This is a genomic window from Cellulomonas chitinilytica (genome assembly GCF_016862675.1).
Lineage (GTDB): Bacteria > Actinomycetota > Actinomycetes > Actinomycetales > Cellulomonadaceae > Cellulomonas > Cellulomonas chitinilytica.
Window position 1 is genome coordinate 283,013 of the sequence record NZ_BONK01000002.1, and the last position, 115,343, is coordinate 398,355.

The following is a 115,343-nucleotide window of genomic DNA, read 5'->3' on the forward strand; positions in this document are numbered from 1 at the left end:
ACCTCGAAGTAGGTCAATCGGTGCCCATCTTCATCATCGACGTACGGACTCTCGGTTCGACAGAGTTCGTCGCCGATGTAGCGAATGCCCAGCGACTCCATCCGCCGCGCCAGTTTTGCTTCGGGCAATTCAAGTGCGTCCAGACTAATCGCGTGTCCTTCCGTCGCATCGTAGACCGTCATGGAGGGAAAGAGTGTGGACAAAAACACGCTCACACGCCCCGCAGCGTCCCGGATCGAATAGACGCAGGCGTTGTTGATGTTCGAATCGGTCTCACGTGCGTATCGTTCAATCCCGTCCCCGACGAGCACAAATCGGTCCCAGACGTTTCTCATCGCAACTTCTCGAGCACGCCCAAAACTCCATCCGGGAACGCGATGCGAACCGGCTGCAGACTCGATGAACGTGTTCAAAACGTAGGCTTCATTTGACAGGCCAGCCATGCCATCCCTTCTTCGACTCTTGGACCATCACGCGGGTCAGCCGCTCACCTTGCGGGGACGTTCCGACGGTCACCCCTGCGTCCCAGATTTTCCGGCCACCTCTGCCCACACTAGTGCCCCGCCTGACTGCGAGTTCCACGGCTCTCCGGGCACTCTGGGGGCCAACGAACAGACTCTTTCCTAGCGTGTCGGCCTTCGACGCCACCGAATGCTCGTTCGTACCTCGGATGTGCTTGTTAAGAGCGCCCTGAGCGATCTCGCACGCATCTCCGGCGTTGTGGACCAATTGATCCGCATCGTCCGGCGACGCTGTGACGAAGTACGTGTGGTCGCCCGACGCGTGCAGGTTGTAAACATCCTGCCTGGCGAACCATCCGAGGTCGACAGCAGACTCGAGCTCGTGCCGCTCGCCGTCCGAACCAAGCGTGACGTCGCCGACTTCCAGGTTTCCGGCCGCGACCCAGCCTTTGCTCTCGATCCAGTACGGGTGATTGTCGGTTGCCACGACCGCCGAGTCGCTGCCGTCGAACGTCAGCGCGACGAGACGCTTGTCTCCAATACTCGACAAAGGCTCGATCACCACCTCGGCGAAAGTCTCTCCGCTGGCGGGGTCTGCCCCGAGGATTGCATCACCGAGCTTGAGTGACTCGATCGGCTTGAGCGACCCGTCAGCCATGCGGACCAACGTGCCGGCCACGAACGAGCACTTCGACCTCTTTAGCTGACCGACAGCTCGCTCGATCTTGGGTGCGGCACGGGTGGCGAGCTTGCCAACGGTCTGGCTGGTCTTGACCAGCCTGGCGACCTTGACGGCTCCGGCGGCGACGCCGAGTCCGACGAGGGTGGCGGCGGCGCCGATTGCGGCCATCTTGGCGGCTTGCTTGTCACCGACGGCGAGGTAGGCACCGGCGGCGATGGCCCCGACGGCGGCGCCTGCTGGTCCGGGGATAAAGCTAGATGACAGGTCCGCAACGACAGCGACGACTTTGAGGGCGCCCTTCCACGAGAACGTGCCTGCCAGGTCGGTGCAGTTAACCGGGTCGGCGTTGCAGTAGTCGTAGGCGTTGGCGGACCCGCCCGCGACGGGGTCGGTCTGCAAGAATCGTCCAAGGGCGGGCGCGTAGAGCCGGACGCCCATGAGGATGGTGCCGGTGGGGGTGTCGGCGGACCGTTGGGCGGCGCCGAGCCACCCGTAGCGAGCGGGTGGTGCGTTGCCGGTCTGCCCTGAGGTCATGGGCTGGGGGACGCCGAACTCGTCGAACGAGGTGAACTGCAGCGCGGCCCAGGTCGCGTCCGGAGCGCCGTCGGCGATGGGCAGGGTGGCGGTGATGTCGCCGTGCAGGTCAACCAGCTGCAAGACAAGGCTGCCGGCCTTGCCGGTCTGGACCGCGACGGCGCCGTCCATGCCTTCGACGTACCGGGAGACCTTGTCCGGCTGGGTCAGGTCTTCGGCGATCCACGATGGTTCGTCGCTGTCCCCGTCGTAGTGGTTCAGCGACTCCGTCGAGTTGGCCCAGGCGTCGTTGACCCACGCGAACGTGGACTGTTGAGCGAACCGCTGCAGCGGGTCCAAGGTCCACGTCGAACGCTGGACGCCCGGCACCTCCTGGGAGGCGACCAGGTCGTTGACGAAGTATCCGGTCGACGCGACCGCGGCACCGTCGGCAGTGGGCATCGCGACGATCCGGCCGAGCTTGTCGTACGTCCACGCCGACCCGTTCGCGCCGCTGGTGGTCACCAGCCGGTCCGCGCTGTCGTACGTCGAGGTCGTCGACATCGCCCCGGTCGTGCCCGGGCAGCTGGACGCGGCCGCCGAGGACAGCGACGTGCGGTTGGTGTGGGTGTCGAACCCGTACCGCCGCGACGTGCACGCCCCGGTCGCCATCGAGGTGTCGTCCACTGCCGTCAGGCGTCCGAGACGGTCGTACGTGTAGGTGCGGGCCCCGGCGTCGGAGGTGTGCGCGATCCACTGCCCGCGTTGGTTCTCTACGACGGAGTCCGAGGCGATGACGACGCCGTCGGAGATCCGGGTGTAGGTGCGTGCTGTCGGCACCCGGGCGGTGTCGTAGGTCAGGGTCAGGCGCACCCCGCCGGGCAACGCCTGGGACTCCAGCTGCCCGTCCGGTCCCCAGGTCGGAGTGATCGCCCCGGCCACGGAGTCGGTCATCTTGGTGACGAACCCGCGCGACTCGACCGTCCGGTCGTACTCGTACGTGCGGGTGGCCCCGATCGAGTCGGTCACGGTCAGCGGCTGGCCCAGCCGGTCGTACGTCGTAGCAGTCCACGCCCCCGCGGCGTCGGTGTACTTGGTGAGCCGGCCGAGCTTGTCGTACTCCTTGCTGACCGCTGCGGTCACCGCACCAGTCGAGTCGACCGAGGCGTTGCGCACGACGTCACCGGTGGTCGGCTCGTAGGTCGTGGTCGTCTTCGCGATCGACGCGCCCACGCCGGTGCCGGTACCCGTGAGGGACACCGAGGTGACCCGGTCGGCAGCGTCGTAGGTGGTGGTCGCGGTCCGCTTGACCAGCCCGGAGCCCGACCCGACCGAGTCCGTGACGACCGTCGGTGACCCGTACCCGTTGTATGCCTCGACCCGCTTGACCGGCAGGTCCGAGCTCATGCGCGCCGCGTCGTGCCCGGTCACCGCACCGGCGGCACGGGTCAGGCAGGGTTGTCCGGCCCATTCCGGCTTGTTTGCGCACGACGCGTCGTCAGCGTTGGAGCCGGCGGTGTAGAACACGGACGTCGTCGTGCCGGCGTCCGTCCCCGTCGAGCCCGGCTTGGAGGACCGGATCGCCCGGCCGCGCGCGTCGTAGACGACGGTCGAGGTCAACGCGTCGGGCTGGCCCGCGTCGACCGTCACCGCGGTGGGCTGCTTGTGCACCCACCCCGAGGTGGCCCCGAGCGCGGGAGCGCCGTCGATCGGCGCGTACCCGTTCGTCGTGACCAACGGGTCGAGGTTCTCGCCGGTGGTCGGGTCGAGGCCGGTCGTCGTGGCCGTGGTCAGCAGGTGGTAGCTCGCCCCGTCGGGCTTGCCCTCGTCGTAGACGTTCACGGTTCGGGGACGCAGGGTCCGCACGTCGGCCGGGTCGTTGCCCACGGCCAGACGCTGGACGGGGCCGATCGACGTGAGCAGGTCCAGCCCGTCCTCGCTGTACGTCGAGCGTGAGTCGAGCAGCTGGGACAGCTCGACGGAGCCCTTTGCCTGCAGGCCCCACGCGGCGAGCATGGGCTGGGCGTTGGGCAGCTTCTTGAGGGCCAGCAGCCGGTTGGTCGCGTCCAGGGTGCGCACCACGTTGCCGCGCATGTCGTACTCGGCTGTGTCGATGAACCCTTCGACCGGTGCGCCCTTCGCGGCCGGCGAGGCTGTGTCGACCTCGAGCCCGGAGGCGTTCAGGTACGACACGGTCGCAGGCCCGTACCCGTCCTCGCCGGGACTGGTGGACGTGGCCGAGGTGACCGCCGGGACGTCGAGCGGACCGAAGATCGCGGTCGCGTCGGTCGGGCCGTCGCTCTGGGCCCACGTGCCGATCGCGGTCGCGTCCAGGTCGTAGGGGCCACCGGCGGCGCGGGTCAGCGGGACCCCGTACACCACGGTGGTGGTGTTGTCCGGGCCCCAGGTGGCGGTTGTGCCGGGCACCAGGGACGCCCGGGTGACCTTGAGCAGACGCCCGGGCAGCGGGTCGATCCAGTCGCCGGCCCCCGTCTTCATCGTGCCGCCGACACCGTACGTGTACCGGTAGGGAGCATCACCTGGTGCCGTGACCGAGGTGAGGCGACCCGCCGTGTCGTAGTCGTACACGGTGACCAAGGCAGGAGCGCCCGAGGCCACGATCCGCGGGTCGTGCACCTGGGCGAGCCGCCCCGCTGCGGTGTAGGCGTAGGACGCCACCGGGATCCTGACCATCCCGGTGCCGGAGTCGGGGGTCCACACCGATGCCGTCGAGACCCGACCGGCATAGGAGCCGACAGCGGCGCCCACGGCGGTCGTGGTGGCTGCGTAGTCGAGGTCCATGACCTCGCACCCGCGCGCCGGGACAGGGGTCGTGCACGCTGTGGTGTTGGTCGGCCAGCCGTCCACGCCCGGTTCGACGGGCGCGATGATCCGCGCGAGCCGGGCCACTCCGGGAACCGCCGCGACGTCGTAGACGTACCGCGCAGCCCCCGCCGCGCCCGGGGCCGAGGTCACCTCGATCGGGAAGTCACCGCGGGCCGCGTTCTGGCGGAAGTCGGTGACCGTGCCGTCGAGCTCGGTGACACGCCACGTCGTGGCCGACGTCTCGGTCAGTGTCAGCGACTCCGCGCCGGGTTCGGGCCACCACTTGCCCCCGGAACCGGCGGTGAACCACACCTCGCCGCCACCGGTGAGCTCGAGTGAGACGACGTCGTCGTACGCCCGGGTGATGCGGGTGTACGCGGTGCCCGAAGCGCCGTCGACCGTGCCCAGCGACCACTCGGGCCCGAACGGGGACCACAGCTCCTGCACGGTGACATCGTCGAAGTAGACGACCTTCGAGCTGGACGAGAACCCGTCGTACATCCGCACGAACGCCTCGGTCGCTCCGGCGGGGATGGTGACGTCGACGCTGATCTGCTGCCAGGCGTCCACGACCGTCGGACGGGGGCTCTGACCAGCGACGGCGTACGCGCCGTCGCGGACATAGGTCACCAGCCGCAGCCCGCGCGGGTCCTCCGGCGACAGACCGGTCGCGGCGGGCACGTAGATCCACCCCGAGACCCGGTAGGTGCGCCCCGGCCGCATCGACAACCGCAACCCGCCGGCGTCTCCCGCGATCCCGACGTAGGAGTCGGACCAGTCCCGCGGGGTGATCTTGGAGGACGTCGTCCCGGAGTGGAAACGGGTGCTGTCCACGCCGACGGCTGCGCTGCCGGTGTGACCGGCGACCGTGGTCGCCTCCTCCTGCGCCTTGGTGAGGGCGTTGGGCTGCAGCTCGAACCCGCTGTCGACGTCCCGCGAGGACGTCGTGCGCACCAGGGACAGGCCGAACTCCTCCGCGTCGGTGACCGACAGCGTGTGGTCGCCCGTCAAGAGGTTGACCGAGCCCGGGCCGATCGCGGACGTCGCCGCACCGCCGGCGTCCGGGTCGACGACGACCGTCACCCACTGCCCGTTCTCCGGGGACGACCCGTCGGCGCTGGCGGACACCTGCGCGCGCACCTGCGCCGGTCCGCCCTGGTACCCCAGGGCCGCGCCCACGTCCCAGGTCGTGTAGCCCGACCCGGTCGGCAGGGCCCGCCACGACGTATCCCACGTCGTCCCGTCCGAGGTCGCCAGCAGCGAGGCCGGCACGTCCTGGATCTCCGACTCGGGTGAGTCCGGGCCACGGCGCCACTGGAAGTGCATGTACGCCATGTCGGGCATGGCCTCGACCGTCAGCCGGACCCGGCGCACGACCTTCGTCGCCTCGGTGGGGCTGACGATGCCGACCTTCCCGACGCGGAACGTGTACTTCGAGACACCCGAGACGTTCCCTGCACGGTCGACCGACTGGACCTGCAGCGTGTGGCGCCCTGCGTCCGCCGGCGTGATGCTGAGGCTCGCCGCCGCGCCGGCTTCGGTCGTCACCTGCTGCGCCGGGTCGGGTGCCTTGTCCAGGCCCCACCGGTACGCCGTGACCGTCGAGTCGGACGTCGGCAGCGAGAGGGTGAACGTACCGGCCTGTCCTGGTGCGCCGTGCCAGGCGTCGTCGCTGGGGAAGGTCGCGGACGTGACGTTCGGTGCCGGTGGTGGGGTCAGGTCGACGCCGAACCAGAACCACTCGGCCTGTGGACCGAGCACAGCTCCGTCGTGGGCCTGGACGGCCACCGCGTACTGCGTGCCCTCGTGAAGCACCCCCGCGGGGACGTCGAGCGACGCGACGCTGCCGCTCGGCACCTCGCCGGTGTAGGACCCGTAGACGACGACCTGGGCGGCGACGTCCACGAACGTGAACGCGCCGCGCAGGTACCCACCGTCCGGGTCGGACAGCGTCGCCGAGATCCGCGGGGTCGCAGTCGTCGCCCAGGTCCGCTGAGTCGAGGGCGTCGACGACGGCGTGACCTGGACACCGGTCGGCACGTTCGGCGTGGAGTTGTACGTCACCCAGATCGAGGGAATGTCCCTCCCGTGGTTGGCCGAGAAGAACTTCTTCCACCCGAAGTTGTCGGCTTCGTTCTCCGCCTTGAGGCCGACGTTCCCCTCGGAGCCCTCACCGACGGCCCAGTCCTGGGCCAACCGGGTGATGTCGACGCTGGTCCATGCCCCGGCGCAGCTCGAGGAGTACCCGTGCGTGTCAGACACGGTCGCGTACAGGCCGCCCCAGGCCGGCTGGTTGTCCCAGACGGTGCCAGGTCCGGCGGGCCAGGCGGACCAGACCTGCCAGTTGCGGGGCTGGCACGACCACGAGTAGAAGTTCGCCAGGTCGAGGTACGCGGCGGTCACCGCCTTGCCGGCGATCGCCGACGTGTCGAACGTCAGGAACGCGCGGCCGACGTGCGCGCCACCGTCGTAGGTACCCACGTCGAGCTCGGCCTCGCCGGAACGGTCACCGCTCGTGCCCTTGAGCACGTAGGTGTCGAATCCCAGGGCGAAGCTGACGTCGGGGTCGACCACGACCGGGTACGTCGTGGCGGGGTCCTGGAGGAAGTCAGCCTGTGGCGACAAGGTCACCGTCGCCGTCTCCGCATCAGGCTGGACGGCCTCACGCTCGACCTCGACGACCCCGGCGACAGAGTCCACCGAGCCGTCGCCGACCACCGGCGCGGGGGCAGCCTCGCTGTCCGCGTCGGGCGGCGCGGCGCTCCCATCCGTGGCCGTCGTCGCACCGTGGTCCTTCGCCGTCACCCACGCCGGCATCGGGGACAGCCGCTCCCCGGCGGCCGCTTCGACCGGACGGGCCTGGGTGATCGGGAACGCCCGGCCCTCGTCGCTCGTGGCGTCCCACATCTGCGCGGGTGGGGCCGTCGCGACCACGGCTCCGTCGTCGACGACCTGCAGCCCGCCGTCGGCGGCCGCGGCGAGCTCCGCGCCGTCGGTCTCGACCGTCAGGGACAGATCCAGCGCCTCGTCGACGGCGGGACGCTCGTTGATCACGAAGAACTGCTCGTACCCCGTGCTCGTGGCCTCCATGACCAGGTCGACACCGGGCCGGACGTCCGGGTAGACCGCCCTGCGGCCCTCCAGGCGCGGCGCGGGCAGGGGCCCTTCCCACAGCACACGCGTCGTGACCTCGGTCGCCGGCTCGGTCATCGTCGCGATCGCGACGGGCGCGTCGGACGATGTCGGACCGGCCCCCGTCCCCCCGGACAAGGTCAGGTCACCACTCTGGGCGACTGGACGGACCGTGCCGTCGGGCTGCGCAACAAGAGTCAGGTCGACCGGTGCCCAGTCCTCGACGTGGGTCCCGTCGCCTCCCTCGCGGACCCACACCGGGCCGGACCCCAGCCCGGCCGCCATCGTCCCGTCCGGCAAGGCGAAGACCGAGCCGAGCTCGCTGCGCTCACCGACGACCTCGACCGGCTTGCCCTCCAGCCGCGCGATCGCGCGCGCTGACACCACGTCCGGTGCGGTCAACGGCTCGTCGGCGACCGCCGCGGCCTGAGCCTGCTCGTCGGGCACGACGTCCGCGGTCGCCGTCGCGCCGGCCGCCGGAGCACCGACGGCCGCCACGGCCAGCGCCGCCGCCACCGCTGCGCCCCGCACCCCCGGGCGCCACGATCGGGGGGTGCCGAACCAGCGCTGCAGACCGGGCATGTGCTCTCCAACCGAGGGGGTACGAGACGTCGCGGTTCCACGGAAGCAGCTGCACAGAGCCCCCAGGATCACGCCGGGACGAGGCTGAGCTCCTGCCGGCAGCCGGAAACTATCGGAGTCACGCACCTCATGACCTGCGGTTTTGCACAGTCATCAACCACGCGCGCCGGTTCACCCGTTCGGGTGTACTGAGCCGCGAGGGGCTCTGCTGGTACCGGTCACGGCAGGGACTCCCGACATCGCGCCGGTTCCGCTTGTGTGGTCGGTACCGACGTTCCCACCCATCAGAGGAGAACCATGCGCGTCGACCCGCAGCCGCCCACCGCCCGAGGACCGGCCGAGTGGTTCACCGGCACCGTCCACCTCGACGCGATCCGCACGCCGGACTCCCAGTCCGCGGTCGGCGCCGCGCACGTCCGGTTCACCCCCGGCGCCCGGACCGCCTGGCACCACCACCCGCACGGGCAGACCCTCTACGTCACGGACGGCGTCGGGTACGTCGCACGGCGCGGCGGCCCCGTGCAGGAGATCCGACCCGGCGACGTCGTCTACATCGAGCCCGGCGAGGAGCACTGGCACGGCGCCACCCCGCAGCGGTTCATGGCGCACGTCGCCATCCAGGAGGCGGACGACGACGGCCGCGTGGTGACCTGGCTCGAGCACGTCACCGACGACGAGTACCCGGGCTGACGATCCGACCTCACGTCGTCGTGGCGAGGAGCCGCCGGATCTGGTCCACCACCTCGTCGGGGGCGTCCAGGTAGATCAGGTGCCCGCCGTCGAGGGTCACGATCCGGCTCTGCGGGTGCTCGCTTGCGACGGCTTCGTGGACATGCACCCAGTCGGGCATGCCGTACTCGTGCGTCGCGTCGATGGTGTCCTGCGCGAGGAGCATCAGGGTGGGGATCGCCGGGTCGAAGCGGTGCCCCTGGAGCGCGACGTCGTTGCGCAGGGACCAGCTCACCTCGTCGTCGAGCAGGCGCAGGTCCAGGTGGGTGTTGTCGAGCAGCCAGTCCTCGTCCTGCTCGGCGTCGTCGAGCAGCGGGTTGGCCGGGAGGAGGGAGGAGTCGTCGCCGTTGATCCACCGGTCGACGCGGACGAAGCCCAGGAACCGCAGCACCGTCATGGTGGGGTGGAGGCCGCCGTCCTGGGCGAGGTCGCCCTCGTAGTCCGCCGCGGCCTGCTGACCGGGTGCCGTGCTGTCCAGCCCGACGAACCCCGCCACCTCGTCCGGGTACAGCTCCGCGAACTCCATCCCGTACAGGCCGGCGATCGAGTGGGCCACCAGCACGTACGGGCCGTCGACGCCCGCCCCGTGCAGCGCGGCATGGATCTCGGTGGCGACGTTCCGGCTCGACCGATCCCTCGTCGTCGAGCCGGAGAAGCCGTAGCCCAGGTAGTCGACGGTCGCGATGTTCACGTCCTCGGCGAGGGGCTCCCAGACGCTCTTGAGCTCGTAGTACGCGCTGCCCAGGCCCAGGCCGGTCAGGAACACCAGGGTGGGCCCGTCAGGGTGCTCCGCCTGCGAGTAGACGTGCATCCGGGCGCCGCCGGGCACCTCGACCAGCTCCCCCGGGACGTCGAGCCGCGCCAGGCCGACGGCGTTCGCCGCCTGGTTGACGCCCGTCGAGAGGGCGAGCACCGCGACCACGACGGCGACGACCGCGACGGCGATGCGTCGCAGGCGCCTCGTCCACCGCCTCCGCCGCGTCGGCCCGGGTCGGTCCGGTGCCGGCTCGGGCGCCACGGGCACGACAACGCTCTCGGTCATGGCCCGAGACTCGCACCCCGGACGGCGCCGCCACATCGGGGAACCACCTGAACCCCACCCCGAACGTGCGTCAGGGTCCCGCCGTCGTCGGGGCTCAGACGGGGCGGAACCTGGCGAGGACGTGGCACTCGAACGGGTCGCGAGCGGCCAGCCCGACCTCGTTCAGGTAGCGCACGACCGTGACGTACGACCGCCACAGGCTCGTCTCCGTGTAGGGCACGTCCAGCGTCCGGCACTGCTCACGCACCAGCGTGCGGGCCCGGGCGAGGTGGGAGCGCGGCATGCTCGGGAACAGGTGGTGCTCGACCTGGTAGTTCAGCCCGCCCATGAGCCAGGTGGCCCACCAGCCGCCCCGCACGTTCCGGGACGTGCGGACCTGCTTGGAGAAGAAGTCGAGCTTCACGTCACGTGCGATGACGGGCATGCCCTTGTGGTTCGGGGCGAACGACGCACCCATGTACACGCCGAACACGGCGAGCTGGACGCCGAGGAAGGCGAACGCCATGCCGACCGGCAGCACCAGGAACAGTGCTCCGAGCACGACCGCGAACCGCACCAGCGTGAGCGTCAGCTCGGTGCGGCGAGCCTTGACCGGCCCGCGGCCGAGCAGGTGCTGCACACCGAGCCGGTGCAGGTTGAGGCCTTCGAACGTCAGGAGCGGGAAGAACAGCCACCCCTGACGACGGGTGATCGTCGCGAGCAGCCCTGTCGCCTTCGCCGCGTCCTCCTCGAGGAACGAGATCGTGTCGACGTCGATGTCGGGGTCCCGTCCGACCTGGTTCGGGTTGGCGTGGTGCCGGTTGTGCTTGGACGTCCACCAGGAGTAGCTCACCCCGACGACGCCGCACGCGAGCCAGCGACCGAGGCGCTCGTTCGCCGGCCCGGAGGCCAGCACCTGCTTGTGCGCGGCCTCGTGCGTGAGGAACGCCGTCTGGGTCAGCACGATCCCGAGCGCACCGGCGATCAGCAGCTGGAACCAGCTGTCCCCGAGCAGCACGAACCCGGTGACGCACCCGGCGAGCGCGAGCACGAGCCCGGCGCCGACGGCCGCGTAGAACGCGTAGGCCCGCCGCAGCAGGCCCTGCTCGCGCACCTGCTGCGCGACCTCGGTGTACGCGTGCGTGAGCTGCGGGAACGACTCCCCGCGAGGACGGGTCGGTCGGAAGCCTGGAGGGAGGGTGGGCGCGGAGGTACCGGATGAAGGGGTGATGACACACCTGACCGATCGGTGCCGGCACGCGCTGCGTGCGGGGCTTGGGCGCCAAAGGCGGATGCCGATCGCTGCAGCCACGGTAACCCGGCCAGGTCGCGCGCGGGGGGATCGCCCCGGATCGTCGACGGTCGCCCACGCTTTGCGCACATCGTCACCGCCCCGCACGGACGCGGTCCCGGCTACCAGGTGAGCGTGCCGTCTCCGCGGAGCACGGCGTGGTCGGACACCCACAGGGCCGTCGACACACCCCGGTAGTCCGTGCCCCACCGTCGGGCGACGAAGAAGACGTAGTCGCACTTGCTCGTCCCGCAGGTCGGGGCGTTGTACGTGCCGTCACCGCCGGTGCGCCACTGGTCGGCCTCCACCATGACGCCGGTCCCCGTCTGGCAGGTGCTGCTGGACGTCCCTGCGAACCCGCCCTCGTAGAGCGGCCGGAGCGCCGCCGCCGCCGGGCAGCTGCGCACGTCGATGTTGGTGTCGACCCCGAGCAGGGCGGCACCACCGCCGCCCGCGTGCGTCGAGAGCACGCTCCCGACCGCGGTGGCCTGCTCGCCGTTCGCCACAGCCTTGACCGAGAAGTGCGAGCTGCACACCCGGAACGTCGCACCGATGACGACGTCCCCGCAGAGCAGGTACCGCCGCTCGGTCTCGCCGAGCGGGTTCGGCAGCAGGGTCGCGGTGACGCCGGTCGGCGCCGGGGCGCGCGCCAGCAGCGCGATCCCCCAGCTCCGTGCACCGGGCGCGCAGCGGTCGTCGCCGATCGCGACGGTCTGGAAGAACGTGCCGTGCCACGCGGAGCCGAGCCGCTGGAGCAGCCGGTCGAAGGTGTAGCGGCACACCTCCTGGAGCGTGACCACGTTGCTGCCGGCGAACAGCACGCCGCTCGCGATGACGTCCGCCCGCTGGGCGGCCGTGGCGTCGCACTCGGGGTCGCGCCCGTACTGGTCGCACGCGTTGAAGTCGAAGACCTTCGTCCGCAGCGTGGCGGCCTGGGCGGCGTCCGGGTGGGCCGCCAGCGACCCGACGAGCAGCACGAGGATCGCGAGGAGGCACGGCACGTATCCCTGCCGACGGCGTCGGACGCTCATCGCAGTGCGCACCGCGGGATGTCGAGCCGGTCGGCGCTCACCACGCCCACCTCGGTCCCGATCGGCGCCTCGGACGTCGTCACGAACCGCCCGCCCGCGGTGCGCGACCACGTGCGGGCGACGGCCGACCCCTCCGGGCCGTTGTCGAGCGCCGTCAACCGGGAGCCGTCGGCGGCCGAGTACACCAGGTCACCGTGGACGCCCCGCAGCACGGTCGCCGACCGCCCGGTCGCGACGTCGATCTCGACGGCCCTGTCCCGCGCGCCACCGGAGCCGGTGGGCGCGCCCCCCTCGACGGTCAGCAGTGTGGTCCCGTCGGGCGACCAGTCCAGCGAGAGCAGGGCGACCGTCGCGTCGGACCGGTGGACCGCGGTGCTCGCGCCGCTCGCCAGGTCCGTGACCCGGACCTCCTGCGTCGCGTCGGGCAAGGTCGTGACGAACGCCAGCCGCCGCCCGTCAGGGCTCCACGCCAGCTCACGCGTCGCGACGGCGACCGGCTCGGCCCGGCTCGTCGCCGCAGCCGGGGGCAGGCTGCGCGGGGCCGCCTCGGCGGGCAGGTCGACGACGGCGGGCACCGAGGCTCCGGCGCCCGTCGGCCCCCCTGCCGTGAAGACGGTCAGCCCCAGCCGGGAGCCGTCCGGGGCGGGCGACACCCCGCCGACGTCCGACGCTTCCAGCACGACCGTCCACCGCCCGGTGGCCGGGTAGATCGCCACCACACGGTCCGCCGTCGGTGCGAGCGCCGCCGTCGGCCCGACGACCGAGGTCGGCGACGCGTAGACGGTCGCGGCGTCGTCGGCGATGCCGAACTCGTACGAGCCGAGATCCGTGGTCACCGGGGACACCGATCCGTCCGGACGCACCCCGTAGATGTCGGACGACGGTGACGACCCGGGCTGCTCCGCCTGCTCGCCCTCGGCCGTGAAGCCCCGGAACACGGCGACGAACGGCTGGTCGTCGCAGGGGGCGAGGCCCGCGAACGGGTCGCCGTCGACCCGTCGCGCGCCGGGGCCGTCGAGAGGCTCGGCGCCGACGGTCGACGCGCAGCCCGTGACGAGCATCGCGATCCCGAGGACCAGACCGGCGTGCGCGGGCCGAGCTCTGGTCGTGGATGTCATCTCGGGCCCCCGCCATCCGTCCGTTCGACACTAGGTCGCGACCTCACCGGCCCACAAGGTCGACCGGGCGGACGGGTCGACGTCCTGCCCCGGGCGCGCTCCTCCGGACGTCCGTCCGGCTATTCCTCACCTGTTGAAGGCCTTCGGGGCGTCCGTTACGTTCCGAAGATGAAGGCGATGATCGTCAAGGAGTTCCGCGAGCTCGTCCGCGACCACCGCACGCTCGCGATGATCGTCGTCCTGCCGCTGCTGCTGCTGGTGATCTTCGGGTACGCCGCGAACTTCTACGTGTCGTCCGTCGAGACGGCGGTCGTCGGGCCGCAGGCCGAGGAGCTCGCCTCCCAGCTGCCCGACTTCTTCGACGTGACCGTCACGGAGCCGTCGGGCACCCGGGCGGACGCGGAGCAGCTGCTGCAGGACAACAAGGTGGACGTCGCGTTCGTCGCGGACGCGGCACCGGTGACCGCCCTGGTCGACGGGTCGAACCTGTTCGCCGCGCAGTCGATCGTCGGCACCCTGAACGCGTTCGGCGACGCCGTGCACACCGAGGTGCTCTACAACCCCGACCTGACGACGTCGTGGGTGATGATCCCGGCGATCATCGGCCTGATCCTCACCTTCATCGGCACGATCGTCACGAGCATCGGCCTGGTGCGGGAGCGCGAGGCCGGGACGCTGGAGCAGCTCGCGGTCATGCCCATCAAGCCGAGCTCGGTGATCCTCGGCAAGATCGTGCCGTACTTCCTGCTGGCGTCGTTCGACATGGTCGTCGTGACCGTGCTGGGGATGGTGCTGTTCGACGTCCCGTTCAACGGCAACGTGCTGGTGTTCGCCCTCGGCGCGGCGCTGTTCCTGTTCGTCGTGCTCGGGATCGGGGTGTTCATCTCGACGATCTCGAGGACGACGGGACAGGCCATCCAGACGGCGTTCCTCGTGATGATGCCGTCGATCCTGCTGTCCGGGATGATCTTCCCGCTCGACGCGATGGCCGCGGGCGTGCGCTGGATCGGGTACCTGCTCCCCCTGACGTACTTCACGATGATCTCGCAGGGCGTCATGCTGCGCGGCGCCTCGCTGAGCTCGCTGTGGCTCGCGTTCGTCGTCCTCGCGGTCATGGCGGCCGTGGTGTTCACCGCGGCGACCCTGCGGTTCCGTCGAGATCTCGCGCCCGGCGGCCGGAAGCGCGCGGAGCAGGCCGCCGGCCCCGCGCCCGTCGGGGAGCGCGCGTGAGCTACGGGGTGCGGTCCGCCGTCGTGCGGTTCGGGGACACGGTCGCGCTCGACGACGTCACCGTGGACGTCCCCGCCGGCACGGTCGTGGCCGTCGTGGGCGGCGACGGTGCCGGCAAGACGACGCTGCTGCGGGCCCTGGTGCGCGAGCAGCGGCTGGTCGCCGGTGAGGTCGAGGCGCCCGGCAAGCAGCACATCGGGTTCCTGCCGGCGTCGTCGGGCAGCTGGGCCTCGCTGTCGGTCACGCAGAACCTCGACTTCGTCGCGGGCATCTACGGCCTGTCGGGGGCCGCGCTCGACACCCGCCGCACCGAGCTCCTGGCAGGCGCCGGCCTGGCCAGGGCGTCCGACCGTCTCGCCTCGCAGCTGTCCGGCGGGATGCGCCGCAAGCTCGGCTTCTGCCTGGCGTCCGTGCACCGGCCCGGGCTGCTGGTGCTCGACGAGCCGAGCACCGGCGTCGACCCCGTCAGCCGCATCGACCTGTGGCGGATGATCTCGCAGGCCGCCGCCGACGGCGCCGCGGTCATCATGTCCACCACCTACCTCGACGAGGCCGAGCGCGCCGGGCACCTCGTCGTGATGGACGCCGGCCAGGTCCTCGTCCAGGGGTCGTACGACGACGTGCGCGCCCACTTCTCCGGGACCGTCACGCGGGTGGCCGCCGCGGCCCGGCCCGCGTGGTCGTGGCGCCGCGGACCCGAGCGCCACGAGTACTGGCCCGCCGGGCAGGCCCCACCCGGCAGCCAGGTCGTCGAGCCCGACCTCGAGGACATCGTCATCGCCCTGTCCCTCGTGCGACGGTCCACGGCGGGGGTGCGCTCGTGAGCGGCGTGCTCCTGCGAGCCGCGTCGGTCACCCGCAGGTTCGGGAGCGTCACCGCCGTGTCCGACGTCTCGATGCACGTCGGTCGGGGCGAGGTCGTCGGCCTGCTCGGCGCGAACGGCGCCGGCAAGACCACCCTCATGCGGATGCTGCTCGGCCTGCTCGAGACGAGCGACGGCACCGTCGAGGTCCTCGGCGGGCCGCCGGACCGCGAACGGCGCCGTCGCATCGGCTACGTGCCGCAGAACCTCGGCCTCTACCCCGACCTGACCGCCGCGGAGAACCTGCGCTTCGCCGCCGACTCCTACGGCACCCCCGTGCCGGCCCTGCCGACCGACCTCGCCCGCTACGCCGGCACCCTGGTCGGCGCCCTGCCGCTCGGCGCGCAGCGGCAGCTCGCGTTCGTCGTCGCCCTCTCGCACGACCCGGAGGTGCTGCTGCTCGACGAGCCGACGTCGGGCGTCGACGCGCTGTCGCGGGCGGCGCTGTGGGACACCATCCGGGAGCAGGCCGGCACCGGCACCGGTGTGCTCGTCACCACGCACTACATGCAGGAGGCGCAGCAGTGCGACCGGCTCCTGCTGATGTCCGACGGGCTGCTCGTCGGGCAGGGCAGCGAGGCCGACATCATCGGCTCGACCAGCGCCGCCGCCGTCCGCACCGACGACTGGGCCACCGCGTTCGCCACGCTCAACGCCGCCGGTGTCCCGGTGATCCTCGACGGCCGCGACGTCCGCGTCGCCGACGTCGACCTCGACGAGATCCGCCGCATCCTGGCCGACGCCCGGCTGCCCGCGACCGTCACCCCGGTCCCCGCGACGATCGAGGAGCGCATGCTCGTGCTCGCCCGCGGGACAGCCGGATGAGCGCAGGGCGCGGGCGCCCGCGGACGACCGACACCACCGACCGGCGGGCCGCCGTGCTGTCCAGCGCCCGTCGGCTGTTCGCCGAGCGCGGGTTCCACGGCACGACCATGCGTGCCGTCGCGGACCTGGCCGACGTCGACGTCAAGCTCGTCGGCTACTACTTCCGGAACAAGGCCGGCCTCCTCGACGCAGCGCTCGCACCCCCCGCCGCGGCGGTGCTCATGCTCGGCGGCATCGAAGGACCGCGCGAGCGGGCCGGAGAGGAGCTCGTCCGCCGGTTCGTGCACGTGTGGGACGAGAACGACGAGCTGCGCGAGCAGGGCATCGCGATCGCGCGCGTCGCGCTCGGCGACGCCGGCGTGCGCCCGCAGCTCAGCCGGACCCACCGCTCCTACGTGGCCGCGATGATCGCCGACGTCGTCGAGCCCGACCACCGCGACCTTCGCGTCGGGCTCGTCGGCGCCCAGCTCCAGGGCCTGCTGCTGACCCGGTACGTCATGAGGACACCGGCTCTCACCACGGCCACCCCCGACGAGCTGGGCGCCGTCGTGGGTCCCGCCATCCAGGCGTACCTCACCGGGCCGATCCCTGCCACCACCCACCACGACAGGGTGCTGACCAGCGGGTGACACGACGGACGGCGGCGACCCTCGACGTCGGCGGCGGTCCCCTCGCCGCCCCGGTCAGTGGGCGAAGATGTCGTCGACCTTCTGGGCGTTCCCGAACAGAGGCACAGGCCCGAGCGCTGCGCGCATGGTGCGCTCGGCGTACTGGAACGTGCCGCTGATCTCGGCGTGCGAGTCGCCCCAGTGCTCCGGCTCGGCGCCGTACTCGTGCAGCGCGGTGGTCCAGACCCGTGCGTGGTCGAGGTACCGGTCGCGGGCCCGCCGCTGGGCGACGTGCCAGGGCGCGAACCACTCGTCCTCCAGTGCGCCCGTCGCCGCGATGAGCGAGGCGCCGTTGAAGTCCGCGGCGTCGTTGACCGTCTTCCGGAACTCGGCACGGTCGTCATCGGTCGTCGCGTTCCCCTTCTGGTCCAGGGTCTTCGACGCGCTGCTGGCTCGGGCGTTGAAGCCCTCCATCGGCACCTCACTGGCCCGCACGTCTGCCAGCAGGTGGCTCATCTCGACGTTGCGCCAGAACCAGTCACCGACCACGAGCGCGGCCAGCACGCCCACGACGACCAACGCCCGCACCAGTCCACGTCGGGACCGCCTCGACGACACCGGGTCGGGCGCGGGCACGGGCTCGCCGAGGGCGGCGGCGTCGGCGTCGTTGCTGGCAGCGGTCATGCGGCCCTCCTCGAGTGTCGCGCGAACTCTGGCACCGAGAACGACCCCTCCGAGCCGCGGGGCCCCGAATCCGGCATTTCGGGCTAGCGGTTTCACTCGTTCGAGTGCGCGGGGCCGCAGCCCGTCTCCTCGGTCACGCGCGCCGACGTCGGGTCGAGCGCGGGGCAGGTGGCAGGAGGAGGCTCGTCGTGTCCCCGTCACCGCTCGAGAAAGGCCGGACATGAGCACCACGGACAGCACCCACCCCGCTGATGGCGCCTGGTCGAGGACCTGAGGCTCGAGGCGGTCGTCGTCCCCGTCGCCGACGTCGACCGTGCGAAGGCGTTCTACGTCGGCCTCGGCTGGCGACTCGACGCCGACTTCGCGTTCGACGACGGCTTCCGGGTCGTCCAGCTCACGCCGCCGGGGTCGTCGGCCTCGGTGCAGTTCGGCGACCGGATCACCACCGCCCCGGCGGGCTCGGCGCAGGGCCTCTACCTCGTCGTCTCCGACATCGAGACGGCCCGCGACCTGATCGCGGCACGCGGGGTCGAGATCAGCGCGGTGTTCCATCCCGTCGTGCCGGGCGCGCAGTTCGTGCCCGGGGACGGTGCGGGACGTGCGACGGGTCGTGCGCCGGAGGGAGCCAGCTACAGCTCGTTCGCGACGTTCGCCGACCCCGACGGCAACACCTGGCTGCTGCAGGAGGTCACGACCCGGCTGCCGGGTCGGGTCGACGCCGCGGCCACGTCGTTCACGTCCGTGCACGACCTCGAGCAGGCGTTGGTCCGGGCGGCCACGGCCCACGGCGAGCACGAGAAGCGCAACGGGGGCGCGTACGACGAGCAGTGGCCCGCCTGGTACGCGGCGTACCTCGTCGCGGAGCAGAGCGGCGCCGAGCTGCCCCGGTGACGGCGACAGGGCCCGTCCCCCAGGAGAGGGCCCCGTCGTCCTCGGTCAGCCGACGGTGGCGGCGGCCACGTCCGGGTTGTCGCTGAACAGGCCGTCCATGCCCGCCCGCACGAACACGCGGATCTCCCCGGCCAGGTCACCGACCGCGTTCGGGTCGGTGCTGCTGCGGAAGTCCGCCGGGAGGAACTGGTTCTCCCGCCGGAACGTCCAGCCGTGCACCTCGAGGCCCACGCGGTGGGCGTCGCGGATGACCGGCGTGGGGGTGCTCAGCGTGGCGTCCGCGTTGCGCGGGATCATCAGGTCCTTGCACAGGCCGACGCCGTCCGCGTACCCGGCGACCTGCGCCAGGCCCGCGCGGGTCACCAGGTCGCGGTAGGTGCGCGGGTCGCCGGCGGCCACCAGGTCGTACGGTGCGCCCGAGCAGTCGACGAGCTGGACGAGGCGGACCCTGGTCAGCCGGTCGAGCTGGCGCAGGTTGCCCGTCTCGAAGCTCTGGATGATCACCGGCGACCGGCGGTCGTCCAAGCCGTTCGCCCGCAGCTGCGCGAGCAGCGGCTCCTCGAGGGACAGCCCGACCGAGTCGAAGTACGTCGGGTGCTTGGTCTCCGGGTAGACCCCGACGGGCTGGCCGTCGCAGGTCGTCGAGTGGCGGGCCAGGTCGAGCACCTCGTCGAAGGTCGGGATCTCGTAGAGACCGTCGAAGGCCGTGTTGGCCGGCCGCACCGCGGGCAGCCGCTCCTTCGCGCGCAGCGTCTTGAGCTCGGCGAGCGTGAAGTCCTCGGTGAACCAGCCGGTCACGCTGTGCCCGTCGACGACCTTGGTCGCCTTGCGCGCGGCGAACTCGGGGTGGTCGGCGACGTCGGTCGTCCCGCTGATCTCGTTCTCGTGCCGGGCGACGAGCACGCCGTCCTTCGTCGAGACGAGGTCCGGCTCGATGTAGTCGGCGCACTGCAGGATCGCCGTCTCGTAGGACGCGAGGGTGTGCTCGGGCCGGTACCCGCTCGCACCGCGGTGCCCGATGACGGTGACGTCGCCGGCCCGGGGTGCGCGGACCTGTCGCAGGTCGACGAGGTCCATCTCCGTGTCGTCGGGGGTCCCGGCGACGCGTGCGGCGTTGCCGGGGTAGTTGTTGTCGTTGGCGATCAGCAGCCGGCCGTCGCGCAGCTGCACCACCGTCTCGAACGACTGCACCGGCAGCGAGAACGGGTCGTCGGTGCCGTACCCGTCACCGGCACCGAGGTGGTCCGGGTTGGCGATCTTCAGGGCGTCCATGACCAGCGTCTTCTCGACGAACCCGTCGGTGCCGGTCGTGTCGAGGTCGACCCGGTAGACGCGCTTCATGACGGACGCGGCACCCTGGAAGTCGTCCCGTTCGATGAGCAGCAGCTCGTGCCGGCCGGTCATGAACGCGTCGCCGACGACGTTCGCGTCCTGGTGCGTCTGGTACGCCCAGGTGCGCCCGGTGTACGCCCCCGCGGTCGTGTCGTACTCGTAGATCGTGCGGCGCCGCTGCACCGGGTCGTCGACGAACGCGCCCTCGGTGATCGGGTACAGGAACCGCCCGTCACGGGAGCCGGCCATCGCCTCGAACCCGCGGCTCGCACGGACCCGCGGCGTCTCCCCCGGCTGCAGGTACGGGTTCTGCGGGGACTTCCCGTCCGGGAACGGCACGGGTGCCGCGAGCAGCCTGCCCGTCCGGTCGACGTGCAGGAGGAACGGGCCGAACTCCTCCCCGATCCAGAAGCTGCCGTCCTTCGCCCGCACGATCGACTCGACGTCGAAGTCGGCGCCCGTGAGGAGGCGGTCAGGCGTCGCGTCGTTGACGATCGGGAAGTCGATCCGGTGGTCCGGGTCGCTCAACGACAGGAAGTCCCCGACCGCGATGGCACCTTCTCCCCCGCCGGCGGTCTGCCACCGGGGTGTCACGTGGTAGATCCGCAGCAGGAAGTCGGCGGAGTTGGCCTTGGACCCGAAGCCGTTGTCCGGCAACGCCCAGAACGTGCCGTCGCCGGCGTCGACCATCCCCGAGAAGCCGGGGACCACCTGGCCCGCGAAGGGCCCCTGCCGTCCGTTGGCGGCGGTGGCCAGCGCCCCCGAGGGCGGTCCGGGCGCGAGGAAGTCGGCGGACAGCGTCGCGCGGCCGACGAGCGTCGGCACGGTGACCTGGTGGCGACCCTGGCCGGCCGGCGCGTCGTCGCGGCCTCCGGCGAGGGCGGGTGCCGGGGCGAGGAGGGCGACGGTCAGGGCCGCCGCGAGGACAGGGAGTACCGACGTGCGTCTCATGCACGCGACCCAACCGGCCGTGCACGACCGGTGCCCGACGACCCGGCGAGAACCGGACGTCGCCCGCATGAACCTCCCGCGACGACGTCAGTCGCCGGCCGTGACCCGGCCGCGCTGCACGATGAGCGGGTCGACCTCGCCGATGACGTCCTCGTTCTTCCCCTCGTAGGAGAACTGGCTGAGGAAGTGGCGCATCGCGTTGAGCCGGGCGCGCTTCTTGTCGTTGCTGCGGACCCAGATCCACGGCGCGTGGTCGGTGTCCGTGCCCGCGAACATCGCCTCCTTCGCCGCGGAGTACTCCTCCCACCGGCCCAGCGACTCTAGGTCCATCGGTGACAGCTTCCAGCGGCGGACGGGGTCGATCTGCCGGATCGCGAACCGGGTGCGCTGCTCGCGGCGGGTGACCGAGAACCAGAACTTCGTCAGGTGCGTGCCGTCGTCCACGATGAGCTTCTCGAAGTCGGGGGCCTGCCGCATGAACGCCGCGTAGTCGTCGTCGGAGCAGAAGCCCATCACGCGCTCCACTCCCGCGCGGTTGTACCAGGACCGGTCGAACATCACGATCTCGCCCTGCGTGGGGAAGTGCTGGACGTAGCGCTGGAAGTACCACTGGCCCTGCTCCGTGGTCGTCGGCCTCCCCAGCGCCACCACGCGCGCCGCCCGCGGGTTGAGGTGCTCGGCGAAGCGCTTGATCGTGCCGCCCTTGCCGGCGGCGTCCCGGCCCTCGAACACGATGATGTGGCGCTCGCCGGTGTCCTCCGCGGAGTACTGCAGCTTGAGCAGCTCGATCTGCAGCCGGTACTTCTCCGCCTCGTACTCATCGCGGTCCATCAGCTCGTCGTACGGGTAGTCCTCGCGCCACGTCTCGACCGCCTTGCCTCCCGGGTCGATGAGCACCGGGTCCGCGCCCTCGCCGCCGGCGACGCTGTAGCCCTCGGCCACGAGGCGGTCGATGTACTCGCGCAGGTTGTCCTCGGCCTCGGGCTCGATCCGCTCGAGGTCGAACGGGGTGTCCATGGGTCCTCCTGACGGGCCCGACCGGGCCGGCTGCGACGGACGGGACTGTGCCCATGATGACCTCGCGGTGACGCACCCGCAGTCGCTCGGGTGCGGCGGCACGTCCGCGTCGAGCAGTCCCCGTCTCACACTGGTCGCGCCCGCCGGTGACCTCCGCGTGAACACTCGGCCAACTCCGCCTCCCGGGGTTGCCGGTCCTCCCGAGGCGGCACACCGTCGTTGACATGACCGATGTCCCGTTGCTCGTCCTGGTGGTCGTGACGGCGCTCGTGTTCGACTTCACCAACGGCTTCCACGACACGGCCAACGCCATGGCGACGTCGATCGCGACCGGCGCGCTCAGGCCGAAGGCCGCCGTGCTGCTCTCGGCGGTCCTCAACGTCGTGGGCGCGTTCCTGTCGCTGGCGGTGGCCGCGACGATCGCGTCCGGGATCGTCGAGCAGGACGACGCCACGCTGTCCGTCGTGTTCGCGGGGCTCGCCGGCGGCATCCTGTGGAACCTGGTCACGTGGTACTTCGGCCTGCCGTCGAGCTCGTCGCACGCGATCATCGGCGGCCTGGTCGGAGCGGTCCTCGCCGCCGCCGGGCCGTCGGGAGTCATCTGGGCAGGGCTGATCGGCAAGGTCGTCGTCCCCGCCGTCGTCGCGCCGGTCGCCGCGGGCGTCGTGGCCCTCATCGGCACCTGGCTCGTGTACCGCATCACCCGCGACGTGCCGGGCAGGGAACGCACCCAGGAGTTCCGGTGGGGGCAGATCGGCTCGGCGTCGATGGTCTCGCTCGCGCACGGCACGAACGACGCGCAGAAGACGATGGGCATCATCCTGCTCGCCCTCATCGCCGGAGGGGCGCTGCCGGACGACGCCGCCGTGCCGACGTGGGTGATCATCGCCTGCGCCCTGGCCATCGGGCTCGGCACCTACCTGGGCGGGTGGCGCGTCATCCGCACGCTCGGCAAGGGGCTCGTGGACATCGAGTCGCCGCAGGGCCTCGCCGCCGAGACCTCGTCGGCCGTCGTCATCCTCGTGTCCAGCAACCTGGGCTTCCCGCTGTCCACCACCCACGTCGCGAGCGGCTCGATCATGGGCTCGGGCGTCGGGCGCGGCAGCCAGGTCCGCTGGTCGACCGCCCGCCGGATGGCCGTCGCGTGGCTGGTCACCCTGCCTGCCGCGGCGGTCGTGGGCTTCTCCGCGGAGGTGCTGCAGAGCCGGCTCGGCGGCACCCTCGGCAACCTCGTCGTCCTCGTGCTGCTCGTCGGGGCGTCGACCGCGATCTTCGTCGCCGCTCGACGCAGCTCCGTCAACCACGAGAACGTCAACGAGGAGTGGGCCGAACCCGCACGCCCTGCCCGCCGCCCGGCCACGGTCTGACCCGGAGGACACATGAGCGAGTACTTCGACGCCGGCGCCCTGCTCAGGGTCGTCGTGGTCAGCCTCCTGCTCGGCGCGAGCATCCCCGCGATCTTCGCCCTCGGGGTGCGGGCGCTCGCCACGGACGCACCGTCGGGCACCCGACCGGTGATCCGCACCGTCGCCGGGTTCGCGTGCTTCGCGCTCGTCGTCGTCGCCGTGCTCCTGGGCATCTACAGCATCGTGAAGGCCAAGGGATGAACCGACAGAACGCGGTACGTCGCGTCGCCGGGTGGCTCCGCGCGGGCTACCCCGTCGGCGTCCCCGAGAACGACTACGTCGCGCTGCTCGCGCTGCTGCGCCGCAAGCTCACCGAGGACGAGGTCAGCGAGGTCGCCGACCGGATCATCCTGCTGCACCCCGACGGCGCCACCGAGGACGCCGTCGGCGAGCAGATCGGCGCGCTGCTCAGCGACGAGCCCCACGAGAGCGACATCGCGCGCGTCAGTGCCCGGCTCGCCGCCGTCGGCTGGCCGCTGGCCGACGTCGACGACTGACGCCGCACGCTCAGGCGATCGGCACGCTCAGGCGACCGACGGGACGCGGGTGACGCTGCTCATCGGGCGGGCGGCGACGTGCCCCTGGTGCGCCGCGTCGACGGCGACGCTGGTGAGACGCGTCGTGCCGTCGGCGTCGACCTCGACGGTGGACACCGACGCGTTCGGCAGCGGCACGCGGCCGGCGTCGTCGACGGTCGCCAGGTAGGCACCGAGGGCCAGGCCGTGCCCGACGACGAGCACGTGACCGTCGTCGTGCTGGGTCGCGATGCGGGCGAACACGTCGCGGGTGCGGGCCATGAACTCGGCGGCGTGCTCGCCCCCGGGAAGGCCGGGGTGGCGACCGGCGAGGACCTCGGTCACGAGCTCCGGCCACGAGATGACGTCGTCGAGCGCGCTCTCCGGTCGCTGCTCGTAGTCGCCGAACGCGAACTCCAGCAGGCCGCGGTCGGTGCGCAGCGGGACGTCGTCGTGCGGTCGCAGCAGCTCGACGGCCGTCGAGACCGCCCGGCCCGACGGCGAGGACCAGGCGGCCGTGAACGGTGTCGTGGCGAGGTGCTGCGCGGTCCTGCGGACCCCGGCGCGGCCGTCGCGCGTCAGCGGGGAGTCGCAGCGGCCCTGCAGGATGCGGCGAGCGTTGAAGTGGGTGCGCCCGTGTCGGACGAGCGTCATCGTGAGGGTCATCGTTGCCCTGCTCTCTGTCGTCGGTGTGGCCGACGGTAGGGAGCGGTGGTGTCCGGTCAGCGACGCGGGGATGACGTGTCGGTGACGGTTGCGCGCTCCGGTGACCGGGTGCCGTCGCACGACACCCGGTCCCGGGGGCGGCAGTCAGGGCGTGGCCGGGGCGTCGTCCGCGGTCTCGCCGTCGCTCGTGCCGTCCTCGACCTCGGTGGCGTCGTCGTCCGTCTCGCCGTCGGCGGCGTCGCCCTCCACCTCGGTCGCGTCGTCCGCGGTCTCGCCGTCGTTCGTGCCGTCCTCCACGCCGGTCTGCGTGACCGTGGTCGGGGTGGTCGTGCCGGCCTGCGCGGGCAGGACGAGTGCGGCGACGATGCCGGCCGCAGCCAGCGCACCGCCCGCGGTCAGGGCCACGATCCGCTTCTTGGTCGTCTGCATGTCCTTCAGCTCCTTCGTCGTCGCCCCGAGCGGGGCTTCCGCCACGCTAGGAGCCGGTCGATGACAGGACCGTGACGGTGCAGATCCATCGGGAGGGACAGCGTCGCCGTCGTGCCGACCCCCGTCCGGGACTCGAGCTGGAGCGTCCCTGCGTGCAGCTCGGCGATCTGCTGCACGAGCGCGAGGCCGATCCCGTGCCCGTCGGCGTCCGCACGGCCCCGCCAGAACCGCTCCGTCGCCCGCGCGACCTCCTCGGGGCTCATCCCGACGCCGTCGTCGCGCACGGCCACCTGCGCGCGGCCCCCGGTGGAGGTCACCGTGACGTGCACGTCGCCGCGGCCGGAGATGGCGGCCACGGCGTTGCTCAGCAGGTTCGCCACTGCCGTCACGAGGAGATCGCGGGACCCGGTTGTCGACACCGCACCCTGTGCGTGCACGCTGGCCCGGACCTCCGTGCTGACCGTGCGGCCGATCGCGTCGTGGACGACACCGCCCAGGTCGACGGGGACGAACTCGCCCCGCACCTGATGGTCACCGAGCCGAGCCAGCTCGAGGAGCTGCCCGGTCAGCCGCTCCAACCCGGAGACGACCTCGAGCGAGGTGCCGATCGCGGAGCGGTACTCCTGCTGGGTGCGCTCCCGGCTGAGCGCCAGCTCCAGGACCGCCCGCAGGACGCTCAGCGGTGTCCGCAGCTCGTGCGCCGCGTCGTCGGACAGCCGTCGCTCCCGCGCGTAGGCGTCCCTGACCGGGGCCAGCGCCCGGCCCGCGACCGCGTAGCTGACGACCGGCAGGACCACGAGCAGCACGGCGAAGGCGACGGACATGCCCTGCCTCAGCGTCGCGAGGCCCCGCTCGGCAGCGTCCGCCGCGACCTCCTCGCCACCCACGACGTCGAAGTCGAACGCCGTCGCCGCGTACAGGTAGACACCGACGGCGAATAGGCCCAGGAACGCGAGCGTCACCGCGGCGAACCCCGCCGCAAGGACCAGCTGGGCCCTGCGCACGATCACGTGGCCGCTCCGACGCGGTAGCCCACCCCGCGGACCGTGACGATCGGGTCCGGGCCGCTCGTCCGCAGCTTGCCCCGCAGGTGCCGGACGGTGCTGGCGACGACGTTGCTGCCCCCGTCGTAGTTGCGGTCCCAGGCGTGGTCGATCAGCTCCGACACGGCGACGACGCGACCCGGGTGCCGCATCAGGTACTCCAGCACCGAGAACTCCTTCGCCGTCAGCTCGACGGCGTCTCCGGCGTACGCCACGACCCGGGTGGCGGGGTCGAGCCGCAGGGCACCGACCTGCAGCTGGGGCGGGTCGGTGCGCGGGGAACGCCTGAGCAGCGCGCGGACGCGTGCGGTCAGCTCGGCCAGGTGGAACGGCTTGACCAGGTAGTCGTCGGCGCCGGCGTCCAGCCCGGCCACCCGGTGCCGGGTGGCATCCAGCGCGGTCAGCAGGAGGATCGGCACCGCCGACCCGTCGGCGCGCACCACCCGGCAGACCTCGATCCCGCTGATCCCCGGCAGCATCACGTCGAGGACCGCGGCGTCGTACGCCTCCACCTGTAAGGCTTCCAGCGCCTCGTCGCCGGTCGCGGCGGCGTCGGTCGCGTACCCCGACTCCGACAGCGCCTGGACGAGCACACGCCGGAGCCGGTCGTTGTCCTCCGCCACCAGCACTCGCACAGGGGACAGGATCCGCGCGCCATCCTGAAGAGTGCCTGAGGAGCCGAACGCCCTCGCTCGACGCGCGCCGAAGCCCGTCGTCTGCCTCAGGTGGCGCGGCGGAACAAGTAGTGCGCCTCGATCTGTCCCGAGATCCCCGCGACAGACATCCCCGCGAACCCGGTGTTCGTCGATGTCGTTGTCTGCACGTAGACATGGTCGACGTCCTCGACGTGCCACCCGACCTTCTCCACGGCTTCGAGCAGGGTGTCGGTCGACACTCTGGTCACCGACGTGGGCCCGTGTGTCGCCTTGATCGGCGCACCGACGAACGTCGCGACAGTCACCGAGCACGACCAGAACCGTTGGCCACGCTGGAAAGCCTGGAATGCCGCGGCCAGCAGCGCCTGGCCCACGTCAGCCGCGAGCTCTTGGGTGGGTTCGACCTTGCCCCGGCTCACGTGCCCGAAGCTACCAGCGGCGTGTCCAGCGCACTCGAACCGCCAGCCCGGCTCGCCCGAGGAGAGCCGACGACCACACGTGACCCGGCCTACCCGGCGAGCTCGAGCAGGTCCGTCAGACGGTCGAGCTCGAGGATGTTCGCCTCCAGGTCGGCCCGCGCTTTCGCCTGGGCCGCTGCCGGCGCCCGCTCCAGGAACGTCGGGTTGTTCAGTCGCGCAGTCAGCCCGGCGACCAGCCCTCGGGCGTCCTGCTGCCTGCGCGCCAGAGTGCGCCGCTGCCGGTCGTCGAGCGCCGGCGCCGCCGGGAGGGTCAACGTCGCACCCATCCGGCTGAGGCACGTGCCCGGTCCGGTGTCGGCGTCGACGAGCCGCGCGATGCGGCACAGCTCCGCCCACAGGACGACGCCGTCCCCGGTCGCCGGCAGCATCGCCCCGGCCGCGAAGCCCTGCCGGCCCCGGTGGGCCCGCGCGGCGTCGCGCAGCGCTCGCAGCTGGGCACCCGCCGCCTCGGCCTCCTCGTCAGGCGCCAGCGGTGCGGGGCACGAGGACCGGTCCATGATCCCGGACCACCCGAGGTCCTCGGCGAGCTCCTCGGTGGCGAACGGCAGCATCGGGTGCAGCGCCAGCAGCAGCGCGGTCCACGCGAACTCCAGCGCAGCACGGGCCTCGGCATCACCCGCGTACAGCGCGTCCTTGCGGGCCTCCAGGTACAGGCCCGACAGGTCGTCCTCCGCGAAGCGCATCAGCGCACCCGACGCACGAGCCAGGTCGCCGCCGTCGTACCCCGCGGCGGCCTCCGTGAGCGCGTCGTCGAGGCGGGTGAGCAGCCACCGGTCGAGCAGGTGCGCCGGCGCCGGCCGGGACGGCTGCCACGCGCACCCGAACCGTCCGGCCAGCCCGGCGACGCTGCGCAGCTTGGTCAGGAAGCCGCGAGCGATCGTCAGGTCGTCGGCACCGAACGGGATGTCCGCGCCCGGGCGAGCCTTGCGTGCCAGGGCGAGACGCAGCGTGTCGGGTCCGTGCTCGGCGATGAGGGGCAACGGGTCGATCGTGTTCCCGAAGCTCTTGGACATCTTCTTGCCGTGCTCGTCGCGGATCATGCCGTGGAACAGCATCCGACGGAACGGCGCCTGGCCCGTGAGATGAGTGCAGAGCAGGTTCATCCGCAGCGCCCAGAAGAAGATCAGGTCGTTGCCCGTGACGAGCAGGTCGTTCGGGTAGAACCGACGAAGGTCGGCGGTGTCGTGAGGCCATCCCAGGGTCGACAGGGGCCACAGCGCCGACGAGAACCAGGTGTCCAGGGTGTCCTCGTCCTGCGTCCACCCGGCAGGGACGTCCTCGTCGGACGCGCACGCGCGAGCCTGCCCGGCCGGGCCGTACCAGACGGGGATGCGGTGACCCCACCACAGCTGCCGCGACAGGCACCAGTCGCCCAGGTTCTCGGCCCATCGCAGGTAGTCCCGCCGGCCCTCGGCAGGCGAGATGGTCGTCGCTCCGCTCGTGATCGCGTCGGTCGCCGCGGCCGCCAGGTCGCTGGTCCGCAGGTACCACTGCGGGGTGCTGCGGGTCTCCAGTGCCGTGCCGCACCGCGAGCACGCCCACCCGTCCGGTGTCCCGTCGGCCTCGACGTCCGACAGGGTGGTCGCGCATCCGGGGCACCACAGGGTCTCCCGCTCGGCGCGGTAGACGAGGCCCTCGTCGAACAGCCGGGTGAACGCCGTCCGGGTCGCACGGCTCGGACCGTCGTCGAGGGTGAACGTCAGCCGGTCCCAGTCAGGGCTGGCACCGAGCTCGCGCATCTGGGTGGTGATGCCCGCGGAGCACTGCGCCTTCCAGTCCCAGGCGCGGCGTGCGAACTCCTCCCGCCCGATCTCGTCACGGCTCGTGCCTTCCGCCCGCAGCCGACGCTCCAGGAGCGCGTTCGTGGCGATGGCGGCGTGGTCCAGGCCGGGCAGCCACAGGGTCTCGGCGCCCTGCATCCGCCGCCACCGCGTCATGGCGTCGGACAGGGTGTGCTCGTAGGCGTGCCCCATGTGCAGGTCGCCGGTGATGTTCGGAGGGGGAAGGATCATCGCCCAGCGGGGCGTGCCGGCAGCGTCGGGGGTGGTGAAGGCGCCGGAGTCCTCCCACCGCTGGTAGCGGTCGCTGGAGGTCGTGAGGGTGTGCATGGTCGTCTGTCCGTTCGTACGGGTCCTGGAAGGTCGACGCTCGAGTCGAGATCTGCTCGACGAGCACAGGGGCCCCCGCCAGGTCCTGCGGACAGGCGGGGGCTAACGTACGACGACAGCGCGCAGCGAACCCGTGAGGCGGGGTGCGCGTGCAGTGGCCATGCCCCAGTGTGCCCGACACGCCAGGGATGCGGCAGTCCCCCGGACACGACACGGGGTGCGGGACCGGTCACCCCGTCGGCGCGCGGGCCGCAGGCGGCCCCCGACCGGCGAGCGCCCGGCCCGAGTCAGGATTAATCTCACTGCACGCAGTCCACCGGTGACAGACGTGGTCAGCCCAAGGGTTCGGACGTGAGCCCCCCGCGGGACGGCCGTGTCACCGGTCCCCCAGGAGTGTGCGATGGCCAGCTCGACGACGCCCACAGGTCGGTTCCGGTTCACGACCGCCACGGATCGGTGGTGGTGGTCCGACGACGTCTACGCGATCCATGGCATGGACCCCGGCGATGTGGTGCCGACGCGCGCCGTCGTCCTCGCCCACGCCGTCCCCGAGGACCGCGAGCGCGTCGCGAGCGCCCTCGACTCCTGCGCCGGGTCGGCCACGCCGAGCACCTGCGAGTACCGGCTCCGGGACCTGCAGGACCAGGAACGCACCGTGCTCATGACGTTGGCGTACGACGACTCCGGCCCCGACGGCCCGTCGGTGACCGGCTTCTTGGTCGACCGGACGGCCGCACTCGCGGCAGCGGTGGCGCAGCGTGTCGACGCCCAGCTCATGGCGGCCCTCGAGTCGCACGCGGTCATCGACCAGGCCAAGGGCGTGCTGATGCTGACCTACGGCGTGGACGCGGGCTCGGCGTTCGAGCTGCTGCGGTCGACGTCCCAGGAGCGCAACGTGCGGCTGCGGGCGCTCGCCGAACGGGTGGTGGAGTCCGCGCAGCGCGGGACGGAACCCGAGACCCGCGAGCGGCTGGACGGGCTCGTCAGCTCGGCGCTCGCGCAAGCCGCCATCCCGCCCCCGGTGGCGGACGACGCACCTCTGCGGCTGGCGCGCGACAGCCACGCGGGTGTCGTCCTCCTGCGCGTCGCCGGGCGCGTCGACCTCGCCACGAAGGACGGTCTGGGCGACGCGGTCGCCCTGATGCTGGACAGCGCCAAGGACCAGGGCCGCATGCTGCTCGACGTGCGCGCGGTACGCCCCGTCAGCACCGCGCTGTCGGACGTGCTGTGCGCGGCGCTGCGGCGCGCCACTGCCCGGGGGATCACCCTGACGATCGTGGGAGGTCACGCCCACCGCGACGCCGGCGACCCGCGCCTGTCCGTCGGGGCCCACGCGACGACCGCCGCCCGGGCCTGAGGGGCCACGGGCCGACGTCGAGCCCGGGTGCCGTCGTCCTGCCGTCGTTCGAGACCTGCCGTCGTCTCCTCGTCCGGCCCTGGTCGGACCAGGCAGATGCGAGTGTGAGTGGCGCAGCGCCCGTGCCCGGGTTCCCCGATGCCGACTCGTCGCCGAGGCATGATGACCACCGTGCGGGTCGCGCCCGCTGCGCCACCGAGGCGGCCGACAGCCGAGGTGCGTGCGCCGGACGACGGCCACCTGATCGGGCCGTCGCCGCGCCCTCGACCGACCTGAAGGACACGACGCCGATGAGCGACCCCGCCCAGATGACCGAGCAGGACGTCGCCGACCTGGCCGACCGCCTGCGCGCCGCTGCCGCGGCCTACTACGACACCGACACCCTCGCGATGTCGGACGCCGAGTACGACGCGGGCATCGAGCAGCTGCGCATCGCGGTCGCCGTGGACCCCTACTTCGCGCCGGCGGTGGCAGACCTGCTGGGCGCCGTCGCGGCGGGTCAGTCCGCCGGCGGCGACGTCGAGCACCCCACGATGATGGGCTCACTCGACAAGGCCCCCACGCTCGACGCGCTGGACGCGCTCGTGCACGCGATCGACGGTCCGGTCGTGGTCGAACCGAAGCTGGACGGGCTCGCGATCCGCGCCGTCTACCGTCGCGGTCGCCTCGAGCTGGTCGCCACGCGCGGTGACGGCCGCTCCGGCGAGGACGTGACCGACAAGGTGCGCACGCTCGCGCTCGACGGCCTCCCGGCCCGCCTGACCGGGGCGGACCTGTCCGTCGAGGTGCGCGGGGAGGTGTTCATGGCCGACAGCCGCTTCCCGGACGCCCAGGAAGCCCGGGCCTCGCTCGGTGGGGCACCCTTCGTGAACTCGCGCAACGCGGCGGCGGGCATCCTGCGCAAGGGCGACGCCGCCTACGCCGGGCTGCTGTCCTTCGCCGCGTACGACGTCTCCCCGGTCGCCGACGAGACCGCCGCCGCCGACGAGTCCTACAGCAACCGCCTCACCCTCGCCGAGCACGCCGGTGTGGGCACCGCACGCGCGCTGGCTCCGTGGCTCGCCGGGGGCGCACCCGTCACGACGACGACGGCGGTGCGCGCGGCCGTGGACGCGCTGGCCGCTCGCCGAGCCGTGCTCGGCTTCCCCATCGACGGCATCGTCGTCAAGGCGGACGCCGACGTCGACCGTGCCCGGCTCGGGTCCGGCTCGCGCACGCCGCGCTGGTCCGTCGCGTACAAGTACGAGGCCGAGACCGCCCTGACCCGCGTCGTGGGCATCACCACCGCGGTGGGCCGCACCGGCCGTCTCGCGATCCGCGTCGAGGTGGCCCCGGTCTTCGTCGGCGGCACCACGATCACGTTCGCCACCGGGCACAACGTCACGTGGATGTTCGAGCGAGACGTGCGCGTCGGCGACACCGTCGTCATCAAGCGCGCCAACGACGTGATCCCGTACATCGAGTCGGTCGTGCTCGACGAGCGGCCCACCGACTCCGAGCCGTGGACCGCACCGGCGACCGACCCGAACGGCGGTGAGTGGGACAAGTCCACCCTGCTGTGGCGCTCGACCGACCCGTCCCTGTCCGTCGGTGCCCTCGTCCGGTACGCCGTCAGCCGCGACGCGCTCGACGTCGAAGGCGTCGGCACCGAGATCGTCGAGTCGCTCGTCGAGCAGGGTCTGGTCGCTGACATCGCGGACCTGTTCGGCCTGACCGTCGAGACGCTGACGACCCTGCCGCTCGGTGAGGGGCGCACGCTCGGCTCGAAGAACGCCGTCAAGATCGTCGCCGAGCTCGACCGCGCCAAGGGCGCCGCCTGGAACCGCGTCATCACCGCGCTGGGCATCCGGATGACCGGCCGCACGATGGGACGACGCATCGCCGCAGCCCTGCCCACGCTCGACGCGCTGCGTGCCGCGTCCGTGGAGACCCTGGCGGGCATCGACGGCATCGGTCCCAAGAAGGCCGAGGTCATCCGCGCGGGCCTGGACGACCTGGAGGCGCGCGGCGTCCTCGACCGGCTCGTCGCGGCGGGCGTGCACACCGGCACCGAGCCTGACGAGGCTGCGTCCGCGGCCCTGCCCCTGGCGGGGATGACCGTGGTCGTGTCCGGCTCGGTCCCCGGCTACTCACGCACGACCGTCGCCGAGCTCATCGAGGCCCAGGGCGGCAAGGCGTCCTCGTCCGTCTCGTCGACCACGAGCCTGCTGGTGTCGGAGCCGTCGACGTCGAGCAAGTACGTGAAGGCCGCGGAGCTCGGCGTGCGGATCGTGACACCCGAGGAGTTCCTGGCGTTGCTCGGCTGAGTCGCCGTCGGTCGAGATCGAGGCACCACGTGCGGCGCAGCCGCCGCTAGACCAGGACCTTGCCGTCGCGGGTCACGATCCGGCCGCCCGAGACCACCAGGCTGCGCGGTGGGACGCGGACGAGGGCGTCGGGGGCGTTCTCGGCGTCGACGAGGACGACGTCCGCCGGGGCGCCCTCGACCAGGTCGTGCACGGCTCGCCCGACGAACCCTGCCGCGGACGACGTCGCGAGGCGGACGGCGTCGGTGAGGTCGTCGTCGGTGCGCAGCCCGTGCAGCCGCGCGAAGCCGAGGGCGACCCGCAGCACGTCGCCGTCGCCGAACGGGGACCACAGGTCACGGATGCCGTCGGTCCCGAGGCCCACGGGGATGCCGCGCGACCGCATCCCCCGCCACGGCAGCGGGGCGGTGCCGACGGGCGCGACGGTCGCCCAGGAGACACCCGCGTCCCGCAGGTCGTCGAGCAGGTCGTCCTGCCGCGCGGGCGGGAGCTCGCCGAGCGCGAAGCCGTGCGCGATGGTGACGCGGCCCCCGAGCCCGGCACGGCGGGTGCGCTCGACGATGAGCTCGACCTGGAACGCCCCGAGCTCGCCGCGGTCGTGCAGGTGGATGTCGAGACCGACACCGCGCCGCTCGGCGATCGCGAACAGGCCGTCGAGCTGCGCCACGGGGTCGCGGTCGATGGACGCGGGGTCGATGCCGCCGACGTGCGTGGCACCCGCGGCGGCGGCCTGGTCGAGCAGGTCGAGCACGCCCGGGCGTCGGACGACGCCGTCCTGCGGGAAGGCCACGATGCTGACGTCGATCGCGCCGCCGAGCTCCTGCGCGGCCTCCCGCACGTGCGCGACGCCCCGCAGGCCGACGCCCAGGTCGACGTCGACGTGCGTGCGCGTGGCGGTGGTGCCGTGCCGGACGAACTCGCGCAGCACGGCGACCGCGCCGGCGGTGCTGGGGATGCCGTACCGGTCGCGCTCCGCGCGCTCGTGCGCGATCCGCCCCTGCGTGGTGGCCTCGCCGCCGTAGGAGACCCACGGCTGGCCCCACCAGCTCTTGTCGACGTGGGCGTGCGCGTTCACGAAACCCGGCAGCGCGAGCAGCCCGGCGCCGTCGACGACCTCGGCACCGTCCGGCAGGCGACCGCCCACGGGGGCCACGGAGGCGATCACCCCGTCACGCAGGACGAGGTCGGTCGAGGGGGCGCCCCACGGGCGCACACGGGTCAGGACGAGGGTGCTCACGCCCGTCAGGACTACCAGAGGCGACGCCTTCGTCACAGCCTTTCGAGGCCAGCGACGAGGTGATCGTTCTGCTGACGGATGGCACATTCGCACTCGTACATCCGACGTGGTCCCGGCGGCAGGAGTCGCCGCCGTTCCCGACGTCGAGGCTGCTGGGTGAGGCCGAGGCTGCATCTGTCGCAATCCTCGAGTGGGAGCAGGACTGGTAGTGCGTCCCGTCCAGCCGCGACCCTCGCGCGTCGCAGTCAGCGGTGCGGTGACGGCTCCGGCCGCAAGCTGCGCACCATGGCGAGGAAGTCGGGTGCAAGCTTGCTGACGGTGCGGGTGGTGGTGGTGAAGGTCGCTACGTACAGGACACGCCCTTCCCCGTCAGCAGGTGCGGTGAGCGTGAGCAGGACCTGCTGCTGGGTGATCGCCACGTCGTGACCGTCGAGCGTGGTGGTGAAGGTCAGCTCTTGAGCCAGGCCGGGCGCGGGCTCGTGACCGAGCGGCTGCCGCCGTCGCACGACGACGTCGGTCTGGGTGGCCGTGAGCTGCGCGACGGCATCGTCGGCGAGTTGATCGAGCGACGCTTCGGCCGCGCGCGTGCCGACCGTGATGTTGGGGGTGAACCCGTCGTCGGTGCGCGCGTGAACGGCGATGAAGTCGGGCGCACCGCCCTGTGTTGGTGCAGGTTCTGCTCGCGTCCAGCCAGACGGCAGGCGAAAGGCCACCACTGGTGGTTCTGAAGCCATGATGATGTCGCTCCTGGGTGTCGCTGCTGGATGGCGCGATGGCCGCTCAGTGGTAGGCCTCGTTGAGGAATTCAACGGCGTCGAGGATGGACTCGAGCACTTCCTTGGGGTCGACGCTGATTCCGCTCGACAGCGATCCACCGATGCCGACGGCCGCACCGGCGTGGCCCGTGGCCCTCCAGATGCCGTGCTCGTCGGGGCCGACGACGGCGCCGGCCTCGGCGCCGATGCCCGCCCAGCCTTCGGCCCCGACCTGGCCGCCCACGCCGCCGGCCTCGACGTCGAACTCACCAGCGACCTGAGCACCGGCGAAGCCGCCGGCGCGGGCTTCGACGCCCTGCTTTCCGATGCCGACCCCTGCTTCGGCGTACGCGCCGGCCAGTCCGGTGGCCTTCACGTTGGCGGAGGCGTGATCCGCGCTGACGCCGGCGGACGCCTCGCCCATGAGGCCCGCTCGGCCTGACGCGGACGCGTGCAGCTGACCGCTGCTGAGTCCAGCCTCGGCACTCCCTTGGGCGCCGATCTTGAAGCCGGCGCTCGCGTTGGCGTTGAGGCTCCCGTACGTGGAACTCGCCGAGGCACCCCAGCCGCCCAGGATCGCCTGCCCTTCCGCCTTGGCGAGTCCGAGGCTCGCCGCGCCGGTGGATGGGTCGATCTTGATCACGGATCCGGAGACGTCTCCGGTCACGTTGCGGCCGTCCCGGTGCGTTTCGGTGCGCACGATGGGGACGTCACTGACCACGAGGTGGCGCAGGGTGTCGGTGGCGTCGTCGCCTGCGCGGCGAACGGCGTCGCGGGCGTCCTTGAGCACCTCGCGTGCCTCTCGGCGCAGGTGCTCGCCGGGGTCCGGGGCGGCGACCGGGCGGGTGGCAGGAAGTCCTCGGGACACGGTGTGGGTGTAGGTGTCCACCGCGATCGAGTGCGCGTAGGCGGCCGCTGCGCTCAGGTGCTCGGCACGCTGCCACAGAGCGATGGCGTGTGCGGCGTTGGTTTGCGCTGATGTCAGCACGTCGGCGTAGGTGCCCAGCGCCGTCGACGCCTGGGTCAGCGCGTCGGCCGTGATCCGCCAGCCTTTGGGGCGGGCGGCAAGCTTGTCCGAGAAGTGGTCGGCGGCGTCACCTTGCCAGCCTGGAACCCGGATGGCGGCAAGTGCGTCGGCGGCATCCTCGAGCTGGGCGGCACGCCGGCGCAGGGTGTCGGCTTCGGTGTGCACCGAGGCGGCCCGGCCCGGGACCAGGTCGAGCGGGTCAGTGGTGGTGCCGAGATCGGCTGCCATCAGTGACCGGCCGTGTTCGCGTTCACCAGGAGGGGTGACGGACCGCCGTTCGGTCCGACGAACGGGGTCGGACGGGCCGACGGGTCGGCGGCGGGAGCCGACAGACGCGCGGCGAGCGCGTCGAAGCCGGTGCTGGTCGTCTCGTCGGAGGACCGGTACTGCTCGACCTGGTTGTCGAGGTCAGCGGCGAGCGCGTTTGTTCGGGCGGCGTGTCCCTCGACCGCGAGGTCGACGTCGGAGGCGAACAGTCGCATTGCTGCGGCCAGGGCGTCGTGCCCGTAGTTCATCCCCCAGGCGAAGCATGCGTCCTGGCGCGAGCCGGTCTCGGCGACCCGCTGGATCGACGTCCCCGCCGCATCCAGCTCCGCGAAGTCGACGTCGAACCCCGGCGCTGCCATGAGGTTGCCCCTCTCCTGGTGATCACGGTGCGGCGCAGACTCTAGGGGAATGTGTGTCTCCTCGTCCGGGTGATGCACAGGCGTGAAGAACCGGGCTCGGACGTGGGGAGGCGAAGCGCTCCGGCACCGCGCCGCTGCAGCGCGACACCGTGGGAACGGTCAGCGCTCAGAACTGACCGGTGACCGCGTAGTAGATCAGGAGCGCGCCTACAGCGACGGCGGTCAGGGCGCCGACGATCGCGAACGCGATCCCGATGCGCTGGTAGATTCCGGCCTTCTCCGACCATCCCAGCTCGGCCGCGGCCTCGCGGATCATCCGGTGCCCGTCGGCCGTCGTGAACTGCTGTTCAGCGGGCTCACCGGTGCGCGCATGGCCTCCCAGAGGCACCTCGTACTGCACCTCCCAGGTTCGCCCGAGGGTGCGCGTGGCCTCGATCCGGGCGGCCAGGTGTGGCGCGCGGGCGCCCGACTCGCCGGAGACCCACCGCACGTCGTAGTGCTCGTCGGTGATGCGCATGGTGCGCCGCTCGCAGTCCAGTACCACGTGGTTCTCGACGACCCCGCGGCGCCCGACCCTCTCGAGGAACCCATGCCAGCGCACGTCCTGCAGGTCGATGCGCAGGTCGAATCCGTGTTCCGTGGCATTCACCCGGTAGGGCGTCTCGGCGGCCGCCGCGCTCACCGCTTCGATGAGTTCCTCGGCCGGCGTGCTCACGAGCCCGCGTCCAGCGGGTCCTCGTCGACCGCGATGCTGAAGCCGTTCTTGCCGTTCCCGCGCTTCTCCGTGAGCGTGATGGTGAGTCCGTAGCGCTCGTCGCCGTCGGTCAGGACGCAGCGGACCTCGGCACCGACCCGCACGGGAAGCTCGTCGGGGCAGTCCATGGCGTCCGGCGCACGGCCGTACTCCTTCTCCAACGCTGCCGAAGCCTCGCTCTCGAGCTCGTCGGTCGGCACGAACCGGGTGTCGACGTGAGCTGAGCAACCCGCCACGACGACCATGACGGCAGCGGAAAGGATCACGGAGGCAAAGCGCACGCGGCACATGATGGCACGGCCTGCCACGACCCCGGCTCTAGCGCTGTTCCAGTTCCTGTACCCCGAGACGCCAGGCAGGAGCATCGGGTGAACGCTCGCCGGCACACATCTGCGACCGCTCCGTCGACCCCGATCCAGCCGCGACATCCGCGACCTGGACGCACGCACCGCTGGACTGCGCAGGTCGTACGGAGCTTGGGGGCTGACCGACAGATGCGCGGCGAGCTCGGACAGGGTCATCGCCGGCTCGGTGGCCGACGTCACGAGGTTGGTGTCCATGCCACCAGGGGTGCGGCAGGTTCCCAGGACGCGACGAGGGGGTCCCAGAGGCGGGCGAGACCGGCCGAGTCGCGGTCGATACGTGTCTATTTAATGACCAGCGGCCACGTCAGGCTCCTGTGTTCAGGATCCCGACGTGGCCTCTGACCTGCGACTTCGGTGGAGCTGAGGGGACTCGAACCCCTGACCCCCTGAAGTACCGCGGTGTATCGGATGGTCATGCGGACCTCGGCGATTCTCCGAGAACTTCGGCATGACCTGGGCGAGCGCTGGGATCGGAGGGGCGTCGTGCACCCATCCTATGGGTGCGGTTCGGCCGCTTTCGGGGCCGTTCGATGCCGCAAAGTGTCCATTTTCTGTCCACCGGCAGCGATCATCGATCACCGTACCGACCCGCCACCGGCTGGCCGACTTCGAAACCGAGGCGGGTGGGGCCCAGATGCGCGAGGCATCCACGCTCGCCGCCCGACGCCGGAGCACACCTTTGTGATGCGAAGCGCCATGGCCAAGCGCAGGCTGATCACCGGCGGCGCTGCCTCGCTCGGGGCCACCTGCCGGGGCGCTCACCGGAGCGCCTGAAGCTCCGACTCCACCGCGTCGACGACTGAAGGGTCCCCGTCGTAGTAGGCCTCCCAGAAACCCGGAGCAAGCCATGCTGTGGGCGCGATTTCCAGGACGCCACCCTCTCCGATCCGCACAGTCCACCGCTCAGGGACAGCGCCGTCGATCGTCATGAAGCTCGTCGAGTCGAACCAAGCCAGGCTGCGGCCGTCGTCGGTCACGATCTGTACCTGGACCTGACCGGCAGGCTCAGCGAGCACAGAGACCACCCAGTATTCGGTGTCAATCGTGACCCACGGGCCGGCAGCCAGCGCCTCGCCGGTCGGGGACGGTGGAACCTTCGTGCAGATGACCCTCATCGCGCTCCATTGAAGACGACCTTGTAGTCATAGCCGTAGTCGACCCTACCGCTACGGTTCATTTAGAAGCGGACCTGGAAGTCCCCCGACGGACTCCGATGAGTGCGGGTCGAGTACTTCCCCCAGTCAGCGATGTCGCTCCCGTCCGATGTTGGGCGCTGGACTAGGGCGTGTCTCCTAACCCCGACGGGCCTGTGATGCCAGGCTCGCCGGGTGTCGCGTGCAGGGGTGCTCTCGGATGCTGCGTGGGCTCGGGTTGAGCCCTTGATGCCCGTGATGTCGGCCAAGGGTGGTCGGCCGTTCGCGGATCATCGTCGGGTCGTCGAGGCGATCATTTGGCGGTACCGGACCGGGGTGCCCTGGCGGGACCTGCCGGTGGAGTTCGGTCCGTGGCAGACGATCTGGAAGCGGCACGCCCGCTTCTCCAAGGACGGGACGTGGGACAAGATCCTGGCAGCGCTGCTCGCGCAGGCAGACGCCAGAGGGCTGATCGACTGGGCAGTCAGCGTGGACTCCACGATCAACCGCGCCCATCAGCACGCGACGACCCTGCCCCGCGACACAGGGGGCGCGGTCGAATCACATGAATCTGCTTCTTGAGCCGGCTGATCACGGCGTCGGGCGCGGTCGCGGCGGACTGTCAACGAAGATCCACCAACTCGTCGACGGACGCGGCCTGCCGCTCGTCGTCCTGGTCGGACCCGGACATGCCAACGACTCACCGGTCTTCGGCGCGCTGCTGGGCCACCTGCACGTGGCCCGCCTGGGACCGGGGCGCCCGCGGACGCGCCCGGACCGGCTTCGTGCGGACAAGGCGTACTCCTCGCGCGGCAACCGGGCGCTGCTGCGCTCACGGGGCATCGTCGCGGTCATCCCGCAGCCGTCCGATCAGATCGCCCATCGCAGGCGCCGCGGCTCACGCGGCGGTCGTCCGCCGGCCTTCGACCGCGACGACTATCGCGGTCGAAACGTCATCGAGCGCGGCTTCAACGACACCAAGCAGTGGCGCGGCTTGGCCACCTGATACGACAAGCTCGCACTTGTCTACCGCGGGGCCGCCATCCTTCGGGCCATCGTCCTGTGGCTCAAGCGGTTCGGCGACACGCGGTCCTAGTACAGCTCGACCTCCCAGCTCTCCAGTGAGGGTTCTCCATCCGGCGCGCTGCCGGTGCAGTACTGGTAGAGCCACACCGCCGCCCGGTGCTCCGCGTACTTCTCGTTCACGGGCTCGCCTTCGTCATCGAGCTCGAGGACGTTGGCGAAGATCGCGAACAATGTCTCCATCTGGCTCGGCGAATCGCGCAGGTCGTCCCAGTAGTCGATGCCGTCGAGGAGTGGATGCCCGACCGACCCACGAGCGACCCAGCCGGCGAAGCGCCGCAGCGCGCCCGATGCCCCGTGCGATAACCCTGTGACCACGACGTGAACTGTAGGGGCCGCCGGCATGACGAAGCGGCGCACGTTGGGAGACACGCCCTAGATCCTTGTTCCCCAACCGGCTGCCGGGGATGATCAGTCGAGATTCCGCAATCGCGCCAGAAGTCAACTCGCCAGAAGGCGTAAACACTGAGTCAGCCGACTCTCGGGCGAGCTGCTGCCCGAGACGCGCGCCATTGGCAGAATTGCTTGCTCCGTGCGCGACAGTCGCTGCGGCGTCAGCGGTGCACGCGCGGCTCAACGCCACCGCGAGTCCGATCCCCATGGCCTCACCTGCGACGTAGCCACCAAGAATCAACGCGCCGCGCCCTAGCGGGCACTTGTTGTATCCCTGCTCGGGACTTGGTGCCCAGCATCCGCCTTGGTCTGAGCAGACCTGCATGTGCGTCTGCCGACTTTCTGTCCAGCACGAGGCCCAACAGGGTTCCGGCTTGGGACGGCCTCCCCTCGTAGCCGAGGGGGATGGCGCCCCGACATGCGAGGCCTCCACGCGCGCCGCCCCTCGGCTGGGCACACATCGGCGATGCGAAGCGCCACAGCCCACACCGCGGCGGATCACCCGCCGAGGCAAGAGCCGCGCCGCCGGCGCGCCCGCGGGCCCAGGAGGGGCCGTGTTCAGCGCGCTGAGCGCTAGGTGGGTGCGCAATGCAACTACCGGTCGACCTCGATGAACCGGGCCGGAACGCTGTCGGCTAACCAGACCTTCCGGTTGCCGGCATAGAACATCACCCCTGCCGTGGCGGCCTCGCGGGCGGCGACAGCCAAGATCACCGGCTCCAGTGCTTTGCGGGCGCCCACCTCTCGCGCCATGTCCCGATCCACCGACAAGTGCACAAACTGTCGCCCCATCGGGTGCAACCCCTCGACCCGGATTGCTTCCGCCGCTGCAGGCGACGTCCCATGAAACATCTCATCCGGCGGCGACGCTGGAACCCGTTCGACCCTGCCCGGCAGCGAATGACCATAGAGAGCACGGATGCGACCAGCCCGAATCTCGTGACGCTGCTTGCTCGCGCCGACCACCATCGCCTCCACGTCACCGACCGTCAATGACGACCAGTCGTGCCCCTGCCGCAACGCCTCGACCAGCGACCGCACCGACACCCAGCCCGCCTCGTCCAACTCGAGCTCATACAGCCACGGCTCATGCCGCAAAGCATGCGAGACTGCGCGACTCAGATCGGCGTCGCTCGAGGTCACGACACTCTCTCCTCCGGAAGCCACTCACAGTCCTCGGCAGCAATCTCGTAGGCGCCCGCGTCGTCGATATAGATCAGGAAGTGCCGAATCTTCCACTGACCCCACGCCTCGCTCGGCTCGGCGTCCACCAGCTCAATGACCCAATCCGACTGCTCAACCTCGACCAGCGTGTCGTAGGCGCCTTCGATATGCCAAGCGGTGCAGTGGCTGTCCGCACGGAATCTAAAGGCACGCACTCGATGGAATCGAAGGCCACCCGCATACATTGAGCCGGTCCGCTCGTAGGTGCATCGCAGCTCGGCGTCCCCCCCGGAGTGGGTGAACACGGCATCCTCGGTGTAGGCCGACGGTGGCGGGGAGAGCGGTCCGATGACCCGCTTAGCGCCTGCGCCGTTCACGGAAGGTCCGTCCCGTAGCTCGTCAGCCCGTTTCTGCTCAGCTGGCCGTCGAGCCGGGCTTCGAATGCCGCTTGGCCCGTGCGATTGATCACGTTCCACGACGAGCGTGGAATCCCCGCTCGGATGAGCGCCTGGGAGGAGCGGGTGTTGAGAATTAGAGTGTTCCCCTCACGCACGATGACATCGATCGGGACGTCCTTCGGAGACATGGCGCCCGAACGCAGTGATTCCGCGACCTCGTCGATCGTACGCCCCCAGAAGAGAGCGCCGTCACCGTTACTGAACGACTCACGAAAATCCTTCTGTGCGAACCTCGCCCCGGCAATGTCGACCCGAGCGGTGTTCGTGGCGCACGCTCGACTCAGCAACGATGCGAACACCATTCCGCCAAGCTGCTCACCGACGAAACCGACAAGCATGATCGCGCCGCGCCCCAGCTGGCACCTGTTGTACCCCTGCTCGGGACATGGTGCCCAGCATCCGCCTTGGTCTGAGCAGACCTGCATGTGCGTCTGCCGATTGACGACCTCACGGTTGACGTAGGTCATCTCGTCGTAGCCGATCTCGTCCCTTTGCTCCTTCGACATGCCGTTGACGACGGCGATGTACCCGGCGTCGTCGTACACCTTGGACATGTGATTGAGCAGGGGGAGCAAGTTGCGGCCGTTGCAGTCGCCGCTGTCCATCGGGCCGCACGAGACCAGCCCGGTGGGGTCGACGAAGGCAAGGGGGTTGTTGTTGCCGTACTGGTACGGCTTTCGGGTCTGGTCGACGAGCGGGTCGATCGACGTGAACTGCCCGGAGGACGCGAGGTAGTCACGGGCGCGCATGTCGTACATCCCGGTGCGGGCATCCAGGTACTGGCTGTGGAAGCCGGTGGGTTCGTCGGTGAAGAACCCGGTCGCCGGGACGGTGCCTGGGCCGTCGGCCTCACCGAAAGGGTCGAGGCGCTGGGAGCCGGTGAGCTCGTCCGCACCGACCGCGACGGCCCCGGTGACGCTCGAGAACGGGTCAGTGAGGGTCCAGGACAGGTCGGCGCCGTCTTCACCAGCCGCGATGGAGCCGACGACCGATGAGGTCGGGTCGGGGACCCACTGGTTGACGAACTGGCCCTCGGGTCCGTACTCGTTGGTGCGGAACGGCAGGCCGATGACGTCGTCCCAGGTCCAGGACGCGTCGGTCGCTCCGTTCCACGTGCGGGTGATCCGGTTGCCGGAGGTGTCGACCTCGTAGCCGACCTTGTCACCGGTCTCGAGGGTGAGCTGCGTGAGCTCGCCTGCCAGGTCGTACGACATGGTCCGTGTGCCGTCGGGATCGGTCGAGCTGGCGAGCTGGCCGTCGACGGTCCAGGTGCTGGAGATCTCCGGTCCGGCGTCGGTCCTCTGCGAGGTGAGCTGGTCGGCGGCGTTGTACGTGTACTCGGTGGCGCTGGTGCTCGTCGCACCGTCGACGCTCGAGGTGGACGTCAGCGCGGTCCGGTTTCCGACGGCGTCGTAGGTGTACGCCTTCTGGGGGTCGCTGGATGCGCAGGTCGTGCCGGTCGTCGGATAGCACTCCGTAGACAGACGACCGGCCTGGTCGTACCCGAAGACGCCGGTGTCGACCGCGGAATCCCCCCGTGTCGTGTGGACCTGGGTGGGCAGACGCCGGGCGTCACGGTCGATCGTGTAGGACAGCGCCGGCGCGCCGCCGATCGAGTGGGTCAGCGAGGTCAGCTGGCTGGCGGCGTCGTACGTAGAGGTCGTCGTGACCGGGGAGGAGCCCTGGCGCGTGACGGCGGTGACGTTACCGAGCGCGTCGTACCGGTAGTCGACGGCGTTCAGGCCGATGCCGTACGGCTGGGTGGACGCGAGAAGTCCGGCGTCGTTGTAGCCGTAGCGCAGCTCGGTCCCGTTCGGCCAGCGCACGCGCGAGAGCCGGCCGGCGAACGTGAATCCGTACGTCGTCTTCCCGGCGGCGTAGCCGGACCGGGTCGCCGTGGAGATGTGCCCGAGGTAGTCGTAGGTGTACGACTCCGCGAACGTCTCAGTCCCGGCGAGCGACCGTGCGGCGCGTAGGGTGCGACCGCCCGGGGAGTACACGTAGGTGTAGTCCGGTGTCGCGTCGCTGAACGACATCGTCGTGAGCCGGCCCGCGGCGTCGTAGGCGAGGTCGGTGGTGCCGTCGCCCGCCGTGTCGGTGGTGTTCCCCGACGGCTTCACGACCTGGACGACCCGGCCCGCCGGGTCGTAGACCGTCGTCGTGACGTGTCCGAGCGGGTCGCTCTGGCGAACCTCGCGCCCGGCGGCGTCGTACTCGTAGCTCGTGACGTGCCCGAGCGCGTCCGTGCGCCGGACCATGTCGCCGGCGGCGTCGTACGCATACCTGGTGATGGCGCCGGTGGGGTCCGTCACGGACCGCACCCGGCCGAGGATGTCGTACCTCGTCCTGGAGATCGCGCCGGACGGGTCGACGACCCTGGTCGGTCGAGACATCGCGTCGTAGCGGGTGGTGGTCGTGCGACCCAGGGCGTCGGTCGTCGCGACCGGGCGCCCCTCGGTGTCGTACCGGGTCCGCGAGGTGAACGCCTCCGGCTCGGCCCCTGGGGCGTTGCCGCGGGGGTCGGTGGTGGCGGTCAGGTTGCCGTCGAGGTCGTAGGTGTAGGTCGTGCGCTCGGACAGGTAGTTCGGGTCGTAGTCGGGGTCGAAGTAGGAGGCGCCGCGGGGTGTGACGGTCGCGGTCAGCTGCCCGGCGGCGTCGTACTCGTACTGGGTGGCGACGTAGTCCTGGTCGACGTGCACGGTCGGACGCCCCATCGCGTCGTAGCCGAACCACTCGACGGCGCCTCCTTGTGGGCCGACCGTGGTGACGTCACCGCGGCGGTTGTAGGAGGTCTGGGTCGTGATGCCGTCCGGGTCGGTGACCTGCGTCTGCCGTCCGAGCAGGTCGTACTCGTACGAAGTGATCGCCCCGGCAGGGTTGGTCGAGGTCAGCAGGTTGCCTGCGGCGTCGTAGGCGAACGTCGTGACGGCGCCGGTGGCGTCGGTCTCGGTGCTGACCCTGCCGAGCTCGTCGTAGCTGTACTGCGTGGTGGCACCGGTGGGGTCGGTCGACCTGGTCATCCGGCCGGCGTCGTCGTAGGTCGCACTGGAGGTTCGTCCGGCCCTGGTCGTGCGCAGCAGCCGGTCGGCGCGGTCGTAGACGTACCGGGTGACATGGCCCGCCGGGTCGGTTGTCGCGACGAGCCGCCCGCCGTCGTCATAGGTGTTGGCCGACACCGCACCGCCCGGGTCGGTCGACGTCAGCACCCGCCCCGCCGCGTCATACGTCCAGGACGTGACCAGCCCACCGGGCGAGGTCGACGAGAGTCGCCGGTGCGCCTGGTCGTAGGTGGACGTCGTGGTCCGGCCCGAGGGCTGTCGCACCGCGACGAGATCGCCTGCTGCGTCGTAGGTGTAGGTCGTCGTGCGTCCGAGCGGGTCGGTGCTGGTGGCGAGCAGGCGTGCCGGCGTGCCGCCCGTGCCGTCCGTGTAGGTGAACCGCTGGGTCCCCCCGTCGGGATTGCTCTGCTCGACGAGCAGCCCGTCCTCGTCGTAGGTGTACCCCGGCACTCCCAGACCCGGGACCGACAGGTCGGAGAAGTGCTCCATCAGCGCACCGGTGGCGGTGTTGACCGGATCGGCCGCCAGCCTCTGGTTGCCCGTCGATCCACCGGCCCAGCATGCGCACCCGAAGGTCTGCCCCAAGCTCAACGGACGAGGGACCGGGTACCCGAGGTACTCCAGGTGCAGGTACGGCCGGTGCAGCCGTGCGCCGTAGTCGCCCTCCGGGATCGGCGTCGCATCATCCAAGATGATCCCGTTGAACAGCTCGGGGCCCAGTGCGACGCCGATCCTCGTGCCCGAAGGCCCTCCCGGGCGGATGGCCGCCCGGACCTGGTCCAGGACGTCCACGCTCCACCCGTCGGACGTCCACCGGCGGCTCGCCAACCGATCGCCGCACCGGGCCGCGGCGAGGTCGGCACCCGTATTGCGTGGGCGCATCACGGTGCACACCGCGTACGCCATCGGCAGGATGTTGTAGTCCTGCGTGCTGCCGATGGTGGCGCGCGTGACGAGCCGACCCCGAAGAGTCGCGACGTCGGCACCGACATAGGTCAGGTAGTGCGCATCGACACCTCCGTCGGACGCACCGAACGGCCCGATCTTCGTGACGCCGTCCACAGGCGCCGCAAGCCGACATGGCGAGCCGGAGCAGTCCGTCGCACCAGAGGGACCGAACGCGACCTGGAGCCCCTCGCCGTCGAACCACCTCTCGTCAGTCGGTTCCACCCACTCCACAGCGGGGTCGAGCACCACCGGGAATGCAGCGCCAGCCGACCAACGGGCATCGAGCGTGAGCTCGACGTCGTACCCCTGGCGCGTCCTCGTGACCTGCTGATGCGCGGTGCCATCGGTCGGAGCGCCTGCGTCCGTGGTCGACCAGGCGGCCGGCGCCGGAAGCTGGAGCAGGGTGTCGAACGCGATCGGCTCGTCGAACACCCAGGACTCGTCGTCGCGCTTCGTCGGCGTGCCGAGCAGGTGGCCAGGGTCGGCGATCGAGAAGGTGAAGGTCCGCGAGGCCGCGGCATCCGCAATGACGAGGTGCTTACCGACACGGCCACCATCGGTGCGGAACTCGAGGTCCACACCCGGGAACACGTTGGCGTAGGTCACCACCTGCTCGGCGAGCGTCGGTGGCTCGACGTGCGCGCCCTTCAGGCCGATGCTGACCGGGCCGCGGGCCGTGTCGAGCACGACGAGTGCGTCCGCCGACGTCCCGAAGTGCACGGGGTTGATCAGCCCGAGCGCCTCGAACGGGTACCGGCCCCCACCGGCGGTGATGGTCTCGTCGACACTCGTCCACCCTGCGCTGTCCCGCTTGAACACCGGATCCGCGAAGATGTCGACCTTCGTCCGACCGTGCTCGGAGACCGTGTGCGTCGTCGGCGTCCACGACTCCGAACGATCCGAGCCCGAGCCGGTGGACTGCTGTGCCGGCGTGAAAGCGGCCGTCCCTGGAGCGGAGTCCACGCGTCCGACAGCAACGTCGCCTGGCGATACGTCGACGTCGGCGGTCGACCCGGACGCCTGCGAGCTCCCTGCCGGGACCACCGTGGCCGCGAAGGCGATGCACACCACGACCGCGACTCGTCGCATGTCGGCGCGACCGCCGCGGAGGGACAGGCGAGGCACTGGCTTCAAAGCAGACAGCGTCAAGGCGGCGTTCCTTCGGTCGTGCGCCCTCCCCCTCTGGGGTCGCGGCCGACCGCAGCGCGACAGACCCCTAGCACTCCTATGACCGGAACTGACGACGTTCACCCTGGTGGAGCAGCGACACGGGAGGTCACCTGAGTGGCGAACCTCGGGCGGGGCGGTCACATCTGGCGGCGAGACTCGACCCCCTGGCACCGCATGGCGGTTCGAGTCCCCAGATCTCGGACGTGACCAGCACCGATGCGCCTCTCGACCGCCGCCGAAAGTGTCCAATTTCTGTCCACCAACGGCGAAGAGGCCGTCTCTCCGTGAGGAGAAACGGCCTCTGACCTGCTACTTCGGTGGAGCTGAGGGGACTCGAACCCCTGACCCCCTGCATGCCATGCAGGTGCGCTACCAGCTGCGCCACAGCCCCGTTGTCCTTGCTCGAGAACCCACCGGAGCGGATCCCCACGCCCGTGGGCGCTCGGAGAGTCTAGGACGACTGGCGGCCGAAACGCTAATCGGGGTCCCGGGTCTCGGCGTCCTGGTCGGACTCGTGCCGGATGTCCGGTCCGGCGTTCCAGTCGGACGACGCGTCGGTGGGGCCGAGGTTGTAGCCGAGGAGCCGCCAGGACGGGTCGCGCCCGGGCGCGGAGCGGACGAGCTCGGCCCAGTGCACGTTGTGCATGCCGGCGAACGCGTGCGACCCGGGTTCGAGCCCGAGGAGGACGGCGACCATCGACGTGATGGCGGAACCGTGCGAGACGACCACGAGGGTTTCGTCGCGGGCCAGGTCGGCCGTGAGCTCGACCAGCGCGGAACCGGCCCGGGCAGAGACCTCGGACCGTGTCTCGGCGCCGACGCCCGCAGGTTCTCCCCCGCTGCGCCAGATCGCGAACTCGTCGGGCCACTGCGCGCTGATCTCGTCGCCCGTGAGGCCTTCCCAGATCCCGAAGCCGCGCTCGCGCATCCGGACGTCCGTCTCGACGTCGACGCCGGCGGCCCGCCCGAGGGTCTGCGCCGTCTCGAGCGCGCGGCTGAGGTCCGAGGCGACGATGCGCGTCGGGGTGTGCCGGGCGAGCAGGAGCGCGGAGGCGGTGCGGGCCTGCCAGCGCCCGACGTCGTCGAGCGGGATGTCGACCTGGCCCTGCAGGCGTGCGCCGGCGTTGTACGCGGTGCGGCCGTGCCGGACGAGCAGGAGCCGAGGGGCGGTCACGCCTCCGGGCCCTGGTCGGCGCCGCGCGCGTCGGCGGGGAGCTCGATGAGCGGGCAGTCCTTCCAGAGCCGTTCGAGCGCGTAGTACACGCGGTCCTCCTGGTGCTGGACGTGCACCACGACGTCGCCGAAGTCGACGAGGACCCAGCGACCGGCGGCCTTGCCCTCCCGGCGGACCGGCTTGGCGCCGAGGTGGAACAGGGCCTCCTCGACGGCGTCGACGATCGCCCCGACCTGCCGCTCGTTCGTGCCCGACGCGATGAGGAACACGTCCGTGAGGACGAGCTGCTCGCTCACGTCGAGGGCGATGATCTCCTCGGCCTTGCGGTCGGCTGCGGCGCGGGCCGCGGCGATCGCCAGCTCGACGGCACGTTCTGTGGCGGGCACAGGTCTCCTCGGGTGGTGGGGGTCAGAGGGGCCCGGAGGCCGGACTGCTCGTGGTGGTGACGGGGGCGACCGCCGCGGCACCCTGGGAGCCGTCGGTCGGCTCCTCCTTGGTGAGCAGCAGCGTGATGAGGAACCCGAGCACGAACGCGACGAGTGCCAGCACGATGAGGTGCAGCCACGTGTACGGGTGCTTCGGACGGAGGTCGTCGTCGTCCTCGTCGTCCTCGTCGTCGAAGTCGTCGACGGGCCGCGCGGCGCCGGCAGCGGCGGGTTCGCCGAACGGTGCGGCGCCGAGGCCCGTGGCCGGTGCGGAGGACTCGCCCCAGCGGGGCGCGGGAACCGTGGGCTCGACGGACGGCGGGCTCGACGCGGCCGACGGCGTGGGCACCCACGCGGCCGGCGCGGCCTCCGCGGTGGACGCTGCCGAGGCCGCTGCGGGCGATGCCTGCCAGGGGGCCGACGTGGCAGCGGACGAGCCCGGCACGGACGGCGACCCGGTACCGGGCTGCCACGACCCCGGTCGGGCGTCCGGGGACGGCGCCCGGGTCGGCGTGGCCTGCCAGGACGGCGACGCCGGAGCGGACGTCGACGGGGCGGGCGCGGCGGACTGGGCCGCCGCCCACGGCTGCGGACCCTGCTGCGACGCCGGGTGCGACCCGGGCTGGGGCGCCGCGGGCTGGGACGTCCCCGGCCAGGTCGGCTCGCCCGGCCGGGACGTCGCCGGCGCTCCGGCCGGGCCGGACGACGAGGTCCGGCGAGGCGGGGCAGCCGGCGCCGCGGGTGCGGCACCGTTCGGCTGGTTCGTGGTCGCGGTACCACCCCACCCTGCGGGCGAGGACCCCGCGGGGGGCTGGCCCCACGGCACGGGAGCGGGTGCCTGGGGACGCTGCGAGGGGGGCGCCGACGCGGCGCGCGGCTGCTGCGGGGGCATCCCCGTGGGCTGCGGCGGCGACGCGGGACGGGTCTGCTGCGGTGCCGCCGCGGGGCGCGCCGGCTGAGCCGTGGGAGCCGGTCGCGCCGGCGACGGTGCCGGGGCAGGACGCGACGCCGTCGGGGCAGGCTGGCTCGGCTGGGCCGACCAGGTGGGTGTGCCGGAGCCGCCGGGCACGGGCGGGATGCGCGACGTGCTGGTCGGGTCGAGGGCGGTGTCACGGATCGAGCGGCGTGACCGGGCGGGCGCCTCGGGCGCCTGCGGTGCGGACCAGGACGGCACCTGCGGGGCGTCGGTCGGGGCGCGCATGGCGCGACGGGAGACGGGGCCCGCGGGGTCGCCGGAGGCCCCCGCGCCGCCGTCGGCCCACGTGGGGTTGCCGCCCTCGTCGGCGGCGCGCTCGAGCTCGCGACGTCGGCGCCGCTCTCCGGGTTCACTCATGACTGACCTCGATACAACCTGTGTTTCGCGATGTACTGGACCACCCCGTCCGGCACCAGGTACCAGACGGGCTGCCCGGCTCGGGCACGCTCCCGGACGTCGGTCGACGAGATCGCCAGCGCGGGGATCTCGAGGACGTGCACCCGGTCACCGGGAAGACCGTCCACGGACAGCGCGTGCCCGGGGCGGGTGACCGCCACGAACTGCGCCATCGTGAACAGCTCCTCGGCATCTTTCCACGTGAGGATCTGCTCGATCGCGTCCGCTCCGGTGATGAAGAAGAGTTCGGCGTCGGGACGCTGCGCCTTGAGGTCGCGCAGGGTGTCCACCGTGAACGTCAGCCCTTCGCGGTCCACGTCGACGCGGCTCACGGTGAAACGCGGGTTCGACGCGGTCGCGATGACCGTCATCAGGTAGCGGTGCTCGGCGACCGTGACTTCCTGCTCCTGCTTGAAGGTCGGGTGACCCGTCGGCACGAACACGACCTCGTCGAGCTCGAAGCGGGCGGCCACCTCGCTCGCGGCCACGAGGTGGCCGTGGTGCACGGGGTCGAACGTGCCACCCATCACCCCGACGCGAGGTCGACCTGTCATCTCAGCGGTTGCCGACACCTGACCGAGCCCCGGTCAGTGACGGGTCCCGACGCTCCGGAAGGCGTAGGTGACGAGCAGCATCGCGACGAGGCCGACGAACGCTCCGACGCCGAAGACGACCGGTGAGAACGGCAGCTCGCGCGTGTGCTCGGCGGCCTCTTCGGCGGCGGCGATCAGGGCAGCGTGCACGTCAATCCTCCTGGGGTCGGGAGCGACAAGTGTCGCACGGTGAGCTGGGCCGTCAGGGCCGGACGTGTCCGTCTCCGTGGACGATCCACTTGGTGGTGGTGAGCTCGGCGAGACCCATCGGGCCGCGCGCGTGCAGCTTCTGCGTGGAGATGCCGATCTCGGCGCCCAGGCCGAGCTGTCCGCCGTCCGTGAACCGTGTCGACGCGTTCACCATGACGGCCGCGGAGTCCACCTCGGCGACGAACCGCTCGGACGCCGCGAGGTCGCGGGTGACGATCGCCTCGGTGTGCCCGCTGCTCCACGTGCGGATGTGCTCGAGGGCCTCGTCGAGGTCCTCGACGACGCGGACGGCGAGGTCGAGCGAGAGGTACTCGGTCGCCCAGTCCTCGTCGGTCGCCGGCACTGCGTCGGCCTCGTCGGGGGCGAGGGCCAGGGTCGTCTCGTCGCCGTGGATCGTCACGCCCTCGTCGGCGAGCGCGGCGATCGCGACGGGCAGGAACTCGTCGGCGACCGCCTGGTGCACGAGCAGCGTCTCGAGGGCGTTGCAGACGCCGACGCGCTGCGTCTTCGCGTTGAGCAGGATGGGCATGGCGACGGCCAGGTCGGCGCTCTCGTCCACGTACAGGTGCACGTTGCCGACGCCCGTCTCGACGACCGGCACCGTGGACTCGCGCACGACGGTGCGGATGAGGTCCGCTCCCCCGCGCGGCACGAGCACGTCGACGAGCCCGCGGGCGTGCATGAGCGCGACGGCCCCCTCGCGCCCGTACGCGTCGATCGACTGGACGAGGTCGCCGGGCAGGCGCTGCGCGACGAGGGCGCGGGACAGCACGTCGACGATCACCGCGTTCGACTCCGCGGCCGCGGTGCCGCCCCGCAGGATCACCGCGTTGCCGCTCTTGAGCGCGAGCCCGGCGGCGTCGACCGTGACGTTGGGGCGGGCCTCGTAGATCATCCCGACGACGCCCATCGGCACCCGGACCTGACGCAGCCGCAGCCCGTTCGGCAGCGTCGAGCCGCGCACGACCTCACCGACCGGGTCGGGCAAGCCGGCGAGCTCCCGCAGCGCGTCCGCGATCCCCACGATGCGCTCCGGCGTGAGGGCCAGCCGGTCCAGCAGGCCGGCGGACGTGCCGTTCTCCCGGCCGCGCGCCAGGTCGAGCGCGTTCGCCGCGACGATCTCGTCGGTCGCCGCGACGAGCGCGTCCGCGAGCGCCTGCAGGGCCGCGTCCTTCGTCGCGCGCGTCGCCGTCGCCAGCGCCCGGGACGCGACCTTGGCGCGCTGCGCGACGGCACGGACCTCGGACGCGACGTCGACCTGTGCTGCTGCGGCCGTGTCCTGCACCTGGGTGTCGAGGGAGGCGGTCATCCCGTCAGGGTAGTCCCGGCGCCCGACCTGCGGTGCGAGGTCTCCGAGCGTCGAGCCGCACCTTCCCGGACGAGGGGGATCACCTGGTCGCCGAACTCCACCGCGTCGGCGACGAGGTCGTACCCGCGCAGGCCGAAGATCTCGAACCCGAGGTCGACGTAGTCGAGCAGCGCGTCGGCGACGGTCCGGTACGAGCCGACGAGTGCCGTCGCGCTCGTCGGCAGGCCGCCCGCGCCCGCCACCGTGGGGGTCCACAGGGCGCGGTCGTGCCGCTCGCCCGACGCCGCGAGCTCGGCCAGCCGGAGGTTCGCGGTGTTCTCCGGCAGCGCGCCGGGCGCCCGCCGGGCCCCGGCGGGCGCCACGGTCGCGACGGGTGCGGCCGCCGGCCCGGCGAGCTCGTCGATGCGCGCGCGCACGGCGTGCGCCCGGGCCCACGCCTCCTCGTCCGTCGGTGCGACGATCGGCCGGAACGCGATCTGCAGCCGCGGCGTCGGCCGGCCTGCCGCGGCGGCGAACGCCCTCAGGAGCTCGACCTGCGCCGCGGTCGCCGCGAGCGGCTCGCCGAAGAACGCGAACACGTCGGCGACCTGCGCCCCGACCCGCAGTGCCGGCAGAGACGCGCCACCGGCGGACAGGCCCGGCCGCGCCCGGTCCGGGGTCCGCGCCCGCAGCACGAACTCCTCGAGGTCGTAGTGGCGTCCGTGGTGCGTGAACGGCTCCGTCGACGTCCAGGCGCGCAGCAGGACGTCCGCGTACTCGGCCAGCCGGTCGTAGCGGGCGTCCTTGTCGAGGTCGTCGCCCTCGGCGCGCTGGTCGGACGTGAGGCCACCTGCGATGAGGTGCACCGTGACCCGTCCCCCGGACACCGCGTCCAGGGTCGCGAACGTCTTCGCCGCGAAGGTGGGCGCCGAGACGTTGGGCCGGTGCGCGACGCGCAGCCGGATCCGGTCGGTGTGCACGGCCGCCCACGCGGCCGCCTGGGCGGGGTCGGGCCCGTCCGACGCGTACGGGAACAGCACGTGGTCCCACCCGTGGTCCTCGTGCGCGCGGACGATCTCCCGCGTGTACCCGGGGTCGAAGACGTTACCGGCGAGCGGCGTCGTCTCCGTCGACGGGTTGCCGTACCCGGCGCCCAGGAACTCGACGGTCACAGGGTCACGGCCTCCGGCACCGCGAGCCCACGGGCACGGCCCGGGTCGTCCGGCCCCCACAGGGTCGTCGACAGCTCGCGGCGCACCAGCGGCACGACCTCCTGCGCGAACCGGCGCAGCACGTCGTGCTGCTGCTCGTAGGGCAGCGCCGGGTTGAGGGAGACGGACTGCACGTCGTGCCCGTAGGAGGCGTGGTAGTCGAGGATCTTCTCCGCGACGCGCTCGGGCGAGCCGACCAGTGCCGGTCCGCGCTCGACGGCGTCCTCGATCGTCGCGAACGACGACACCTTCCCCGGGCGGCTGTCGCCGACGTGCCGGGCGGCGGCCCGGGCCGCGAAACCCTCGTAGACCGCGCGGTACTCGTCGGTGGCCCGCTCGGTGGTGTCGGCGAGGAACAGGCCGCCCGACCCGGAGCCGACGTAGCCGACCGACGGGTCGTGCCCGTGGGCCACGAGCTGCTCGCGGTAGTGGTCGATGAGCACCTGGTAGTTCTCGCGCGGCTGCAGGGCGTTCGCGGTGAAGATCGGGTCGCCGTACCGGGCGGCGAGCTCGACGGCGAACCGGCTCGTCGCGGAGCCGTGCCACACCCGGAACGGCCCGTCGAACGGGCGCGGGAGCGTCGTGGCGTCGTGCAGCGGGGCGTGGAAGCGGCCCTCCCAGTCGACGTGCTCCTCGCGCAGGAGCCGGCGCAGCAGCCCGTAGTTCTCCTCGAGGTAGTCGTACTGGTGGGCGATGTCGAGGCCGAACAGCGGGAAGTGCTTGTCCTCGTTGCCCTTGCCGATGACGATCTCGAGCCGGCCGCGCGACAGGAGGTCGATCGTCGCGTAGTCCTCGGCGACGCGCACGGGGTCGAGCAGGGACAGCACGGTGACGCCGGTGCTCAGCAGGATCCGGTCGGTGGCCTGCGCGAGCGCACCCAGCAGGACGGTGGGTGCCGAGGAGAGGAAGTCGCCCGCGTGGCGCTCCCCCACCGCGAACGAGTCGAGCCCGAGCTCCTCGGCGAGCACGGCCGTCTCCACGACGCGCTCCAACCGGGTCGACGGGTCGACCAGCTCGCCCGTCACGGGGTGCGGGGCGTGCGGGACGATGTCGAGGACCTGGAACCTCACGGACGTGCTCCTTCTTCGAGGGGGACGGTGCGGGCCGGCTGGGCGACGTCGAGGCCGAAGGCGAGCAGCGTGCCGCCCTCGACGACGCGGGTCTCGCGGTCGGTCAGCCGGACGAACCCGAGCCGGTGGTACAGGCGGTGCGCGCCGGTCATGCGCGGGCCTGAGTTCATGACGACGCGGTGCAGGCCGCGCTGACGGGCGAGCTCGACGACGAACCGGGTCAGCAGCGCGCCGACGCCCTGGCCGCGGGCGTGCGGCGCGACCGCGAGGAGCCGGAAGTCGAGCTCGCCGTCGCGGCCGAGCAGCGAGATGTGCTCGCCCGGCCGCGGGGTCGCGACGGTGCCGAGCAGCGTCCCGGTCGCCAGGTCCTCGGCGACCCACACCTGGGCGTCGCGCGCCCGGGTCGCGACGTCCGCGAGGGACGCCCGGTACTGGTCGCTGATGTCGTAGTCGTGCTCGTACGCGGTGACCGACAGCCGGGCGACGTCGTCGTGCTCGTGCGGGGCGACGAGCCGGACCCGCACCCCGGCCGGTGGTGGCTGGCCCGTCACCGGTCGACCGGCTCGGCGGCCGGCTCCTCGATCGGCAGACCGGCCTCCTTCCACGCGGCGGCGCCGCCCTCGACGTGCACGACGTTCGTGAACCCCTTCTCGCGCAGGGCCGCGGCGACCGGGCCGGAGCCGCGGACCGAGCCGCACACCACGACGATCGGGGTGTCGAGCGAGACGACGGGCGTGAGCCGCAGCGACGACGTGAGGTCGAAGTCGGCGTCGACGTCGTAGCGGTCCACGACGGTCGCGCCCGGGATCGCCCCGGTGCGCGCACGGCCGGCCTCGCTGCGGACGTCGACGAGGAACGCGCCGTCGCTCACGCGGGCCGCGGCCTCCGCGGGCTCGACGAGCGGGGCCAGCGCACCGGCCTCCTCGAGCGTGAGGTCCTCGGCGGGAGCGGTCGAGACGGTCATGGTGACTCCTTCGGGTGTGGGCGTGTCATGCGAGGTCCTTGGCGAAGCACAGGCTGTACGGGTCGCCGACGTACTGCCCGAACGGCGGCACGGGCTGCCAGCCCTCCCGCGTGTAGAGGGCGACCGCCTCGGGCTGGCGCACCCCGGTCTGCAGCACGAGCGTCCGGACTTCCCGCGCCCGGGCGTGCGCCTCGAGCTCCGCGAGGAGCCGGGCGGCGAGACCCGTGCGGCGGTGGCTCGGCGCCACGTACACGCGCTTGACCTCGTGCAGCCCGTCGACGAGCCGCAGCGCTGCCGTGCCGACCGGGTCGGTGCCCGCGTACGCGACGAGGGTCACGACGACGGTCGCCGGGTCGGACTCCGGGAACGGACCGCGGGTCCGCACCGCGTCCGCGTACCGGGGGCGCAGCTCGGCGGTCATCTGCTCGCGCAGCGCGGTCGCGTCGGCGTGCGTCCACGGCACGGCCTCGACCCGCACGACCGTCGTCGTCGTGGTCATCGCAGCTCGAACCCCTGCGCCTCGAGCGCGTCGCGCAGCCGGTCGCGGCCGTTCAGGGCGCGCGGCCCCGACAGCCGGGCGAGGATCCGCTCCACCCACGAGTGCGCGAGCCCCTCGTGCGCGTAGAACTCGCCGATCGTCCGCTCGTAGTCGTCGACGGCGGCGTGGTGCACGCCGTCGTCGTACGTCTCGTGGTGCAGCACCGCCGACTGCGGGAGGCGCGGCTTGACCCGGGCCCCCTCCGCCGGGTCGGGCCGGCCGACCACGAGGCCGAACGCGGCGAACACGTGCTTCGGCAGGCCGAGCAGCGCCGCGACCTCCCCCGGCCGGTTGCGCAGGGCGCCGATGTAGACGGTGCCGAGGCCGAGCGACTCGGCGGCGAGCACCGCGTTCTGCGCGGCGAGCGCGGCGTCGACGAACCCGACGACGGCCGTCTCGAGGTAGCCCGCACCGGCGGTCGGGGCGTCGTGCCGGTCCGCGATCGCGTGCGCGCGGGCCAGGTCCACGAGCCAGACGAGCAGCAGCGGCGCCTGCGTGATGTGCGCCTGGTCCCCGGCGAGCGACGACAGGGCGGCGCGACGCTCGTCGTCCCGGACCGCGACGACGCTCCACAGCTGCAGGTTGGAGCTCGTCGCGGCGGACTGCGCGGCGGCGACGATCGTCGCGATCTGCTCGTCGTCGACCGCGTCGGGCAGGTAGCGGCGCACGGACCGGTGCGCGAGCTGGAGCGCGACGACGTCGGTCGCGGCCAGGCCCGCGGGTGCGGAGTCCGCGCCGTAGCGCAGGTCGGCGAGCGCGGGGACGTCGGAGGCGGCGGCGGTGCGCTGCGCGTCGTCGAGGTCGACGGTCATGGTGGCTCCAGGTCGGCGTCGGAGCCGGGCGGCGGGGACCGTCCGGCTCGTCCCGGGGGCGTCCCCGCGACTCACGGGAGCGCCGGCCCGCCTGCCGGGTCAGACGGCGGTGCTCAGATGCGGGCCGCACATTCGGTGGCGGACCCCGTCGTGTCAACGGTCCGGCGCCCACGTCTCACATCGCGGGAAGTCCGGCCCGTGCGCTGGTCAGGGCGCCCGGGCGCTGCACACTCGCGCCTCTTCGAGAGGGGGCGGCACATGTCGGCACGGCAGATGAGGCTCGGTGCGTACCACACGGTCAGCGGCCACCACGCGGCGGCATGGCGCGTGAGCACGCAGGTCAACGACACCGAGTCGCTCGCGCAGCACCAGGCGGCGGCCCGCGCCGCGCAGGACGGGCTGCTGCACTTCCTGCTCGCCACCGACGTGCTCGGCGAGCAGGGCGACCCCGTCTCCCCCGGGTTCCAGCCCCGGCTCGAGCCCGCCGTGCTGCTCGCCGCGCTCGCCGCGTCGACCGAGCACATCGGCCTCGTCGGCTCCTTCTCGACCACGTTCAGCGGCCCGTTCCAGCTCGCCCGGCAGCTCTCGAGCCTCGACCACGTCTCGGGCGGACGGGCGGGCTGGAACGTCGTCACGTCGTTCCGGGCGGGCGCCGGTGACGGGTTCGGGTCCAGCGACCTGCCCGACCACGTCGAGCGGTACGCGAAGGCGCACGATGTCGTCGAGGCGGCGCTCGCGCTGTGGGACGCGTGGGAGCCCGACGCGGTGGTGCGGGACCGGCGGACCGCGACGTACGTGGACCCGGACCGCGTGCACCGCACCGAGCACACGTCCCGGTTCCACGAGGTCCGCGGCGTGCTGCCCGCCTCCCGGTCGCCGCAGGGGCGCCCGGTGCTGTTCCAGGGCGGCGGGTCGGACGCAGGCCTGGCGCTGGCCGCCCGCCACGCGGACGTCGTCCTCACCAGCCAGGACCACCTGCCCGACGCCCGCCGGCTGTACCGGGACGTCAAGGAGCGCGTCGCGCACGAGGGCCGTGACCCCGACGGCGTGCTCGTGCTGCCCGGCGTCATCACCGTGATCGGGTCCAGCCGGTCCCAGGCGCAGGACGTGCACGACCGCCTGCTGGAGCAGGTCGACGACGACCAGGCCCGGCGGCGCCTGTCGGGGATCCTCGGCTGGGACACGTCGGCGCTGCCGTACGACGCCCCCGTCGAGCCGGCTCCCGCGACGACCGAGGGCAACCGCGCCCGGGCCCGCCTGCTGCACGCCCGCGCGGTCCGGGACGGCCTGAGCATCGGGCAGCTCGCCCGGGTCACGGCCGCCACCCGAGGTCACCTGCTGCTCGTGGGCACCGCGCAGGACGTCGCCGACGAGCTCCTCGCGTGGCACGCCGACGAGGCCGCGGACGGCTTCCTCGTCGGGCCCGCCGTGATGCCGTCGGGCCTGCGCCGGTTCGTCCGTGACGTCGTCCCGCTGCTGCAGCGTGCGGGGGTGTTCCGGACGTCCCGCGAGGGCCGCACGCTGCGGGAGCAGCTCGCCCTGCCACCCCTGGGGACACCCCGGCCGTGAGACGACCCGGACGATCCGTTGACTTGCCCCGGGACGCCACCTACGGTCCGCGGCCGGTCGACGAGTCCCGCCGTCTGGCTCGGCAGGTGGGACGGCAGCCCGCACCTGCGGGGGCTCCCGGGCACGACCCGTGCGACCACCGACCTCCGGCCGCACGTGCGCTCCCAGGAAGGCGTCCAGCCGATGACCACCTCGCCCGAGCTCCTCGCACCGACCGCACTGCCCCTCACCGCGCTCGCCCGCGCGCTCAGCGAGCCGAAGGGCTTCGGCGACGCCAGCCTGCGACGTCGGCGCCCCGGCGACATCGAGCTGCTCGGTGGGATCCCCGACGACACCGCGCTGCCCGTCGACGCGCTGCGCGAGGCCGCGGGACGCGTCCTGACCGGCGAGCGGTCCGGCCCGGCCGCGTTCCAGTACTCGCAGTCGGCCGGGCTCGACGGCCTGCGCGAGTGGGTGGCGGCCCGTGAGGGCGTGGACCCGGCCCGGGTCATCATCACGAACGGCGGCTTCCACGGCCTGTCGCTCGCCGTGCTGGCACTGGTCGAGCGCGGTGCCACCGTGGCCGTCGACAACCCGATCTTCCCGCTGTTCCTGCGGGCGCTGGAGCTCTCCGACGGCCGGCCGCTGCCCATCGGCGTCGGCACCCAGGGGCTCGACGTCGACGAGCTCGAGCACCGGCTGCGCGGGGGCGCGCGGCCCGCCGCCGTCTACACCGTGCCGGACTTCCACAACCCGACGCAGGGCACGCTGCCCGCCGACCAGCGCACGCGGCTCGTCGAGCTCGCCGAGCGCCACGGCTTCCTCGTGCTGGCCGACAACCCGTACCGCGAGCTGCGCTTCCGCGGCACCGCCGTGGACTCCTCGGCGTTCAGCACGTCCGACCACGTCGTGCACGTGAACACGTTCTCCAAGACCCTCGGCCCGGGGCTGCGGCTCGGCTGGGTCGTCGCGTCGCCGCGCATCGCGTCGGCGCTGGTCAAGGTGCGCAACCGGCAGGACTCCCACACGTCGACGCTCGAGCAGGAGGTCGTCATCGACCTGCTCACGCACGACCCGACCTGGTTCGACGCGACGCTGACCCGCGCCAACGCGCTGTACCGCGAGCGCGCCGACGTGCTCGTGGACGCGCTGCACGAGCGTCTGCCCGGGCTCGTCGAGGCCGTGCGGCCCGAGGGCGGGTTCTTCCTGTGGCCGCGGCTCACCGACTCGGCGATCGACCCCGCCGCGCTGTACGCGGCGGCCGCCGAGCGTGGCGCGACCTACCAGCAGGGCGAGTTCTTCGCGTCGAGCGGCCGGCGCGAGTTCGCCGACCACCTGCGCCTCGCCTACGGCAACCACACCCCCGAGACGCTGCGGACCTTCGTCGACCGGCTCGGGTCCGCGGTCGAGTCCCTCCGCTGACACCCCGACACCCCCTGGGAGCACCCTGCATGAGCACCTCCTCCGTCCTGCACGTCGGCCTCGAGGTCGACGGTGCCGGAGCGCATCCCGCCGCGTGGCGCGCGGCCGCCCGGTCGTCGAGCGACGCGCTCGGCCCCGCGCGGCTGCGCGACGTGGTCGCGGCGGCCGAGAACGCGGGCGTCACGTTCGTGACGTTCGACGACTCGCTCGTCCCGCCCGCCGCGGGACCCGCCGGTCGGCTCGACGCCGTGACGCGGGCCGCGTACGTCGCGCCGCTCACGTCCCGGATCGGCCTGGTGCCGCTCGTGCACCCGGCCGTGACCGAGCCGTTCCACGTCGCGAGCCAGCTCGCGGCGCTCGACCACGCGAGCCTCGGGCGGGGCGGCTGGTTCGTCGGCGCGGGCGACGTCCCGGGTGCCCGGCGGGCGCTCGACCGGCCCGTCGCCGCCGGTGCGGACCTGCTCGACGAGACCGCGGACGTCGTCACGGTCGTGCGCGACCTGTGGGACTCGTGGGAGGACGACGCCGTCGTCCGGGACAGCGCGACCGGGCGGTACGTCGACCGCGACCGGCTGCACTACGTGGACTTCGCGAGCGGTGGCGAGGGGCTGCCCGCCGGGCCGTCGTCGCGCGGCACCGCCGACGGCGTCCGTGCGCCGTTCACCGTCAAGGGGCCGTCGATCGTCCCCCGCAGCCCGCAGGGGCAGCTCGTCGTCGTGGGCCGCGCCGGGACCGTCCCGGGTGGGCTCCTCGACGTCGCGCTCGTGGCCACGACGGACGCCGCGGCCCGGGCGCGCGAGGACGGTGCCCCGCTCGTCGTCGTCGACCTCGCCGTGACCCTCGACGCCGCCGGGCGCCTCGGCGCGGACCGCCGGGCGGAGCTCGACGGCCTCGCCGGCGTCCCGGTCCCCGCGACCTGGACCGGGTCGGCCGTCGACCTCGTCGACGTGCTGCTCGGCCTGCGCGGCGTCGTCGACGGCGTCCGCCTCCTGCCGTCCGAGCTCGACGTGGACCTGCCCGTGCTGGTCCGCGACGTGCTCCCCGCCCTGCGCGTCGCGCGCGCCGTGCCCACGCCCCGCCCGGGCGCGACCCTGCGCGACACGCTCGGCCTGCCCCGCCCCACGAACCGCCACGTCGCCGCTGCGGCGACCGTCTGAGGAGCTCCCGTGCCCGACACCCCCGACGTGCCCCGCCCGCACGCGCACGTCCACCTCGGCGTCTTCTTCCAGGGCGTCAACCACACGACCATCTGGTCGGACCCCGCGAGCGGGTCGCAGACCGACTTCGAGACGTTCCGCCGCGTCGCGCAGACCGCCGAGCGCGGCCTGTTCGACGCGTTCTTCCTCGGCGAGGGCCTGCGGCTGCGCGAGCAGAACGGCCGGCTGCACGACCTCGACGTCGTGGGCCGCCCGGACGCCATCACCCAGCTCGCGGCGCTCGCCGCGGTCACGACGCACATCGGTCTCGTCGCGACGCAGAACGTCACGTACAACGACCCGGCCGACCTGGCCCGCCGGCTCGCCAGCCTGGACGTGCTGTCCGGCGGCCGGGCCGCGTGGAACATCGTCACGACCGACAACGCGTGGACGGGTGAGAACTTCCGCCGCGGCGGGTGGCTCGACCACTCCCAGCGGTACACGCGGGCCGCCGAGTTCGTGCGGGCGGTGCAGGCGATCTGGGACGGCTGGGACGCGCCGGAGCCGGTCCGCGCCACGGGTGGCACGCTCGACATCGAGGTCACCCCGACCGTCCCGCGCACCGCACAGGGCCATCCCGTGCTGTTCCAGGCGGGCGACTCCCCCGACGGCCGCGACTTCGCCGCCGGGCACGCCGAGGTGATCTTCTCCGCGCACGGAACGGACTTCGACGACGCCCTCGCGTTCGCGACCGACGTCCGCGCGAGGACCGTGGCCGCCGGACGCCCGGAGGACGACCTCAAGATCCTCCCGGGCACGCAGTTCGTGCTCGCCGCCACGGACGCCGAGGCCCGCGACAAGGCCCGCTGGGTCAAGGAGCAGCAGGTCACGCCGGCCACCGCCCTGTCGCTGCTCGGGCAGGTCTGGGGCGAGGACCTGTCGCACTACGACCCGGACGGGCCGCTCCCGGCGCACGACCCCGTCATCGAGGTGATCGGCGAGACCCGCGGCTCACCGCGCCGCGGCAAGCGGCCGCACGAGATCGCGCAGGCGTGGCGGGCGCGGGCCGAGGCGGAGCACCTGACGATCCGCCAGCTCGTCATCGCCCAGGAGCGCGAGCGCGGGTTCGTCGGGTCGCCGTCGACCGTCGCCGACGAGCTCGTGCGGTGGGTGCGCCACGGCGCGTCCGACGGGTTCAACATCACGCCGTGGCTCGTGCCGAGCGGGCTGGACGACGTCGTCGACCTGCTCGTCCCCGCGCTGCAGGAGCGCGGCGCGTACCGCACGGCGTACACCGGCACGACCCTGCGGGAGCACCTGGGCCTGCGGGCGCCGCTGACCCACCGCGTGGCTGCCGCCGCGCAGGTCTGACACCGCACGACGAAGGGGCGGGGCCGTTCGATCGGCCCCGCCCCTTCGCGCACACGGGTCAGGCGGGCACCCACCGCCCGACCCAGGCCGTCGCGAGCGCGGCGACCTCGTCCTGGTGCTCGACGAACGTGTGCTCGGCGCCGGCGACGACCTCGACCCGCGAACCTGCGGGCAGCAGGTGCGCACCGGCCGCGGTCGTCGCCGCCAGCCGGGTCTCGGAGCCCCGGTCGCCGTGCACGACGAGCACCGGCACGCGCAGCGCGCCGAGCAGCTCCTCCTGGGTGCCCGTCGCGCCGACCTTGGGCCGCAGCCGGGACACCGTGACGTGCGTCCGCGCCCCCGGGGTCGTGACGGGCAGGTGCACATCGTCCCCGCGGTGCCACGCCTCGACCTGCTCGGTGGTGAGGAACGGGTACGGGGTCACCCCCGACCCGGCGCCCGTGAGCGCACCCGTGAGCACGAGCGTCGCGACCGCGGGCCGTTCGGGCGCGACGCGCAACGACACCGCCGACCCGAGGCTGTGCCCGTGCAGGACCTGCCGGGTGTAGCCGAGACCGTCGAGGTGGTCGAGCACGGACCGCAGGTCGTCGAGCAGGTGGTCGCCGACGACGACGTCGCCCTCCGACTCGCCGAAGCCGCTGAAGTCGTACCGCAGCACGGCGTGGCCGAGGGCGGCGTACTCGGCGGCGAGCCGGTCGAACCGGCCTCCCGCACGGCGGTCGGACAGGAACCCGTGGGACAGTACGACGACGCTGTCCCCCGCGCCCGGGGTGAACGTCACCGCGAGCGCCGCGCCGCTGCGGGACCGCAGCCGCAGCTCGTCGTCGACGGTGGTCGCCGTCATCAGACCCCCAGGTTCCCGCGGAGCGTCGTGCCCGCGTACTCGGTCTTGTAGACGCCGAGCCGCTGCAGGTGCGGCACGACGGCCCGGCCGAACTCGTCGAACGAGCCCGGGAAGTGCGTCGGCGTGACGAGGAACCCGTCGGCCGCGCCGGACAGGAACAGCTCCGCGAGCTGGTCGGCGATCTCGGCACCCGTGCCGACGAGCTGCGGGGTGAGCTCGCTCGTCGAGAACTCGATCGCGGCCTCCGCGATCGTGGCGGTCCGCAGCCGCGACCCGAGCAGCTCGTTGAGCGCCACGACGGCCCGGCCCTCGGCCTGGCCCTGCGTGGCGCGCTCCTCGAGCACCTTCACGTAGGGCTCGTCGAGGGAGACGTCGCCGAGGTCGAGCCGGGAGAACTGGCTGAAGAACTCGACGCCGGCCTCCGGCGTGACGAGCGTGCGCAGGTGGTCGCGCCGCGCGCGGGCGATCTCCGTCGTCTCGCCGACGATCGGCTGCACGGCGGCGAACAGCTTGATCTTCTCCGGGTCGCGGCCGACCGCCGTGGCCTTGGCCCGCAGGTCGTCCTTCTTCGCCTGCAGGTCCGCCTGGGTCCGCTCGATCGCGAAGATCACCTCGCCCCAGCGCGCGCCGAACGCACGACCACGAGGCGAGTCGCCGGCCTGGATGATGACCGGCCGGCCCTGCGGGGTGGGCGGCAGGTTGAGCGGGCCGCGCGTCGCGACGTAGGTGCCCTTGTAGTCGGGCACCGTGATGCGGGCCGGGTCGGCGAACAGGCCGGTCTGCTGGTCCGCGACCAGCGCGTCCTGACCCCACGAGTCCCACAGCACCGTGACGGCCTCGACGACCTCGTCGCCGCGGTCGTACAGCTGGTCCCGGTCGAGCTGCTCGACCTCCGGGAAGTTCGCGTAGTTCGCCGGGCCGTTGGACTGGATGACGTTCCACGCGACCCGGCCGCCCGACAGGTGGTCGAGGCTCGCGAGCGTCCGGGCCAGGTTGTACGGCGGGTTGAAGCTCGTCGACAGCGTCACGCCGATACCGAGGTGCGTGGTGACGGCGGCGATCTGCGCGGCGATCTGCGCGGGGTCGTGCTTGATCGCGTTGCTGAGGCCGTGCCGGGCGAACCCGGCCCGGAAGCTCACCGTCTCCGGGATGAACGCGAGGTCGAACTTCGCGGCCTCGAGCGTGCGGGCCAGGTCGTGGAACGTCTGCGGGCCGAGCCAGTCCCGCGTCGAGTAGGGGTGGCGCCACGCGCCGGCGAAGTGCCCGCCGGGGAACAGCACGTAGCCGCCGAGGAAGAGCTGCCGCTGGGTCATGTCTGTGCTCCGATCGATGGGTAGCGGGTCAGGCCCGGCCGACTTCCTGCGCGTAGAGGTAGCGGGACGGGCGCGGCTCCCACGTCACGGCGCGGGAGATGACGGCCGTGAACGGCGACGGGTACAGGAACACCGTGTGCGCCTCGTCGTAGTAGTTCTGCACGGCCTCGTCGACGAGCTCGCGCTGCGCCTTCTCGTCCGTCGCGGCCTGGAGCCGGCGCACGAGGTCGTCGAACGTCGGGGCGACGACGTCGCTCTGGATGTGGTCGCTCGTGAACGGGTCGAACAGCTGGAACCCGTCGCGGTACTGGCCGCCCCACATGATGTAGACGAGGTCGGCGCCCTTCTGCACGTCGCCGTACTGCCGGTCGATCCACGCCGGGAACGGCGTCTGCGTGATCGTGAGCTTCACGCCGACCTCGGCCCACTGCGCGGCGATCGCCTGCGACGCCAGGTCCGCGGAGACGTACGTGCCGGACGGCACGTCGACCTCGAGGCTGAACCCGTCGGCGTAGCCCGCCTCCGTGAGCAGCTTCTTCGCCTTCTTCGGGTCGTACGGGTACGCCTTCACGTCCGGGTCCTCCTGCTGGTACGGCTCGAAGAGCACCTGCCCGGGCAGCGGCTCGACGGCGTCCTTGAAGAGGCCGTGGATGATCGTCTTCTTGTCCGTCGCGTAGTTCAGGGCCTGCCGCACGCGGACGTCGGCCAGCGGCGTGCCGGTCTTCTCCTCGTTGATCGCGAGGACGAGCGGCTGGGGCCCGACGCCGAGGATCGTGTCGTACGTCGTCGAGTCCTCGAACGCGTCGAGGCTGAGCGGCTCGACGTTGAGGACGATGTCCGCCTCACCGGCCTGGATCGCCGCGACGCGCTGCGCCTCGGACGCGAGCACCGTGTACTTCACGCTGCTGAACTGCGGCTTCGGGCCGGCGTAGTGCGGGTTGAGCGAGAGGGTCGCGCCGTTCTCGAGGTCGAGCTGGTCGATCTTGTACGGGCCGCTGCCGAGGGACTCGGTGTCGATGTTGTGGGACTGCGCGAACGTCGGGTCGACGATGTAGTCGTTCCACAGGCGGCCCGGCAGGTCGATCGCGGGGGCCGTGAGGTGGAACAGGATCGTCGTCGGGTCGGGCGAGGTCACGGACCCGACGAACTTGCGCAGCGGAGCGCCCGACGTCCCCTTGTAGTTCGGGTCGAGGAGCTGCTGGAAGTTCCAGACGATCGTGTCGGCGGTGAGCGGCGTCCCGTCCGAGAACACCGCGTCGGTCCGGATCGTGAACGACCACTCCAGGTCGGAGAGCTGCTTCCACGAGGTCGCGAGCGACGGGACGACCTCGGTCTCCGGCGAGATCGCCGTCAGGGCCTCGTACACCGACCCGACGACCGCGCCCTGGCTGTCGGGCGAGCCGCCCTTGTGCGGGTTGACGCTCGTGAGCTGCCGGGACAGCACCAGGCGGAGCTGGTCGCCGGCCGTCGGGCGCGGGCCGGTGGCCTCCTGCGAGGCGGACGGCGAGCCGGACGAGTCGGCGGCGCACGCCGCGAGGGTCGCGGCGAGGGCGACCGCGAGCGCGGCGGTGAGTGCTGCGGCGAGGGATCGTCGGCGGCGGAGGGGGTTGTTCACGGGATTCCTGCTCTCGGGGTGCGGCGGGTCGCCGGTCGGCGACCCGGGTGACGGGGACGGGGACGGGTCAGGCGAAGGCGCGACCGGGGACGGCGTCCACGAGCGCACGCGTGTAGGGGTGCTGCGGGTCCTCCAGGACGGCCTCGGTGCGGCCCCGCTCGACGACGCGGCCGTGGCGCAGCACCACGACGTCGTCGCAGAGGAACCGCACGACGCCGAGGTCGTGGGAGATGAACAGGTAGGTCAGGCCGCGTTCGGCGCGCAGCCGCGCGAGCAGCGCGAGGATCCGGGCCTGCACGGACAGGTCGAGCGCCGAGACCGGCTCGTCCGCGACGACGAGCGTCGGCTCGCTGGCCAGGGCCCGGGCGATGCCGACGCGCTGCCGCTGGCCGCCGGACAGCTCGTCGGGCCGGCGGTGCCGGAACGCGCGGGGCAGCTCGACCTCGTCGAGCAGCTCGTCGACACGCCGGTCGACCCCGCCGCGCGGGAGGTCGACGTGGTTGAGCTCGAGCGGCTCGCGGAGGGTCTGCGCGACGGTCAGCCGGGGGTCCAGCGACGCGTAGGGGTCCTGGAACACGTACTGCACGTGCCGCCGCCAGTCGCGGCGCTGCCCCCGGTTCTGCGCCCGCAGGTCCGTGCCCTCGAACTCGACGGACCCGTGGTCGGCGGTCTCCAGGCCGGTGACGATGCGGGCGAGCGTCGTCTTCCCGGACCCGGACTCCCCCACGATGCCGAGCGCCTGGCCGCGTGCGACGGTGAGGTCGACGCCGTCGAGCGCGGCGTGCCGCACCCGTCCGCCCGGTCCCCGCACCGCGAACGACCGGCGCAGGTCGCGGACGACGAGCTGCGGGGACTCATCGGCCGCCACCGCGACCGGCGTCCGGGTCAGCCGGCTCGGCACCGCGGCGAGGAGCCGCCGCGTGTACTCGTGCTGCGGGTCCGCGAGCACGTCGTGCGTCGGGCCGGACTCGACGACGACGCCGCCCGACATCACGTGCACGTGCTCGGTCCGGTCGGCGATGACGCCGATGTCGTGGCTGACGAGCAGCACGCCGAGGCCGAGCCGCGCCCGCAGGTCGTCGATGAGGTCGAGCACCTGGGCCTGCACGGACACGTCGAGCGCGGTGGTCGGCTCGTCGGCGATCAGGAGCTGGGGCGAGCGGGCCAGCGCGATCGCGATGACGACCCGCTGGTTCAGGCCGCCCGAGAGCTCGTGCGGGAACGCGGCGAGCGTCTTGTCGACGTCGTCGATCCCGACGAGCCGCACCAGCTCGGCCGCACGGTCCGCTGCGTCGCGACGGGCCGTCCCGGCCGGCAGCGCGTCCCGGAGCTGCGTCCGGATGCGCAGCCGCGGGTTGAGCGACGGCGTCGGGTTCTGGAAGACGACGCCGAGGTGCCCGCTCAGGTGGGCGCGCGCCTCCCGTTCGGGCAGCCCGAGCACCTCACGCCCGGCGACGTCCACGGTGCCGCCCTGCACGTGCACGGCGGCCGGCAGGAGCCCGGCGACCGCGAGCGCCGTCAGGGTCTTGCCCGACCCGGACTCCCCGACGAGCCCGACGCTCTGCCCCGGTCGCACGGTGAGGTCGACGCCGCGCACGAGCGGCAGCGCGTCCGGCGGCTCGTGCCGCTGGGGACGCAGGCCGACGACGAGGTCGCGGACGACGAGCGTCGGTGCTGCGGTCCCGGGAGCGGTCCGCTCGGTGAGGGCTGTGCTCGTGTCAGTGCTCATCGGGCGGCTCCGTGGTTGCCGGGGCGGCCCGTGCCGAACCGCTCCGCGAGTCCGTCGCCCAGCAGCTGCAGGCCGACGATGGTGACGATCAGTGCGAGGCCCGGGAACAGCGCGAGCCACGCGGCGGTGGACAGCCGGGCCTGGCCGGCGGCGACCATCTGCCCCCAGTCCGGCTGCGGCGGCTGCACGCCGAGGCCGAGGAAGCCGAGGCTCGACTCGAGCAGCAGCACCGCGGACGCACTGAGGGTCACGGCGACGAAGAACAGCGGCAGCACGCTGGGCAGCAGGTGCCGGCGCCCGACGTCCCACCGCCCGGCCCCGGCGACACGGGCGGCCTCCACGTACGGCTGCCGGACGACGGCCCGTGCGTGCCCGCGGATCACCCGGAACGTGAGCACCCACGCGCCGAGCACGAGCACCGCGACGAGCGGCACGAACGAGTTCCCGACGAACGAGAGGATGACGATCGCGAGCACGATGGTCGGGACGGCGAGCTGAACGTCCGCGAGGCGCCCGGCGACGGCGTCGACGGCCCCGCCGAACAGCGCCCCGGCGACGGCGAGCCCGAGCCCGAGGACGGCGGCGACGAGGCTCGCGACGGCGGTGATCGCGAGCGCGGACCGCCCGCCGAACACGACGCGGGTGAGCAGGTCGCGGCCGAGCTCGTCGGTGCCGAACGGGTGCGCGGCCGACGGTGCCTGCAGGATCGCGGTGAAGTCCTGCGCGAGCGGGTCCCCGACGAGCACGGGAGCGGCGATGGTCACGAGCACGACGACGCCGAGCACGACCGCCCCGGCGACGCCCGCGGCCCCGAGTGTCCGCCGGCGGCGCGACAGGCCGACGTCGGAGGCGGCGGGGTGCGTCGCGGTGGGCGCGTCCTCGACGAGGATCGCGGCGATCTCGGTGGTCATGAGCGCAACCTCGGTTCGATGACGGCGGCGAGGACGTCGACGAGCAGGTTGATCAGCACGAAGCCGACGGCGATCACGAGCACGCAGACGATGACGAGCGGGTAGTCGCGGTTCTGCACGGCGTTGATGGAGAGCTGGCCGATCCCGGGCCAGCCGAAGATCGACTCGGTGACGACGGCGCCGCCGAGCAGCACGCCGGCCTGGATGCCGACGACGTTGAGCGTGGTGCCGAGCGAGTTGCCGACCACGTGCCGGCGCAGCAGACGCCCCCGTCCGATCCCGGTGGCCCGCGCGGTGCGCACGTGGTCGGCGTGCAGCACGTCGACCAGCGCGGTGCGGAACACGCGCGCCACGGCCGGCACGAACGCGACCGCCAGGGTGAGCCCGGGCAGGACCAGTCCGAGCGGACCGGTGGACCCCGTGGCCGGGAGCCAGCCGAGCCAGACGGCGAGCACGAGGGTGGCGAGGATGCCGAAGAAGAACGTGGGGATGCCGTCGAGCGCGACGGCGATGCTCAGCGGCACCCGTCGCGTCCACACGGACCGCCCGGTCGCGGACAGGTACCCGATCGTGCCTCCCACCAGCACGCCGAGCGTGAGACCGACCGCGCCGAGCTCCAGGCTGGCGCCGAGCCGCTCCAGGGCGATGGGCACCGGGTCGGCGCCGTACCGGATCGAGTCGGGGAAGTTCCCGCGCAGCACCTGGCCGAGGAACGTGACGTACTGCTCCGGCACCGGGCGGTCGAAGCCCATGAGCCGGGTGAGCCGTTCGGCCTCCTCCGGCGGGGCGTCGGGCGCGACGAGCAGCAGGGCGGGGTTGCCCGTCGAGTAGAGGGCGAAGAACACCAGGGTGACGGCGCCCCACACGGCGACGAGGCCGGTGAGCAGCCGGCCGCCGAGGTAGCGCGGGCTGAGCGGGAGGCGCAGGCCGCGCAGCCACGCGACGAGCGCGGTGAGCGTCGGCGGAGCCGCGGGTCGGGCGTCGAGAAGTGCCACGGGAGGTCCTTGGAGGCAGGCCCGAGCGAGGTCGGGAGAGGGAGCGCGCACGGCTCCGCGGTCGTGCGGGAGCGGGCGGCGGCGCGGGACCGCGGGGACGAACGCTGCGGCCCTCGGTCAGCCGAGGGCGGATGCGTCGCGACGAGGCGTCAGCGGCAACACGGCGCGCAGTGCGCGGGGTGCGCACGGCGTGCGCGGAGCAGCGGCAGGGCCGTGCGGGTGTGCGTCGACATGGAACGCCTCCGGAGGGGCGGCTCAGCCTGCGGCGACGAGTGCCGCGGGTCTGGTGTGCCCGGGGGCACCCCGTGGGGTGCTGCGCCACCAGCCGAGCGCTGACGGTGACGCGGTGCCGGAAGTTAGGTGGGCCGGACGGGAAGGTCAACGGCCCCGAGAGGGCGTCTCGCCATCCGGGATCCGGTGCCTGAGCCGACGGATTTCATGCGGCGCCACATGGCGAGACGCCCGAGGCGATGCCTTGACCGGCCTGCACGTCCGCCCTACTTTCCGGCGTCCCCGAGGAACCGCACCCCCGAACCCTGGAGCACCATGACCCGCTACCTGGCCGTCCGCCTGGCCCAGGCGCTCGGCGTCCTGTGGGCGGCGTACACGGTCTCGTTCGTGGTCCTGTACGCCCTGCCCGGCGACCCCGTGTCCCTGCTGTACGGCGGCGACTCGAGCGACATCTCCCCCGAGCAGCTCGCCGCGGTGCGTGCGGAGTACGGGCTCGACCGGCCGCTGCCCGTGCAGTACCTGACCCAGCTCGGGCACGTCCTGCAGGGCGACCTGGGGACGTCCGTGGTGAACGGCCGGCCGGTCACGGACCTCGTCGCGGAGGCCGTCCCGCCCACGGCGCAGATCGCCGCGCTCGGACTGGTCCTCGCGCTCGTCCTCGGCGGCGGGCTCGCCATCGTCGCGACGTACGTACGCAGCCGGGCGCTCTCGCACACGCTGCTGTCGCTGCCCCCGCTCGGGGTCGCGATCCCGTCGTTCTGGTTCGGCCTCACGCTCGTGCAGTGGTTCTCCTTCACGTTCCCGGTGTTCCCCGCGGTCGGGAACAAGGGGTTCGCGTCGCTCGTGCTCCCGGCGATCACGCTCGCGCTGCCCACCGGGGCGCTCGTCGCGCAGATGCTGTCGCGCAGCCTGCTCGGCACCCTGCACGAGCCCTGGGCGGACACCGCGCGGGCGAAGGGCGCCGGCCGGGTCCGCGTCCACCTGCGGCACGCGCTGCGCAACGCCGCCCTCCCCACGCTCACCGTCACGGGACTCGTGATCGGCGGTCTGCTGTCCGGCGCGGTCGTCACCGAGACCGTGTTCTCACGCGCGGGACTCGGCCGGCTCACCGCGACGTCGGTCGGAGCCCAGGACGTCCCGGTGGTGCAGGGCATCGTGCTCTTCGCCGCGACCGTGTACGTGCTGGTCAACCTCCTCGTGGACGTGCTGTACCCGCTGCTGGACCCGCGGATCGTGCGGGTGCGGCGGCCACGCGCGGCCGCCGCGCCGACTGGCCCAGCCGGTGAGCCGGCGCTGGTGGGTGCCGCATGACCGCCGTCGACGCGCTCACCCCGCTCGCCGACCCGACCGCGGACCGGAGCGCACCCGGCGACGCCGGGGTCCGTGGCCGGGACGAGGACCTCGTCGCCCGCCACGTCTGGCGCGGCCGGCTCGCCGACGTCCTGCGGCGCCCCGGGCTCCTCGTCGCGCTCGTGTGGGCCGGGCTCGTGCTGGTCGCCGCGTTCGCGCCGCACGTCCTCGCGTCCGGCGACCCGCTCACGGGCGTCCCGGCCGACAAGCTGCAGGGCCCGTCGGGCTCGCACTGGTTCGGTACCGACCAGCTCGGCCGCGACCTGTTCACGCGGGTCGTGCACGGCACGCACCTGACGCTCGAGGCGGCCCTGGTCGCCGTGGGCGTCGGGCTCGTGGTCGGCTCCTTGCTCGGGCTGCTCGCCGGCTTCGTCGGCGGCGTGCTCGACGACGTGGTCATGCGCACGGTCGACGTGCTGCTCTCCATCCCGTCGCTCCTGCTGTCCCTCGCGCTCATCACCGCGCTCGGGTTCGGCACGATCAACGTCGCGGTCGCCGTCGGCCTCGCGAGCGTCGCGTCCGTCGCCCGGATCATGCGCTCCGAGGTGCTCCGGGTCCGCACGTCCGTGTACGTCGAGGCCGCGCACGCCGGCGGCAGCCGGTGGTGGTCGGTGCTGTTCCAGCACGTGCTGCCGAACTCGGCCGGTCCCGTCGTCGTGCTCGCCGCGCTGGAGCTCGGCGCCGCGATCCTCGCCGTGTCCGCCCTGAGCTTCCTCGGGTACGGCGAGCCGCCGCCCGCCCCCGAGTGGGGCGCGCTGGTCTCCGGCGGGCGCGACTACCTGCGCACGTCCTGGTGGCTCACGACGCTGCCGGGCCTGACGATCGCCGCGAGCGTGCTCGCCGCCGGTCGCATCTCACGCGCCCTCGACGGCGACCGGGCAGGTGCCCGATGAGCGAACGCCTGCTCACCGTCGCGGACCTCGCGGTCACGTACCGCACGCGGCACGGCGACGTCCGCGCGGTCAAGGACGTGTCCCTGCACGTCGACGCCGGCGAGACCGTCGCGCTCGTCGGCGAGTCGGGCTCCGGCAAGTCCACGACGGCCGCGGCCGTCGTCCGGCTGCTCGCGGACGGCGCCCGCATCGAGCGCGGCACCGTCGACCTGCTCGGGCACGACGTCGCGCACGCCTCCCCCCGCACGCTGCAGGCCGTCCGTGGCCGGCTCGTCGGGCTCGTGCCGCAGGACCCGACCGTGTCGCTCAACCCGGTCCAGCGGATCGGCGACCAGGTCGCCGAGGTCCTGCGGATCCACGGGCTCGTGGGCCGTCGCGGCGCCGTGGTCGCCGCCGTCGAGGCGCTCCGGGCCGCCGGCCTGCCCGACCCGGAGGTCCGCGCACGGCAGTACCCGCACGAGCTGTCCGGAGGCATGCGGCAGCGAGTCCTCATCGCGATCGCGCTCGTCGCGAAGCCGCGCCTGCTCGTGGCCGACGAACCGACCAGCGCGCTCGACGTCACCGTGCAGCGCCAGATCCTCGACCACCTCGAGACCCTCACGTCGGGGACCGGGACCGGCATCCTGCTCATCACGCACGACCTCGGGGTCGCCGCCGACCGGGCCGACCGCATCGTCGTGATGTCGCAGGGACGCGTCGTCGAGCACGGCACCCCGGACGCCGTCCTCGGGTCGCCGCAGGACGCGTACACGCGGGCGCTGCTCGCCGCCGCGCCGAGCCTGCGCGGCGCACGGGTCCGGCCGCGGGTCGCCTCGGCGAGCAGCACGACCGGACCGCCCACGGTCGACCCCGCGGTCGGCCCCGTGCTCGAGGTCCGGCACCTCGTCAAGGACTTCGCGCTCCCCCGGTCGGCGGGTGGCGGCCGGCTGCGCGCCGTCGACGACGTGTCGTTCGCGCTGCCCCGAGGACGCACGCTCGCCCTCGTCGGCGAGTCCGGGTCCGGCAAGTCGACGACCGCGCGCCTCGCGCTGCGCCTCACCGACCCGACGTCCGGCACGGTCCTCGTCGACGGTCAGGACGTCACCGGCACGCACGGCGAGCACCTGCGTGCGCTGCGGCGGCGCATGCAGGTCGTGTACCAGAACCCGTACGCGTCGCTCGACCCGCGCTGGTCCGTCGAGCGCATCGTCACCGAGCCGCTGCGAGCCTTCCGCGTCGGCGACCGGCGCACCCGCGCCGCCCGTGCGGCCGAGCTCCTCGACGTCGTCGCGCTGCCCGCCACGGCGCTGCAGCGCCGGCCGGCCGAGCTGTCGGGCGGCCAGCGGCAGCGCGTCGCCATCGCCCGCGCGCTCGCGCTCCAGCCGGAGGTCGTCGTGCTCGACGAGCCGGTCTCCGCGCTCGACGTCTCGGTCCAGGCGCAGGTCCTGGACCTGCTCGCCGGCCTGCAGGAAGGGCTCGGGCTCAGCTACCTGTTCATCTCGCACGACCTCGCGGTGGTCCGTCAGGTGGCCCACGAGGTCGCGGTGCTGCAGCACGGCCGGGTCGTCGAGCAGGGGGCCGTCGAGGCCGTCTTCGCGGACCCCCGGGCGGAGTACACGGCCGAGCTGCTGTCCGCGATCCCCGGGGCCCGCGTCCGCGCCACCACCGGAGGTGCGCGATGAGCACCTCGTGTCGTTGCGGCCTGCGTCGCACCCCGACGAACGCCTGACCCCGGGCGCGCGTCGGCCCACGCCGGCCGGCCCCGCACGTCCCGCCTGCCCCCGTCACACCCAGGAGCACCCATGTCCTACGCCCGCCCCTTGCGCGCGCTCGCCCTCCTCACCGCCGCCGGCCTCGCGCTCGCCGCCTGCTCCGCAGGCTCCGACTCCGCCGGCACCGACCCGTCCGCCTCGGCGTCGGCCGACGCCCCCGTCGACGGCGGCGACCTCACGTTCGCCATCGGCAACGACCCGATCTCCGTCAACCCGAGCGGCATCGGCTCCGGCAACGACACGCTGTACGTGACCCGCCAGGTCGTCGACTCCCTGATCTGGCAGGACCCCGAGGACGGCAGCCTCAAGCCGTGGCTCGCCACCGACTGGACCGTGAACGACGACTCGACCGAGTTCACGTTCACGCTGCGCGACGGCGTGACGTTCTCCGACGGCACCCCGTTCGACGCGGCGTCCGTCAAGGCGACGTTCGACGACATCGTCGCCGCCGGCGCCAAGAGCAGCGCCGCCCCGTCGTTCATCGGCTACACCGGCACGACGGTCGTCGACGACCACACGGTCACCGTCGCCTTCTCCACCCCGAACGCCCCGTTCCCGCAGGCCACGTCCGCCGCCGCTCTCGGCATCGTCGCAGCCTCCACGCTCGCGATCCCGTACGACCAGCGCTCGACGGGCGTCGGCGTCGTCGGCACCGGCCCGTTCACGATCGACCACTACACCAAGGACGTCGAGACCGTCCTCAAGGCCCGCGACGACTACGCGTGGGGCCCGGACGGCGCGTCCGACGCCCCGCACCTCGACTCCGTGACGTTCCAGGTCATCCCCGAGGCCGGCGTCCGCACCGGCGCCCTCACCTCGGAGCAGGTCGACGTCATCGGCGGCGTGCAGCCCACCGACATCGCCACGCTCGACCAGGCCGGCTTCCCCGTCGTCAGCCGCGCCAACCCGGGCATCGTGTTCGGCGTGACGTTCAACGAGTCCAGCCCGGTCGGCAGCGACCCGGCGGTGCGCGAGGCCATCTCGCTCGCCGTCAACCCGACCGAGATCCGCGACACCGCCCTCGTCGACGGGTTCGCCGTCGCGGAGAGCCCCCTCGCCAGCACCACCCCGGACGTCGTCGACCTCAGCAAGGACCTCGTCACCGACCCGAAGAAGGCCGCGTCGGTGCTGGAGGCCGACGGATGGGCGAAGGGCTCCGACGGCATCTACGCCAAGGACGGCCAGCGCCTCGCACCGACCCTCGTCTGGATCACCAACTTCAGCCCCAACGAGACGTCCGTGCAGCTCATCCAGCAGGAGCTCAAGGCCGTCGGCATCGACGTCACCCTCTGGAGCGGCACCGTCCCCGAGTTCCAGGACAAGCTGAAGACCGGCGCGTTCGACCTCGTCTGGGGCAACCTGTCGCGCGCCGACGGCGACGTCCTGCGCACCCAGTACTCGACGACCGCGACGAACTTCTACCGGATCGCCGACCCCGAGCTCGAGTCCCTCCTCCAGGCACAGCTCGCCGAGGGCGACCCCGCGAAGCGCTCGACGATCCTCGCCGACGCCCAGGAACGGCTCGTCACCGAGCACCACGTCGTGCCCGTCCACGAGCTCACCACGTTCCTCGGGCTCTCCACCGACGTGCACGGCGTGGTCCTCGGCGCCGACTCCCGCCTGGGCCAGCTCACGGGGGCGTGGCTCACGAAGTGACCGCCCGACGGGGCGTCCGGCAGGCATGCCGGGCGCCCCGTCGCCGTCTGCGCGGACGGTCCCACCCTCACCCGTGCCCGGACGGGCACACCTGTGGACGACCCGCCCGGCCCGATGTCCGCATTGGATAGGTTCGCCCGCATGCTGCGCATCGTGACGGCCATTCGTCTCCCGAGGACGAGTGCTGCACTGGTTGTCGGGTTTCTGCTCGCCGGCTGCACGAACGCCCCTGCGTCCGATCCATCTATCGCGCCGACTGGGGCCGCGTCGTCCACGCCGACGTCAGTCCCGACGCCCACCGCGAGTGCCGATGCCGATGCCGACGCGGCAATCCCACCTGACCGACCGACCGCGCTCGACGGGCCTGCCACCGTCGAGAACGCCGAAACCGTAGCGGTGTACTTCCAGCGCCTCTACCCGTACGTGTACGCGACCGGCGATATCTCCGAGTGGAAGACCCTCACCGACCCAGATTGCATCTTCTGCCACAGCGTCCTGTCAGAGGTCGCCCAGCTCGAGCAGGTCGGGCAGCGGATGCGTGGTGGGCTCATCACCGCGTCCGATGTGACAGCGCTGGAGCCGGACCCCGGCCATGTCTTCCACGTGACATTCCACGTCGAGGTCGAGCCGACTGAACTTCTCGACACGACAGGTGCCGTGATCCAGAGCAATCCCGCGTCCGTAGGCACGATCGACACGATCGTGATCTGGGAGGACGGCACGTGGGTAGTCCGCGGCGTGACGCCGACGCAGGCGTCGTGAGAGCAAGGCTGCTCGTCATCGCCATGCTCGCGGGCATCCTGTCTGTCGGTGGTGCGCAGACCGCGGCCCATGGCGAGACTGCAAAACCCGTGCCGGTCGGCCCGACCGGCGCCATGTGGTCGAACCTGAAGGACAACGCGGCATACCTGGACGCCTTCGCGGGCGAGCAGAACAGACGGCATGTCGAGGCCGAGTCCGCCTCCATCCCACCGGAGCTGAAGGTCGTGCAGGTTCAGCGGGCGCTGATGTGTGACACGAACTCCGCCATTCCGACCACGCCGCTGAACGGCCCGTGCCCGGAGGCATCCGGGACGGTCGGGCTGAACTACTGCGACGGCGCCGAACCGGTCCTCCCGCTGTGGCGACGTACTCGTGCGACCCCCGCCGACCCGTGGAACCCGTGGGTCCTGGCCGCCTACGGCGGGTGCCCCGCAGACCTGCTGCCGACCATGTCGGTCGAGGACTTCCGACGCCTCCCGCTGCCGGCACCGGCTTGGCACATGCAGCCGAACAAGGACTGGGTCCTGGTCAACATGGAGACGATCGTCTACTCGACCGACACACCCCAACAGCTACGCACCGACCTGCTCGGGTACGGCGTCGACGTGATCGCGACCCCCGAGCGCTACGTCTGGGACTTCGGCGACGACAGCAAGCCCCTGTCCACCCACCGCCAGGGTCACCCGTGGCCGGGCTTCGACCTGTTCCACGTCTACGAGCAGGCCGGCACGGGCACGATCACGGCCACGACGATCTGGTCGGGCCGGTACCGGGTCGACGGCGACACCCAGTGGCACGACATCCTCGGCACGGCCGAGACCACCGCGACGTCGGCCCCGTTCGACATCGTCGAGCGCCGGGCCCACCTGGTCGCCACCGACTGCCTCACCGACCCGACGCAGGCCGACTGCTGACCTCACGGACGACGGCGTGCGACTGCAGCGCCGACCTGCTGAAACGTGACTTCTCGGACACCCTGTGAGATGCCATGATGCGGCGACCGACCGTGCACCACGGACTCTTGGAGCTCGCCCGTGATCTATGTCGTCCTCGTCGTGAGCTTTCTCGTCAGCATCTGGCGGGCGCTGTCGCCCATGCTCGTGACGGTCGCGGCGATCCTCAGCATCGTCGCCTTGATCACGGGCAACGGCGGCCTCATGACGACCGTCTGGTGGCTGTGGGGCATCGGTGTCGCGGGGCTGGTCGTGCGCTGGATGGGCAACCGGGGCAAGTACCGGAACCTCGAGGAGCTCGACGCCGCGTCGCGGGCCGGTGTCCCGCGGGCGATGCGCGCGCGGGCGTCGCTGCACAAGCTCAACGGCGAGGTCGACGAGGCGGAGCGGCTGCTGCGCGCCGCGGTCGACGCGGGCGACCGCGAGTCGATGTGGGACATGGGCCGACTCGTCGAGGAGCGTGACGGTCTCGCGGCGTCCGAGCCGTGGTTCCGGATGGCCGCCGAACGGGGGCACCTCGCCGCCAAGCGGTTCTTCGCCCAGGGGCACGCCTTGAACCTCGACGGCTCGAACCCCCTCTAGGGGGAACAGAGAGATCGCCTGTGCCCACGCTCACGGGAAGCCGGTCTCCAACACCGATCCCGCTGATCACGACACGCTTGGTGGTGTGCGCGGCCGTGGGCTTTGCAGGGAGAGCTGCTGAGCACGGGGAGTCGGACCGATCACCGGGCCGGGGTGTTCACGCGCGGACGGCGGCCTTCCGTCGACGCACCAGCACCAGGTCGTCACGGTGGACGAGCTCGCGGTCGTAGCCGGGGCCGAGGTCGGCACGCAGGTCGGACGTGGTCCGGCCCAGCAGCCCGGGCACCTCGTCGGACGCGTACGCGACGAGACCACGCGCGACGACGACACCGTCCGGCCCGACGAGCTCGACCGGGTCGCCCGCCTCGAACGACCCTTCGGAGGCCGTGACCCCGGCGGGGAGCAAGGAGGTGCGCCGGTCGACCACGGCTCTGACGGCACCTTCGTCGAGCACCAGGCGCCCGTGCGCCTTCGCGGCGTGCGCGAGCCACAGCAGCCGGATGGAGGTGCGCCGACCGGTCGCCGCGAACCACGTGCCGACGTCGTCGCCGTCGAGGGCGGCGGCGGCCTGCGCGGCGGACGTCAGCACCACCGGCACACCGGAGTGGGTGGCGATCGCGACGGACTCCAGCTTGGTGACCATGCCGCCGGTCCCGACGGCGCTCCCCCGGGACGACACGTCGATGCCGTCGAGGTCCCGCGGCCCGTCGACCCGCGTGATGCGCTGGGAACCTGGGCGGGACGGCGGGCCGGTGTAGAGGGCGTCGACGTCGGTGAGGAGCACGAGCGCGTCGGCGTGCACCAGGTGCGAGACGAGCGCGGCGAGCCGGTCGTTGTCGCCGAACCGGATCTCGTCGGTGGCGACGGCGTCGTTCTCGTTGATGATCGGCACCACACCGAGATCGAGCAGCCGTGTCAGGGCCCGGTGCGCGTTGCGGTAGTGGCCGCGGCGGACGGTGTCCTCGGCGGTGAGGAGCACCTGACCGACCCGCAGGCCGTGGTCGGCGAACGCCTTCGTGTAGTGCGCGACGAGCAGGCCCTGCCCGACGGACGCGGCGGCCTGCTGCGTCGCGAGGTCGCGGGGCCGGGTGGCGAGACCGAGCGGGCCGATCGCGGCGGCGATCGCTCCGGACGAGACGAGCACGACCTGCCCGCCTGCGGCTCGACGTGCGGCGAGCACGTCGACGAGCGCGCGCAGACGGTCCGGGTCGAGCCGCCCGTCGGCGCTGGTGAGCGACGACGACCCGACCTTCACCACCACGCGGGCAGCCGACGGGAGCTGCTCACGCGAGTGCAGGGCGGCGGCGGTCACGACCGGCATTCTGCCCCGCGTGAGCCCCGAACCACGGCACCATCCGTTGCGCGGACGTCCATGCCGTCGCCGCGGAGCCCCGGCATCGATCTCAGCGGTGAGGGTCCGCGGGACGTCGTCCGGAGACGACGACGCCGCGCCGGTCCTCGAACCGGCGCGGCGTCGGGTGGTGCTCAGTCGCGGTCGGGGTCCGTCCAGACGCCCGACTCGCGCTCGGTCCACAGCTCGTCGCGGGCCGCAGCCTTCGCGTCCATGCGCTCCTTGTGCTCGTGCCGCTTCTCGCCACGCGTCGGGCGGCGGTCGTGGTTCTCGAGGCGCACGTCGGTGCCGCGCGGGCCGCCGAGGAGCTCGGACCCGGTGATCAGCGTCGGCTCCCAGTCGAAGACGACCGCGTTGTGGTCGGGCCCGATCCGGACCTCGTCGCCCGCGACCGCACCGGTCGCGAACAGCCGCTCCTCGACCCCGAGCCGCGCGAGCCGGTCGGCGAGGTACCCGACGGCCTCGTCGTTGGAGAAGTCGGTCTGCCGCACCCAGCGCTCGGGCTTCTCGCCGCGCACCGAGTAGTACACCTGGCCGCCGGACTCCCGCTTGGTGACGGTGAACCCGGCGTCGTCGACCGCCTTCGGCCGCAGGATCACCCGGGTGTTCTCCGGCTGCGGTGCGTCACGACGGGCCTGCGCGACGATCTCGGCGAGCGCGAACGTGAGCGGCCGCAGCCCCTCGTGGCTCGCGGTCGAGACCTCGAACACCCGCAGCCCGCGGGCCTCGAGCTCCGGCCGGACGAGCTCGGCGAGGTCACGCGCCTCGGGCACGTCGATCTTGTTGAGGACGACGATCCGGGGCCGCTCGGCGAGCGGCGTACGGCCGCCCTCGATGCCGATGTCGCCCGCGTACTGCGCGAGCTCGGCCTCGATGACGTCGAGGTCGGACAGCGGGTCGCGGTCCGGCTCCAGGGTCGCGCAGTCGAGCACGTGCACGAGCACCGCGCACCGCTCGACGTGCCGCAGGAACTCCAGCCCGAGCCCGCGACCTTCGGACGCGCCGGGGATGAGGCCGGGGACGTCCGCGACGGTGTACCGGGCGGACCCTGCCTGCACGACACCGAGGTTCGGCACGAGGGTCGTGAACGGGTAGTCGGCGATCTTGGGGCGTGCCGCGGAGATCGCGGCGACGAGGCTGGACTTGCCGGCGCTGGGGAAGCCGACGAGCGCCACGTCGGCGATCGTCTTGAGCTCGAGGATCACGTCGTGCGACTCGCCGGGCTCGCCGAGCAGCGCGAACCCGGGGGCCTTGCGCCGCGGCGACGCGAGGGCGGCGTTGCCGAGCCCACCACGTCCGCCGGGGGCCGCCACGTACTGCGCGCCGACGCCCACCAGGTCGGCGAGCACCTCGCCGTCGGGAGCCTTGACGACCGTGCCGTCAGGCACGCCCAGGACCAGGTCGGCGCCGGTGGAGCCGGAGCGGTGGTCGCCCATGCCCTGCGAGCCCGACGGGGCGTGCCGGTGCGGCAGGTGGTGGAAGTCGAGCAGCGTCGTGACCTGCGGGTCGACCTGGATGATCACCGACCCGCCGTTGCCGCCGTTGCCGCCGTCCGGCCCGGCGAGGGGCTTGAACTTCTCGCGGTGGATGGACGCACACCCGTGCCCACCGTCACCACCGGTCGCGTGCAGCACGACCCGGTCGACGAACGTCGCCACGGCATAGCCTCCTGAAAGATCGGTCGATCGTCCGTGAGCTCACGGCCGATCGTCACACGACGAAGGGGCGCACCGCACCGGTGCGCCCCTTCGTCTACTGCTGGTCTGTGGTCGTCAGCCCTCGACTGCGACGATGTCGATGACCTTGCGGCCACGACGGGTGCCGAACTCGACGGCACCGGCGGTCAGCGCGAACAGCGTGTCGTCCCCACCGCGGCCGACGTTGTTGCCGGGGTGGAAGTGGGTGCCGCGCTGGCGGACGATGATCTCGCCGGCCTTGACGACCTGGCCACCGAAGCGCTTGACGCCCAGGCGCTGGGCGTTCGAGTCGCGGCCGTTGCGCGAGGAGCTCGCGCCCTTCTTGTGTGCCATGACGAACCTGCTCTCTAGCTGTACGTGGGGTGCAACCGCGGGTGGCCCGCGGAGCGAGTTCAGTTGATGCCGGTGACCTTGAGGCGGGTCAGCTTCTGGCGGTGACCCTGGCGCTTGCGGTAACCGGTCTTGTTCTTGTACTTGAGGATGTCGATCTTCGGGCCCTTCTCGTCCCGCACGACCTCCGCCGTCACCTTCACCTTGGCCAGGGCCGCGGCGTCGGTGGTGACCTTCTCACCGTCGACGAGCAGCAGGGCCGAGAGCTCGACGGTCGAGCCGGCCTGCGCGGCGAGGCGGTCGACGACGACGACGTCGCCCACCGCGACCTTCTCCTGGCGGCCGCCAGCCTTCACGATCGCGTACACCACGTTGCTGCTCATCTCTGCTCGTCGAACTTCTCAGGTCGAAAATCTCGTCTGGTGCCCTGCCCGTACCCGCGCACATCCCTCTTCAGCCGGCTCTCGCCGGTTCCTTCGGGAGTTCGCGTCGGCACCGAAAGCGGCGGCACGCACGATCAGCGCGCACACGACGCGCCGACGTTCTAGGGTACGGACCCCGTGGCGCACGGTCAAACCTGGCGGCCCGCTCCCGGTGCGACGTGACGGAACGCACGTCCAGGAGGGAGCCGGTCGCCGGCGCAGGCGCGTGCCGGCCGGTCGACCGGCACGCGCCTACGCCGTCAGCCCTGCTCGGGGTCCTGCTCGTCGCCGCCGGTCGAGTGCCCCTCGGCCGGGTCGGCGTCAGGCCCGGCGTCGGCCTCGTCGTCGGCCGCTGCCTCGAAGACGTCGGCCGGGACCGGCGTCAGCTCGAGCTCCTCGACCGGCCCGTCGGCCTCGTCCGTGACGTGGAAGCCGGCGAACGCGGCGAGCACGTCGAGCTTGGGCGCTGCCGGAGCGCTCTCCTCGACGACCGCCGGCGCGGCGACGTCCGGCGCCGTCACGAGCACGGGAGCCTCGGCCTCGACCGGCGTGGCGTCCTCGACGGCAGCCGGAGCGGCCGTCGCGTGGTGCTCGTGCTCGTGCGCGTGTGCTGCGGCCGCCGCGATCGTCGCGAGCGTGGCCTTGACGGCCTCGCGCGCCTCGGGCAGGACCGGCACGCCGGCGTGCGGCACCAGCGCCACGGGCTCCTTGGCCCCGCCGCGCTTGCGACGCGACCGCTTGGCCTCGCCGTCGGCGACGGGCGCCGGCTGCTGCGCGGCCCCCGCGTCGGGACGGTTCTTCTCGATGGGCTCCTCGTGCACGATGAAGCCGCGCCCGTGGCAGTGCTCGCACGTCTCGCTGAACGCCTCCACGAGGCCCTGGCCGACCCGCTTGCGGGTCATCTGCACGAGGCCCAGCGACGTCACCTCGGCGACCTGGTGCTTGGTCCGGTCGCGGCCCAGGCACTCCACGAGCCGGCGCAGCACGAGGTCACGGTTGGACTCGAGCACCATGTCGATGAAGTCGATGACGATGATCCCGCCGATGTCCCGCAGCCGGAGCTGGCGGACGATCTCCTCGGCGGCCTCGAGGTTGTTCCGGGTCACGGTCTCCTCGAGCGTGCCGCCCGAGCCCGTGAACTTGCCGGTGTTGACGTCGACGACCGTCATGGCCTCGGTGCGGTCGATGACCAGCGAGCCGCCGGACGGCAGCCAGACCTTGCGGTCCATGCCCTTGGCGAGCTGCTCGTCGATGCGGTGCACGGAGAACACGTCCGTCTCCGACGTCCACTTCGAGACCTTCTGCGCGAGGTCCGGCGCGAGCTCGTCGATGTACGACGAGATCGTCGACCAGGCGTCCTGCCCCTGCACGACGAGCGAGCTGAAGTCGTCGTTGAAGATGTCGCGGACCACCCGGATCGCCATGTCCGGCTCGCCCTGCAGCAGGGCCGGCGACGACGCGGTCTTCGACTTCTTCTCGATCGCCTCCCACTGGCCCTGCAGGCGGGCGATGTCGGCGCGCAGCTCGTCCTCGCTCGCGCCCTCGGCGGCGGTCCGGACGATGACGCCGGCCGACTCGGGGACGACCTCGCGCAGGATCTTCTTCAGGCGGTTGCGCTCGGTGTCGGGGAGCTTGCGGCTGATGCCCGTCATGCCGCCGCCCGGCACGTACACGAGGTACCGCCCGGCGAGCGTGACCTGCGACGTCAGGCGGGCGCCCTTGTGGCCGATCGGGTCCTTCGTGACCTGCACGAGCACGGAGTCGCCGGACTTCAGCGCCTGCTCGATGCGACGCGGCTGACCGCCGTCGAGGCCCGCCGCGTCCCAGTTGACCTCACCGGCGTACAGCACCGCGTTGCGGCCCTTGCCGACGTCGACGAACGCGGCCTCCATGCTGGGCAGCACGTTCTGCACCCGGCCGAGGTAGACGTTGCCGACCATCGACGACTGCGCCTGGTTCGACACGTAGTGCTCGACGAGCACCCCGTCCTCCAGCACGGCGATCTGCATGCGGCCGTTCTTCTCGCGGACCACCATCGACCGCTCGACCGACTCGCGGCGGGCCAGGAACTCGGCCTCGCTGATGATCTGACGGCGGCGGCCCGCGTCGCGGCCCTCACGGCGGCGCTGACGCTTGGCCTCGAGACGGGTCGAGCCGCGCAGCGCGGTGACCTCGTCGCTCGCCGAGCGGGTGCGCGGCCGGTCGCCGCCGCCCTCGCCCGAGTCCGCGCGCGTCCCCCGACGACGGCGGCGACGGCGACGGCTCGAACCCGTGCCCTCTGCGGCGTCACCGTCGGTGTCGCCCTCGGCGCCCTCGTCGTCCGGCTCGTCCTCGGCGTCCTCGTCGGACTCCTCGGCCTCGGCGGTCTCGTCGCCCGCCTGGTCCGCGCGGGTCCGACGGCCACGGCCGCCACGACGACGACGGCGACGCGGCGCTCCCTGGCCCTCGGCCGTCTCCTCGCCCTCGCCCTCGTCGATGGCCGCGAGGTCGACGTCGTCCGCCTCCTCGTCGTCCGACGTCGGCGCGACGAGCTCGTCGGCCACCGCCTCGTCGACCGGGGCGCTGTCCGCGCCGCGACCACGACGGCCCCGGCGACGCGACGGGCGCTGCGCCGGCTGGGCGGCCTCGTCCTGCTCGGGCTCGGCGGGCTGCTCCTGCTCGCGGGCCGCGGCCTCCTGCTGCTCGCGCTCGATCCGGCGCGCCTCCTCGGAGATCGCCTCCGGGGAGCCGGCGCTGGCCTGCGCACGACGGCGCCGCGGACGGGCTGCCGCCGGGTCCGGCGCCTGGAACAGCAGCGCGGTCGTGGCGAGTCGGGGCATCCCGGTGCCCGAGGGGGCGTCGGTGGTGGTCGACGGCGTGGTGGTCGCGAGGGCCGCGCGCACGTCGAGCGTGGTCGCCGTGCCGGCGTCCTCGGTCGTCTCGTCCTCGACCGTCTCCTCGTCCGTGGCCTCGTCGGCGGCAAGCTCGACGACCGGCTCCACGACGGGCTCGACCGGGGCCGCGGCGGCGCGCGTGCCGGCGCGGCGACGCCGCGGGGCCTTGGCGGGCTCGGCCGCCTCGGGCTCGGCCGCCTCAGGCTCGGTGACCGGCTCGGCAGGCGCGGCCTGCGCCGCGGCCTCGGGGGCGGGCTCGACCACCACGGTGCGGGTCACGCGGCGGGACTTGCGCGCCCGGGGCGCCTCGGGGGCGGTCTCCTGCTGCGGGGCAGCAGCCTCTGGCGCGGCCGTCTGGGTCGCGACGGGCTCGCTCACGACGGGCGGGCTCACGACGGGCTCGGGGGCCGCGTCGGGCACGGCCGGAGCGGCCTCGGTGGCCGTCTCGGTGACGACGGGCGCGGGAGCGGCGGCGCTCCGCGAGGCCCGGCGGCGCCGTGCGGGTGCCGGCGCAGCCTCACCCCCGACCGTCGTCGTCGTTGCAGCGGTCTCAGGGGTGTTCTCGTGGGTCACGCGGGGTGCTCCTGGGTACCGGGGAGCCCCGCCCACACGCGGTGGTCCTCGGTCGGTCGGTCGTCACTCGCGCCCTCGGCGCGGTGACGGAAGTCGTCGGTCGTGGCTGCTGCACCCGGGTCGGCGCCATCGCCTGCCGAGTCTGCTCCGAGGCGGGTTCTGGAGGAACCCCTCGGACGACCGGGCGGCGGTCTGGCGCGCACGACGCGTTGATGCTGCGAGCTCAAGGGTCTCCGGGGCGGTGTGGGGCGCTCCGATGACCGCAGTCAGTATCGCACAGGGCCTCGCCGCCGGGGTGCGACGCGCACACCGGCGTGCCGTCACGGGGGTCGTCGGGCGGGTGTGACGAACGTCGTGGGATGACGACGCCCCGTCAGTACGCGGGACCTTGGTCCCAGGAGCAGACTGGTCTCGGTCCTAGCGTTCCCCCAGGTCCGCGACCGACCCGACCGATCGCGGCACCCTGACCGAACCGCTCGCACGACCCACGGGAGACGCACGTGGACGCCCTCGCTCTGGCCCGCTGGCAGTTCGGCATCACGACCGTCTACCACTTCATCTTCGTGCCGCTGACGATCGGGCTCGCCCCCCTCGTCGCGATCATGCAGACCGCCTGGGTCCGCACGGGCAACGAGCGATGGCTCCGCCTGACGAAGTTCTTCGGGAAGCTCCTGCTGATCAACTTCGCGATCGGCGTCGCCACCGGCATCGTGCAGGAGTTCCAGTTCGGCATGGCGTGGTCCGAGTACTCGCGCTTCGTCGGGGACGTGTTCGGTGCCCCGCTCGCGATGGAGGCGCTGGCCGCCTTCTTCGTCGAGTCGACGTTCCTCGGCCTGTGGATCTTCGGCTGGGACAAGCTGCCGAAGAAGATCCACCTCGCGTGCATCTGGGCGGTCGCGATCGCGACGAACCTGTCCGCGTTCTTCATCCTCGCCGCGAACTCCTGGATGCAGCACCCGGTCGGCACGATCCTCAACGAGGAGCGCGGCCGGGCCGAGATGGCCGACATCGGCGCCGTGCTGACCAACTCCACGCTCTGGGCGGCGTTCCCGCACACCATCTCGGCGGCGTTCCTCACGGCCGGCACCTTCGTCGCGGCGATCGCCGCCTGGTGGATGGTCAAGCTCGCCCGGCGGGGTGAGGGCGAGAAGGCCCGCGACGTGTACCGGCCGGCGATCACCCTCGGCGTGATCGTCATGCTCGTCTCGGGTGTCGGCGTCGCACTGTCGGGCGACCAGCAGGCCAAGCTGATGTTCGACCAGCAGCCGATGAAGATGTCGGCCGCCGAGGCGCTGTGCGAGACGACCGACGGCGGCGCGCCGTTCTCGATCCTCGCGATCGGCGACCTGACGGACTCGTGCGAGGGCGTCAGCCACGTCATCCAGATCCCGGGCCTCACGTCGTTCCTCGCGACCGGCGACTTCACCTCCCCGCTGCCCGGCGTCGAGGACCTGCAGCGGCAGTACGAGGAGAAGTACGGCTTCACGGACGCGAACGGCGAGCCGATCTCGTACCAGCCGAACCTCGCCGTCACGTACTGGTCGTTCCGGCTCATGATCGGGTTCGGCGTCGGCTCGGCCGCGCTCGCGCTCGTCGCCCTGTGGGTGACCCGCAAGGGCCGCGTCAGCAGCAGCGTGTGGGTCAGCCGCCTCGCGATCGTGGCGCTGGCGACGCCGTTCCTCGCGTCCTCGTTCGGCTGGATCTTCACCGAGATGGGCCGCCAGCCGTGGGTCGTCGCCCCGAACCCGAACCCGTCGGGCGTCGACGGGGTGTGGCTCCTGACCGCTCGCGGCGTCTCGACGGTCGCCGGCCCCGGCACGATCCTCACGTCGCTGATCGCGTTCACCGCCCTGTACGCGGCGCTGGCCGTCGTCTGGTACCGGCTCATGCACCGCTACACCGTCGAGGGCGTCGCGGACACCGAGAAGGACCCGAGCCCCGACAACCCCGCCAACCGGCCGGACCCGGACGACCCCACGTCGGCCGACCGCCCCCTGTCCTTCGCGTACTGAGAACGGAGGCGACGACCATGGAGCTCACGACCGTCTGGTTCGTGCTGATCGCCGTGCTGTGGACCGGGTACCTGGTCCTCGAGGGGTTCGACTTCGGGGTCGGGATGCTGCTCGGCATCTTCGGGCGGGGTCCGGACCGCGACAAGGAACGCCGCGTCATGATCAACACCATCGGGCCCGTCTGGGACGGCAACGAGGTGTGGCTGCTGACCGCCGGCGGCGCGACGTTCGCGGCGTTCCCCGAGTGGTACGCCACCATGTTCTCCGGCTTCTACCTGCCCCTGCTGCTCATCCTGCTGGCCCTCATCGTGCGGGTCGTGTCGTTCGAGTGGCGCGGCAAGATCGACGACCCGAGGTGGCGCGGCTGGGCGGACCGCGGGCTCATCGTCGGCTCGTGGGTGCCCGCGGTGCTGTGGGGGGTCGCGTTCGGCAACCTCGTGCGCGGCGTCGAGCTGGACGCGTCGCACCAGTACGTCGGCGGGTTCTGGGCGCTGCTCAACCCGTTCGCCCTGCTCGGCGGCGCGACGACGGCGCTGCTGTTCCTCACGCACGGTGCGGTGTTCCTCGCGCTCAAGTCCGGCGGCGAGGTCCGGGAGAAGGCCGGGCGGTTCGCAGCCCGCTGGTCGGTCGTCACGCTCGTCGTGGCGGGGGCGTGGGCCGTGTGGGCGCAGGTCGCGTACTCCGTCGCGTGGACCTGGGCGGCCGTCGTCGTCGCCGCCGGCGCGCTCGTCGTGCTGGTCGTGGCCACCCGTGCACGCCGCGAGGGCCTCGCGTTCGTCGCGTCGGCCGTCACCATCGTCGCCGCCGTGGTGCTGATCTTCGGGTCGATGTGGCCCGACGTGATGCCCGCGCTCGACCCCGCGAACTCGCTGACGGTCGACAACGCCTCGTCCACGCACTACACGCTCACCGTGATGACGTGGGTCGCCGTGGTCCTCACACCGCTCGTGCTGCTCTACCAGGGCTGGACGTACTGGGTGTTCCGCAAGCGCATCTCCGCGGAGCACATCCCCGACAGCGTCGGGCTGACGTTCGCCCGGTCGGGCACCGACGCGCGATGACGGGCGCCGCCGCGTGAGGCCGCTCGACCCGCGCCTGCTGCGGCACGCCCGCTCGGCGCGCGGGTACGTCGGCCTCACCGCGGCGCTCGGCATCCTCACGGCCGCGCTCGTCGTCGCGCAGGCGCTGCTCCTCGCGCGGGCGCTCGGCCGGGCCGTGCACGACGGCGCGACGCTCGACACGCTCGCTCCGCTCGTCGGCTGGCTCGCCGTCGTCGTGCTGGCACGCGCGGTCGTGACGTCGGCGCAGGAGCGCTGGGCGCACCGGTCCGCCACCCGCGCCGTGGGCGAGCTGCGGGAGGCCGTGGTGGCCCGCACGGTGGCGCTGGGCCCCCGCCGGCTCGCCGCGACCGGCGGCGCCGCGACCGTCACGCTCGCGACGCGCGGACTCGACGCGCTCGAGCCGTACTTCGTCCGCTACCTGCCGCAGCTGCTCCTGGCGGCGACGGTCACGCCGGGGACGCTCCTCGTGGTGCTCGGGCTCGACTGGGTGTCCGCCGCGATCCTGGTCGGCACCCTGCCGCTCGTCCCCCTGTTCATGGTGCTCGTCGGCCGCCTCACGGAGGGGCGCTCCGAGGCGGGCCTCGCGACCATGCAGCGGCTCGGCGCGCAGGTCCTGGACCTGCTCGCGGGCCTGCCCACCTTGCGGGCGTTCGGCCGCGAGCGCGGTCCCGCCGCCCGTGTGCACGCGCTCGGCGACGCGCACCGGCGCGCCACGATGGGCACGCTGCGGATCGCGTTCCTGTCGGGGATGGTGCTCGAGCTCCTCACCACGCTGGCCGTCGCGCTCGTCGCCGTCGCGATCGGGCTGCGGCTCGTGGACGGCGACCTCGACCTGGTCACCGGGCTCGCGGTCCTCGTGCTCGCACCCGAGGTCTTCTGGCCGCTGCGGCAGGTCGGTGCGCAGTTCCACGCCGCGGCGGACGGGGTCGCCGCCGCCGAGCAGGCCTTCGCGGTGCTCGACGCGCCCGCTCCCCCGACCGGGTCGCTGCCCGCTCCCGACCTGGCGACGACGACGGTGCACCTGCGCGAGGTCGGGGTGCGCACCGGCGACGCCCTGACGCCCGCCGGGCTCGACGTGACGCTCGCACCCGGGTCCGTCGTCGCGCTCGTCGGTCCGAGCGGTGCCGGGAAGAGCACCGCCGTCGAGCTGGTCCTCGGCCTGCTGCGGCCCGACGCGGGCACCGTCGTGCTCGACTCCCCCGGCGCGCCACCGGTCCCCCTCGGCGACGTCGACCTGCCGTCGTACTGGCGCCAGGTCACGTGGTTGCCGCAACGCCCGGTCCTCGAGCCGGGCACGATCGCGGACGTCGTGGGCGGTGCGTCCGACCAGGACCGGGACGCGGCGGCCACGCTCACCGGGCTCGACGCCGTCGTCGCAGCCGCACCCGACGGGTGGCGGACGGAGCTCGGTCGGGGCGGCGCGGGCCTGAGCCTCGGGCAGCGGCAGCGCGTGGCCCTCACCCGCGCCCTGCTGTCGGACGCACCGCTCGTGGTGCTCGACGAGCCGACCGCCCACCTCGACGCCGCCGGCGAGCAGGTCGTGCTCGATGCGGTGCGGCGGCTGCGGGAGGACGGCCGCACCGTGCTGCTCGTCGCGCACCGGGCGTCGCTCGCGGCCTGCGCGGACACCGTCGTCACGGTCCGGACCGGTGCGGCGGTGCCCGCATGAGCTCGCCCGGCGTGGCCCCGGCGGGCGCGACGGGCGCACCCCGCGGCACCCTGCTCCGCGCGGTGCGCCTGCTCGACGTCGACCGGCGCCGCCTGGCGCTGGCCGTGCTGCTCGGCACGCTCGCCCTCGGCTGCGCCGTCGCCCTCGCCGGCACGGCGGCCTGGCTCATCGCGCGCGCCTCCCAGATGCCGCCCGTGATGTACCTGACGGTCGCGACGGTCGCCGTGCGGGCGTTCGGCATCGGTCGCGGCGTGCTGCGGTACTGCGAGCGGCTCGTGTCGCACGACCTCGCGCTGCGCGGCATGACGACGCTGCGCACCACGCTGTACGAGCGGCTCGCGGCCGGCCGGCCCGACGCGCTCGTCCGCCTGCGCCACGGCGACCTGCTCGCCCGGGTCGGGGCCGACGTGGACGCCGTCGGCGACGTGGTCGTCCGGGGCCTCCTGCCCGCCGCCGTGGCCGCCGTGCTGGGCGTCGGCACGGTCGCCGCGATGTGCGCGTTCTGGGTCCCCGCCGGGCTCGCGCTCGCCGGCTGCCTCCTCCTCGCCGGCGTCGCTGCTCCGGCGCTCGCCGCCCGCGGTGCACGCACCGCCGAGCGGAGGGCGGTGCAGGCCAGGGCCGACATGACCGCCACGGCACTCGGGCTGCTCGACGACGCCGGTCCGCTGTCCGTCGCCGGGCGGGTCGGCACCGAGCTCACGGCGCTGCGGGACGCCGACGCACGGATCGCCGCCGCCACCGACGCCGGCGCACGACCCGCGGCGCTCGCGGCCGGGCTCGGGCAGGTCGCCGTCGGCGTGGCGGTGCTCGCCGCGCTCGTCACGGGTATCCCCGCGGTCGCCCGGGGTGCGCTCGCGCCCGTCGAGCTCGCCGTGATCGTCCTGACGCCGCTCGCCGCGTTCGAGGCCACCGGGATGCTCCCGGCCGCGGCGCTCCAGGTGCAGCGGTCCCGCGCCGCGGCCGCCCGCATCCTCGCGCTCCTCGACGCCTCCGGCGACCCGGCGCCCGAGCTGCCCCGCCGCCCCGCACCGGGAGCCGGTCTGGTCGCCCGGGACCTCGCCTGCGGGTGGCCCGGTCGCCCACCCGTCGTCACCGGCCTGGACCTCGACCTGCGACCCGGGCGCGCCGTCGCGCTCGTCGGGTCGAGCGGCGCGGGCAAGACGACGACCCTGCTGACGCTCGCCGGGCTGCTGCCGGCGGTGTCCGGCACGGTGGGACGCGACGACGACGAGGGCCCGCCGTCCCCCGACGTCGTCGTCGCGGCGCTCGAGGACGGTCACGTGTTCGGCACGACCGTCCTGGAGAACCTGCGCGTGGCACGCGGCGACGTCACGCCGACCGAGGCGCGCGCGACGCTGGGCCGCGTCGGCCTCGACCGCTGGCTCGCAGGCCTGCCCGACGGGCTCGACACGCTCCTCGGACCCGACGCGAGGACCGTCTCGGGCGGCGAGCGCCGACGCCTGCTGCTCGCGCGCGCCCTGCTGTCCCCCGCCCCGGTGCTCCTCGTCGACGAGCCCGCCGAGCACCTCGACCCGCAGACGGCCGACGCCGTGGTCGGCGAGCTGTTCGACGCCGCCCGCTCCGGCCGCCGCGCGGTCCTCGTCGTCACCCACCGGCTGTCCGCGCTCGCCGCCGCCGACGAGGTCGTCCTCCTCGGTGGCGGGCACGTCATGGCACGCGGCACGCACACCGATCTCCTGGCCCGCGTCCCGGGTTACCGTGAAGCCATCGAGCGTGAGACGGCCACCCGGCCGGGTCCGCCGCTCGGCACGGACGAAGGAGACACGCGTGCGGGAGACGCCGACGCCGCAGAGCCGGCAGATCGGGACCCCGTGGGCGGAGGGCGTCTTGTCTGAGGTCCAGCCGGAGCCGTCGCGCGAGGCCGGCGCCGGGGTCACGGAGCTGCTCGACGCGATCCTCGCCGTCGCCAGCGAGCTCGACCTGCCCGCGGTGCTCGACCGGTTCGTGCAGGTCAGCGCCCGGCTGACCGGCGCCCGGTACGGCGCGATCAACGTCCTCGACTCGCACGGTGCCTCCACGACGTTCGTCTACACCGGCATCCCCAACGCGGTCGCCCGGATGCTCGCGACCGCCCCCCACGCGCACGGCGTGCTCGGCCGCATCCCGCCCGAGGGCGTGCTCCGGCTCGAGGACCTCACGCAGCACCCCGCCTTCGGCGGCTTCCCCGCGAACCATCCGCCCATGGGGTCGTTCCTCGGTGCGTCCGTCCGCGTCGGGAAGCACGTGTACGGCCAGCTGTACCTGTCCGAGAAGGACGGCGGATTCACCGACGCCGACGAGCAGGTCGTCGTCGCGCTCGCCGCCGCCGCCGGGGTCGCCGTCTCGAACGCCCAGCTCTACGCCGAGGCCGCGCAGCGCGAGCACTGGCTGCGGGCCGGTCAGGACGTCACGACGATGCTGCTCGAGGGCGTCGACGAGGAGGAGGCGCTCGAGCACGTCGCCGCCACGGCACGCGAGGTGTCGCGTGCGGACACCGCGGCGCTCGCTCTGCCGGGCCTCGGCGGGACGCTCCTCATCGAGATGGCCGTGGGCCACCTGGCGCCCGACCTGGTCGGCACGATGATGCCCGCGGGCGGTCGCGCCGAGCAGGTGATGCTCGACAACAAGGGCATGATCGTCTTCGAGCCGTCGCAGTCCATCCGCACGGTCGTCCCGGAGCTGTCCGCGTTCACCTCCGCGATCTTCGCGCCGCTGCAGACCTCCGGCCGGGGCGTCGGCGTGCTCCTGCTCCTCCGGCTGGCCGGCAAGCCGCTCTTCGAGGACCGGGACCTCGCGACCGCGGAGTCGTTCGCCGCGCAGGCCGCTCTCGCGTACGTGCTCGCCGAGGCCCGGCACGCGCAGGACATCGCGTCGCTCCTCGACGAGCGCGAGCGGATCGCCCGCGACCTGCACGACCTCGCCATCCAGCAGCTCTTCGCGACCGGCATGCAGCTCGAAACCGTCCGGCGCCGCGCCGCCCGCGGCGTCGACCCGAGCGAGCTGCTCAGCATCGTCGACGAGGCCCTCGACAACGTCGACGGCTCCGTCCGGCAGATCCGCGAGATCGTCTTCAAGCTCCGCGACCCCGACGCCGCGACGGGCCTCGTCGAGCGGCTGCGCCGCGAGTCGTCGCTCGCCCGCACCGGCCTGGGCTTCGCGCCGTCGGTGGTGCTCACCCTCGACGGCGCGCTCCTCGACACCGGCGCCGAGGACGACGACGGGCTCGACGAGGACCGGATGGACGACCGGGTGGGTCACGCGCTCACGGACGACGTCGTCGCCGTCGTCCGCGAGGGGCTCGCCAACGCCGCCCGCCACGCGCACGCGAGCTCTGTGACCGTGCACGTCGCGGTCGACGGCGTGGGCGCCGACGGCTCCGTCGTCGTCGACGTCATCGACGACGGCGTCGGCATGCCGGCGACCCGGGACCGCGCGTCGGGCACCGGGAACCTCGCCTCACGCGCGCGCCAGCACAGCGGCTCGTTCTCCCTCGGCGCGCCCGCCACGGGGACGGGCACCCACCTGCGCTGGACCGCACCCCTGGGCTGAGCCCCGCTGCGACGGCGGGTCAGTGGCCGGGCTCGGCCCGCCAGCTGCTGTGCTTGCGGGACGCGACCCACGCCGCGACCTGGGTGCGACGCTGCAGGCCCATCTTCGCGAGCAGCGACGTGATGTGGTTCTTCACGGTCTTCTCGGCGACCCCGAGGCGCTCGGCGATCTCCCTGTTCGACAGGCCCTCGCCGATCAGGTCCAGCACCCGGAGCTCGCTGGGGGTCAGGTTCTCCGTGGGGTCCTCGTGCCCGGCCCGGCGACGGGTCACCGTGCGGTCGTCGAGGAGGGTCCGACCGGCGGCGACGGCACGCACCACGTCGGTGATCTCCGCACCGCGCACCGTCTTCAGCAGGTAGGCCGCCGCCCCGACGTCGAGCGCGGCGGCCACGGCGTCGTCGTCGTCGAAGGACGTCAGGACGATCGCGCGGACGTCCGGCAGGGTCTCGCGGACCCCGCGGATCAGGTCGATGCCCGTGCCGTCGGGAAGCTGGAGGTCCGCGAGGAGGACCTGCGGCCGGACCAGGCCGGCGCGGCGCACCCCGTCACCGACGGACCCCGCCTCCGCGACGACGGTCATCCCGTCGGCACGTTCGATCACCTCGGCGATCCCCCGTCGCACGACCTCGTGGTCGTCGACGATCATCACCGTGATGGGGCCGTTCTTCGCGGACGAGCTGAGCGCTGGCACGTTCGCATCGTATCCGGGGCCGGTGTCTCCGCCCTGCTCAGCGCGCGGGAGCCGTGCCCGGCGGGTCGTGGCATCGTGCTCGGGTGACTCTCGTGCTGCTGCCCACCACCCTCGACGAGGACCCCGCGCTGCCCGACGGCGTCCGGACGCTGCGCTACCGGGTCGACGGACCCTTCCCCGACGACGCCCTCGACGCGGACGTGCTCGTGACGTGGGGCAACGGGCGGCGCAACCTCCGCGACGCCGCGACCCGGCTGACCCGCCTGCGCTGGGTGCAGACGCTCGCCGCCGGGCCCGACACCGTGCTCGACGCCGGCTTCGGCCCCGACGTCGTCGTCACCTCCGGGCGCGGGCTGCACGACGGGCCGGTCGCCGAGCACACCCTCGCCCTCGTCCTCGCGTGCGCCCGCCGCCTGCCCGACCTCGTGCGCGCGCAGCAGGAGCACCGGTGGGCCGCCGAGCTCGGCGGCATCCAGCAGGTCCGGGCCGACGAGTTCCGGTCGCTCGCCGGCGCCCACGTGCTGATCTGGGGGTTCGGGTCGATCGCCGGCAGGCTGACCCCGCTGCTCTCGGCGCTCGGCGCGCAGGTCACGGGGGTCGCGACCCGGTCCGGCGAACGGCACGGTCGCCCGGTCGTCGCGGCGCAGGACGTCGCCTCGGTGCTGCCCGGCACGGACGTGCTGATCAACCTCCTGCCCGCGACGCCGCAGACCCGCCACGCGGTCGACGCCGCCGTGCTCGACGCGCTGCCCGCGCACGCCTGGGTCGTCAACGTCGGCCGCGGCGCCACGCTCGACGAAGCGGCCCTGCTCGACGCGGTGCGCGCCGGCCGGCTGGCCGGCGCCGCCCTCGACGTGTTCGAGGACGAGCCGCTGCCCGCCGGCTCACCGCTGTGGGACGAGCCGCGGATCCTGGTCAGCCCGCACGCGGCGGGCGGGCGGCCGCTCGGTGCGGGTGCGCTGCTCGCGGAGAACGTCGCAGCGTTCCTCGACGGTCGCCCGCTGCGGAACGTCGTCGCGCGCTGAGCGTCACCAGTGGCCCCTGCGGGGCCGCGGCTGGCACACCGGGCACGTGTACGACGAGCGGTTCATGAACTCGTCCCGCCGCACGGGCGCCCCGCAGCGGGGGCACGGCCGGCCCTCCTGCCCGTAGACGGCGAGCGACCGGTCGAAGTACCCGGAGGCGCCGTTGACGTTCACGTACAGGGCGTCGAAGCTCGTGCCGCCCTGCACGAGCGCCTCCGCCATGACGTCGTGCGCGCCGTCGAGCGCCCGCTCGGCCTCGGCGCGTCGCAGCGTCTCCGTGGGGCGGGCGTAGTGCAGCCGGGCACGCCACAGGCCCTCGTCGGCGTAGATGTTGCCGATCCCGGAGACCAGCGTCTGGTCGAGCAGTGCACGCTTGACGCCGGTCCTCCTGGCCCGCAGCGCGGCGACGACGGCCTCGCGGTCGAGGACCGGGTCGAGGAGATCGCGGGCGATGTGCGCGACGGGCGCGGGGACCGCCGGGACGTCCGCGCCGAGCCCACCGGGCAGCCCGTCCGCGGTCGGCACCAGGTCGGGCACGGACAGGTGGCCGAACGTGCGCTGGTCGACGAAGTCCAGCGACGACCCGTCGTCGAGCGCGATCCGGACCCGCAGGTGCGGGTGGTCGACGAGCTCGTCGGGGCTCTGCCGCACGAGCAGCTGCCCGCTCATGCCCAGGTGCGCGAGCAGGGCGTCGTCGCCGTCGTCGAGCAGCAGCCACACGAACTTGCCGCGCCGCACCGCCGCGTCGAACCGCCGTCCCGTCAGCCGCCCCACGAAGTCGAGCGGCCCCTCGACGTGCCGGCGCACGCTGTACTCCCGGTGCACGTCCACCCTGGTGACGCGACGACCCAGCACGTGCCGGGCGAGCCCGTCACGGACGGTCTCCACCTCGGGGAGCTCGGGCATCAGGACGCGGCGTCGGCGTGCTGCGCCTCGAGCGACCGGTAGGCGTCGGCCGCGGCCTTCTGCTCGGCGAGCTTCTTCGCCGGCCCGACACCCGTCCCCCGCCGTTCGGCGGCGATGACGGCGTGCGCGGTGAACGTCCGGGCGTGGTCCGGACCCTCGCCGATGACCTCGTAGCTCGGCGCGCCGAGCCCGAGCGCCGCGGACAGCTCCTGCAGCGACGTCTTCCAGTCGAGACCCGCACCGAGGTCGGCCGCCGCCGTGAGCGTCGGGCCGACGAGCCGGGCCACGACCCCCCGGGCGGGCTCGAGCCCGTGGCACAGGTACACCGCGCCGAACAACGCCTCGAGCGTGTCCGACAGGATCGAGTCCTTGTCCCGGCCGCCCGTGCTGAGCTCGCCCTTGCCGAGGAGCACGTACTGGCCGAGGTCGAGCGTGCGGGCCACCTCGGCGAGCGCCCGCTGCGACACGGTCGCGGCCCGCATCTTCGCGAGGTCGCCCTCCGGCAGGTCGGGGTGGGTCCGGTACAGCGACTCCGTGACGACCAGCCCGAGCACGGTGTCGCCGAGGAACTCGAGCCGCTCGTTCGTCGGGATGCCACCGGCCTCGTGCGCGAACGACCGGTGGGTCAGGGCAAGCACGAGAAGCTCGGGGTCCAGGTGGACCCCGAGCTTCTCGACGAGCTGTTCCGCCGCGGCACTCATGCCGGCGTTCCGGTGCACGGGTGCGTCACGGCGTCGGAGGTGCTGCTCAGGCCTCGTGCTCGCTGCGCACGGCCTCGGCGTAGCGACGACCGTTGTAGGCACCGCACGACGGGCACGCCGTGTGGGGCTTCTTGTCGGCCTTGCACTGCGGGCACGCGCTGAGCGTCGTGGCAGTGGTCTTCCACTGCGACCGACGCGCACGGGTGTTGCTGCGCGACATCTTGCGCTTCGGAACCGCCACGGCTAGCTCTCTTTCGTCTCGTCGACCTGGCTCGCGAGGCTGCCCAGAGCGGCCCAGCGGGGGTCAAGCGTCTCATGCGAATGGTCAGGGTCGTCCGCCAGGCGAGCTCCGCACTCGGAGCACAGACCCGGGCAGTCGGGGCGGCACAACGGCTGGAACGGCAGAGCCGGCACGACCGCGTCCCGCAGCGCGGGCTCGAGGTCGACCAGGTCGCCCTCCAGCTCGCGCACGTCCTCCTCGTCGTCGCCGTCCTCGACGGCGACGGCCGCGCGCTCGGGGTAGACGTAGAGCTCCGTGAGGTGGACGTCGACGTTCTCGACGACCTCACCCAAGCAGCGCACGCACTCCCCGACCGCCTGGCCCCGGACGGATCCGGACACCAGGACCCCCTCCATGACCGCCTCGAGCCGCAGATCCAGCTCGACGTCGGTGCCGGTGGGGATGCCGATCACGTCGGTACCGAGATCCTCGGGGGCGCCTTCCGTGAGCTGCACGGTCCGCGTCGATCCCGGACGTCGGCCGAGCTCGTGTGTGTCGAGCACGAACGGCGAACGGGGATCGAGGTGAACAGGGCGATGCACGGCCGGTCCCCTCATCAGATCTCGGTCCACGCCATGACCAGCAGGACCAACCGCCAACTCTACGACACCCTCGGGTGCCACCCAAAATCGTGCCACGTCGCTCCGGTCACACGCCGGACGCGTCCTCCAGCCGGCCCGCGAGCTTCGCCCGACCGGCCTGCACCTGGCTGAGCACCTTGCCGAGGTCGATCTCGAAGTCCGCCAGCCGACGGTCGCAGTAGTCGTCCGCGTCGCGCCGCAGCCCGTCCGCGACCTGCTCGGCCTCCGCGACGATCTCCTGGGCCCGCAGGCGGGCGTCCACGACGACCTGCTCGGCGTCCACGAGGGCCGCTGCCCGCTCCCGGGCGTCCGCGAGGATCCCGTCGGCCTCGGCCTGCGCGGCGGCCCGGGCCGCGTCCGCGTCGGCCAGCACGGCGTCCGCCTGCGTGATCTGCGTCGGCAGCACGTCGCGCGCCTGGTCCACGAGGTCCAGCAGCTCGGCGCGGTTGACGAGCACGGACGACGACATCGGCATGGCACGCGCGTGCGCCACGGCCGAGCCGATCGCGTCGAGCACGCCGGTCAACCCCTCGGGACGGGTCGTGGGTTCCTGGTCGGTCATCGTCAGCTCCTCGTCGTCGCGCGCGCGAGCGCGTCCCGCACGGCCTCGGCGACACCTGCCGGCACGAGGTCGTCGATCGGCCCGCCGTACCGGGCCACGTCCTTGACCAGCGACGACGCGACGTGCGCGAGCGCCGGGTCCCCCACCACGAATACCGTCTCGACGGTCGACAGGTGGCGGTTCATCAGGGCCATCGGCAGCTCCGCGTCGAAGTCCGCGCCGCTGCGCAGCCCCTTGACGACGGCCGCCGCGCCGACCCGCCGGACGAAGTCCGCGAGCAGCCCGTCGACCGCCTCGACCCGCACGCCCGGCAGGTCCGCGAGCGCCTTGCGGGCCAGCGCGACCCGCTCGTCGGAGGTCAGCAGCGCGGTCTTCGCGGAGTTGCGGGCGACGCCGACGACGACCTCGTCGAACATCGACGCCGCACGTCGCACGACGTCCACGTGGCCGAGGGTGATCGGGTCGAAGGACCCCGGGCAGACGGCGATGGTCACGTCGCCAGGGTAGGCCAGGCGCTGCCGAGCGCCTGCGGACGCCGCGCGTGCGCCGGTCGTGCGCCGGTCGTGCGCCGCCCGGACTCCGGTCGTGCGCTGGCCGTGCGCTGGCCGTGCGCTGGCCGTGCACCATGTCGCCGCGCCATGCTCGGGCACATGCCCGACGACCTGCCCGACGACCTTCCCGAGCCCGCGCCGAGCCCCGCCGCCCGCAGCCTGCGCGTCCGCGCCCACGTCCGCACGGCCACCGCGGGCGACGCCGCCGCGATCCGCACCGCCCTGTCGCTCGCGTTCCACGACAACCCGATGATGCGGTGGGCGCTGCCGGACGACGGCACGCGCCTGGAGGCGTGCGCGGCCTGGCTCGGCCCGTCGGTGGACCGGTACCTCGCGCTCGGCCTCGTGCACGTCGCCGAGCGGGACGGGCGCGTGGTGGGCGCGGCGGCGTGGCGGCTGCACGGCGTCGACGTCGGGGCGCACCCGGTCGCGTCGTCCCTCCCGACTCCTGCGGGAGCCCTGGCGCTGATCCTCGGCGCGGACCGGGCCGCGGCGGTCCTCACGGCGCTGGGCGGCGCGTCGACGGCGTCGGCGCCCACGGAGCCCGCCGACTACCTCAACTACCTCGTCGTGGTCCCGGGCGAGCAGGGGCACGGGATCGGCCGCGACCTCGTCCTCGCGGGCATCGGCGCGGCCGACGCGCGGGCGCGCGACACGTGGCTGTGCACCACCGACCCGCGCAACCACGCGTTCTACGCGCGTCTGGGCTACGTCGAGCTCGGCAGGCACGAGCTGGGGCCCGGGGGGCCTGGGCTCGTCGCGCTCGCGCGGCGTCGTCAGTCGGCGGCGGGGGCGGGGCCTGGCTCGGCGAACCAGACCACCGTCTCGCCGTAGGCCCGGCGGTCGAACCGCACGATCCCGTCGGGCCACCGGGGCTCGGGCCCCCGGGTCGACCGCTCGACGGCCACCACGGCGCCATCGTCGAGCGCGCCCGGCACGGCGAGCCCGGCGAGCACCGTGGCGAGGTCGTCGTCCGCGAGGTCGTACGGCGGGTCCACGAGGACGAGGCCCCACGGCGCGACGACCCCGCGCTGCACGAAGCGCTCGGCCGCCTCCGCCGAGACGGTGACCACGTCCTCCAGGCCGAGCGTCGTGACGTTGCGCCGGCACACGCCGGCCGCGTCGCGGCCCGACTCGACGAGCGTCACGTGCGCGGCTCCTCGGCTCGCCGCCTCCAGGCCCAGCGCCCCCGAGCCCGCGTACAGGTCGAGCACCCGCACGCCGTCGACCACGTCGAGGTGCTCCAGGCGCGAGAACAGGGCCTCCCGGACCCGCTCGCTCGTCGGCCGCGTGCCCCGCCGCGGCACCTCGAGCGTGCGTCCGCCGGCCGTGCCCGCCACGATGCGCGTCATCGGCGTGCGCCGGTCGAGCCGGACGCGCCCTGCTGGTCGGCCTGGTCCATGAGCCGCTCGAGGAACGACCCGGTGCGGACCGACGACGCGACCGCGACCGCGATCACCGACAGCGCGACCTGCACGAACAGCAGCGGCGTGCTGACCGTCCGCAGCAGGATCGCGATCCAGACGGGCAGCAGCCCGAGCACCACGACGTCCGGCCCGCGCGCGAGCACGCTGCCCACGCCCGTCGGGAGCGCCCCGAACGGCGTCGACACGAGCGCGCCGCCCCAGTCCGGTGCCGGCCGGTACGACGAGCGCACGGCGCCGGCCGCCCAGACCGGTGTGGACGCCAGCCCGAGCGCGAGCCACCCGGGGACGTCTCCCGCCCAGCGGCCGATCGCGGCGAACGCGACGACCGACCAGAGCAGCATCGCGACGGCCGGGACGACCATGCGCAGCCGCCGGACCTCCTTCGCCTCGAGCGGCAGCAGACGGTCCAGCACGGGCGCCATCTCGGCCCGGCGCGCACCCTCGCCCGTCGCGCTCATCGCGACGTAGCCCGAGACGAGCACCGCGAGCAGCACTCCCGCGGGGCTGGCGAGCGGCGGGACGGTGCTCGCGAGGACCGGGACCAGCGCGGCGACGACGAGCTGCACCATGTGCCGGGCAGAGCGGCGCAGCACCACCAGGTCGGCCGTGACCAGGGCCGACGCCGGGCCGCGGGCGGTACGCAGCCGCGAGACCCACCGGCGGGCGGACGGTGCCGCGCCGTCGGTCAGCGCACGTCCGAGCTCGCGCGAGTCCATCGACACGACGGCGCCGACGGCCTGGGACGCGACGGAGCCGCTCTCCCGCAGCGACCGCTCGGGCATCCGGCCGAGGCGGCGGTCGACGAGCAGCACGAGCCCCACGACGACCACGACCAGGCCGACGACGAGCGCCCACGGAGGTCCGGGCAGGGCGTCGAGGTCCCAGCCGAGCGCCGCGAGCACGACCGCGGAGACGGGCGCGGCGGCGAGGAGCAGGTCGCCGACCAGGGCGGTCGTGCGGCGCGGCACGCCCGCCGACTGCAGCACGCCCGCGACGAGCACGATCGCGGCTGCGCCGAAGGCGGACGCCAGACCCACCCGCAGGAGGCGGTCCCCGGTGTCGCTCAGGAGTCCCGCGTCGAGCAGCGTGACCACGACCGCCCCGACGAGCGCCGCCACGACGGGCAGCCGGCGTGCGGCGGGGCGCAGCAGCCCACGGCGGTCGACGGGCAGGCTCAGCCACCAGGCCGCCTCGGCGCCCCCGGCCCCGACGGGACCGAGCCGTCCGGCCAGGGACAGCAGCACCCCGGCAAGCGCGACGAGGATCACCACGACCAGCGCCGCGAGGCTCAGGCCCTGGGGCGGCGCGACGTCCGGCGCGGGCGGCAGCGACACCCGCATGGCCTGCGCGAAGCCGAGCGCGATGCCGATGCCGATCGCCAGCGAGATCACCGCGTAGTAGACGTCCGACATCAGCGAGCCGAGGCTCGCCCCGCCGCGCGCGTTGCCGGCCTGGGCGGTGAACTTCCGGATCGAGCGCGCGGGCGGGATCGTCCCGACGTCGAACGGCTGGACGGCCGGCTCCTGCGCCACCGGGACGTCGCCCTGGCCGTCGGTCACGGGTTCTCCCTGCTGATCACCTGGGCCGCGTCGGCGGCCGACATGACGCGCGAGGCGTCGTCGGCGACGACCACCGCCCGGTCGGCGACGGCGCGCAGCAGGTCCGCGTCGTGGGTCGCGAGCAGCACGGAACCGCCGGAGCGCTTCTCCTCGACGAGACGGGCGGCGAGCCGGTCGCGCATGGCCTTGTCGAGCCGCTGCTCGGGCTCGTCGAGCACCAGCAGCGAACGCGGCCGGACGAAGCCCGCGGCGAGCAGCAGGCGGCGACGCTGGCCCGAGGAGAGCGAGACCGGCAGCGACCGTGCGTGGTCGGTGAGCCCGAACTCGGCGAGCAGCTCGGCGACGACGTCGTCGGCCCCGCGGACACCGTGGCCGCGCGCCGTCAGGTACAGGTGCTCGGAGACGGTGAGCGCCGGGAAGTACGCGTCGTCGTCCAGCACGCTCGCCACCTGCCGCCGGAACCCGACGTCCCGCTCGTCGACGTCACCGCCGAGCACCTGCAGCGACCCCGACTGGGGCTCCAGCAGGCCGATCACGGCGCGCAGCACCGTGGACTTGCCCGAGCCGTTCGCGCCGACGAGCGCGACGGCCCTGCCGGGGGCCAGGGTGAACGACACGGGAGCGCACACGGGTGCCCCGCCGTAGCCGACGAGCAGGTCCTGGGCGCGCACGACGGGCTTCGACACGTCCGTCAGGGTAGCCGCGCCCGATGTGCCGCACGCACCGGACGCGACCGGCCGCCGCAGGCCCCGTCACGCGCGGTCGAGGAACTCCTCCCGGTCGCCCGTGAGCATCGCGTCGATGGCCGCCCGCAACGGCGGCCAGCCCGCGAGCTCCGGGTCGTCCTCGACCAGCGCCCGTGCGTCCTGCCGGGCCCGTTCGATGACCTCCCCGTCCCGCGTCACGCGCAGCAGCCGCAGCGACGACGACCCGCCCCACTGCGAGGCCCCGAGCACGTCGCCCTCGCCGCGCTGCTCCAGGTCGAACGTCGCGAGCTCGAACCCGTCGGACGTGCGGGCGAGCATCTCCACGCGCGCCGCGGCCGGGGTGCCCTCGGGTGCCGACGACACCAGCAGGCACACCCCCGGGGCCGCTCCACGTCCGATGCGTCCGCGCAGCTGGTGGAGCTGGGACACGCCGAACCGGTCGGCGTCGAGCACGACCATCACGGTCGCCTCGGGGACGTCGACGCCGACCTCGACGACGGTCGTGGACACCAGCACCGGCACGTCGCCGCGCGAGAACTCCGCCAGGGCCCGGTCCTTGTCCTCGGGGGCCATCCGGCCGTGCAGGATGCCGACCTCGACCCCCGCGAGCGCCGGGAGCTCACGCAGCCGGTCCGCCACCTCGAGCACGGCCCGCAGCGGCGGCCTGGCGGGCCCGGCCTGGTCGTCGTCGAGCAGGTCGACGTCGTCGTCGACCGCCGCCGGCTCGTCACCGTCGATGCGCGCGCACACGACGTACGCGCGCCCGCCGCGGTCCACCTCCTCGCGGACCCGCTTCCACGTGCGGTCGAGCCACCCGGGGCGGTCGGCGGGGACGACGTGCGTCGTGACGCCGCTGCGTCCCGCGGGCACCTCCCGCAGGACGGAGGTCTCCAGGTCCCCGAACACGGTCATCGCGACGGTGCGTGGGATCGGGGTCGCGGTCATGACGAGCAGGTGCGGGGACGTCGCCGCCTTGGCGCGCAGGGTGTCGCGCTGCTCGACGCCGAACTTGTGCTGCTCGTCGACGACCACGAGCCCGAGGTCGGCGAACTGCACCGTCGCGGACAGCAGCGCGTGCGTGCCGACGACGATGCCGGCGGCGCCGCCCGCGGCGTCGAGCAGGGCAGCCTTCCGGGCCGCGGCAGGCTGCGACCCCGTGAGCAGCGCCACCCGCGTGCCGATCTCGGACCCGCCGAGCATGCCGCCCTCCGCGAGGTCGCCGAGCAGCGCGCGCAGCGAGCGGGCGTGCTGGGCGGCGAGGACCTCCGTCGGGGCGAGCAGGGCGGCCTGCCCACCACCGTCGACGACCTGGAGCATCGCGCGCAGCGCCACGACCGTCTTGCCGGAGCCGACCTCGCCCTGCAGCAGCCGCTGCATCGGCACCGCTCCCGCGAGCTCGGCGGCCACCTGCTCGCCGACCTCGCGCTGGCCGGCGGTGAGCGCGAACGGCAGGCGGGCGTCGAACGCGTCGAGGAGCCCGCCGGCGACGCGCGGACGGGCCGTGGCCGGCTCGGCGGCGGCCCGGGCCCGGCGGCGGGCCAGCTCGGCCTGCAGCACGAACGCCTCCTCGAACCGCAGGCGCGCACGACCTCGCCGCCAGTCGGCCTCGGTGTGCGGCTCGTGCACGTCCTGCAGCGCCTGGCGGCGCGAGCCGAGGCGTCGGGCCTCGCGGACCGCCGGGGGGAGCGGGTCGTCGACGTCGCCCTCGGTGAGGGGACCGAGCGCCGTCCGGACAGCCCGGCCGATCTTCGCGGTGTCCAGGCCCGCGACCGAGCGGTACACCGGTCGCGGCCACTCGGCCCGCTCGACGGCCTGCCGCTCCCCCTCGGTGTCGTCGTCGAACATCTCGTACGTCGGGTGGGCGAGCTGCGGCCGGCCGCCGAACTCGCCGATCTGGCCGGAGAACAGGCCCCGCCGGCCCGGGCGCAGGAGGTTCTCGTGGTGCCGGGTCGCCCCGAAGAAGATGAGCTGGAGCGTGCGCGTGCCGTCGGTGATCTGGACCTCGAGCCGGGCCTGGTGGGTCGTGCGCGCCCGTCGCACCACGGCCTGGCGCACCTCGGCGACGATCGCGACGTCCTCGCCCACGGCGAGACCCGCGATGTCCGTCAGGGTGCTGGCGTCCGCGTACCGCCACGGGTAGTGCCGCAGGAGGTCGCCGACCGTCCGGATGCCGAGGGACGCGAACGGCTTGCCCGACCGCGGCACGAGGGTCGTCACCGCCTCGTCGAGGTAGCCGCGGGCGGGCTCGACGCCGTCGGCGTAGCGGACACCCGGCCCCGAGGAGCGCGCGGCCATCAGTCGATCCCCACGACGAACCGGGGCCCGCTTCCGGTGGGGCCGACGAGCACCGGCTCGACGCCGTCGGTCCGCGCTCCCAGCAGCTCCGCGAGCCGGTCCGCCGTGCCGGGCTCGACGTCGTCCCGGTGCAGCACGGTCAGGCTCAGGTCGCCAGGGGTGCCGACCGCTCCGAGCAGCGCGTCGACACCGGCCACCAGGTCACCGTCGACGGCGGCGGCACGGACCCGCCCGAGGGCCAGCACGGCCGCGTGCGTCGCGGACGACGACACCGCCCCGGCGAACGCGAGCGTGGCGACGACGGTCCGCAGCTCGTCGGCGGCGTCGAGGACCTCGACCACGGGGCCGCGCTCGGTCGCGAGGAGCTCGGCGAGCACGTCGCCCTCGACCGCCCCGCCGGGCAGCACGGCGACGCTCCTGGCGCCGGTGTCCGCCACGGCGCGGACCAGGTGCGCCGTCGAGACGGGCGCCTCGGGGCACCGCACCACGGTGACTGCTCCGGCGGTGGCGTACCAGGCGGCGAGCGCGGGCGAGGACGTGCACGCGACGAGCCCCCAGCGCCCGGGGTCCTCCTCCGACGCCGAGGCCGCGTGCGGGGAGTCGACGAGCCGCACCACGGCCTGCTCCCGCGGCCCGAGCGCCGCCTCGGCGACGGCCCGCTCGGGGTCGTCCGTGTGCACGTGCACGTGCCACCACCCGTCCGCGCCGACGACCGCGACGGAGTCGCCGAGCGCGTGCATCCGCGAGCGCAGCTCGGCACCGAGGTCGCCGCCGGCCCCCTCCGGCTCGTGCACCAGGAGCATCACCTCGAAGGCGCCGGTCGGCTCCGGCACCCCGTCGAGGGTCGCCGGGCGGCTGGGGAGCCAGTCCGGCGCGCCTGCCGCCGGTGCCTCGCCGCGGACGGCCGCGACGAGCGCGTCCAGGACGACGAGCAGCGCGCAGGCACCCGCGTCGAGGACGTGCGCCCGGCGCAGGACCGGGTGCTCCGCGCTGATCCGCGCGAGCGCACGGTGCGCGTCGGCGACGGCCGCCGTGAGCAGGACGGTCGTGGACGCGCCGTCGGCCGCGGCGCGGGCGGCGCGCGTGCCGACGGCGTCCGCGAGCGTGAGGACCGTGCCCTCCTGCGGGTCGGCGACCGCCCCCCGGGCCTCCCGGGCGGCGGCCGCGAGCGCCTCGGCGACCTGCGTGGGCCCCGGTGCCTCCGGCAGCGACGCCGCGAACCCCGCGAGGTACTGGCTCACGATGACCCCGGAGTTGCCGCGGGCCGCCAGCATGGCCCCGTGCGCGAACGCACGTGCGGCCGCGGCGGTGGAGGCGTCGACCGGGAGGGCGGCCAGGGCGGTCACGCCGCCGTCGACCGTGAGCAGCACGTTGGTCCCCGTGTCGCCGTCCGCCACCGGGAACACGTTCACGGCGTCGATGTGCGGGCGTGCGAGGTCGAGCGACGCCCGGGCACCGAGCGCCCACGCGCGCACGACCGCCGCGTCGAGCTCCTCCACCGCACCTCCGTCGTCACACCGAGGCTCCCGCCTCTGCGGATACCCTGCCCGATGTCTCCGACACCCACCTACCCCGCGTCCGCACCGCACCCGGTCGGCGGTGGTGCTCGCAGGCTCGCCGGATGCGCCCATTTGGGGGGCCGTCGGGGCATGGGCTAGTCTTGACCGGTTGCCCGGAGGTCTTCGGGCACAGGTGGCGCACGACGGAGCCGGAAACGGCACGGTCAGCGCCCCACCCCCGACTTCGCCGCGACCCGCGGCGTGCCCGCACAGCATCGGGACCGACCCGTCGGCCCCGGCCGAACCGCAAGAACACAGGAGAAGACCGTGGCTGCCAACTGCGACGTCTGCGCCAAGGGCCCGAGCTTCGGGCACAGCATCTCGCACTCGCACGTGCGCACCAAGCGCCGCTGGAACCCGAACATCCAGCGCGTGCGCGCCGTGGTGGCGGGGACCCCCAAGCGTCTCAACGTGTGCACCTCGTGCCTCAAGGCCGGCAAGGTCCAGCGCGCCGTCTGACGCACGTCGAAGCGTTTCCCGAAGGCCCGTGAGGTATTCGCCTCACGGGCCTTCGCGCTGCCCGGGCCATGTGGCAGGGTGACGTCATGATCGAGCAGCTCGACGACGTCACGATCCGGCCGGCCGCCGAGGCCGACGCCGCGGGGATCGCCGGGGTGCACGTCCGGTCGTGGCGTGAGGCCTACGCCGGCATCGTCCCCGACAGCTACCTGGCCTCCCTCGACCCGCAGGCACGGACCGCCGACTGGACGCGGTTCCTGCGCTCCGGGCCCGCCGACAACGTGAGCACGTGGGTCGCCCAGGCCGGGCCCCAGATCGTCGGCTTCGTGAGCCTCGGGCCGAGCCGCGACGAGGACGCCGCGCGCGGCGACCGTGAGATCTACTCCATCTACCTCGACCCCGGCATCTGGGGGCACGGGGTGGCCCGCGACCTGATGCGCACGGTCATCGGCGAGACCGGCGAACGCACCCGCCTGTCCCTGTGGGTCCTCGCGGCGAACGAACGGGCCCGGCACTTCTACCGTCGCCACGGCTTCCAGGCCGACGGTGTCGAGCGGTACGAGGAGCTCGGCGGCACGGACCTGCTCGAGGTGCGGTACCGCAGAGGCTGACCCCGACCGCATGGGCTGACGCCCCCGGGGGGCCGGCGCTGCCGGTCAGCCGGTCAGCCGCCGAAGTGGTCCCACCCCGGCGCGACGGTCGGCATCTGACCCGCCACCAGCACGCCGGTCCCGGCCCGGACCGTGCCGACCCGCCGGAACGGCGCCGGCAGGACGGTCCCCGCCGGGAACGTCGCCAGCAGCCCGTGGTCCTCCCCACCGCCCAGCACCCACGCCACCGGGTCCACCCCCACGGCCGCGGCGGCCGGTGCGAGCCCGGCGAGGTCTGCCGCGAAGGCGTCCCCGGGCTCGTCGAGGTCGACCTGGACACCGCTGGCGCGCGCCATCCGGCCCGCGTCACGCAGCAGACCGTCCGAGATGTCGAGCATCGCGGTGGCACCCGCGTCCGCGGCCGCGGGCCCGGCGTCGAGCGGCGACGTGGGCCGCAGGTGGGCCGACACCGCGTCGGCCCCGGCGTCGGCCCGGTCGGCGTCGAGGAGCGCGAGGCCCGCGGCGGACCAGCCGCACCGGCCGGCGTGCGCGACCACGTCCCCCGGCCGGGCCCCCGAGCGCAGCACGGGTGCGCGACCTTCGAGGTCACCGTGCGCCGCGACCGCCACCACGACGACCGGGCCGCCGGACAGGTCTCCCCCGACGACCCCGACGCCGAGCGGCCCGCACACGGCGCCGAGCCCCCGCGCGAGGCCCTCGACCCACGCGACGGGCAGGTCGCCCGGGACAGCGAGCGCCACGACGAGGCTCGTCGGGCGCGCACCCATCGCCGCCACGTCGGCGAGGTTCTGCACCGCCGCCCGCCACCCGACGTCCTGGCCCGAGGACCAGGCGCGACGGAAGTGCCGGTCCTCGACGAGGACGTCGGTCGTGACGACCACCCGGCCGTCCGGGGCCGCGACGACCGCCGCGTCGTCGCCCGGCGGCACGAGCGTGCCGGCACCCACGGGCAGGTGCGGGAAGATCCGCGCGAGGAGCTGCTCCTCGGAGAGGTCGGACACGCGCAGGTCGTCGTTCACGCCGCCACCGTAGACGCCGCGGCGCCGCCGGGCCGTGCACGGTGGCCCGTCTCACGTCCGTGCGGCGTCGTGCGTGGCCGGGAGGCACGGTCGGCCGCGTTACGGTGACCTGTGCCCGCGACCAGCCCCCGCCCGACCCGCGCGCGGAGCCGCGTGCTGCTCGGCGTGGTGGCGTCCGCGGCCCTGCTCGCCGGGTGCACGAGCGCCGTCCCGGTGCCGGTCGCGCCGCACGCCACGGACCCGGTGTGCGCGAGCGTCGTGCTCGCCACCCCCGACTCCCTCGGTGACGGCCTGACCCGGCGGGACACCACGAGCCAGGCCACGACTGCGTGGGGCGACCCGGCGCACCCGGTCGTGCTGCGGTGCGGCGTCGAGCTGCTGGGCCCGACGACGGAGCACTGCGTCACGGTCGCGACGCCCGGCGGGGCGACGGTCGACTGGGTGGCCGTGGCCAGCGACCCGGAGCACGAGGACACCAGCGCCTGGACGTTCACGACGTACGGCCGTGAGCCGGCCGTGGAGGTCCAGGTGCCCGCCGAGGTCGCCCAGGAGCGGTCGACGGCGTTCATGGACGCGCTCGGCCCGGCCGTGGACCGCACGACGAAGACGCGGGCCTGCCTCTGACCCCGGTCGGTCAGCGGTCGCTCAGCGGTCGCTCAGCGCAGGCCGGTGGGCCGTGCGAGCGCCAGCGCGATGAGCTCGTCGACCAGCTCCGCGTACGTCACGCCGCTCGCCTGCCACATCCGCGGGTACATCGAGAACGGCGTGAAGCCGGGCATCGTGTTGATCTCGTTCACCACGACGCGCCCCTCGGGCGTGACGAACACGTCGACGCGGGCGATCCCCTCGCACCCGACGGCCTCGAAGCTGCGGACCGCGACCTCCTGCACCTCCGCGACGACGTCGGGCGGCAGGTCCGCCGGGCAGGCGAGCGTGACACCGCCCTCGTCCAGGTACTTCGCCTCGAAGTCGTAGAAGGCGTGCCGCGGGTCGGTCACGACGATCTCGCCGGGCAGCGACGCCCGGGGACGTTCGCCGGCGTGGCCGCCGAGCACCCCGCACTCGATCTCGCGGCCGGTGATCGCCGCCTCGACGACGACCTTGGGGTCGTGCGCGCGCGCGACCTCGACCGCCGCCGCGAGGTCGGCGAGGTCGTCGACCCGCGAGATGCCGAGGCTCGAGCCCGCCCGGGCCGGCTTGACGAACAGCGGCAGGCCGAGCGCCTTGATCCGTGCGACCACGGCCTCGGGGTCACGCTCGAGCTCGCCCGGGCGGATCACCTCGAACGGGCCGACGGGCAGCCCGTGACCGGCGAGCACGAGCTTCATCATGTGCTTGTCCATGCCGACCGCCGACGCGAGCACCCCGGCTCCGACGTACCGGACGTCCGCGAGCTCCAGGAGCCCCTGCAGCGTGCCGTCTTCACCGAACGGGCCGTGCAGCAGCGGGAACACGACGTCGACCTCGCCGACCGTCCGGGGCAGCAGGCCACGCTCCAGCACCTGAACGTCGCGGTCGTCGGTCGCCTGCGGGAGCAGCACGTGCGCGGCGGTGTCCTCGACCTGCGGGAGCCGTCCGTCGACGATCGCCCACCGGTCGGGGTCGTCGTCGGCGAGCACCCAGCGCCCCGACGGCGTGATGCCGACGGCGAGGACGTCGTACCGCTCGCGGTCGATGGCCCGGAGCACGCCGCCGGCGGTCGCACAGCTGATGGAGTGCTCGCCCGACCGTCCGCCGAAGAGCACCATGACCCTCGGCCGGGCGGACCGGGGGGCGGCGGGGGCGGGCTGCTGGGGGTCGGGCGCGTCGTTCATCGCGGACGACCCTACCGGGCGCGGGCAGCGGCCACGGCGTCCTGGACCGCCGTCCCGGCCGTTCCTGCGGCGCCACGGCCCGACGAGCCTCGACACCGTCCTCGCCCGCTCGGCGCGTAACCTGCACGCATGCCCGAGCGTCGCCCCCTGTCCCCCGCCACGTCCGTCGTCGCCGCAGGCCGCCCGGAGCGTCGGCAGGGCACCCCCGTCAACCCCGCCATCGTGCTGTCGTCGACGTACGTGTCGCAGGGCAAGGTGCCCACGGGCGAGCACTTCTACGCCCGCGCCGGCACCGAGACGTGGCACCCGCTCGAGCAGACGCTGGGCGTCCTCGAGGGCTCCGCCCACCCGGCGCTGCTGTTCGCGTCCGGCATGGCCGCCATCGCCGCGGCGATGTCGCTCGTGCCGCCGGGCGGCCGCATCGTCGTCCCCCGGCACGCCTACAACGTGACGATCGCGTACGCCCGCGACCTCGGCGAGCGCTCCGGGGTCGAGCTGACGCTCGTGGACATCGCCGACACCGACGAGGTCGTCGCCGCGGTGCGCGGGACCGACCGGCCCGCGTCGATGCTCTGGGTCGAGACGCCAACGAACCCGATGCTCGAGGTCGCCGACCTGCCCGTGCTCGTCGAGGAGGCGCACGCCGTCGGCGCCCTCGTGGCGGCCGACAACACGTTCGCGACCCCGCTCGGGCAGCGACCGCTGTCGTTCGGCACCGACGTCGTCGTGCACTCCGTCACGAAGTACCTGGCCGGCCACTCGGACGTCATCCTCGGCGCGGCCCTCTCCGACGACCCCGGGCTGCACGAGCGCCTGGCGTCCTACCGGACGATGCACGGCGCCGTCGCCGGCCCCACGGAGGCCTGGCTCGCGCTGCGCGGCGTCCGGACCCTCGCGCTGCGCGTCGAGCGGTCGCAGTCCAACGCCGCCGAGCTCGCACGGCGCCTCGCCGAGCACCCGGCCGTCGCCGAGGTCCGGCACCCGAGCCTGCCGACCGACCCCGGGCACGAGCGGGCGGCGCGCCTCATGGACGGCTTCGGGTCGATCATCGGACTGCGCCCGCACGGCGGGGTCGCGGCGGCCGATGCCGTCGTCGCCGCGCTGGAGCTGTGGGTGCCTGCCACGAGCCTCGGGGGCGTCGAGTCGAGCCTGGAGCGGCGGCGGCGGTTCCCGCTCGAGTCGGCGACCGTGCCCGAGGACCTGCTGCGGCTGTCCGTCGGCGTCGAGGACGTCGAGGACCTGTGGGCGGACCTCGACCAGGCGCTGCGATCCGTCAGCGGCGTCTGACGGCCCGGCGGCGGTCGGCTCCGGCGGGCCCGACCTGGCGGGGTCGGCTCAGGCGCCCTCGGCCTTGTGCGGGCGGGCGAGCAGCAGCGGGGCGAGCTGGTCGACGGGCAGCCCCTCGTGCAGCACCCGCACGACGGCGTGCGTGATCGGCATCTCGACACCGAGGGACGTCGCGAGCTCCAGCACGGACCGGCACGACTTCACGCCCTCGGCCGTCCCGCCGGTGGCGGCGATCGCCTCGTCGAGCGACATGCCCCGGCCGATGTGGCCGCCGAGCGTGTGGTTGCGCGAGTCCGGCGACGCGCACGTCGCCATCAGGTCGCCCATGCCCGCCAGCCCCGGGAACGTGTCGGCGTCGGCGCCGAGCGCGAGCCCGAGCCGCGTGATCTCCACGAGGCCGCGCGTGATGACGGTGGCCATCGTGTTGTACCCGAGCCCGCGCCCCTGCGAGATCCCCACCGCGAGGGCGATGACGTTCTTCACGGCGCCGCACAGCTCGACCCCGACGACGTCGCGGTTCGTGTACGGGCGGAAGTACGACGAGGCGCACGCACGGGCCACGAGCTGGGCGGTGGCGTCGCTCGTCGAGGCGATGACCGTGGCGGTGGGCTGCCGGCGGGCGATCTCGCGCGCCAGGTTCGGCCCGGAGACGACCGCGACACGGTCCTGCGGGATCGCGAGCGCCTCGGCGACGACCTCGCTCATCCGCCGGTCCGTCGACAGCTCGACGCCCTTCATCAGCGACACGGCCACCGTGCTCGGACCGATCGCGTCGCGCAACGGCTCCAGCGTCCGCCGTGCCACCTGGGACGGGACCGCGACCGCCACGATGTCCGCCCCGGCGAGCGCCGCCCTGACGTCCGTGGTCGCGGTGACGCCCGCGGGCAGCTCGACGCCCGGCAGGTAGCCCTCGTTGCGGTGGTCCTCGGTGATCTGGCGGCAGGTCTTCTCGTCGCGGCCCCACACCGTCACCGTGCAGCCCGCGTCCGCCATCACCGCGGCGAACGTGGTGCCCCAGCTCCCGGCGCCCAGCACGGCGGCCCGAAGGGTGTGGCGGGACGCGTCCTCGGGCGGCATGACGTCCGCCGTCACTGCTCCGGCCTCGTCGCGTGGTCGCCGCCCGCCTGCTTCTCGCCGGCGGCCCGCGCCTTGCGCATGTCGTACCGGACGGTCGGGGCCTTCTCGCCCCGCACGTCCTCGAGGAGTGCCGTGATGGCGTCCATGACGCGGTCCGTCGCCTCCCGGAGCGTCGCCGTGTCCTGCGGCCGGTCGTACAGGTCGTCGAGCACCACGGGCGGGCCCGCGACCACCGTCACCTTCTTGCGCGGGAACGGCTTGAGGAGCTTCTTGTAGCGGCCCAGGAGGTTCTGCGGGCCCCACTGCGCGACCGGGACCACCGGGGCGCGCGTCGCGAGCGCCAGCCGGGCCACCCCGGTCTTCGCCGTCATCGGCCACAGGTCCGGGTCACGCGTGAGCGTGCCCTCCGGGAACACCGCGACGCACTCCCCTGCCGCGACGGCCGCGACCGCGGCGTCGAGGGACTCGCCGGCGGCGGCCGTGTTGCGGTGCACCGGGATCTGGCCCGTCGCGTGGAGCACGCCTCGCATCACGGGGACCTCGAACAGCGAGGCCTTCGCCAGGATCTTCGGGGCGAAGCCGTTGTCCCACAGGTAGTGCGCGAAGGTCAGCGGGTCGATGTTCGTCATGTGGTTGCTCGCGGCGATGAACCCACGGTCGGTGGGCATGTTCTCCGCACCGCTCCACTCGCGACGGGTCATCGCCCGCAGCGGCGGGCGGACGATGTGGGCGACCACGCGGTACGCGCGGTTGGAACGAGCCGGTGGTTGCACGGGAGCCGATGCTACCGGGCTCAGTCGCGGCTGAACTCGGCGCCGAGCGCCTCGAGCTTGCCGGTGAACCGCTCGTACCCCCGGTCGATGAGGCTGATGCCCCGCACGGCCGAGGTGCCCTTCGCCGTCAGCGCGGCGATGAGGTGGCTGAACCCGCCGCGCAGGTCCGGCACCTCGATGTCGGCGGCGGACAGCGGCGTCGGGCCGCTGATGACGGCCGAGTGGTAGAAGTTGCGCTGCCCGAACCGGCACGGCCGGCCGCCGAGGCACTCCTTGTACACCTGGATCGTCGCGCCCATGCCGACGAGCGCGTCGACGAACCCGAACCGGTTCTCGTACACCGTCTCGTGCACGATCGACAGGCCCTTGGCCTGCGTCAGGGCGACGACGAGCGGCTGCTGCCAGTCCGTCATGAACCCGGGGTGGACGTCCGTCTCGAGCTGGATCGACCGCAGGTCGCCGCCCGGGTGGAAGAACCGGATGCCGGCGTCGTCCACGGCGAACTCGCCGCCGACCTTGCGGAACGTGTTGAGGAACGTCGTCATCTCGGGCTGCGTCGCGCCCCGCACGTACACGTCACCGCCCGTGGCGAGCGCCGCCGCGGCCCACGACGCCGCCTCGATGCGGTCGGCGAGCGCGGTGTGCTGGAACCCGACGAGCCGGTCGACGCCCTCGATGCGGATCACGCGGTCGGTGTCGACCGAGATGATCGCGCCCATCTTCTGCAGGACGTTGATCAGATCCATGATCTCGGGCTCGATCGCGGCACCGGCGAGCTCGGTGATGCCCTCGGCCCGCACGGCCGTGAGCAGCAGCTGCTCGGTCGCGCCGACGCTGGGGTACGGCAGCGCGATCTTCGTGCCCTGCAGCCTGCGCGGGGCACGGATGTGGATGCCGTTGTCGTGCTTCTCCACGACCGCGCCGAACTGCCGCAGGATGTCGAGGTGGTAGTTGATGGGCCGGTCGCCGATGCGGCAGCCGCCCAGGTCGGGGATGAACGCCTCGCCCAGCCGGTGCAGCAGCGGCCCGCAGAACAGGATCGGGATGCGGCTCGACCCGGCGTGCGCGTCGATGTCCGCGACGTGCGCCGACTCGACGTCGGTCGGGTCCAGGTGCAGCACGCCCGCGTCCGCGTCGGCGTCCACGCGCACGCCGTGCAGCTCCAGCAGACCGGTCACCACGGCGACGTCGCGGATCTGCGGGACGTTGCGCAGGACGCTCGGGGTCTCGCCCAGGAGGGCGGCCACCATGGCCTTGGAGACGAAGTTCTTGGCTCCGCGCACGGTGATCTCGCCCGACAGGGGGTTGCCACCGTTGACGTACAGCAGGTCGCTCATGAACTCATCGTCTCCCACGCGCAGGGGTGCTCCTGACCGCACCGCGTCCGGCGCGCCGTCCCCGGCGCGAAACCTTCACAAGTCCGGACGTTCCGTCGGCTCCTACTTCTTGTGGCCGTGCTTGCCCTTGGGGGCCTTCCGACCGGACGACTTCCCGGCCGTGGCCTTCGCCTTCGCGGGCTTCGGCTTGGCCTTGGCCTTCGCCACGTCCTTCTTCCTGCCCGCCGGGGCCACCGACGTCGACTTCTTGCCCTTCGAGCCCTTCTTCGGCTCGTCCACGCGGGGCGCGGGCGCCGGCGAGGCGGCCACGACCGTCGGCACGACCTCGGAGGCCTTGGGTGCGCTCTTGGACTTCGGCGCGGCCTTGGGTGCGGCCTTCGTCGCGGGTGCACCCTTCGCCGTCCGTCCGGCCGGTGCCGTCGGGACGCCGTTGCCACCGGTGGCCGGGACGCCGGTGCCACCGGCGACGGCCGCGCGCAGGGAGGTCCCCGGACGGAACCGCGCGACGGTGGTCTCCGGCACGTCGACGACGGCCCCGGTGCGCGGGTTGCGCGCGCTGCGCGCGCCACGCGTCGCCGGCTCGAACGTGCCGAACCCGACGAGCGTCACACGTTCGCCGGCGACGAGCGCCGCGGTGATCTCCTCCAGCACGGCGTCGACGGCGGCCGCCGCCTGCACCCGCTCGGCGCCGCGTGCGACGACCCGATCGACGATCTGCGTCTTGCCGACCATGCTGACCCCTCTCGCTGGCACCCGCGACACGTTCCGCGCCTCACCGTAGTCACCCGGACGGGCGAGCGGGCGGAATCGGCGGGGTCGCGCCGCGGCACGACCCCGCCGTCGCCGCTCAGCGAGAGGTCTGGATCTCGACGTGCACCGGGCGCGCGGCCTGGATCTCGACCGGCGGGAGGTGCTTGGCCGGCAGCGTGCGCGGACGCCACGG

At 73.1% G+C, this 115,343-nt stretch carries 102 protein-coding genes, 1 tRNA gene and 1 pseudogene (2 of these 104 running past the window's edge); 35 read left to right on the plus strand and 69 right to left on the minus strand.

Annotation, left to right across the window (positions count from 1 at the left end; translation table 11 throughout):
• Together Cch01nite_RS03805 and Cch01nite_RS03810 are read right to left on the minus strand one after the other, a co-directional pair.
• Positions 1-443 carry the 5' portion of a hypothetical protein gene (locus tag Cch01nite_RS03805; protein ID WP_203748759.1) on the minus strand. Its footprint begins 67 nt before the window's first position, so the window shows 443 of its 510 coding nt (coding positions 1-443); its start codon is at positions 441-443; its stop codon lies beyond the left edge, outside the window.
• Complete coding sequence (locus Cch01nite_RS03810) at positions 424-8,196, minus strand: DNRLRE domain-containing protein (protein ID WP_203748767.1); 7,773 nt, start codon at positions 8,194-8,196, stop codon at positions 424-426. Before Cch01nite_RS03810 ends, Cch01nite_RS03805 begins: the two co-directional genes overlap by 20 nt.
• Positions 8,197-8,493: 297 nt before the next feature.
• Between Cch01nite_RS03810 and Cch01nite_RS03815 the strand changes: the two genes are divergently transcribed.
• On the plus strand, positions 8,494-8,886 hold the full coding sequence (locus Cch01nite_RS03815; protein WP_203748769.1) for a (R)-mandelonitrile lyase: 393 nt from the start codon (positions 8,494-8,496) through the stop codon (positions 8,884-8,886).
• Positions 8,887-8,896: 10 nt separating this feature from the next.
• Here Cch01nite_RS03815 and Cch01nite_RS03820 read toward each other — a convergent pair whose 3' ends face one another.
• The 4 genes from Cch01nite_RS03820 to Cch01nite_RS03835 form a co-directional block, all read right to left on the minus strand.
• Positions 8,897-9,967: an alpha/beta fold hydrolase gene (locus Cch01nite_RS03820; RefSeq protein WP_203748771.1), complete on the minus strand. Its 1,071-nt coding sequence runs from the start codon at positions 9,965-9,967 to the stop codon at positions 8,897-8,899.
• A 94-nt stretch (positions 9,968-10,061) separates the two neighbouring features.
• Complete coding sequence (locus Cch01nite_RS03825) at positions 10,062-11,177, minus strand: fatty acid desaturase family protein (protein ID WP_203749180.1); 1,116 nt, start codon at positions 11,175-11,177, stop codon at positions 10,062-10,064.
• A gap of 182 nt (positions 11,178-11,359) precedes the next feature.
• A complete protein-coding gene (locus tag Cch01nite_RS03830) occupies positions 11,360-12,268 on the minus strand; it encodes an endonuclease/exonuclease/phosphatase family protein (protein ID WP_203748773.1) in 909 nt (302 codons plus the stop codon).
• Positions 12,265-13,386, minus strand: coding sequence for a WD40 repeat domain-containing protein (locus Cch01nite_RS03835; RefSeq protein WP_203748775.1), 1,122 nt, complete (start codon positions 13,384-13,386; stop codon positions 12,265-12,267). Before Cch01nite_RS03835 ends, Cch01nite_RS03830 begins: the two co-directional genes overlap by 4 nt.
• 168 nt (positions 13,387-13,554) lie before the next feature.
• On the opposite strand from Cch01nite_RS03835, the gene Cch01nite_RS03840 reads away from it, so the two are divergent.
• From Cch01nite_RS03840 to Cch01nite_RS03855, 4 genes are read left to right on the plus strand one after another with little or no spacing between them, the layout of a single operon-like run.
• Positions 13,555-14,616 (plus strand): ABC transporter permease, encoded by a 1,062-nt coding sequence (locus tag Cch01nite_RS03840; RefSeq protein ID WP_203748777.1) that lies wholly within the window; start codon positions 13,555-13,557, stop codon positions 14,614-14,616.
• Positions 14,613-15,440 carry an ABC transporter ATP-binding protein gene (locus Cch01nite_RS03845; protein WP_239069841.1) on the plus strand — a complete coding sequence of 276 codons (828 nt, stop codon included), beginning with the start codon at positions 14,613-14,615 and terminating at the stop codon, positions 15,438-15,440. Before Cch01nite_RS03840 ends, Cch01nite_RS03845 begins: the two co-directional genes overlap by 4 nt.
• Entirely contained in the window at positions 15,437-16,303 is an 867-nt protein-coding gene (locus Cch01nite_RS03850) for an ABC transporter ATP-binding protein (RefSeq protein ID WP_239069843.1), read from the plus strand. The genes Cch01nite_RS03845 and Cch01nite_RS03850 overlap by 4 nt, the downstream gene beginning before the upstream one ends.
• Positions 16,300-16,932 carry a TetR/AcrR family transcriptional regulator gene (locus Cch01nite_RS03855; RefSeq protein WP_203748779.1) on the plus strand — a complete coding sequence of 211 codons (633 nt, stop codon included), beginning with the start codon at positions 16,300-16,302 and terminating at the stop codon, positions 16,930-16,932. The genes Cch01nite_RS03850 and Cch01nite_RS03855 overlap by 4 nt, the downstream gene beginning before the upstream one ends.
• Before the next feature lie 54 nt (positions 16,933-16,986).
• On the opposite strand, the gene Cch01nite_RS03860 is transcribed toward Cch01nite_RS03855, so the two are convergent.
• Positions 16,987-17,595 (minus strand): hypothetical protein, encoded by a 609-nt coding sequence (locus tag Cch01nite_RS03860; protein WP_203748782.1) that lies wholly within the window; start codon positions 17,593-17,595, stop codon positions 16,987-16,989.
• Positions 17,596-17,865: 270 nt separating this feature from the next.
• On the opposite strand from Cch01nite_RS03860, the gene Cch01nite_RS03865 reads away from it, so the two are divergent.
• Complete coding sequence (locus Cch01nite_RS03865) at positions 17,866-18,486, plus strand: VOC family protein (RefSeq protein ID WP_203749189.1); 621 nt, start codon at positions 17,866-17,868, stop codon at positions 18,484-18,486.
• 45 nt (positions 18,487-18,531) lie between these two features.
• On the opposite strand, the gene Cch01nite_RS03870 is transcribed toward Cch01nite_RS03865, so the two are convergent.
• Positions 18,532-20,769 (minus strand): esterase-like activity of phytase family protein, encoded by a 2,238-nt coding sequence (locus Cch01nite_RS03870; protein WP_203748785.1) that lies wholly within the window; start codon positions 20,767-20,769, stop codon positions 18,532-18,534.
• A gap of 87 nt (positions 20,770-20,856) precedes the next feature.
• Positions 20,857-21,786, minus strand: coding sequence for a polyphosphate kinase 2 (gene ppk2, locus Cch01nite_RS03875; protein ID WP_203748788.1), 930 nt, complete (start codon positions 21,784-21,786; stop codon positions 20,857-20,859).
• Between the two features lie 224 nt (positions 21,787-22,010).
• On the opposite strand from ppk2, the gene Cch01nite_RS03880 reads away from it, so the two are divergent.
• The 3 genes from Cch01nite_RS03880 to Cch01nite_RS03890 are packed head-to-tail and all read left to right on the plus strand — an operon-like array spanning position 22,011 to position 23,689.
• Complete coding sequence (locus tag Cch01nite_RS03880; RefSeq protein WP_203748791.1) at positions 22,011-23,153, plus strand: inorganic phosphate transporter; 1,143 nt, start codon at positions 22,011-22,013, stop codon at positions 23,151-23,153.
• 12 nt (positions 23,154-23,165) lie between these two features.
• Positions 23,166-23,393 (plus strand): hypothetical protein, encoded by a 228-nt coding sequence (locus tag Cch01nite_RS03885; RefSeq protein WP_203748794.1) that lies wholly within the window; start codon positions 23,166-23,168, stop codon positions 23,391-23,393.
• Entirely contained in the window at positions 23,390-23,689 is a 300-nt protein-coding gene (locus tag Cch01nite_RS03890; protein ID WP_203748797.1) for a DUF3349 domain-containing protein, read from the plus strand. Before Cch01nite_RS03885 ends, Cch01nite_RS03890 begins: the two co-directional genes overlap by 4 nt.
• Positions 23,690-23,716: 27 nt before the next feature.
• On the opposite strand, the gene Cch01nite_RS03895 is transcribed toward Cch01nite_RS03890, so the two are convergent.
• The 6 genes from Cch01nite_RS03895 to Cch01nite_RS03920 form a co-directional block, all read right to left on the minus strand.
• Positions 23,717-24,373, minus strand: a complete 657-nt coding sequence (locus Cch01nite_RS03895; RefSeq protein WP_203748799.1) for a histidine phosphatase family protein — start codon at positions 24,371-24,373, stop codon at positions 23,717-23,719.
• A 144-nt stretch (positions 24,374-24,517) separates the two neighbouring features.
• Positions 24,518-24,802 carry a hypothetical protein gene (locus Cch01nite_RS03900; protein WP_203748802.1) on the minus strand — a complete coding sequence of 95 codons (285 nt, stop codon included), beginning with the start codon at positions 24,800-24,802 and terminating at the stop codon, positions 24,518-24,520.
• 5 nt (positions 24,803-24,807) lie between these two features.
• Positions 24,808-25,812: a sensor histidine kinase gene (locus Cch01nite_RS03905; protein ID WP_203748805.1), complete on the minus strand. Its 1,005-nt coding sequence runs from the start codon at positions 25,810-25,812 to the stop codon at positions 24,808-24,810.
• Positions 25,809-26,480, minus strand: a complete 672-nt coding sequence (locus Cch01nite_RS03910) for a response regulator transcription factor (protein WP_203748808.1) — start codon at positions 26,478-26,480, stop codon at positions 25,809-25,811. The genes Cch01nite_RS03905 and Cch01nite_RS03910 overlap by 4 nt, the downstream gene beginning before the upstream one ends.
• An 86-nt stretch (positions 26,481-26,566) precedes the next feature.
• The gene (locus Cch01nite_RS03915; RefSeq protein WP_203748811.1) at positions 26,567-26,920 is read right to left on the minus strand and encodes a hypothetical protein; all 354 of its coding nucleotides are present in this window, start codon (positions 26,918-26,920) and stop codon (positions 26,567-26,569) included.
• Between the two features lie 89 nt (positions 26,921-27,009).
• Entirely contained in the window at positions 27,010-29,088 is a 2,079-nt protein-coding gene (locus Cch01nite_RS03920; protein ID WP_203748813.1) for a class I tRNA ligase family protein, read from the minus strand.
• A 400-nt stretch (positions 29,089-29,488) separates the two neighbouring features.
• Here Cch01nite_RS03920 and Cch01nite_RS03925 point away from each other — a divergent pair, with 400 nt between their 5' ends.
• Positions 29,489-30,445 (plus strand): PAS and ANTAR domain-containing protein, encoded by a 957-nt coding sequence (locus tag Cch01nite_RS03925; protein WP_203748817.1) that lies wholly within the window; start codon positions 29,489-29,491, stop codon positions 30,443-30,445.
• A gap of 290 nt (positions 30,446-30,735) precedes the next feature.
• Entirely contained in the window at positions 30,736-32,751 is a 2,016-nt protein-coding gene (gene ligA, locus Cch01nite_RS03930; protein ID WP_203748821.1) for an NAD-dependent DNA ligase LigA, read from the plus strand.
• Between the two features lie 46 nt (positions 32,752-32,797).
• Here the strand turns inward: ligA and Cch01nite_RS03935 are convergent, their stop codons facing one another.
• From Cch01nite_RS03935 to Cch01nite_RS03965, 7 genes are all read right to left on the minus strand, one after another.
• Positions 32,798-33,988 carry an amidohydrolase gene (locus tag Cch01nite_RS03935; protein WP_239069845.1) on the minus strand — a complete coding sequence of 397 codons (1,191 nt, stop codon included), beginning with the start codon at positions 33,986-33,988 and terminating at the stop codon, positions 32,798-32,800.
• Positions 33,989-34,233: 245 nt separating this feature from the next.
• Entirely contained in the window at positions 34,234-34,701 is a 468-nt protein-coding gene (locus tag Cch01nite_RS03940) for a hypothetical protein (RefSeq protein ID WP_203748828.1), read from the minus strand.
• A gap of 67 nt (positions 34,702-34,768) precedes the next feature.
• Positions 34,769-35,998 carry a putative T7SS-secreted protein gene (locus tag Cch01nite_RS03945; RefSeq protein WP_203748831.1) on the minus strand — a complete coding sequence of 410 codons (1,230 nt, stop codon included), beginning with the start codon at positions 35,996-35,998 and terminating at the stop codon, positions 34,769-34,771.
• Entirely contained in the window at positions 35,998-36,396 is a 399-nt protein-coding gene (locus Cch01nite_RS03950; RefSeq protein ID WP_203748833.1) for a hypothetical protein, read from the minus strand. The genes Cch01nite_RS03945 and Cch01nite_RS03950 overlap by 1 nt, the downstream gene beginning before the upstream one ends.
• A 166-nt stretch (positions 36,397-36,562) precedes the next feature.
• Entirely contained in the window at positions 36,563-37,111 is a 549-nt protein-coding gene (locus Cch01nite_RS03955; RefSeq protein ID WP_203748835.1) for a molybdopterin-binding domain-containing protein, read from the minus strand.
• Positions 37,108-37,431 (minus strand): DUF4333 domain-containing protein, encoded by a 324-nt coding sequence (locus tag Cch01nite_RS03960; RefSeq protein WP_203748837.1) that lies wholly within the window; start codon positions 37,429-37,431, stop codon positions 37,108-37,110. The genes Cch01nite_RS03955 and Cch01nite_RS03960 overlap by 4 nt, the downstream gene beginning before the upstream one ends.
• An 842-nt stretch (positions 37,432-38,273) precedes the next feature.
• Entirely contained in the window at positions 38,274-38,630 is a 357-nt protein-coding gene (locus Cch01nite_RS03965; RefSeq protein ID WP_203748838.1) for a hypothetical protein, read from the minus strand.
• A 213-nt stretch (positions 38,631-38,843) separates the two neighbouring features.
• Here Cch01nite_RS03965 and Cch01nite_RS03970 point away from each other — a divergent pair.
• Positions 38,844-39,744 (plus strand): annotated as a pseudogene (locus tag Cch01nite_RS03970) (IS5 family transposase).
• On the opposite strand, the gene Cch01nite_RS03975 reads toward Cch01nite_RS03970, so the two are convergent.
• The 8 genes from Cch01nite_RS03975 to Cch01nite_RS04010 form a co-directional block, all read right to left on the minus strand.
• Positions 39,741-40,049, minus strand: a complete 309-nt coding sequence (locus Cch01nite_RS03975) for a DUF7677 family protein (RefSeq protein WP_203748840.1) — start codon at positions 40,047-40,049, stop codon at positions 39,741-39,743. The pseudogene Cch01nite_RS03970 and the gene Cch01nite_RS03975 overlap by 4 nt on opposite strands.
• A gap of 669 nt (positions 40,050-40,718) precedes the next feature.
• Entirely contained in the window at positions 40,719-41,267 is a 549-nt protein-coding gene (locus Cch01nite_RS03980) for an RNA 2'-phosphotransferase (RefSeq protein WP_239069848.1), read from the minus strand.
• A complete protein-coding gene (locus Cch01nite_RS03985; protein WP_203748845.1) occupies positions 41,264-41,665 on the minus strand; it encodes a hypothetical protein in 402 nt (133 codons plus the stop codon). The genes Cch01nite_RS03980 and Cch01nite_RS03985 overlap by 4 nt, the downstream gene beginning before the upstream one ends.
• On the minus strand, positions 41,662-46,716 hold the full coding sequence (locus Cch01nite_RS03990; RefSeq protein WP_203748848.1) for an RHS repeat-associated core domain-containing protein: 5,055 nt from the start codon (positions 46,714-46,716) through the stop codon (positions 41,662-41,664). The genes Cch01nite_RS03985 and Cch01nite_RS03990 overlap by 4 nt, the downstream gene beginning before the upstream one ends.
• 525 nt (positions 46,717-47,241) lie before the next feature.
• Positions 47,242-47,314: transfer RNA gene (locus tag Cch01nite_RS03995), tRNA-Ala, on the minus strand.
• Positions 47,315-47,398: 84 nt separating this feature from the next.
• On the minus strand, positions 47,399-48,097 hold the full coding sequence (locus Cch01nite_RS04000) for a histidine phosphatase family protein (protein ID WP_203748851.1): 699 nt from the start codon (positions 48,095-48,097) through the stop codon (positions 47,399-47,401).
• Entirely contained in the window at positions 48,094-48,483 is a 390-nt protein-coding gene (rsfS, locus tag Cch01nite_RS04005; protein ID WP_203748865.1) for a ribosome silencing factor, read from the minus strand. Before rsfS ends, Cch01nite_RS04000 begins: the two co-directional genes overlap by 4 nt.
• 22 nt (positions 48,484-48,505) lie before the next feature.
• Positions 48,506-48,871, minus strand: coding sequence for a hypothetical protein (locus tag Cch01nite_RS04010; protein ID WP_203748867.1), 366 nt, complete (start codon positions 48,869-48,871; stop codon positions 48,506-48,508).
• Positions 48,872-48,944: 73 nt separating this feature from the next.
• Between Cch01nite_RS04010 and Cch01nite_RS04015 the strand changes: the two genes are divergently transcribed.
• Positions 48,945-49,481, plus strand: coding sequence for a hypothetical protein (locus tag Cch01nite_RS04015; RefSeq protein WP_203748869.1), 537 nt, complete (start codon positions 48,945-48,947; stop codon positions 49,479-49,481).
• Between the two features lie 370 nt (positions 49,482-49,851).
• On the opposite strand, the gene nadD is transcribed toward Cch01nite_RS04015, so the two are convergent.
• The 9 genes from nadD to Cch01nite_RS04060 are packed head-to-tail and all read right to left on the minus strand — an operon-like array spanning position 49,852 to position 56,580.
• On the minus strand, positions 49,852-50,448 hold the full coding sequence (gene nadD, locus Cch01nite_RS04020) for a nicotinate-nucleotide adenylyltransferase (RefSeq protein WP_203748871.1): 597 nt from the start codon (positions 50,446-50,448) through the stop codon (positions 49,852-49,854).
• Between the two features lie 33 nt (positions 50,449-50,481).
• Positions 50,482-50,637 (minus strand): hypothetical protein, encoded by a 156-nt coding sequence (locus Cch01nite_RS04025; protein WP_203748873.1) that lies wholly within the window; start codon positions 50,635-50,637, stop codon positions 50,482-50,484.
• 52 nt (positions 50,638-50,689) lie between these two features.
• Complete coding sequence (locus tag Cch01nite_RS04030) at positions 50,690-52,006, minus strand: glutamate-5-semialdehyde dehydrogenase (protein ID WP_203748875.1); 1,317 nt, start codon at positions 52,004-52,006, stop codon at positions 50,690-50,692.
• Positions 52,003-53,157: an LLM class flavin-dependent oxidoreductase gene (locus Cch01nite_RS04035; protein WP_203748877.1), complete on the minus strand. Its 1,155-nt coding sequence runs from the start codon at positions 53,155-53,157 to the stop codon at positions 52,003-52,005. Before Cch01nite_RS04035 ends, Cch01nite_RS04030 begins: the two co-directional genes overlap by 4 nt.
• Positions 53,154-54,266 carry an LLM class flavin-dependent oxidoreductase gene (locus Cch01nite_RS04040; protein WP_203748880.1) on the minus strand — a complete coding sequence of 371 codons (1,113 nt, stop codon included), beginning with the start codon at positions 54,264-54,266 and terminating at the stop codon, positions 53,154-53,156. Before Cch01nite_RS04040 ends, Cch01nite_RS04035 begins: the two co-directional genes overlap by 4 nt.
• Positions 54,263-54,817: a GNAT family N-acetyltransferase gene (locus Cch01nite_RS04045; protein WP_203748884.1), complete on the minus strand. Its 555-nt coding sequence runs from the start codon at positions 54,815-54,817 to the stop codon at positions 54,263-54,265. Before Cch01nite_RS04045 ends, Cch01nite_RS04040 begins: the two co-directional genes overlap by 4 nt.
• Entirely contained in the window at positions 54,814-55,230 is a 417-nt protein-coding gene (locus Cch01nite_RS04050) for a rhodanese-like domain-containing protein (protein ID WP_203748886.1), read from the minus strand. The genes Cch01nite_RS04045 and Cch01nite_RS04050 overlap by 4 nt, the downstream gene beginning before the upstream one ends.
• A gap of 25 nt (positions 55,231-55,255) precedes the next feature.
• Entirely contained in the window at positions 55,256-55,729 is a 474-nt protein-coding gene (locus tag Cch01nite_RS04055) for a GNAT family N-acetyltransferase (protein WP_203748889.1), read from the minus strand.
• On the minus strand, positions 55,726-56,580 hold the full coding sequence (locus Cch01nite_RS04060; protein ID WP_203748892.1) for an NADPH-dependent oxidoreductase: 855 nt from the start codon (positions 56,578-56,580) through the stop codon (positions 55,726-55,728). The genes Cch01nite_RS04055 and Cch01nite_RS04060 overlap by 4 nt, the downstream gene beginning before the upstream one ends.
• Before the next feature lie 258 nt (positions 56,581-56,838).
• On the opposite strand from Cch01nite_RS04060, the gene Cch01nite_RS04065 reads away from it, so the two are divergent.
• The 4 genes from Cch01nite_RS04065 to Cch01nite_RS04080 all read left to right on the plus strand — a co-directional run bounded on the left by Cch01nite_RS04065 (position 56,839) and on the right by Cch01nite_RS04080 (position 62,057).
• Positions 56,839-58,149 carry an NtaA/DmoA family FMN-dependent monooxygenase gene (locus Cch01nite_RS04065; protein WP_203748901.1) on the plus strand — a complete coding sequence of 437 codons (1,311 nt, stop codon included), beginning with the start codon at positions 56,839-56,841 and terminating at the stop codon, positions 58,147-58,149.
• A gap of 183 nt (positions 58,150-58,332) precedes the next feature.
• Entirely contained in the window at positions 58,333-59,550 is a 1,218-nt protein-coding gene (locus Cch01nite_RS04070; protein WP_203748904.1) for an aminotransferase-like domain-containing protein, read from the plus strand.
• Between the two features lie 29 nt (positions 59,551-59,579).
• On the plus strand, positions 59,580-60,707 hold the full coding sequence (locus tag Cch01nite_RS04075; protein WP_203748907.1) for an LLM class flavin-dependent oxidoreductase: 1,128 nt from the start codon (positions 59,580-59,582) through the stop codon (positions 60,705-60,707).
• A gap of 9 nt (positions 60,708-60,716) precedes the next feature.
• On the plus strand, positions 60,717-62,057 hold the full coding sequence (locus tag Cch01nite_RS04080) for an NtaA/DmoA family FMN-dependent monooxygenase (protein WP_203748910.1): 1,341 nt from the start codon (positions 60,717-60,719) through the stop codon (positions 62,055-62,057).
• A gap of 58 nt (positions 62,058-62,115) precedes the next feature.
• On the opposite strand, the gene Cch01nite_RS04085 is transcribed toward Cch01nite_RS04080, so the two are convergent.
• The 6 genes from Cch01nite_RS04085 to Cch01nite_RS04110 form a co-directional block, all read right to left on the minus strand.
• Positions 62,116-62,901, minus strand: coding sequence for an alpha/beta hydrolase (locus Cch01nite_RS04085; RefSeq protein ID WP_203748913.1), 786 nt, complete (start codon positions 62,899-62,901; stop codon positions 62,116-62,118).
• Positions 62,901-64,214, minus strand: a complete 1,314-nt coding sequence (locus Cch01nite_RS04090; protein ID WP_203748916.1) for an NtaA/DmoA family FMN-dependent monooxygenase — start codon at positions 64,212-64,214, stop codon at positions 62,901-62,903. The genes Cch01nite_RS04085 and Cch01nite_RS04090 overlap by 1 nt, the downstream gene beginning before the upstream one ends.
• 28 nt (positions 64,215-64,242) lie before the next feature.
• A complete protein-coding gene (locus Cch01nite_RS04095) occupies positions 64,243-65,829 on the minus strand; it encodes an ABC transporter substrate-binding protein (RefSeq protein WP_203748918.1) in 1,587 nt (528 codons plus the stop codon).
• A gap of 67 nt (positions 65,830-65,896) precedes the next feature.
• Positions 65,897-67,558, minus strand: coding sequence for a dipeptide ABC transporter ATP-binding protein (locus tag Cch01nite_RS04100; RefSeq protein WP_203748920.1), 1,662 nt, complete (start codon positions 67,556-67,558; stop codon positions 65,897-65,899).
• Entirely contained in the window at positions 67,555-68,469 is a 915-nt protein-coding gene (locus tag Cch01nite_RS04105) for an ABC transporter permease (RefSeq protein ID WP_203748922.1), read from the minus strand. The genes Cch01nite_RS04100 and Cch01nite_RS04105 overlap by 4 nt, the downstream gene beginning before the upstream one ends.
• Positions 68,466-69,464 (minus strand): ABC transporter permease, encoded by a 999-nt coding sequence (locus Cch01nite_RS04110; RefSeq protein ID WP_203748924.1) that lies wholly within the window; start codon positions 69,462-69,464, stop codon positions 68,466-68,468. The genes Cch01nite_RS04105 and Cch01nite_RS04110 overlap by 4 nt, the downstream gene beginning before the upstream one ends.
• Positions 69,465-70,010: 546 nt before the next feature.
• Between Cch01nite_RS04110 and Cch01nite_RS04115 the strand changes: the two genes are divergently transcribed.
• The 7 genes from Cch01nite_RS04115 to Cch01nite_RS04145 all read left to right on the plus strand — a co-directional run bounded on the left by Cch01nite_RS04115 (position 70,011) and on the right by Cch01nite_RS04145 (position 77,642).
• A complete protein-coding gene (locus tag Cch01nite_RS04115) occupies positions 70,011-71,006 on the plus strand; it encodes an ABC transporter permease (protein WP_203748926.1) in 996 nt (331 codons plus the stop codon).
• Complete coding sequence (locus tag Cch01nite_RS04120; RefSeq protein ID WP_203748928.1) at positions 71,003-71,938, plus strand: ABC transporter permease; 936 nt, start codon at positions 71,003-71,005, stop codon at positions 71,936-71,938. The genes Cch01nite_RS04115 and Cch01nite_RS04120 overlap by 4 nt, the downstream gene beginning before the upstream one ends.
• Positions 71,935-73,599 (plus strand): dipeptide ABC transporter ATP-binding protein, encoded by a 1,665-nt coding sequence (locus Cch01nite_RS04125; RefSeq protein ID WP_203748931.1) that lies wholly within the window; start codon positions 71,935-71,937, stop codon positions 73,597-73,599. Before Cch01nite_RS04120 ends, Cch01nite_RS04125 begins: the two co-directional genes overlap by 4 nt.
• Positions 73,600-73,719: 120 nt before the next feature.
• Positions 73,720-75,345, plus strand: coding sequence for an ABC transporter substrate-binding protein (locus Cch01nite_RS04130; protein ID WP_203748934.1), 1,626 nt, complete (start codon positions 73,720-73,722; stop codon positions 75,343-75,345).
• A gap of 141 nt (positions 75,346-75,486) precedes the next feature.
• The gene (locus Cch01nite_RS04135; RefSeq protein ID WP_203748937.1) at positions 75,487-76,107 is read left to right on the plus strand and encodes a DUF6318 family protein; all 621 of its coding nucleotides are present in this window, start codon (positions 75,487-75,489) and stop codon (positions 76,105-76,107) included.
• Positions 76,104-77,021: a hypothetical protein gene (locus Cch01nite_RS04140; RefSeq protein ID WP_203748939.1), complete on the plus strand. Its 918-nt coding sequence runs from the start codon at positions 76,104-76,106 to the stop codon at positions 77,019-77,021. Before Cch01nite_RS04135 ends, Cch01nite_RS04140 begins: the two co-directional genes overlap by 4 nt.
• 120 nt (positions 77,022-77,141) lie before the next feature.
• Positions 77,142-77,642 carry an SEL1-like repeat protein gene (locus tag Cch01nite_RS04145; protein ID WP_203748941.1) on the plus strand — a complete coding sequence of 167 codons (501 nt, stop codon included), beginning with the start codon at positions 77,142-77,144 and terminating at the stop codon, positions 77,640-77,642.
• A gap of 157 nt (positions 77,643-77,799) precedes the next feature.
• On the opposite strand, the gene proB is transcribed toward Cch01nite_RS04145, so the two are convergent.
• The 5 genes from proB to Cch01nite_RS04170 all read right to left on the minus strand — a co-directional run bounded on the left by proB (position 77,800) and on the right by Cch01nite_RS04170 (position 84,888).
• A complete protein-coding gene (proB, locus tag Cch01nite_RS04150) occupies positions 77,800-78,963 on the minus strand; it encodes a glutamate 5-kinase (RefSeq protein ID WP_203748943.1) in 1,164 nt (387 codons plus the stop codon).
• A gap of 164 nt (positions 78,964-79,127) precedes the next feature.
• Positions 79,128-80,651, minus strand: a complete 1,524-nt coding sequence (obgE, locus tag Cch01nite_RS04155) for a GTPase ObgE (RefSeq protein ID WP_203748945.1) — start codon at positions 80,649-80,651, stop codon at positions 79,128-79,130.
• 114 nt (positions 80,652-80,765) lie between these two features.
• Complete coding sequence (rpmA, locus tag Cch01nite_RS04160) at positions 80,766-81,023, minus strand: 50S ribosomal protein L27 (RefSeq protein ID WP_203748947.1); 258 nt, start codon at positions 81,021-81,023, stop codon at positions 80,766-80,768.
• Between the two features lie 59 nt (positions 81,024-81,082).
• Entirely contained in the window at positions 81,083-81,391 is a 309-nt protein-coding gene (rplU, locus tag Cch01nite_RS04165; RefSeq protein WP_203749192.1) for a 50S ribosomal protein L21, read from the minus strand.
• Positions 81,392-81,702: 311 nt separating this feature from the next.
• Positions 81,703-84,888, minus strand: coding sequence for a ribonuclease E/G (locus tag Cch01nite_RS04170; protein WP_203748949.1), 3,186 nt, complete (start codon positions 84,886-84,888; stop codon positions 81,703-81,705).
• Positions 84,889-85,388: 500 nt separating this feature from the next.
• Between Cch01nite_RS04170 and Cch01nite_RS04175 the strand changes: the two genes are divergently transcribed.
• The 5 genes from Cch01nite_RS04175 to Cch01nite_RS04195 are packed head-to-tail and all read left to right on the plus strand — an operon-like array spanning position 85,389 to position 93,179.
• The gene (locus Cch01nite_RS04175) at positions 85,389-86,900 is read left to right on the plus strand and encodes a cytochrome ubiquinol oxidase subunit I (protein WP_203748952.1); all 1,512 of its coding nucleotides are present in this window, start codon (positions 85,389-85,391) and stop codon (positions 86,898-86,900) included.
• Positions 86,901-86,917: 17 nt separating this feature from the next.
• Complete coding sequence (gene cydB, locus Cch01nite_RS04180) at positions 86,918-87,961, plus strand: cytochrome d ubiquinol oxidase subunit II (protein ID WP_203748954.1); 1,044 nt, start codon at positions 86,918-86,920, stop codon at positions 87,959-87,961.
• Between the two features lie 13 nt (positions 87,962-87,974).
• Positions 87,975-89,630: a thiol reductant ABC exporter subunit CydD gene (gene cydD / locus Cch01nite_RS04185; RefSeq protein WP_203748956.1), complete on the plus strand. Its 1,656-nt coding sequence runs from the start codon at positions 87,975-87,977 to the stop codon at positions 89,628-89,630.
• The gene (gene cydC, locus Cch01nite_RS04190) at positions 89,627-91,486 is read left to right on the plus strand and encodes a thiol reductant ABC exporter subunit CydC (protein WP_203748958.1); all 1,860 of its coding nucleotides are present in this window, start codon (positions 89,627-89,629) and stop codon (positions 91,484-91,486) included. The genes cydD and cydC overlap by 4 nt, the downstream gene beginning before the upstream one ends.
• A complete protein-coding gene (locus Cch01nite_RS04195; protein WP_239069850.1) occupies positions 91,479-93,179 on the plus strand; it encodes a GAF domain-containing sensor histidine kinase in 1,701 nt (566 codons plus the stop codon). The genes cydC and Cch01nite_RS04195 overlap by 8 nt, the downstream gene beginning before the upstream one ends.
• Positions 93,180-93,198: 19 nt before the next feature.
• Here the strand turns inward: Cch01nite_RS04195 and Cch01nite_RS04200 are convergent, their stop codons facing one another.
• Entirely contained in the window at positions 93,199-93,825 is a 627-nt protein-coding gene (locus Cch01nite_RS04200; RefSeq protein WP_203749195.1) for a response regulator, read from the minus strand.
• A gap of 128 nt (positions 93,826-93,953) precedes the next feature.
• Between Cch01nite_RS04200 and Cch01nite_RS04205 the strand changes: the two genes are divergently transcribed.
• Entirely contained in the window at positions 93,954-94,895 is a 942-nt protein-coding gene (locus tag Cch01nite_RS04205; RefSeq protein ID WP_239069852.1) for a phosphoglycerate dehydrogenase, read from the plus strand.
• A gap of 3 nt (positions 94,896-94,898) precedes the next feature.
• Here the strand turns inward: Cch01nite_RS04205 and mutM are convergent, their stop codons facing one another.
• From mutM to coaD, 6 genes are all read right to left on the minus strand, one after another.
• Positions 94,899-95,801 (minus strand): bifunctional DNA-formamidopyrimidine glycosylase/DNA-(apurinic or apyrimidinic site) lyase, encoded by a 903-nt coding sequence (gene mutM, locus Cch01nite_RS04210; RefSeq protein WP_203748962.1) that lies wholly within the window; start codon positions 95,799-95,801, stop codon positions 94,899-94,901.
• Positions 95,801-96,502 (minus strand): ribonuclease III, encoded by a 702-nt coding sequence (gene rnc / locus Cch01nite_RS04215; RefSeq protein ID WP_203748964.1) that lies wholly within the window; start codon positions 96,500-96,502, stop codon positions 95,801-95,803. The genes mutM and rnc overlap by 1 nt, the downstream gene beginning before the upstream one ends.
• Before the next feature lie 46 nt (positions 96,503-96,548).
• A complete protein-coding gene (gene rpmF / locus Cch01nite_RS04220; protein WP_203748966.1) occupies positions 96,549-96,743 on the minus strand; it encodes a 50S ribosomal protein L32 in 195 nt (64 codons plus the stop codon).
• Between the two features lie 2 nt (positions 96,744-96,745).
• Positions 96,746-97,339, minus strand: coding sequence for a YceD family protein (locus Cch01nite_RS04225; RefSeq protein WP_203749202.1), 594 nt, complete (start codon positions 97,337-97,339; stop codon positions 96,746-96,748).
• 91 nt (positions 97,340-97,430) lie between these two features.
• Positions 97,431-97,925 carry a hypothetical protein gene (locus Cch01nite_RS04230; protein ID WP_203748969.1) on the minus strand — a complete coding sequence of 165 codons (495 nt, stop codon included), beginning with the start codon at positions 97,923-97,925 and terminating at the stop codon, positions 97,431-97,433.
• A 2-nt stretch (positions 97,926-97,927) separates the two neighbouring features.
• Entirely contained in the window at positions 97,928-98,419 is a 492-nt protein-coding gene (coaD, locus tag Cch01nite_RS04235; protein ID WP_203748972.1) for a pantetheine-phosphate adenylyltransferase, read from the minus strand.
• Between the two features lie 156 nt (positions 98,420-98,575).
• On the opposite strand from coaD, the gene Cch01nite_RS04240 reads away from it, so the two are divergent.
• Positions 98,576-99,310, plus strand: coding sequence for a GNAT family N-acetyltransferase (locus Cch01nite_RS04240; RefSeq protein WP_203748975.1), 735 nt, complete (start codon positions 98,576-98,578; stop codon positions 99,308-99,310).
• Here the strand turns inward: Cch01nite_RS04240 and rsmD are convergent.
• The 5 genes from rsmD to Cch01nite_RS04265 all read right to left on the minus strand — a co-directional run bounded on the left by rsmD (position 99,253) and on the right by Cch01nite_RS04265 (position 105,963).
• Positions 99,253-99,828 carry a 16S rRNA (guanine(966)-N(2))-methyltransferase RsmD gene (gene rsmD, locus Cch01nite_RS04245; RefSeq protein WP_203748978.1) on the minus strand — a complete coding sequence of 192 codons (576 nt, stop codon included), beginning with the start codon at positions 99,826-99,828 and terminating at the stop codon, positions 99,253-99,255. The two genes, Cch01nite_RS04240 and rsmD, sit on opposite strands and share 58 nt — an antisense overlap.
• On the minus strand, positions 99,825-101,462 hold the full coding sequence (locus Cch01nite_RS04250; RefSeq protein WP_239069853.1) for a DUF6297 family protein: 1,638 nt from the start codon (positions 101,460-101,462) through the stop codon (positions 99,825-99,827). The genes rsmD and Cch01nite_RS04250 overlap by 4 nt, the downstream gene beginning before the upstream one ends.
• Positions 101,459-102,148, minus strand: a complete 690-nt coding sequence (locus Cch01nite_RS04255; RefSeq protein WP_203748981.1) for an ABC transporter ATP-binding protein — start codon at positions 102,146-102,148, stop codon at positions 101,459-101,461. The genes Cch01nite_RS04250 and Cch01nite_RS04255 overlap by 4 nt, the downstream gene beginning before the upstream one ends.
• 66 nt (positions 102,149-102,214) lie before the next feature.
• Positions 102,215-104,464, minus strand: coding sequence for an ATP-dependent DNA helicase RecG (locus tag Cch01nite_RS04260; RefSeq protein WP_203748984.1), 2,250 nt, complete (start codon positions 104,462-104,464; stop codon positions 102,215-102,217).
• Entirely contained in the window at positions 104,464-105,963 is a 1,500-nt protein-coding gene (locus tag Cch01nite_RS04265) for a DAK2 domain-containing protein (protein ID WP_203748987.1), read from the minus strand. The genes Cch01nite_RS04260 and Cch01nite_RS04265 overlap by 1 nt, the downstream gene beginning before the upstream one ends.
• A gap of 327 nt (positions 105,964-106,290) precedes the next feature.
• On the opposite strand from Cch01nite_RS04265, the gene rpmB reads away from it, so the two are divergent.
• Positions 106,291-106,482, plus strand: coding sequence for a 50S ribosomal protein L28 (rpmB, locus tag Cch01nite_RS04270; RefSeq protein ID WP_029289091.1), 192 nt, complete (start codon positions 106,291-106,293; stop codon positions 106,480-106,482).
• A gap of 86 nt (positions 106,483-106,568) precedes the next feature.
• Entirely contained in the window at positions 106,569-107,093 is a 525-nt protein-coding gene (locus tag Cch01nite_RS04275; RefSeq protein ID WP_203748989.1) for a GNAT family N-acetyltransferase, read from the plus strand.
• A gap of 53 nt (positions 107,094-107,146) precedes the next feature.
• Here Cch01nite_RS04275 and Cch01nite_RS04280 read toward each other — a convergent pair whose 3' ends face one another.
• Positions 107,147-108,112 carry a thiamine-phosphate kinase gene (locus tag Cch01nite_RS04280; RefSeq protein ID WP_239069855.1) on the minus strand — a complete coding sequence of 322 codons (966 nt, stop codon included), beginning with the start codon at positions 108,110-108,112 and terminating at the stop codon, positions 107,147-107,149.
• A gap of 111 nt (positions 108,113-108,223) precedes the next feature.
• Here Cch01nite_RS04280 and Cch01nite_RS04285 point away from each other — a divergent pair, with 111 nt between their 5' ends.
• Positions 108,224-108,736, plus strand: coding sequence for a DUF3515 domain-containing protein (locus Cch01nite_RS04285; protein ID WP_239069857.1), 513 nt, complete (start codon positions 108,224-108,226; stop codon positions 108,734-108,736).
• 32 nt (positions 108,737-108,768) lie between these two features.
• On the opposite strand, the gene Cch01nite_RS04290 is transcribed toward Cch01nite_RS04285, so the two are convergent.
• A complete protein-coding gene (locus tag Cch01nite_RS04290; RefSeq protein WP_203748991.1) occupies positions 108,769-109,926 on the minus strand; it encodes a D-alanine--D-alanine ligase family protein in 1,158 nt (385 codons plus the stop codon).
• A gap of 129 nt (positions 109,927-110,055) precedes the next feature.
• On the opposite strand from Cch01nite_RS04290, the gene Cch01nite_RS04295 reads away from it, so the two are divergent.
• Entirely contained in the window at positions 110,056-111,213 is a 1,158-nt protein-coding gene (locus Cch01nite_RS04295) for a trans-sulfuration enzyme family protein (RefSeq protein ID WP_203748993.1), read from the plus strand.
• 48 nt (positions 111,214-111,261) lie between these two features.
• On the opposite strand, the gene Cch01nite_RS04300 is transcribed toward Cch01nite_RS04295, so the two are convergent.
• The 5 genes from Cch01nite_RS04300 to leuD all read right to left on the minus strand — a co-directional run.
• Complete coding sequence (locus Cch01nite_RS04300) at positions 111,262-112,290, minus strand: NAD(P)H-dependent glycerol-3-phosphate dehydrogenase (protein ID WP_203749213.1); 1,029 nt, start codon at positions 112,288-112,290, stop codon at positions 111,262-111,264.
• An 11-nt stretch (positions 112,291-112,301) separates the two neighbouring features.
• Positions 112,302-113,063, minus strand: a complete 762-nt coding sequence (locus tag Cch01nite_RS04305) for a lysophospholipid acyltransferase family protein (protein WP_203748994.1) — start codon at positions 113,061-113,063, stop codon at positions 112,302-112,304.
• Positions 113,064-113,083: 20 nt separating this feature from the next.
• Positions 113,084-114,400 carry a UDP-N-acetylglucosamine 1-carboxyvinyltransferase gene (gene murA / locus Cch01nite_RS04310; protein WP_203748995.1) on the minus strand — a complete coding sequence of 439 codons (1,317 nt, stop codon included), beginning with the start codon at positions 114,398-114,400 and terminating at the stop codon, positions 113,084-113,086.
• A 102-nt stretch (positions 114,401-114,502) separates the two neighbouring features.
• On the minus strand, positions 114,503-115,132 hold the full coding sequence (locus tag Cch01nite_RS04315; RefSeq protein ID WP_203748996.1) for an HU family DNA-binding protein: 630 nt from the start codon (positions 115,130-115,132) through the stop codon (positions 114,503-114,505).
• 115 nt (positions 115,133-115,247) lie between these two features.
• On the minus strand, positions 115,248-115,343 hold the 3' end of the coding sequence (gene leuD / locus Cch01nite_RS04320) for a 3-isopropylmalate dehydratase small subunit (protein ID WP_203748998.1). 564 nt of this gene lie beyond the right edge of the window; 96 of the gene's 660 nt are visible here — the last part of the coding sequence; its start codon lies beyond the right edge, outside the window; the stop codon is at positions 115,248-115,250.

Bases quoted from the DNA above. Each gene is read 5' to 3' on its own strand.
- Cch01nite_RS03810 (WP_203748767.1), bottom strand. From the start codon at position 8,196: ATGCCCGGTCTGCAGCGCTGGTTCGGCACCCCCCGATCGTGGCGCCCG.
- Cch01nite_RS03815 (WP_203748769.1), top strand. From the start codon at position 8,494: ATGCGCGTCGACCCGCAGCCGCCCACCGCCCGAGGACCGGCCGAGTGG.
- Cch01nite_RS03820 (WP_203748771.1), bottom strand. From the start codon at position 9,967: ATGACCGAGAGCGTTGTCGTGCCCGTGGCGCCCGAGCCGGCACCGGAC.
- Cch01nite_RS03830 (WP_203748773.1), bottom strand. From the start codon at position 12,268: ATGAGCGTCCGACGCCGTCGGCAGGGATACGTGCCGTGCCTCCTCGCG.
- Cch01nite_RS03835 (WP_203748775.1), bottom strand. From the start codon at position 13,386: ATGACATCCACGACCAGAGCTCGGCCCGCGCACGCCGGTCTGGTCCTC.
- Cch01nite_RS03840 (WP_203748777.1), top strand. From the start codon at position 13,555: ATGAAGGCGATGATCGTCAAGGAGTTCCGCGAGCTCGTCCGCGACCAC.
- Cch01nite_RS03855 (WP_203748779.1), top strand. From the start codon at position 16,300: ATGAGCGCAGGGCGCGGGCGCCCGCGGACGACCGACACCACCGACCGG.
- Cch01nite_RS03860 (WP_203748782.1), bottom strand. From the start codon at position 17,595: ATGACCGCTGCCAGCAACGACGCCGACGCCGCCGCCCTCGGCGAGCCC.
- Cch01nite_RS03870 (WP_203748785.1), bottom strand. From the start codon at position 20,769: ATGAGACGCACGTCGGTACTCCCTGTCCTCGCGGCGGCCCTGACCGTC.
- ppk2 (WP_203748788.1), bottom strand. From the start codon at position 21,786: ATGGACACCCCGTTCGACCTCGAGCGGATCGAGCCCGAGGCCGAGGAC.
- Cch01nite_RS03880 (WP_203748791.1), top strand. From the start codon at position 22,011: ATGACCGATGTCCCGTTGCTCGTCCTGGTGGTCGTGACGGCGCTCGTG.
- Cch01nite_RS03885 (WP_203748794.1), top strand. From the start codon at position 23,166: ATGAGCGAGTACTTCGACGCCGGCGCCCTGCTCAGGGTCGTCGTGGTC.
- Cch01nite_RS03890 (WP_203748797.1), top strand. From the start codon at position 23,390: ATGAACCGACAGAACGCGGTACGTCGCGTCGCCGGGTGGCTCCGCGCG.
- Cch01nite_RS03895 (WP_203748799.1), bottom strand. From the start codon at position 24,373: ATGACCCTCACGATGACGCTCGTCCGACACGGGCGCACCCACTTCAAC.
- Cch01nite_RS03900 (WP_203748802.1), bottom strand. From the start codon at position 24,802: ATGCAGACGACCAAGAAGCGGATCGTGGCCCTGACCGCGGGCGGTGCG.
- Cch01nite_RS03920 (WP_203748813.1), bottom strand. From the start codon at position 29,088: ATGCACACCCTCACGACCTCCAGCGACCGCTACCAGCGGTGGGAGGAC.
- Cch01nite_RS03925 (WP_203748817.1), top strand. From the start codon at position 29,489: ATGGCCAGCTCGACGACGCCCACAGGTCGGTTCCGGTTCACGACCGCC.
- ligA (WP_203748821.1), top strand. From the start codon at position 30,736: ATGAGCGACCCCGCCCAGATGACCGAGCAGGACGTCGCCGACCTGGCC.
- Cch01nite_RS03945 (WP_203748831.1), bottom strand. From the start codon at position 35,998: ATGGCAGCCGATCTCGGCACCACCACTGACCCGCTCGACCTGGTCCCG.
- Cch01nite_RS03950 (WP_203748833.1), bottom strand. From the start codon at position 36,396: ATGGCAGCGCCGGGGTTCGACGTCGACTTCGCGGAGCTGGATGCGGCG.
- Cch01nite_RS03965 (WP_203748838.1), bottom strand. From the start codon at position 38,630: ATGAGGGTCATCTGCACGAAGGTTCCACCGTCCCCGACCGGCGAGGCG.
- nadD (WP_203748871.1), bottom strand. From the start codon at position 50,448: ATGACAGGTCGACCTCGCGTCGGGGTGATGGGTGGCACGTTCGACCCC.
- Cch01nite_RS04030 (WP_203748875.1), bottom strand. From the start codon at position 52,006: ATGACCGCCTCCCTCGACACCCAGGTGCAGGACACGGCCGCAGCAGCA.
- Cch01nite_RS04050 (WP_203748886.1), bottom strand. From the start codon at position 55,230: ATGACCGTCTCGACCGCTCCCGCCGAGGACCTCACGCTCGAGGAGGCC.
- Cch01nite_RS04055 (WP_203748889.1), bottom strand. From the start codon at position 55,729: ATGACCACGACGACGACGGTCGTGCGGGTCGAGGCCGTGCCGTGGACG.
- Cch01nite_RS04060 (WP_203748892.1), bottom strand. From the start codon at position 56,580: ATGACCGTCGACCTCGACGACGCGCAGCGCACCGCCGCCGCCTCCGAC.
- Cch01nite_RS04065 (WP_203748901.1), top strand. From the start codon at position 56,839: ATGTCGGCACGGCAGATGAGGCTCGGTGCGTACCACACGGTCAGCGGC.
- Cch01nite_RS04070 (WP_203748904.1), top strand. From the start codon at position 58,333: ATGACCACCTCGCCCGAGCTCCTCGCACCGACCGCACTGCCCCTCACC.
- Cch01nite_RS04075 (WP_203748907.1), top strand. From the start codon at position 59,580: ATGAGCACCTCCTCCGTCCTGCACGTCGGCCTCGAGGTCGACGGTGCC.
- Cch01nite_RS04085 (WP_203748913.1), bottom strand. From the start codon at position 62,901: ATGACGGCGACCACCGTCGACGACGAGCTGCGGCTGCGGTCCCGCAGC.
- Cch01nite_RS04090 (WP_203748916.1), bottom strand. From the start codon at position 64,214: ATGACCCAGCGGCAGCTCTTCCTCGGCGGCTACGTGCTGTTCCCCGGC.
- Cch01nite_RS04100 (WP_203748920.1), bottom strand. From the start codon at position 67,558: ATGAGCACTGACACGAGCACAGCCCTCACCGAGCGGACCGCTCCCGGG.
- Cch01nite_RS04105 (WP_203748922.1), bottom strand. From the start codon at position 68,469: ATGACCACCGAGATCGCCGCGATCCTCGTCGAGGACGCGCCCACCGCG.
- Cch01nite_RS04115 (WP_203748926.1), top strand. From the start codon at position 70,011: ATGACCCGCTACCTGGCCGTCCGCCTGGCCCAGGCGCTCGGCGTCCTG.
- Cch01nite_RS04120 (WP_203748928.1), top strand. From the start codon at position 71,003: ATGACCGCCGTCGACGCGCTCACCCCGCTCGCCGACCCGACCGCGGAC.
- Cch01nite_RS04125 (WP_203748931.1), top strand. From the start codon at position 71,935: ATGAGCGAACGCCTGCTCACCGTCGCGGACCTCGCGGTCACGTACCGC.
- Cch01nite_RS04130 (WP_203748934.1), top strand. From the start codon at position 73,720: ATGTCCTACGCCCGCCCCTTGCGCGCGCTCGCCCTCCTCACCGCCGCC.
- Cch01nite_RS04135 (WP_203748937.1), top strand. From the start codon at position 75,487: ATGCTGCGCATCGTGACGGCCATTCGTCTCCCGAGGACGAGTGCTGCA.
- proB (WP_203748943.1), bottom strand. From the start codon at position 78,963: ATGCCGGTCGTGACCGCCGCCGCCCTGCACTCGCGTGAGCAGCTCCCG.
- rpmA (WP_203748947.1), bottom strand. From the start codon at position 81,023: ATGGCACACAAGAAGGGCGCGAGCTCCTCGCGCAACGGCCGCGACTCG.
- cydB (WP_203748954.1), top strand. From the start codon at position 86,918: ATGGAGCTCACGACCGTCTGGTTCGTGCTGATCGCCGTGCTGTGGACC.
- cydC (WP_203748958.1), top strand. From the start codon at position 89,627: ATGAGCTCGCCCGGCGTGGCCCCGGCGGGCGCGACGGGCGCACCCCGC.
- Cch01nite_RS04200 (WP_203749195.1), bottom strand. From the start codon at position 93,825: ATGATCGTCGACGACCACGAGGTCGTGCGACGGGGGATCGCCGAGGTG.
- mutM (WP_203748962.1), bottom strand. From the start codon at position 95,801: ATGCCCGAGCTCCCCGAGGTGGAGACCGTCCGTGACGGGCTCGCCCGG.
- rnc (WP_203748964.1), bottom strand. From the start codon at position 96,502: ATGAGTGCCGCGGCGGAACAGCTCGTCGAGAAGCTCGGGGTCCACCTG.
- Cch01nite_RS04225 (WP_203749202.1), bottom strand. From the start codon at position 97,339: ATGAGGGGACCGGCCGTGCATCGCCCTGTTCACCTCGATCCCCGTTCG.
- Cch01nite_RS04230 (WP_203748969.1), bottom strand. From the start codon at position 97,925: ATGACCGACCAGGAACCCACGACCCGTCCCGAGGGGTTGACCGGCGTG.
- Cch01nite_RS04240 (WP_203748975.1), top strand. From the start codon at position 98,576: ATGCCCGACGACCTGCCCGACGACCTTCCCGAGCCCGCGCCGAGCCCC.
- rsmD (WP_203748978.1), bottom strand. From the start codon at position 99,828: ATGACGCGCATCGTGGCGGGCACGGCCGGCGGACGCACGCTCGAGGTG.
- Cch01nite_RS04260 (WP_203748984.1), bottom strand. From the start codon at position 104,464: ATGGCCGCGCGCTCCTCGGGGCCGGGTGTCCGCTACGCCGACGGCGTC.
- Cch01nite_RS04275 (WP_203748989.1), top strand. From the start codon at position 106,569: ATGATCGAGCAGCTCGACGACGTCACGATCCGGCCGGCCGCCGAGGCC.
- Cch01nite_RS04290 (WP_203748991.1), bottom strand. From the start codon at position 109,926: ATGAACGACGCGCCCGACCCCCAGCAGCCCGCCCCCGCCGCCCCCCGG.
- Cch01nite_RS04295 (WP_203748993.1), top strand. From the start codon at position 110,056: ATGCCCGAGCGTCGCCCCCTGTCCCCCGCCACGTCCGTCGTCGCCGCA.
- Cch01nite_RS04300 (WP_203749213.1), bottom strand. From the start codon at position 112,290: ATGCCGCCCGAGGACGCGTCCCGCCACACCCTTCGGGCCGCCGTGCTG.
- murA (WP_203748995.1), bottom strand. From the start codon at position 114,400: ATGAGCGACCTGCTGTACGTCAACGGTGGCAACCCCCTGTCGGGCGAG.
- Cch01nite_RS04315 (WP_203748996.1), bottom strand. From the start codon at position 115,132: ATGGTCGGCAAGACGCAGATCGTCGATCGGGTCGTCGCACGCGGCGCC.